87 protein-coding genes and 1 riboswitch (1 of these 88 running past the window's edge) are annotated in these 115,343 nt (G+C 44.2%); of the genes, 6 read left to right on the plus strand and 81 right to left on the minus strand.

Going from position 1 to position 115,343, the window contains the following annotated elements; translation table 11 throughout:
* Positions 1-38 precede the first annotated feature (38 nt).
* From GPK88_RS01465 to GPK88_RS01570, 22 genes are all read right to left on the minus strand, one after another.
* Positions 39-1,256, minus strand: a complete 1,218-nt coding sequence (locus tag GPK88_RS01465) for a sensor histidine kinase (protein ID WP_215707484.1) — start codon at positions 1,254-1,256, stop codon at positions 39-41.
* A 152-nt stretch (positions 1,257-1,408) separates the two neighbouring features.
* The gene (locus GPK88_RS01470; RefSeq protein ID WP_148445223.1) at positions 1,409-2,239 is read right to left on the minus strand and encodes a carbohydrate ABC transporter permease; all 831 of its coding nucleotides are present in this window, start codon (positions 2,237-2,239) and stop codon (positions 1,409-1,411) included.
* A gap of 1 nt (position 2,240) precedes the next feature.
* Entirely contained in the window at positions 2,241-3,101 is an 861-nt protein-coding gene (locus GPK88_RS01475; protein ID WP_119239679.1) for a carbohydrate ABC transporter permease, read from the minus strand.
* Positions 3,102-3,184: 83 nt separating this feature from the next.
* Entirely contained in the window at positions 3,185-4,504 is a 1,320-nt protein-coding gene (locus tag GPK88_RS01480; protein WP_148445225.1) for an ABC transporter substrate-binding protein, read from the minus strand.
* A 272-nt stretch (positions 4,505-4,776) separates the two neighbouring features.
* The gene (thiC, locus tag GPK88_RS01485) at positions 4,777-6,081 is read right to left on the minus strand and encodes a phosphomethylpyrimidine synthase ThiC (RefSeq protein WP_173762000.1); all 1,305 of its coding nucleotides are present in this window, start codon (positions 6,079-6,081) and stop codon (positions 4,777-4,779) included.
* A gap of 403 nt (positions 6,082-6,484) precedes the next feature.
* Positions 6,485-6,697, minus strand: a complete 213-nt coding sequence (locus tag GPK88_RS01490) for a hypothetical protein (RefSeq protein WP_173761999.1) — start codon at positions 6,695-6,697, stop codon at positions 6,485-6,487.
* Positions 6,698-6,802: 105 nt separating this feature from the next.
* On the minus strand, positions 6,803-7,855 hold the full coding sequence (locus tag GPK88_RS01495; RefSeq protein ID WP_173761998.1) for an AraC family transcriptional regulator: 1,053 nt from the start codon (positions 7,853-7,855) through the stop codon (positions 6,803-6,805).
* A 47-nt stretch (positions 7,856-7,902) separates the two neighbouring features.
* On the minus strand, positions 7,903-9,144 hold the full coding sequence (locus GPK88_RS01500; RefSeq protein WP_173761997.1) for a YARHG domain-containing protein: 1,242 nt from the start codon (positions 9,142-9,144) through the stop codon (positions 7,903-7,905).
* A gap of 22 nt (positions 9,145-9,166) precedes the next feature.
* On the minus strand, positions 9,167-11,182 hold the full coding sequence (locus GPK88_RS01505; protein WP_173761996.1) for a serine/threonine-protein kinase: 2,016 nt from the start codon (positions 11,180-11,182) through the stop codon (positions 9,167-9,169).
* A gap of 15 nt (positions 11,183-11,197) precedes the next feature.
* Complete coding sequence (locus GPK88_RS01510) at positions 11,198-13,000, minus strand: tetratricopeptide repeat protein (RefSeq protein ID WP_195566001.1); 1,803 nt, start codon at positions 12,998-13,000, stop codon at positions 11,198-11,200.
* Positions 13,001-13,167: 167 nt separating this feature from the next.
* On the minus strand, positions 13,168-14,163 hold the full coding sequence (locus tag GPK88_RS01515; RefSeq protein WP_148445239.1) for a bile acid:sodium symporter family protein: 996 nt from the start codon (positions 14,161-14,163) through the stop codon (positions 13,168-13,170).
* 3 nt (positions 14,164-14,166) lie between these two features.
* Entirely contained in the window at positions 14,167-15,006 is an 840-nt protein-coding gene (panC, locus tag GPK88_RS01520) for a pantoate--beta-alanine ligase (protein ID WP_021977422.1), read from the minus strand.
* Between the two features lie 124 nt (positions 15,007-15,130).
* Entirely contained in the window at positions 15,131-15,523 is a 393-nt protein-coding gene (panD, locus tag GPK88_RS01525) for an aspartate 1-decarboxylase (protein WP_021977421.1), read from the minus strand.
* Between the two features lie 253 nt (positions 15,524-15,776).
* Positions 15,777-16,679: a ribokinase gene (locus tag GPK88_RS01530; RefSeq protein WP_173761994.1), complete on the minus strand. Its 903-nt coding sequence runs from the start codon at positions 16,677-16,679 to the stop codon at positions 15,777-15,779.
* A 139-nt stretch (positions 16,680-16,818) separates the two neighbouring features.
* Positions 16,819-17,706, minus strand: coding sequence for a mechanosensitive ion channel family protein (locus GPK88_RS01535; RefSeq protein WP_148445243.1), 888 nt, complete (start codon positions 17,704-17,706; stop codon positions 16,819-16,821).
* A 150-nt stretch (positions 17,707-17,856) separates the two neighbouring features.
* Entirely contained in the window at positions 17,857-20,013 is a 2,157-nt protein-coding gene (locus tag GPK88_RS01540) for a Tex family protein (protein ID WP_148445246.1), read from the minus strand.
* A gap of 72 nt (positions 20,014-20,085) precedes the next feature.
* Positions 20,086-21,033, minus strand: a complete 948-nt coding sequence (locus tag GPK88_RS01545; RefSeq protein ID WP_173761993.1) for an L-lactate dehydrogenase — start codon at positions 21,031-21,033, stop codon at positions 20,086-20,088.
* A gap of 398 nt (positions 21,034-21,431) precedes the next feature.
* Complete coding sequence (locus tag GPK88_RS01550; RefSeq protein WP_173761992.1) at positions 21,432-22,997, minus strand: FMN-binding protein; 1,566 nt, start codon at positions 22,995-22,997, stop codon at positions 21,432-21,434.
* Positions 22,998-23,158: 161 nt separating this feature from the next.
* Positions 23,159-25,360 carry a penicillin-binding Tp47 domain C-containing protein gene (locus GPK88_RS01555; RefSeq protein ID WP_173761991.1) on the minus strand — a complete coding sequence of 734 codons (2,202 nt, stop codon included), beginning with the start codon at positions 25,358-25,360 and terminating at the stop codon, positions 23,159-23,161.
* 90 nt (positions 25,361-25,450) lie between these two features.
* Positions 25,451-26,515, minus strand: coding sequence for an FAD:protein FMN transferase (locus tag GPK88_RS01560; RefSeq protein ID WP_173761990.1), 1,065 nt, complete (start codon positions 26,513-26,515; stop codon positions 25,451-25,453).
* A complete protein-coding gene (locus GPK88_RS01565; RefSeq protein ID WP_148445254.1) occupies positions 26,515-27,291 on the minus strand; it encodes a 4Fe-4S binding protein in 777 nt (258 codons plus the stop codon). Before GPK88_RS01565 ends, GPK88_RS01560 begins: the two co-directional genes overlap by 1 nt.
* Entirely contained in the window at positions 27,288-27,890 is a 603-nt protein-coding gene (locus GPK88_RS01570) for an FMN-binding protein (protein WP_148445256.1), read from the minus strand. The genes GPK88_RS01565 and GPK88_RS01570 overlap by 4 nt, the downstream gene beginning before the upstream one ends.
* 350 nt (positions 27,891-28,240) lie before the next feature.
* Here GPK88_RS01570 and GPK88_RS01575 point away from each other — a divergent pair, with 350 nt between their 5' ends.
* Positions 28,241-28,615 (plus strand): NusG domain II-containing protein, encoded by a 375-nt coding sequence (locus tag GPK88_RS01575; RefSeq protein ID WP_148445258.1) that lies wholly within the window; start codon positions 28,241-28,243, stop codon positions 28,613-28,615.
* Positions 28,616-28,688: 73 nt separating this feature from the next.
* A complete protein-coding gene (locus tag GPK88_RS01580) occupies positions 28,689-29,177 on the plus strand; it encodes a Gx transporter family protein (protein WP_148445260.1) in 489 nt (162 codons plus the stop codon).
* Between the two features lie 706 nt (positions 29,178-29,883).
* Here the strand turns inward: GPK88_RS01580 and GPK88_RS01585 are convergent.
* The 14 genes from GPK88_RS01585 to GPK88_RS01650 form a co-directional block, all read right to left on the minus strand.
* Entirely contained in the window at positions 29,884-30,672 is a 789-nt protein-coding gene (locus GPK88_RS01585; protein WP_173761987.1) for a DUF975 family protein, read from the minus strand.
* A gap of 95 nt (positions 30,673-30,767) precedes the next feature.
* Positions 30,768-31,976 (minus strand): aspartate kinase, encoded by a 1,209-nt coding sequence (locus GPK88_RS01590; protein ID WP_148445264.1) that lies wholly within the window; start codon positions 31,974-31,976, stop codon positions 30,768-30,770.
* A 21-nt stretch (positions 31,977-31,997) separates the two neighbouring features.
* Positions 31,998-33,209 (minus strand): homoserine dehydrogenase, encoded by a 1,212-nt coding sequence (locus tag GPK88_RS01595; protein ID WP_173761986.1) that lies wholly within the window; start codon positions 33,207-33,209, stop codon positions 31,998-32,000.
* A 4-nt stretch (positions 33,210-33,213) separates the two neighbouring features.
* A complete protein-coding gene (locus GPK88_RS01600) occupies positions 33,214-33,666 on the minus strand; it encodes an ACT domain-containing protein (RefSeq protein ID WP_118061802.1) in 453 nt (150 codons plus the stop codon).
* 138 nt (positions 33,667-33,804) lie between these two features.
* Positions 33,805-34,924 (minus strand): peptide chain release factor 2 gene (gene prfB / locus GPK88_RS01605; protein ID WP_173761985.1). Its coding sequence is split into 2 segments (ribosomal slippage): positions 33,805-34,848 and positions 34,850-34,924, totalling 1,119 coding nucleotides; the frame shifts between segments, so codons are not numbered across the junction.
* 101 nt (positions 34,925-35,025) lie between these two features.
* The gene (locus GPK88_RS01610; protein WP_173761984.1) at positions 35,026-35,856 is read right to left on the minus strand and encodes a carbon-nitrogen hydrolase family protein; all 831 of its coding nucleotides are present in this window, start codon (positions 35,854-35,856) and stop codon (positions 35,026-35,028) included.
* A 78-nt stretch (positions 35,857-35,934) separates the two neighbouring features.
* Positions 35,935-38,514 (minus strand): preprotein translocase subunit SecA, encoded by a 2,580-nt coding sequence (gene secA, locus GPK88_RS01615; protein WP_148445272.1) that lies wholly within the window; start codon positions 38,512-38,514, stop codon positions 35,935-35,937.
* Positions 38,515-38,850: 336 nt separating this feature from the next.
* The gene (hpf, locus tag GPK88_RS01620) at positions 38,851-39,378 is read right to left on the minus strand and encodes a ribosome hibernation-promoting factor, HPF/YfiA family (RefSeq protein WP_015526242.1); all 528 of its coding nucleotides are present in this window, start codon (positions 39,376-39,378) and stop codon (positions 38,851-38,853) included.
* Positions 39,379-39,527: 149 nt separating this feature from the next.
* On the minus strand, positions 39,528-40,298 hold the full coding sequence (gene hisA, locus GPK88_RS01625) for a phosphoribosylformimino-5-aminoimidazole carboxamide ribotide isomerase (RefSeq protein ID WP_173771839.1): 771 nt from the start codon (positions 40,296-40,298) through the stop codon (positions 39,528-39,530).
* Positions 40,299-40,426: 128 nt separating this feature from the next.
* Positions 40,427-40,897: a hypothetical protein gene (locus GPK88_RS01630; protein WP_173761983.1), complete on the minus strand. Its 471-nt coding sequence runs from the start codon at positions 40,895-40,897 to the stop codon at positions 40,427-40,429.
* A gap of 205 nt (positions 40,898-41,102) precedes the next feature.
* A complete protein-coding gene (gene dapB, locus GPK88_RS01635; protein WP_173771838.1) occupies positions 41,103-41,858 on the minus strand; it encodes a 4-hydroxy-tetrahydrodipicolinate reductase in 756 nt (251 codons plus the stop codon).
* 35 nt (positions 41,859-41,893) lie between these two features.
* Entirely contained in the window at positions 41,894-42,790 is an 897-nt protein-coding gene (gene dapA, locus GPK88_RS01640) for a 4-hydroxy-tetrahydrodipicolinate synthase (RefSeq protein WP_173771837.1), read from the minus strand.
* 35 nt (positions 42,791-42,825) lie between these two features.
* The gene (locus GPK88_RS01645) at positions 42,826-43,332 is read right to left on the minus strand and encodes a cob(I)yrinic acid a,c-diamide adenosyltransferase (RefSeq protein WP_021975801.1); all 507 of its coding nucleotides are present in this window, start codon (positions 43,330-43,332) and stop codon (positions 42,826-42,828) included.
* Between the two features lie 132 nt (positions 43,333-43,464).
* Positions 43,465-44,091 carry a single-stranded DNA-binding protein gene (locus tag GPK88_RS01650; RefSeq protein WP_021975802.1) on the minus strand — a complete coding sequence of 209 codons (627 nt, stop codon included), beginning with the start codon at positions 44,089-44,091 and terminating at the stop codon, positions 43,465-43,467.
* Between the two features lie 200 nt (positions 44,092-44,291).
* Here GPK88_RS01650 and typA point away from each other — a divergent pair, with 200 nt between their 5' ends.
* Complete coding sequence (gene typA, locus GPK88_RS01655) at positions 44,292-46,124, plus strand: translational GTPase TypA (RefSeq protein ID WP_173771835.1); 1,833 nt, start codon at positions 44,292-44,294, stop codon at positions 46,122-46,124.
* 823 nt (positions 46,125-46,947) lie between these two features.
* Positions 46,948-49,584, plus strand: a complete 2,637-nt coding sequence (gene adhE / locus GPK88_RS01660; protein ID WP_173761980.1) for a bifunctional acetaldehyde-CoA/alcohol dehydrogenase — start codon at positions 46,948-46,950, stop codon at positions 49,582-49,584.
* Between the two features lie 169 nt (positions 49,585-49,753).
* Here adhE and GPK88_RS01665 read toward each other — a convergent pair whose 3' ends face one another.
* From GPK88_RS01665 to GPK88_RS01765, 21 genes are all read right to left on the minus strand, one after another.
* A complete protein-coding gene (locus GPK88_RS01665) occupies positions 49,754-50,944 on the minus strand; it encodes a pyridoxal phosphate-dependent aminotransferase (RefSeq protein WP_173761979.1) in 1,191 nt (396 codons plus the stop codon).
* Between the two features lie 174 nt (positions 50,945-51,118).
* Positions 51,119-51,673 carry a phosphatase PAP2 family protein gene (locus GPK88_RS01670; RefSeq protein WP_173761978.1) on the minus strand — a complete coding sequence of 185 codons (555 nt, stop codon included), beginning with the start codon at positions 51,671-51,673 and terminating at the stop codon, positions 51,119-51,121.
* Between the two features lie 259 nt (positions 51,674-51,932).
* Positions 51,933-52,607 carry a V-type ATP synthase subunit D gene (locus tag GPK88_RS01675; protein WP_021975777.1) on the minus strand — a complete coding sequence of 225 codons (675 nt, stop codon included), beginning with the start codon at positions 52,605-52,607 and terminating at the stop codon, positions 51,933-51,935.
* Positions 52,608-52,621: 14 nt separating this feature from the next.
* Entirely contained in the window at positions 52,622-53,995 is a 1,374-nt protein-coding gene (locus GPK88_RS01680) for a V-type ATP synthase subunit B (RefSeq protein ID WP_118061791.1), read from the minus strand.
* A gap of 1 nt (position 53,996) precedes the next feature.
* A complete protein-coding gene (locus GPK88_RS01685) occupies positions 53,997-55,766 on the minus strand; it encodes a V-type ATP synthase subunit A (protein ID WP_148445285.1) in 1,770 nt (589 codons plus the stop codon).
* Positions 55,767-55,790: 24 nt separating this feature from the next.
* Positions 55,791-56,111 (minus strand): V-type ATP synthase subunit F, encoded by a 321-nt coding sequence (locus tag GPK88_RS01690; RefSeq protein ID WP_147602678.1) that lies wholly within the window; start codon positions 56,109-56,111, stop codon positions 55,791-55,793.
* Positions 56,104-57,075 carry a V0D/AC39 family V-type ATPase subunit gene (locus tag GPK88_RS01695; RefSeq protein ID WP_174095771.1) on the minus strand — a complete coding sequence of 324 codons (972 nt, stop codon included), beginning with the start codon at positions 57,073-57,075 and terminating at the stop codon, positions 56,104-56,106. The genes GPK88_RS01690 and GPK88_RS01695 overlap by 8 nt, the downstream gene beginning before the upstream one ends.
* A 30-nt stretch (positions 57,076-57,105) precedes the next feature.
* Positions 57,106-57,699, minus strand: coding sequence for a V-type ATP synthase subunit E (locus tag GPK88_RS01700; RefSeq protein WP_021977448.1), 594 nt, complete (start codon positions 57,697-57,699; stop codon positions 57,106-57,108).
* Between the two features lie 20 nt (positions 57,700-57,719).
* Entirely contained in the window at positions 57,720-58,190 is a 471-nt protein-coding gene (locus GPK88_RS01705) for a V-type ATP synthase subunit K (RefSeq protein ID WP_015526259.1), read from the minus strand.
* Positions 58,191-58,194: 4 nt separating this feature from the next.
* Positions 58,195-60,201, minus strand: a complete 2,007-nt coding sequence (locus GPK88_RS01710) for a V-type ATP synthase subunit I (RefSeq protein WP_174095772.1) — start codon at positions 60,199-60,201, stop codon at positions 58,195-58,197.
* A 16-nt stretch (positions 60,202-60,217) separates the two neighbouring features.
* A complete protein-coding gene (locus GPK88_RS01715; RefSeq protein ID WP_173761974.1) occupies positions 60,218-60,526 on the minus strand; it encodes a hypothetical protein in 309 nt (102 codons plus the stop codon).
* Between the two features lie 287 nt (positions 60,527-60,813).
* Positions 60,814-61,911: a substrate-binding domain-containing protein gene (locus tag GPK88_RS01720; protein WP_173761973.1), complete on the minus strand. Its 1,098-nt coding sequence runs from the start codon at positions 61,909-61,911 to the stop codon at positions 60,814-60,816.
* 140 nt (positions 61,912-62,051) lie between these two features.
* Positions 62,052-62,951, minus strand: coding sequence for an RluA family pseudouridine synthase (locus tag GPK88_RS01725; RefSeq protein WP_330626523.1), 900 nt, complete (start codon positions 62,949-62,951; stop codon positions 62,052-62,054).
* Positions 62,952-64,148: 1,197 nt separating this feature from the next.
* Positions 64,149-65,222, minus strand: coding sequence for a hypothetical protein (locus GPK88_RS01730; RefSeq protein WP_174095773.1), 1,074 nt, complete (start codon positions 65,220-65,222; stop codon positions 64,149-64,151).
* A gap of 289 nt (positions 65,223-65,511) precedes the next feature.
* Positions 65,512-67,698 carry an ATP-binding protein gene (locus tag GPK88_RS01735; RefSeq protein ID WP_252197658.1) on the minus strand — a complete coding sequence of 729 codons (2,187 nt, stop codon included), beginning with the start codon at positions 67,696-67,698 and terminating at the stop codon, positions 65,512-65,514.
* A 110-nt stretch (positions 67,699-67,808) separates the two neighbouring features.
* Positions 67,809-69,653 carry an ABC transporter substrate-binding protein gene (locus GPK88_RS01740; RefSeq protein WP_174095775.1) on the minus strand — a complete coding sequence of 615 codons (1,845 nt, stop codon included), beginning with the start codon at positions 69,651-69,653 and terminating at the stop codon, positions 67,809-67,811.
* A 58-nt stretch (positions 69,654-69,711) separates the two neighbouring features.
* Positions 69,712-72,918 carry a response regulator gene (locus tag GPK88_RS01745; RefSeq protein WP_174095778.1) on the minus strand — a complete coding sequence of 1,069 codons (3,207 nt, stop codon included), beginning with the start codon at positions 72,916-72,918 and terminating at the stop codon, positions 69,712-69,714.
* 112 nt (positions 72,919-73,030) lie between these two features.
* Positions 73,031-73,136: riboswitch (cyclic di-GMP riboswitch) on the minus strand.
* A gap of 626 nt (positions 73,137-73,762) precedes the next feature.
* A complete protein-coding gene (locus GPK88_RS01750; protein WP_174095776.1) occupies positions 73,763-75,835 on the minus strand; it encodes a hybrid sensor histidine kinase/response regulator in 2,073 nt (690 codons plus the stop codon).
* A 376-nt stretch (positions 75,836-76,211) separates the two neighbouring features.
* Complete coding sequence (locus GPK88_RS01755; RefSeq protein ID WP_215707485.1) at positions 76,212-76,454, minus strand: hypothetical protein; 243 nt, start codon at positions 76,452-76,454, stop codon at positions 76,212-76,214.
* A 12-nt stretch (positions 76,455-76,466) separates the two neighbouring features.
* Entirely contained in the window at positions 76,467-77,213 is a 747-nt protein-coding gene (locus GPK88_RS01760; protein WP_177291244.1) for a hypothetical protein, read from the minus strand.
* A gap of 158 nt (positions 77,214-77,371) precedes the next feature.
* Complete coding sequence (locus GPK88_RS01765; RefSeq protein WP_148445323.1) at positions 77,372-79,630, minus strand: hydratase; 2,259 nt, start codon at positions 79,628-79,630, stop codon at positions 77,372-77,374.
* Positions 79,631-79,856: 226 nt separating this feature from the next.
* Here GPK88_RS01765 and GPK88_RS01770 point away from each other — a divergent pair, with 226 nt between their 5' ends.
* Both GPK88_RS01770 and GPK88_RS01775 read left to right on the plus strand, forming a co-directional pair.
* A complete protein-coding gene (locus tag GPK88_RS01770; protein ID WP_215707486.1) occupies positions 79,857-80,123 on the plus strand; it encodes a hypothetical protein in 267 nt (88 codons plus the stop codon).
* Positions 80,124-80,127: 4 nt separating this feature from the next.
* Entirely contained in the window at positions 80,128-81,114 is a 987-nt protein-coding gene (locus GPK88_RS01775) for an acyltransferase family protein (protein WP_215707487.1), read from the plus strand.
* Positions 81,115-81,174: 60 nt separating this feature from the next.
* Here the strand turns inward: GPK88_RS01775 and GPK88_RS18765 are convergent, their stop codons facing one another.
* From GPK88_RS18765 to GPK88_RS01895, 24 genes are all read right to left on the minus strand, one after another.
* Entirely contained in the window at positions 81,175-82,353 is a 1,179-nt protein-coding gene (locus GPK88_RS18765) for a radical SAM protein (protein ID WP_442860203.1), read from the minus strand.
* A complete protein-coding gene (locus GPK88_RS01785) occupies positions 82,335-83,396 on the minus strand; it encodes a hypothetical protein (protein WP_215707489.1) in 1,062 nt (353 codons plus the stop codon). Before GPK88_RS01785 ends, GPK88_RS18765 begins: the two co-directional genes overlap by 19 nt.
* Positions 83,397-83,581: 185 nt before the next feature.
* Positions 83,582-88,432: an RHS repeat-associated core domain-containing protein gene (locus GPK88_RS01790; protein ID WP_215707490.1), complete on the minus strand. Its 4,851-nt coding sequence runs from the start codon at positions 88,430-88,432 to the stop codon at positions 83,582-83,584.
* 25 nt (positions 88,433-88,457) lie between these two features.
* Positions 88,458-89,903: a flippase gene (locus GPK88_RS01795; RefSeq protein ID WP_330626524.1), complete on the minus strand. Its 1,446-nt coding sequence runs from the start codon at positions 89,901-89,903 to the stop codon at positions 88,458-88,460.
* A 39-nt stretch (positions 89,904-89,942) separates the two neighbouring features.
* Positions 89,943-91,073, minus strand: coding sequence for a glycosyltransferase family 4 protein (locus GPK88_RS01800; protein WP_148445342.1), 1,131 nt, complete (start codon positions 91,071-91,073; stop codon positions 89,943-89,945).
* 3 nt (positions 91,074-91,076) lie between these two features.
* On the minus strand, positions 91,077-92,279 hold the full coding sequence (locus tag GPK88_RS01805) for a hypothetical protein (protein WP_173762079.1): 1,203 nt from the start codon (positions 92,277-92,279) through the stop codon (positions 91,077-91,079).
* Positions 92,280-92,306: 27 nt separating this feature from the next.
* Complete coding sequence (locus tag GPK88_RS01810; RefSeq protein WP_148445348.1) at positions 92,307-95,765, minus strand: protein kinase domain-containing protein; 3,459 nt, start codon at positions 95,763-95,765, stop codon at positions 92,307-92,309.
* 29 nt (positions 95,766-95,794) lie between these two features.
* Positions 95,795-97,276: a sulfatase-like hydrolase/transferase gene (locus GPK88_RS01815; protein ID WP_215707491.1), complete on the minus strand. Its 1,482-nt coding sequence runs from the start codon at positions 97,274-97,276 to the stop codon at positions 95,795-95,797.
* Positions 97,277-97,302: 26 nt separating this feature from the next.
* Positions 97,303-98,502 carry a hypothetical protein gene (locus GPK88_RS01820; protein ID WP_215707492.1) on the minus strand — a complete coding sequence of 400 codons (1,200 nt, stop codon included), beginning with the start codon at positions 98,500-98,502 and terminating at the stop codon, positions 97,303-97,305.
* Complete coding sequence (locus GPK88_RS01825) at positions 98,492-99,532, minus strand: glycosyltransferase (RefSeq protein WP_148445356.1); 1,041 nt, start codon at positions 99,530-99,532, stop codon at positions 98,492-98,494. The genes GPK88_RS01820 and GPK88_RS01825 overlap by 11 nt, the downstream gene beginning before the upstream one ends.
* The gene (locus GPK88_RS01830; protein ID WP_148445358.1) at positions 99,510-100,619 is read right to left on the minus strand and encodes a glycosyltransferase family 1 protein; all 1,110 of its coding nucleotides are present in this window, start codon (positions 100,617-100,619) and stop codon (positions 99,510-99,512) included. The genes GPK88_RS01825 and GPK88_RS01830 overlap by 23 nt, the downstream gene beginning before the upstream one ends.
* A 13-nt stretch (positions 100,620-100,632) precedes the next feature.
* Entirely contained in the window at positions 100,633-101,667 is a 1,035-nt protein-coding gene (locus tag GPK88_RS01835; protein ID WP_148445361.1) for a glycosyltransferase family 2 protein, read from the minus strand.
* Positions 101,651-102,448, minus strand: coding sequence for a DUF4422 domain-containing protein (locus tag GPK88_RS01840; RefSeq protein WP_148445363.1), 798 nt, complete (start codon positions 102,446-102,448; stop codon positions 101,651-101,653). Before GPK88_RS01840 ends, GPK88_RS01835 begins: the two co-directional genes overlap by 17 nt.
* Positions 102,445-103,182 carry an FHA domain-containing protein gene (locus GPK88_RS01845; protein WP_148445366.1) on the minus strand — a complete coding sequence of 246 codons (738 nt, stop codon included), beginning with the start codon at positions 103,180-103,182 and terminating at the stop codon, positions 102,445-102,447. The genes GPK88_RS01840 and GPK88_RS01845 overlap by 4 nt, the downstream gene beginning before the upstream one ends.
* A gap of 18 nt (positions 103,183-103,200) precedes the next feature.
* The gene (locus GPK88_RS01850; protein ID WP_215707493.1) at positions 103,201-104,088 is read right to left on the minus strand and encodes a DUF4234 domain-containing protein; all 888 of its coding nucleotides are present in this window, start codon (positions 104,086-104,088) and stop codon (positions 103,201-103,203) included.
* 13 nt (positions 104,089-104,101) lie between these two features.
* Entirely contained in the window at positions 104,102-105,835 is a 1,734-nt protein-coding gene (locus GPK88_RS01855; protein ID WP_148445373.1) for an FHA domain-containing protein, read from the minus strand.
* On the minus strand, positions 105,826-106,449 hold the full coding sequence (locus tag GPK88_RS01860; protein WP_148445376.1) for an FHA domain-containing protein: 624 nt from the start codon (positions 106,447-106,449) through the stop codon (positions 105,826-105,828). Before GPK88_RS01860 ends, GPK88_RS01855 begins: the two co-directional genes overlap by 10 nt.
* A gap of 21 nt (positions 106,450-106,470) precedes the next feature.
* Positions 106,471-107,220 (minus strand): PP2C family protein-serine/threonine phosphatase, encoded by a 750-nt coding sequence (locus tag GPK88_RS01865; protein ID WP_215707494.1) that lies wholly within the window; start codon positions 107,218-107,220, stop codon positions 106,471-106,473.
* Positions 107,221-108,459: a hypothetical protein gene (locus GPK88_RS01870; protein ID WP_215707495.1), complete on the minus strand. Its 1,239-nt coding sequence runs from the start codon at positions 108,457-108,459 to the stop codon at positions 107,221-107,223.
* Positions 108,460-108,461: 2 nt separating this feature from the next.
* The gene (locus GPK88_RS01875; RefSeq protein WP_215707496.1) at positions 108,462-109,394 is read right to left on the minus strand and encodes a serine/threonine protein kinase; all 933 of its coding nucleotides are present in this window, start codon (positions 109,392-109,394) and stop codon (positions 108,462-108,464) included.
* Between the two features lie 43 nt (positions 109,395-109,437).
* Positions 109,438-110,229, minus strand: coding sequence for a PP2C family protein-serine/threonine phosphatase (locus GPK88_RS01880; RefSeq protein ID WP_148445388.1), 792 nt, complete (start codon positions 110,227-110,229; stop codon positions 109,438-109,440).
* Positions 110,230-110,266: 37 nt separating this feature from the next.
* Positions 110,267-111,427 (minus strand): serine/threonine protein kinase, encoded by a 1,161-nt coding sequence (locus GPK88_RS01885; RefSeq protein WP_215707497.1) that lies wholly within the window; start codon positions 111,425-111,427, stop codon positions 110,267-110,269.
* Between the two features lie 13 nt (positions 111,428-111,440).
* The gene (locus tag GPK88_RS01890) at positions 111,441-111,689 is read right to left on the minus strand and encodes a hypothetical protein (RefSeq protein WP_148445394.1); all 249 of its coding nucleotides are present in this window, start codon (positions 111,687-111,689) and stop codon (positions 111,441-111,443) included.
* Positions 111,686-115,343: the 3' portion of a type VII secretion EssC family protein gene (locus GPK88_RS01895; RefSeq protein ID WP_215707498.1), read on the minus strand. It continues 1,349 nt past the right edge of the window; only the last 3,658 of its 5,007 coding nucleotides appear in the window; the start codon falls outside the window, past its right edge — the gene reads right to left on this strand; the stop codon is at positions 111,686-111,688. The genes GPK88_RS01890 and GPK88_RS01895 overlap by 4 nt, the downstream gene beginning before the upstream one ends.

Genomic DNA, 115,343 nt, shown 5'->3' on the forward strand with positions numbered 1-115,343 from the left:
GTGAAAAGCCTAGTTTTTAAGCTACTCACCCTTTCTTATCATAGAAGAATCCTATTTACAGAGATTTTTTCATAGTCTCGAAAATGCGGATTGACCTGGGCCTGCAGGGTATCAAACTGGGCCTGCAGCTGCAGAAGGGACATGCGTTTTTCTTTTACAATAGATTCATTCAGACGCCGCATCAGATTCTGATATGCGATTCCTACTGCCTGCACTTCATCGTCCGTAGCCGGAACTTTCAGTTCTGCATCCAGATTTTCAATGCCTGTATTTTCCATCTGGTCTTTCAGTGCTGTCAGTGGCCTGGAAAGTTTGCTTGCAATAAAGATCACCACACCCATGGAGATCACAAAACATCCCACAGCCATTCCAAGAGCAATCATCAGTGCATCTTTCATACCTGCAACAATTTCTGTTTTTTCTTCCAGTGCCACAACACGGATTCCGTAATTCCCGGACACTTCCGATGCGGAAGTCCACATACTGGCATCGGAAGAAACTGTTATGGAATCCATTTTGGTTACTGCAGGATGTTTCTTGATATAGCGTACCAGTTCATCCGGCAGCCCCTCGGACCGATACAAAACATGACCACACGGAAGAAATGCCACTACTTTGATGTCACTGTCCGGAACCTCGAAAATATCTTTCAGCTCCTCTGTTGCATACTGAACTTCAATATATCCAAAATCGCCTCCCTGAACTTTTCTCGCCAGGGAAAAAACTTCTTCGCTTTCCCGGATCCCCCATCCGTCCATATGCGGTGCCACCAGAATCGGTTTTCCATGCCTCCTTGCCGCAGAATCCAGCCAGTCAATGGTGGTCGTATTTCGAGCTTTGTTGGTGATCTTGGAACCGGTATTGGTACTGGATGCCACATCCCCGAACTCGTTAAAAATAATAACTCTGTAAAAATTGCTGTTGATATAATACATGGAAATTCCGGAATTCAGGGTATCCAGAAGCTCATTACGTTCAATGGTCTTGCTGTAGGTACTGCTTCCATAATACTTCGGAAGTGTTTTCATGGCGTTTAGCATATCCGGATCTGACAGAATATAATCCGTCACATGTTTCATGGAATCTACAGTAAAATCAACATTCGCAGCTGTCTGCCTGGAATAAAATTTCAGGCTTTGAGCTGCCTTTTCTGACAGTCTCCGGGAATTAAAGTTATAGCTGACTACTCCCAGGATTGCCGATATAAAAAATATTACAATGGAAAAACCAAAGATCAGTTTTGTACGGAATTTCATAAAAACACCTCACATCTTTTATTGAAAAACTGTATATAGCAACAAACAGATACCCCGCCTGTACAGCAGAGTATCTGTTTTTCTCAGTTGCACAGCATTTTAAATCATACCATACAATTCTGATCTTGCATATTTGGTAACCTTTTTTTGCATCAGCCTTTGACAGCTCCGGCTACCATACCATCTACGATCTTCTTGTTGAAGAACAGGAAGAGGATCAGCATCGGGATAGTGATTATCAGTACATCTGCAAACAGCAGGTTATAAGAACTGGAGTATCTGCCCATAAAGTTATAAAGAGTAAGCTGAACTGTTACATTATCATTTCCCGGAAGGAAGTACAGCGGGTTAGTAAAATCGTTGAAAATTGTTACCGCATTCAGGATGATAATTGTGGATGTAACCGGTTTCAGAAGAGGGAAAATAATCTTTACAAACAGATTGCTTCTTGTACATCCGTCGATGTATCCTGCCTCCTCAAGCTCTACAGGAATTGTATTCATAAAACCTTTGTAAAGCATGATGGTAAACGGAATCTGAAGTGCTGTCTCAACCATGATCATACCAAACATGGTTTTGTAAATGTGAAGTCCCTGCATAATCCAGATTGTAGGAAGGATTGCAGGAGGAATCATAAGACCTGTCATAACAAGTGTATCCACGATCTTTACAGGTCTGTCAGATCTTCTCTGAAGAACATAGCCTGCCATGGATCCTACAATGATAAGCACGATCAGGGATCCTATCGTAAGGATAATACTGTTCTTAAATGCTGTGATGATCTGATAATTATTTGCGGAAAATACTTCTTTGAAGTTGCTCCACATCCACTCAGTCGGAAGGGAAAGTCTCAGAAGGTTTGCTTCTTTTCTGTCCTTCAGTGCATTGATCAGCATGAAGAGAAACGGTACTGCAAAAATGAGAATACCGAAAACACATCCAAGGATGTCTCCTAATAAGGTAAGTCTTTTCTGTTTTTTCATTTTAGTTGTACACCTCCCTGCTGTTAAGGAATTTCTGAAGCGGGAATGCGATGATCGCAATTACCGCAAACATGATAACGTTTCCTGCTGTAGACAGACCGAAGAATCCTGCTGCGTACTGTTTGTAAACAACGGATGCAAGTACGTCTGTTGCAAATCCAGGACCACCCTTTGTCATAGCCCAGATCAGGTCAAAGCAGCGAAGTCCGCCGATCAGGGAAAGTGTGATAATGGTATTTGTTGAAGAACGAACCAGTGGCATTACGATGTTTCGAATAGTCTGCCAACGGGTTGCACCGTCGATAGAAGCAGCTTCATAATAGCTGGAATCAATAGATGTGATACCGGCAATAAAGATTACTGTGGAAATACTGACACCTTTCCATACATCAACCGCAATTACGGAAAACAGGGCAAGATGTGTATCACCCAGCCAGTTAGGTCCGGAAATTCCAATAGCTGCAAGAACTGTGTTGAAAAGACCCTTGCTCGGATGCATCAGTGCCTTAAAAATAATACCGATTGCTACTGCACTGACAAGGTTTGGGAAAAACACAAGAGATCTTAAGAAATCTTTTGTCTTGATCTTACTTGTCAGGAACAATGCGATAAAGAATGCAATGATTACCTTCAGTCCACTTGTAAGGACTGCATAGATCAACGTATTTTTTACAGATATACTTAAGGAGTTTTCACTGAAGAATGTTTTATAGTTATCAAGGCCGCAGAATGTAAATGATTTCAGATCCCATACAGTTAAGCTGAAAAACAGTGATGTCACCATCGGGATGATGAAGAAGATCACAAAAATCAGTACTGCCGGAAGAAGAAACCATAAACTGTATATTTTCTTTTTGTTCATGCTTCATTTCCTTTCCGATTTCCAGATGTCTGGCTGACATTAAAGCCGGCCGCCTGAAACACAGGCGGCCGACATACATTTACTTATTTCCAGTCAAGTCCAAGCTGTGTTGCCTGTTTCTTGCAGTCCTCATCGTAAGCCTTTGCAGCTTCCTCTGCTGTAGACTGTCCTGTTGCAACCTCAGAGCAGATATACTCGCAGTTTGTTCCTTTTACAGATGTCTGGAACTCCATTGCAACATTTGTTTTTCCTGTGTCAAAGTATTTCTCCTGAGCCTCTTTAACTCCGTCATATGCGTCATCCGGAAGCTCATATCCTTTGATACAATATGGGCCGTCTGGTTTCTGTGCTTCTGTGAAAGCGTCAAGTGCCTCATCAGATGTATAGAACTCCATAAATCTTAAGATATCATCTTTTTTGTCGCTGTTAGCGTTTCCATAAATAGCTGTTGGCTCCCAAACTGTAAGGCCATGGTTGTCAGCGTCATCTCCCGGAACACCCATAACACCGATTTTGTTTACATCGTCTCCGTAGAGCTCATAGATGCTGGAAAGTGCCTGGGAAAGAATGAACCAGTGAGCACCCTCGCCGTTTACAAGCTTATCGCATGCATCTGCGTATGTAGTTGCTGTGTAATCCTCGTTAAAATATGGCTGAAGGTCAGCGAGTTTCTGGAAGCTCTTAAGGCCAGCCTCTGTTGTAGCATATTTAGCTTCACCAGCTTCGAATTTCTCTGAGAAATCCGGCTCTGCTGCAAGTACATTGTAGTGATCTCCAAGGTATGGAACCTGAATTGTCCAGGAATCTCCAAGAGATCCGATAACTGCTGTCTCACCAGCCTCTTTCAGAGTATCACAGTTCTTGAGGAAATCTTCCCATGTGTCCGGAACCTCAAGGTCATACTGCTCATAAAGATCTTTGTTGTAAAGGATACATCCAAGGTTTGTAGCGGTAAGCGGTACACCGTATACTGCGGAATCAGAACCTGCGCTTACTGCTGATGCGAATGTATCGTCAAGGCGGCTAGCCCACTCCTCACCGGAAATGTCGATGAAGTTGCTCTCCGGGTCAAGCTCGTTGAGCTTAGCACCTGAGTTGTATCCGCAAAGATCTGTCATCTCGCCGGATGCAAGTCTTGTTTTTACCTGGTTATCTCCGTCACCACCTGATGCACGAAGCTCTGTCTCGATGTGGATACCTGTCTCTTTCTCGCAGAGATCAAATACTGCCTGATATCCGGCAGATGCTGTATCCGGGTCGATCAGGAATGTAAGAGTAGCCTCTTTGTACTCCCATTTGCTGTCGGAATCTTTGTCATCAGCTGCAAGTACGCTTGTTGCGCCTGCAAGTGTTGTTCCCATCATTGCTGCACAGAGCAGAACACTGAGCATCTTTCTTTTCATGTTTCGTCCTCCTTTAATTTCGACGTTCCTCATTACTTGATGATGCTATTTTAACAATTTGGACACAAAAAATACATGGATTATCCAATCCTTCCACATGGATTATTGAGCACTTTGTATATGGAATATGTACTTTTTTCGTCATGTGGATGACATTTTGCATGGATATTTCTGTTTTGTACATGGAAAAAGAGCCGCCCTGTTGTGCTATTTTACCACAGACAGGTACGGCTCTGATAATCCAGTTTCTTCCATATTATAATGATATAAACTTAAAGAATATCGATATGCTCTCCGGCAAGTGCTTTATTCATGCTTCGTACCGCACAGAATTTACCACACATGGAGCAGGTATCCTCATGTTCCGGTTTACGGTCATTCCAGATACGTTTAGCTGTTTCCGGATCCATAGCGCATTCCCACTGCGCTTCCCAGTCAAGCTTTCTTCTGGCATCTGCCATCTTATCGTCGATCTCACGGGCTCCGCGGACACCTTTTGCAATGTCTGCCGCATGTGCAGCAATCTTGGAAGCCATGATTCCCTGTTTCACGTCTTCAAGGTTCGGAAGTGCAAGATGCTCTGCCGGTGTTACATAGCAGAGGAATGCAGCTCCGGACATAGCTGCTACTGCGCCGCCGATTGCAGATGTGATATGGTCATATCCCGGTGCAACGTCTGTTACGATAGGTCCTAATACATAGAACGGTGCACCCTGGCAGATGGACTGCTGCACTTTCATGTTTGCTTCTACCTGATCAAGCGGAACGTGTCCTGGTCCCTCGACCATAACCTGGACGTCTTTTTCCCATGCACGTTTGGTCAGCTCCCCAAGGCGTACCAGCTCCTCGATCTGACATACATCTGTTGCATCAGCCAGGCATCCCGGACGGCATGCATCTCCAAGGGAGATGGTTACATCATACTCACGGCAGATGTCAAGAATCTCATCATAATATTCATAGAACGGGTTCTCCTCGCCCGTCATGCACATCCATGCAAAAACAAGGGATCCTCCTCTGGAAACGATGTTCATTTTTCTCTTATGGTTGCGGATCTGGTCGATAGTTTTTCTGGTGATTCCGCAGTGAAGCGTTACGAAATCTACGCCATCCTGTGCGTGAAGTCTTACTACATCGATGAAATCCTTGGCTGTCAATGTGTCAAGGTCTCTCTGATAGTGGATAACGGAGTCATAAACCGGAACCGTTCCGATCATTGCCGGACACTCGCTTGTCAGTTTGCGGCGGAATGGAATGGTGTTTCCGTGGGAGGACAGATCCATAATGGCATGTGCGCCCATGTTTACAGCTTCCATAACTTTCTGCATTTCCACATCGTAATCCTTGCAGTCTCTGGATACACCGAGATTTACATTGATCTTGGTGCGGAGCATGGAACCTACACCTTCCGGATCAATACATTTATGATTTTTATTTGCACAGATAACGACTTTACCGGATGCTACCAGTGGAAGAAGTTCCTCTGTTGTCATTCTCTCTTTTTTGGCTACAACTTCAAGTTCAGGTGTGATGATGCCTTTACGGGCAGCTTCCATCTGTGTACTATAATTTCTCATGTAAAAAAATCTCCTTTCGTGTCAACATCTAATGTCTGATTTTGGAAAATACACAAAAAACCGGCTGTCGCAACGCGTATGCATTACAACAGCCGGCTCTTAATCTTTCGTACTTAAATGAAAATCCTGTGTACTTCAAAATGTCTTCTGTACTCTCTGATCTTCTGTATCTTTAAGAATCCTTCGTGCATATGTCCCTACGTTGGCATTATCCAAATCAGGTTATGGGTCAAGACATTTACAGTCTACTCTCAGCTCGCTTCAGCGGGCCCCCCTGTTTTCATATGTTGGGGACTTTTGTCGTCCATGAGATTATTATAGTATAACAGAAAAAATTTGTAAACCGCATTTCTGCATTTTATGACTTTTTCTTTCGACAAAACCTGAACTGTGTTGATTTTTCTTATGCTCTCTCCCCACAGTCCGCCATACATGTACAGATCGTTTCTTTATGATTTCTGCAATTGAATCTTTTACCCTGATGTGCCAGAAAGGCCAGCAGTTTTCGAAAATATTTCCGGCGCTTTTCTTTTTTCTTCCGTTCCTTTTCAAACTGAGTTTCAAATCCCTGATTGATTATTGCTCCGATCATGGAATATGTATCATCATATTTCATACTGCTCTCCTCCTTTTTATTCTGCATGGATGTTTTTTATTTGCCTACATCATAGCGGAATGTCGGAGTTTCTTCCATGGTCTGAAATAATCAATTTAATTGACTTTATTTATTCTTTCTTCTGTACTGACTCGGTGTGTCGTTGTGCAGCTGCCGAAAAGCACGGATGAAGCTTTCCGGATTTCTGTATCCTACTTTGTCACTGATATCTTCTACACTTAGCTGGCTGTAGAGAAGAAGCTGCTCTCCCTGCTGCAGTCGAATCTCTGTAAGAAGATTGGAAAATGTTTTTCCAGTAATGGATTTGATCAGCTTCGAACAGTATGGCACGGAGAAATGGAATTCCTCCGCAAGTTTATTTAAAGTCACTGTGCTGCAGTTTCCTATCATATAAGCAAGCATTTCAGATTCCTGCTGTGTCCGGTCTCTTCTGCTATCCGGAATACTCACATTGTTTCCGTGGCGTCTCGTCAGCTCCACAAAAAACAGTGTAAGAATGCTGCAGATAATCCTGTCCGAAAAACTGTCACCTGTTTTCTGCTCTCTGTACATATCCAGAATGTAATTGCGGATAACCGTATCATTCTTCGTATGAAAAAGAAGGTAGCGAATTTTTTCCCGGAAATACAGATTCCCCACAAAAAAACTGGAAATCTGGGTTTTATCACGGACTGTATTATAGAAGATGTCCATGAATGTACTGCGGCGGATCAGAATATTCAGAATGATGCTGTCATCCTCCACCGCCAGAATTCCGTGTCTGACATTCGGAGCAATCAGACACAGATCTCCGGCTGTCAGTTTCTCCGTGGAATCCTGAAAAAAATTATTGCAGTTTCCGGACAGTACATATATCATCTCAAAAAAATCATGTTCATGATAAAACAGTGGAAAATATCTGGGATGTTTTACCAGGCTTACATTATATCCCGTTGGAATAAACATATCTTCTCTGGAATATTCATTTATCTTTTCCGGATGGACTGCCCATTCCACATCTTTTTCAAATTCGCAATGACCGGAATGACGTTCCTCGAATTTTGCAATATTCTCCGGAGTTTTTTCCATAAAATAATATTCCCGGTGAATCTTCTCATCATATTTCCATGTGTTCAGTTTCCGGACCAGATCTTTATACTCTGTTTTTTCTCGTTCCATATCTAAGCTTCCATTTTCCTCGGAATACCACCTGATTACTGTGCCGGCTATTTTCCATGCGTACTGCTTAATTCATCTCTTCGGTTTTCCAGCAGTTTTTCATTTGCTTTTTCATACTCGTTGAATTCTGCGGTAATCTGATCATCTGTTTTGGACGCATCCGGGTGATACCAGCTTTTTGCCTGGAAATAAGACGCAATCTCTGCAGTCTGGAATGCTCTTCCGTGGCGGGCAAAGATTTCGTTGATTGCATTCTGGATATCATCCAGGCTTAACCCTGCAATTTCATCTGCGCTGAGATATCTGACATTAACATCCGGCAGTATGTATTCTGAGGAATCTGATGTGGAACTGCTCTGCTCTGTAGAAGTGCCTCCACCTGAAAATTCCTCAATATTCTCCGGTATTTCTCCTGTTTTATCTTCCACCGTACAGGTAAATCCATCCTGAATATCTTCGGAAGGATCTGCCATCCACTGATTGAGACCTGAAGGTGAGCAAGCCGTACCTTTCGTCATCCGTAAAATCGGATACAATTCAGAATTGGCGTCTACCGTCATATTTTCAAAGAAAACTCTCGGACTTGCAAAGCCAAGAGAACAGAATTTATCAATGGAATCTCCGGCTTCTCCCTCAAAATTTTCCCAGAACATATCAATGGGCGATCCGCTGAAATAAAGGCTGTCCGTCTCATCAATCGGATTTAAATTTCCATCTTCCAGCCGAACTCCTTTAAAAAACCATTCCTGTCCTGTTGCGATCACGCCTTCATCGTATGCTTCGTAATAAAATTCATAACTTCCCTTATACTTCCGGAAGAAAACAGAATCCTCTTCTTTTACACATCTTTCATCAAGACTGCTGTAATCGAACTCCTGATACTCCGAAGCGCTGACGATTTCCTGATCCGAAGTAATCTCCCAGGATTCTCCTGATTTTCTCAGCATCTGAAAATGCACTCTGCCATCATAGATAACGGCAAAAATTTCCGGGCTGCCATCCCCGTCAAAATCTTTCGGAAATGCCGCCAGGATTCCGCTGTCTGTATCCGGAACCAGACCGGAACTGTTATCTTCGTTTCTGTGAAGACTGCGAACATAACTCTGATTTCCCATATATCCCAGTCCGCTTATCTGAGATACCACATTGACTGCATCGGAAGCATTATTAACAACCGGCGAAATTCCGGAATCTGCTTGCTGCTTTTCTGCTGATACTGTACTTCCCGGAATGACAGATAAACACATTCCTGCAGACAGCGCTGCAATGATATATTTCTTTTTTCTCATACTTTCCCTCCCTGTTAGACATTCAGGATATCCATCCGCTTTGTACTGCCTGCTGGTACAGATCATCCATTCTGTCCATTTCCATATCGTTGGCATTTGAAGACAGCTGTTCCTGATAGAGTTCTTTTGCCTTCTTATAATATTCCTGAAATTTGCTGTAGTCTCTTGTATCTTCTGCTTTTTTCCCCTGGACTGCTACTTCCAGAAAAGCCAGGTTTTTGTAAGTGCGGTAGTCTTCTCCGTAAGTTTTCAGCATTTCCTGAAGTTTTTCCTGTGCATTGGCATAGTCATCCATATTCTGGTAAAGAACTGCAATATTACATGCCGTATCGTAGTCTCCCATTCCACGGGATTCAATCTGGTCAAAAATCTCCAGTGCGCTCTGATAATAACCGGAATCTCCGGTGTCTGCGCCAAGATCACTGTATACCTGTGCCAGTTCTTCCAGTATTCCGATGTTATTTTCTGACGGAAGTTCTTTCCTTGCCTTTTCCAGGAACTGTGCCTGCTGTTTTTTGCTGTCAATGCTGTCGTTCTGCTTATCCATGCATTTTACAGCCATGATATAAGAACGCATCTGAATATAGGAATCTCTGCTGTTCTCGGCACAGTCCCTGAAAATTTCTTCCGCGCTGCTGTAATCTCCGGTATTGTACTGGATTTCTCCTTTTACATAAGAAACATCCGCAGTGCTGAGGCCTTTGTCCGCTGCTTCATTCAGAAGTTCTTCTGCCTTGTTTGTGTTTCCACAGTAAGCTTCCGCAATGGCATAATCACGGTAATAACTTCCATTTTCGGAATTAATGCGGATGGCCGATTCATATGCATTGGATGCGTTTTCATACTCTTCAAGCTGAGAGTAGGAATCTCCCAGAAGATAATAGACACTGTCCAGAGAAATATCCCGTTTTATTTTTGAATCAGCCAGAATGGTATCATTGATATATTTAACACAGTCCCTGTATTTCTTTTCACGGTTAAGAGCCTCTGCTTTATCCAGATAAACGTCTGCTTTGTCCGGATAAATCCGGATTGCCTTCTGATACCAGGTATCCAGATCTTCATAATTGCCATCGCTGATGCTCTCTTCCATTTTTGAGACTGCTTCTTTATAATCTGCCTGTCTTTTTTTATCGATCTGATGATATCCGACCAGAAGAACCGCTGTACCCATAACTAAGCAGCCTGCTATAATTCCTGCAATCATGTGTGTTTTTTTCGGCCCGGTGTTATCTTCAGTCAGCTTATTCAGATCCGCATAGAGCTCTTCTGCACGCTGATATCTTTTTTCAGGGTCTGGTTCCAGGCATTTCATCACAATCGCAGCCAGTGTCTTGTCTGTTTCCGGCTTTAATTCCAGTAATGGCCGTACACGTCCGTTCTGGTCCATACCAGGCTTGCTTCCTGTAATAAGGTGATAGATTGTCGCTCCCAGGCTGTATATATCCGCTCTTCTGTCAATTTTTTTCCAGCGGAAACGATCCGTTTCACGTTCATTATACCGGATTGCCGCGATCTGCTCCGGCGGCGCATACCCCGGAGTATATCCGGTTACATACGCAGCTCCGCCTCCAAGACTGAAGGAAATATTAAAATCAATGAGACAGATATTTCCATTCGGCATCAGCATAATATTTCCGGGCTTCAGGTCGCTGTGAATCACCGCCGGATTCTGATTATGAAGATATGCCAGGGTTGCTGCAATCTGTTTCATCCAGATAATAATAGAACGTTCCGGAAATACGGTTCCTGCATCCAGGTACTGCTTGAAAGATTTTCCGGGAATAAATTCCATAACCGTATAAACACTGCCATTATCTTCCACAAAGTTGAATACCTGCGGGAGGCAGGTGTGTTTCAGATTTTTAAGCACGTCTACCTCTGTCCTGGTATTCATCAGATCCTGGATATCTGTATTGACTTTTTTCAGAACTACATATTTATTCAGGTTTCTGTGATACGCCTTATATACCGTACCACCGTTTCCGGCTCCGATTTTTTCTATGATCTCGTATGTATTGTCGATATATTTCTGCATTTTCTGGCAACCGTCCTATTTGCTTTTTGCTGTGAGAGTTCCGCTTCCTGCCGGCATTTTTACAGTCAGAACCGCCAGATCAGTACAACCCTCTGCACCGGACAATCCATCTCCAAGAGGATCCGGAATATCGCTGAGATCCTGATATGGATTTTCTGCATATCCACGTGCCTGCAATGCTTCTGCATTACTGCTATTCCAGCTTCCTGTAAGACCGGATGGCTGCAGGCTGGAAGCCAGACTATCCTGTCCCTGTCCGTTTGTAACGGAACCGGAAGCGCACAGCGTTACACTGTCATCTGCTTCTACCTGATAAACTTCAACAGCAGTTACTGCCTCCGGTGTTTCTTCGCCGGAATCATATCCGTAACACCAGGTTGCAAAACCGATTTCAATTTTTCCCTGATAATTCATAAGGAAACAGTCCTGTGTATTTCCATAGGACAGGCTTTCCATCGGGGTTTTCATTCCTGTTGATGTCATCTGGGAAGTCTTTAATTCCACGGTTCCGTTTTCTTCCTTATAAATTCGGAAACCCAGACTTCCGCTCTTTACCTCCACTACAAGAAGTTCTTCTGCTCCGTCTCCGTCCAGGTCTCCCCTTGTTTCTGCCAGACGTCCGGTCAGAGCGGAAGCAGATGTCTCCCCGTATGTAAATGGAATCTGTGTATCTGCCCAGCTGACAGGTGGAAGTTCTTTCGCAAGTGTATTTTTTACATAATCTTCCAGAAGATCTCCGGTGCCAGAAGGTGTTTCGGCTGTCTCTGATGTACCTTCTGTTCCGGATGTTTCATCGGTTACTGATGTTTCATCAGTTCCAGATGTTTCGGAATCTTCGCCGGTTTCTTCTGTTCCGGATGTGTTCGTATCTTCTCCATCTTCCCTTGCCACCGGAATTCCGTCGACTTCGGTGTCCCCGGCATTATCGCCTGTGTACGTATTTTCTCCCGGATCTGGTGTTTCCTCTGCGTCATCTCCTGTCTCCGGTGTTTCGGTTACGGTTGGTTCTTCTGACGGATCTTCTGTCGGATTCGGTTCACCGGTTATGATCGGTTCACCTGTCGGGTCGATGATCTGTACGATCGGTTCTTCTGTTATTGTTGGTTCTGCTGTAACGGTAGGGTCTCCCGTTACATCTGGTTCTCCTGTCACGTCCGGGTCACCTGTCACATCCGGATCACCTGTTATATCCGGATCGCCTGTCACGTCCGGATCACCCGTCACATCTGGAGCCGGGCTTATAGTTACTTTACCCATATGTACGTCTCCATCATCGCCACCCCGGTCACGTCCGGGATCACCTTTCTCTTCCGGCGTAGGTGTCACTGTAGGATCCTTCTTCACAACGATTACCGTATTATCCGTATGATTTATGACCGTATTAACCGTCTGGTCAATCTGGTTCAGTTCCAGATTATATGTAGTTTTGTTCTGTACGGCCAGCTGTGACCTTGTCTCTTTGGAGGCCAACTGAATTTCCCTTGCTTCTTCTCCGTCTGTCACATTTGCGCTGGCTTTTCTCAGGTATTTCACTGCCTTTTCCGGCTGTTTTTCCTTATTGTATACTTTGGCCATTCCAGTGGCTGCTTTTGACGATTTCGGGCTGATTTTCAACGCCTTGGCAAACTTTACTTCTGCTTTATCATAGTTGGCTTCTGCCAGATATTTGTTTCCAAGATCAATCTGTTTTCCGACTCGCGCCGCATTGACCTTATCCGGCACTCCCAGCACAACAATCATGACAATGACCAAAGCCCACAGAACACCTGCTGCTGCCATTATGATAATATAAGGCGCCTTGTTTTTTTTCTTTTTCATACCTCTCTCCTTCTTCCAGATCCCCTGCAAATCTAATGGTTATATCTAATTTTCATTATAAAACTTCCTCTGTATTATTGTCCAGCAAAAAACAGTGTACAGATTTCTCCATACACTGTCTTTTTATAAGTGATATAAAACTCCCCTTTGTTTTTCACCTGATTCTTTTATCTGACGCACTCTTCTGGCAGTTCACAGCTCCCTTTCTGTTCTGCCAGACGTTCTGCTCCGGCACGGCGGATTCCCGCAAAAATGGAACCTGCAATATTATGCCATACGCTGAAGATCGCTCCCGGAAGTGTTGCCAGCGGATTGGCCGCAAAATTGGCCGCTGCCAGCGAAACTGCCAGGCCGCTGTTCTGCATGCCCACTTCAATAGCTATGGCAGTTGTCCTTGCATACTCCACATGGAATATTTTTGCAGCAAGAAGTCCCAGCATCATGCCACAGAAATTGTGGATGGACACAACTCCCAGAACCAGAACTCCGCAGCTTACGATCTTTTCTGCATTTACTGCCACGATCCCTCCAATGATCATGACAATGGCCACAACTGATACCAGCGGCATAACATCCGATACCTTATCCACATGCTCTCCAGCAAGACTTCTAAGAAAGACTCCCAGAAGAACCGGTATCAGAATTACTTTTACCACAGAAAGTACCATCGCCCAGAAAGATACTTCCACCCAGGCGCCTGCCAGGACATATACAAGAAACGGCGTCATCAGTGGCGCAGCCAGTGTGGAAACAATGGTCATTCCCACAGAAAGGGCCACATCTCCTCCAGCAATGTAGGTAATTACGTTGCTGGCCGTTCCTCCCGGGCAGCAACCTACCAGGATCACTCCCAGGGCAAGATCTGCCGGAAGGTTCATCACCTTACACAGAAGCCAGGCGATCACCGGCATAATGGTATACTGAGCCACCGCACCGATCACCACTTCCTTTGGCCTGGAAAAAATAGCCCGGAAGTCTTCCATCCGTATGGTAAGTCCCATTCCAAACATGATCACGCCCAGAAATACCGACGTATAATTCGTCATCCAGGAAAATCCATCCCGCCAGAAAAAGGCCAGGCAGGAAAAGGCGATGATAATGATTCCTATATATCTGGATGCAAAGCTGCTGATGGTTCCGATTTTTTTTAAGATTTTTTCCATATATTATACCTCGTAGCTGAAGTTGTCGATCAGTCTTGTTTTTCCGATGTAAACAGCCATTGCTACGAGAACATCCCGGTCTGCTTTTTCAACCGGCTGCATGGTAAGTGCGTCTACCATGGAAACGTAATCAATTTTTGCAAGAGGCTCTGCTTCGATTACTGCTCTCATTTTTCCCAGAAGTTCTTCTGCGGCGATTCCTGTGTGAATGGTTTCCTGTCCCAGTTTTACTGCTTTTGACAGGCAGAGTGCTGCTTTTCTTTCCTCCTGGCTTAAGTATGTATTTCTGGAAGATTTCGCAAGTCCGTCCTCCTCGCGGATGATCGGGCAGCCTACGATCTCAATGTCGAAGTTTAAGTCACGCACCATCTTGCGGATAATCGCCAGCTGCTGCGCGTCTTTCTGTCCGAAATATGCTCTGTCCGGTGCCACAATGTGGAACAGTTTGGTCACAACGGTGCATACGCCTTTGAAATGGATCGGGCGTGTTTTTCCACAAAGTGTTTCAGACAGGGTGTCTATGCTTACAAATGCGTGGGGATCGTGATACATCTCGGAAGGTTCCGGGCAGAAGATCAGGTCTGCTCCCAGGCTTTCACAGAGTTTGCTGTCACGCTCAAAGTCTCTTGGATAGGCTTCCAGATCTTCGGTCGGTCCAAACTGTGTAGGATTGACAAAATCCGATACTACTACAATGTCGTTCTGTTCTCTGCACTTTCTGATCAGGCTTGCATGCCCTTCATGGAGAAATCCCATGGTTGGCACAAGGCCTACAGTTTTTCCTTCTTTTTTCCACGCTTTGATCTGTTTTCTTGTTTCTTCTACTGTTTTTGTTACCTGCATTGTTCTCTCCTCTTTTCCGGTTCTGGGACCGGTTTTCTTTATAGATTTCGAGATAGCCTCTTTTCTGAATTCACCTTCGTCTTATTTCTGTATGTGTCTTGATTTCTTCTGTTACAAAATTCTGTCAGGCCATATCTTTCAGCAGTCCGTGTTTTTCATAATTGGTCACTCTGCTGATTTTGTTCTCTTCATCTACAAATACAACTGCAGGCTTGTGAGTACGTGCTTCTTCCGGATCGTACCCTGCGTAAGCCATGATGATGATCTTGTCACCGGTGCTTACACATCTTGCTGCTGCTCCGTTCAGGCAGATCATACCGCTTCCGCGTTCTCCGCAGATGGTGTATGTCTCGAAACGGCTGCCATTGTTCACATCTACGATCTGAACTTTTTCATATTCCAGTATTCCGGCAGCTTCCAGCAATTCTTCATCCACAGTGATACTTCCCACATAATCCAGTTCCGCCTGGACAACGGTTGCTCTGTGGATCTTTCCTTTTAACATCTCTATTGTCATCTTATATAAGTCCTTTCCTGCAGGGAATGATTTTCTGTGACACAAAAAAAGGCGCTCCAGGGTACACTTCGACCCTGAAACGCTTCTGATTGATTCCCTGTATATTGAGTCCTGTTTATATCATTAATACAGGCTCTTATCTTTTATAATATAAGATTCCAGTGATTTCAGCCAGAGTATAGTTTTGAGTCCAAATACTATCTCTGTGGGGTATTATGGCATTGTGGCACTGATTTGTCAATAAAAACTGCTGCTATGATCTGCCACGAAGCCATTCTTCCATCGCACTGTGTACCGGAATAGAAGGTGCCGCGCCTTTGGCTGAAACCGCCATTGCGGAAGCTGCCGATGCTTCTCTCAGTGCCATTTCCACTGATTTTCCCGCACAGAGCGCTGCCAGGAAATATCCGCAGAAAGTATCTCCTGCTGCTGTTGTGTCTACAGCATTTACTTTAAATATCGGATGAGAATAAAATTCTTCTTTATATCCGTAGAGAACCCCGTCTTTTCCAAGTGTCATAACAATGGCTGCTTTTGGATACTTCTTTTGAAGTGCTTTCAAAATATCCCGGAAATCACCTTCTGCGGAAGTCCCTGCCAGAGCTGCTGCCTCCAGTTCATTTACCATAAAGATATCCACCAGTTCCAGCGGAAGTTCTTCCGGATTTTTTGGAATTGGCGATGCGTTAAAAACAACTCTGCAGCCTTTTTCATGACTGAGACGGATAATTTCCCCAACCATATTGATCTCATTCTGCAGAAGCACAAAATCTCCGGCTTCTGCTTTTTCCAGCACACTTTGGATATATTCTTCTGTATACATGCGGTTTGTTCCCGCACTGACAATAATACGGTTCTGTCCCTTACTGTTTACTTCTATAAAAGCACAGCCACTTTCTGTATCCATAGTCCGCAGACAGGAAACATCCGCACCGGCATCTGCAAGGATCTCTTTCAGAAAAAGACCGTCACTGCCAACAGCTCCTGCATGCAATACCTGCGCGCCTGCCCGGGCTGCTGCTACTGACTGGTTCAGCCCCTTTCCACCGGCATTGACACTGTATCCCGTTGCCATGATCGTTTCTCCTGGCTGAACAAATTCTTCCACACTGCAGACCTTGTCAATATTTAAAGAACCAAAATTAATAATCTTCATAATATTTGCCATCCCCCCTGTTTTTTCTTAGTATATATTTTCACACAAAAAAGTCCGCAATACAAGCCACAAAAAGCCCCTTCATATAGCAGTTTTCCTACCATATAAAAGAGCTTTTTCTTCAAAAATAATTTCGTTTTTATTTATGCAAATGCACATCCAGCTGATTATAAGGAATCTCAATTCCATAATAATCAAAATCTTCCTTGATCCGCTGATTCAGTCTCCATCTGGTTTCCCAGTAACGGTCCGTGTCTACCCACACACGGAAGCCCATGATCACGGAACTTTCTGCCAGTTCGTCTACAAATACCACCATCTCTTCGTCTTCTCTGGTATCCGGATCTTCGGTGAGAATATCTTCCAGGATATCCTTGGCTTTCTGGATATCTGCATTGTAGGAGATTCCTACCTTGATCTCCAGTCTTCGCTGATCTCTGGCTGTTACATTGGTGATGGCCGTATTGGAAAGAGTACCGTTGGGGATCACGATGTGCTTGTTATCAATAGATAACAGGGTTGTATAACAGATCTCGATCTTGGATACGGTTCCCTCACTTCCATCCTGTCCGTTGACAATGATATAGTCTCCTACCTGGAAAGGCTTGAACAGAAGGAGCATCATTCCTCCGGCCAGGTTGGAAAGTCCACCCTGCAATGCAAGACCCAAAGTAACACCGGCAGTTCCAAGAAGTGCTGCCAGGGATGATTCTTTCACACCAAAACTTGTAGATATGTTAAAGAGCAGAAGTATGTAAAGCACGATCTTGACCAGGGATGACATAAACTGCGCCACACCTGTATCCAGTCTGGATTTTGTCAGTGATTTTCTAACAAACTTAACGATCCATTTAATTACCGTGCTGCCCACCCAGAAAGCAACAATGGCCAGAACAACTTTGATTCCGAATTTTGTGATGTCCGGAAGATAATTCTCAAACATCTGCTTATACTGGCTTACCTGGTTTCCTACCTCCTGCACTGTCTGTACAGTACTGTCCAAATAAAATCCCTCCTGTCTGATCATATTTCTGATATAGCCGGACTCTATAATCCGCATCTGGTAATATAATAATACAGCAGCGTTTTTTTTCTGTAAAACCGATTTCTCCGATTCTGCGAGATAGAAATAATAAACCGCTGCTGTATCTGTATTATCATTCTGTTATATTTTTCTTTATTTATTAATTCCCTTCATGGAAAGGCTGATCCGCTTCTTCTTCATATCCACACCAAGGACACGAACATCCACGATATCTCCCACGCTGACTGCTTCCAGCGGATGTTTGATGAATTTCTCGCTCATCTCGGAAATATGAACCAGACCGTCCTGATGAACTCCGATATCTACAAAAGCACCAAAGTCAATAACATTGCGGACAGTTCCTTTCAGTACCATGCCCTCTTTCAGATCTTTCATATCCAGGACATCGGTACGGAGGATCGGTTTTGGCATCTCATCTCGTGGATCTCTGGCCGGTTTTTCCAGCTCTTTTACGATATCACGAAGAGTTGGCTCACCGATTTCCAGCTCTTTCGCCAGTTTTCCGTAATCGCGGATCTGTCTGGAAATGCCGGTAAGTTTACGCTCTGCCACATCTTCCGGTGTGTAACCGAGTTTTTCCAGGAGTTTTTTTGCTGCGTCGTAGCTCTCCGGATGAACACTGGTTGCATCCAGAGGATTTTTGCCCCCTGTGATCCGTGTGAAACCTGCACACTGCTCAAAGGCTTTCGGACCAAGCTTGGCAACTTTTAGAAGTTCTCTTCTTGTCTGGAAACGGCCGTTTTCCTCACGGTAAGCGACGATATTTTTTGCGATGGCCTTGCTGATTCCGGAAATGTATTCCAGAAGGGATGCGGATGCCGTATTCAAATCCACACCGACCTTGTTTACACAGTCTTCCACAACACCGTTCAGCGCTTCCCCCAGTTTCTTCTGGTTCATGTCATGCTGATACTGGCCCACACCGATGGATTTCGGGTCGATCTTTACAAGCTCTGCCAGCGGATCCTGAACTCGTCTTGCGATGGATGCGGCACTTCTCTGTCCCACATCGAAATTCGGGAACTCTTCTGTTGCAAGCTTGCTTGCAGAATATACGGAAGCACCTGCCTCGTTGGTGATCACGTACTGAACTTTTTCCGGGATCTCCTTGAGAAGTTCCACGATAATCTGCTCGGACTCTCTGGATGCAGTTCCGTTTCCTACGGAAATCAGGGTTACGTGATATTTACTGATGAGTTTTTTCAGGGTTTCCTTGGCTGCACGGATCTTGGTCTCGTTGGTTGGCGCTGTTGGATAAATCACGGTGGTATCCAGAATTTTTCCGGTCGGATCTACCACTGCCAGCTTACATCCTGTACGGAAGGCCGGATCCCATCCAAGAACGACCTGTCCTGCGATTGGAGGCTGCATGAGAAGCTGCTCCAGATTTTTGCCAAAGACATGGATGGCACCGTCTTCTGCTGCCTCTGTAAGAGCGCTTCGGATCTCACGCTCAATGGCCGGTCCGATGAGACGTTTGTAACTGTCCTCAATGGCTTCCTTCAATACCGGTGTGGTATTAGGATTGTCACGGACGATCACCTGTTTCTCCAAATAACGGATAATCTCTTCCTCCGGTGCAAGAATCTTCACAGTAAGGAATTTCTCTTTCTCGCCACGGTTCAGGGCAAGGACACGATGACCTGCAAGCTTCTTCACCGGCTCCTCGAAATCGTAATACATCTCGTATACGGACTGCTCTTTCTCATCTCTCGCAGTAGAGCAGATCGTTCCTTTATCCATAGTTCTCTTACGGATGTTGATACGATAGTCCGCCTCATCGGAAATATGCTCTGCAAGGATATCTCTGGCGCCGCTGATGGCTTCTTCCACAGTTTTGACTTCTTTTTCTTCGGAAAGAAATGCTTTTGCCTCTTCTTCAAGAGGTTTCTTCGTCATCTGAAGAAGAATGATATCAGCCAGCGGTCCCAGACCTTTTTCCCTGGCGATGATGGCACGTGTACGGCGTTTCGGGCGGTATGGGCGGTAAAGGTCTTCTACCACAACAAGTGTCTGAGCTGCCTCGATCTGTTTCTTCAGTTCCGGAGTCAGCTTGCCCTGCTCCTCAATGCTTCCGAGAACCTGGGCTTTTTTGTCCTCAAGATTTCTTAAATAGGTAAGTCTCTCGTTAAGGTTACGAAGCTGTTCGTCATTGAGAGTACCGGTTGCTTCTTTACGGTATCTGGAAATAAAAGGAATGGTGCAGCCTTCGTCGATCAGTTTGACTGCTGCCTCGACCTGCCATTTCTCAACGTTCAATTCTCTGGTAATTACCTGAATAATATCCATTTTTATCTTTCTCCCGTTGTTTCAAATTTGCCTGAGGCTGCATTCCCCTCTTTACACAGCTTCTGACATTTATCAAAGATCAATCTGTGCGATCACGTCCTTCAGAGCATTGGCGCTTGCATGAAGCTTCTCTGTCTCCTCTTCGGTCAGCGGAACACGAACGATACGTTTTACACCTTCCGGTCCGATAGAAGCCATGGTACTAAGACATACGTCTTCAACACCGTACTCTCCGTGAAGCATGGTTGATACACTGACTATTGTATCAGATGCTGCAAGAAGAAGCGAGCAAAGTCTGCAAACAGATACGGCTACCGCATAAAATGTAGCACCCTTCTTGGCGATCACAGTTGATCCTGAAGTATGAACATACTCCAGAACCTCTTCTCTGTCAAGTGGCTGCAGATCTTTCTGATCCTCATGAACGATCTTGTCAAACTCATCAAGGGTCGCACCTGCAACAAAGGCTCTGGACCACGGTACAAAGGAAGTATCTCCATGCTCTCCGAATACATAGGCGTGGATGTTTTTCTCAGATACACCGTAGTGCTGAGAAAGTCTGCAGCGGAGACGGGCCGTATCCAGGGCGGTTCCAGAACCAAGGATCTGATTTTCCGGCAGTCCGGAAAGCTTTGCAAATGCATAAGTCATAACATCACATGGATTACTTACGATAATATAAAGCGCTTTGGGAGCCACCTTTACGATCTCCGGAGTAATACTCTTCATAATGTTGACGTTGGTCTGTGTCAGCTCGATGCGAGTCTGTCCCGGTTTTCTGGCAATACCGGAAGTGATGATCACAATGTCAGAATCTGCAGCATCCGGGTAATCTCCTGCCACGATGGAGATCGGCTCACGGAAACTGGTTCCCTGCTCAATATCCATAACCTCACCTTCAGCCTTATCTTTGTTAATATCGATCAGAACGATCTCTGATGCAATACTCCTCTGTGATAAGGTATAAGCGATAGTTGCTCCTACACTTCCTGCTCCGATGATCGTAATTTTACTGCTCATGTTTGTTCTCCTTTCAGCGTTGTTTGTCACATAAATAACGATTTTAATTGTATCTACTCAAACATAACATAAAACATTGGTGTACGCAATAAAATTATGACTGGATTTTTTAATGGATTTTGCGTTAATTATTGATGTAATTCAAAATTCTTTTTGTATATTCTGTATTTTTATATATTATTCTGTGCATTTATATGTTATTTTTTTGTCGATACAAGAGTAAAAAAGTGGATTATGCGTTTATATATGGATGCAAAAACCCCGGGAACTTCCTGGATTTTGTGAAGTTCCCGGGGACTTTGACTTAGATCAAGAGTGTTGGTTATAGTCAAGCAGATATTCGCAATCCGCATTCGCTACTTGCTCATAACCGAATAACTGCTTTGCAGTTAATTCGGTTATTTTTTTGCCTGTGCAAGCGCTTTCTGTGCTGCTCCCAGAATACCCTCAGATGAAAGTGTTGCTCCACTGACGGTATCAATACCATCTGCAGTCTGATTTGCCATGATCTGAGGATAAATGGTATTCCATGCCTCATTAAAGAATTCCGGAGTATCATTATTCGTCTGTGTAATCTCAACAATCTGACCTCCTGAGATGGTTACGGTCAGTCTTGTTTTTCCGCCATATCCAAAAGCTGATCCCTGATAAGTTCCATCGATATACATTCCTGCGGGGGTCGGTTCCGGCTCTTCGGTAGGCTCCGGTGTTACATCAGGATTCTCCGGATCTGGAGTCGGTGTTACATTTGGATCTTCCGGATCGATTGTCGGTTCCGGTGTTGCCGTTGGAACCGGCGTTGCGGTCGGCTTCGGCGTTGCCGTTGGTTTTGGTGTTGCCGTTGGCTTTGGTGTCGGTTTCTTTGTCGGAGTTGGAGTTACTTTCTTACCATATTCCGGATTAAGTGCAGACTTCAGAGCCTTTTTCACAGCATTCAGAATTCCGTTGGAAGAGTAGGTTGCTCCGCTGACGGTATCAATATCGTCTACATAATCCGTTCCCACAATCTGCTCTTCCAGCACACTCCATGCTTTTTCGAAAAACATCGGAGTATCTGAGTTTTCCTGTTTTACCGCTGTGATAATTCCATCCTTGATGGTTACAGTCACTTTTACATCTCCGCTGTAACCTTTTGCGGATGCTTTGTATGTACCATCCAGATATTTTTTCGGACTGTCAGGATCTGGATTTGCAGTTGGCTTTGGTTTCTTTGAAGGGGCTTTTGTTGGCGTTGGTGTGGAGGTCGCCACAGGTGCAGGGGTGACCTGCTGGCTGCTTCCATCTGCCGCTGCCTGGGATAACGCATTCTGAACTGCCTGGATAATTCCGTTGGAAGAATAGGTTGCGCCGCTGACTGCATCCACATTTGGTGTATTTCCCGCAATCATTCTGCTGATTACGCCCTGTGCGGACGCAAAATAGGAAGCAGTTTCGCCGGAAGCGTCCAGGATATCAATGGCTGCAATCTTTCCACCGCTGATGGTTACACGGACGCGGATGGTTCCGCCGAATCCGGTTCCGGAGCCTTCGTAGGTTCCGTCTTTATATCCGTTTGCCGGAACATCTGCTACAGGAGTCTGGGTGGATCCCTGTCCGGCCGCACTGGCGTTATTTCTGGCAGATTCTGATACGGTTCTTTTTCCTGAGCTTTTTTTTGCTGCTGTTTTTTTCGTACTTTTCTTGGATGTGCTTTTCTTTGACGTACTGCTCTTTTCTGCTGCTGTACTGTTGTTGTCTGTTGGATCAGAAGTCTCCTCATAACCGAGATATTTTTCCAGTTCAGAAGCAGACATGACCGTTGTATCTGCTTTCTGGACAGATTCCGTATTTGCATCGGAGCCCTGCGCTTTTATACCTGAAAATACAAGTGCCGCAATTACAGCAGCTGCAGGGATCAGCTTCGGCCAGGGTACTTTGGGTGTGCCATTTTCAGCTGGCTTTTTGTCTTTTAAATCTTTTTCCATAATTTTTTCTCCCCTCTTTTTTATGCGGCTTCTGTCAGGTATATGCTCTTTCGGGCGTTTCCGGTCATTTTCCGAACCGCCACAAAAAATGAGCAGACCTCTGCCGCAGATATTTCCGTATACCTGCGGCAGAGGTTCTTACTCTTTTATGAACCGTTGTATTATTTAACAGTTACCACAAATTTCTTTGTAATTCCGTTGCATTTAACGGTGATGGTTGCCTTACCTTTTCTGATTCCTTTTACAACACCTTTGCTTGTTACGGTTGCAACTTTCCTGTTGCTGCTTATGTATGTAACTTTGGAAGCTGGTGCTGCTTTGGATTTGATGGTTGTTGTTTTTCCTTTTGCAATTGTTGCAGAGGATTTTGTAAGTGTAAAGGTCGGGTTCTTAACTGTCAGCTTGTAGGTTGCTTTCAGTTTTCCGCTTGTTGCTGTAATCGTTACAGTTCCGGCTTTGATTCCCTTTACGGTACCTGTCTTGCTGTTTACAGTTGCAATCTTGGTATTGCTGCTCTTGTATGTTACAGAAGATACTCCGGCCAGTGTTGCTTTTACAGTAGCTGTTTTTCCTTTGTAAACAACTGCGGATTTCTTTGCGAATTTTACATATGGAGCTTTTACAGTTACTTTGCAGGTTGCTGTTGCGTTTCCGCAGTTTGCAGTAATCACTGCAGTTCCGGCTTTCACACCTTTTACAACACCTGTGCTTGATACTGTTGCTACTGCTTTGTTGCTGGTTGTATATGTTACTGTCTTAGCTGTATCATTTGAAGTTGCCTTCAGAGTAACTGTTTTTCCTGTGTAAATGGTTGCAGATGTTTTGTCAAGAGTAACTGTCACTTTTACAAGAGCTGCTTCTGCTGCCTTAAGATGCTCAAGTGCCTCATCAACCTCTGCCTGTGTTGCATCTTCTCTTGCAAGAAGCTCTTCTGCCTCCTGAAGCTCTGTCTGCATTGCTGCCCAGGTCGCTTTTGTATAATCGTTCTCAGCAAGTGCTTTTGCTGTTTCAACCTCTTTTGTAAGAGCAGTTGTATCTGCCGGCTCTTCAGATGGTTTTACAATATTTGCGTCTGTAGCATGTACCACAAAACTGTAGTCTGCATAGCCAAGTGCGTATACTGTCAGTCTCCAGTATCCGGTTCCGTCTGTTCCTTCCGGAAGCTGGCATCTTAAAGAATCGGTAAGTCCAAGCTGGATTCCCATGGATTTATGCATCCAGTTATCTGCCGCAAACTTGGTTCCGAAAGATCTCAGCACGTTTGTTCCTGTAGCGTCATCTCCACAATAATCCCAGCGTACTGCCTGCATGTTCGCTCCAAGGTCTCCGTATCCTTCTCCTGTGATATCCACACGGAGGAATTCTCCGTAACTTCCGCTTGCTTCTTTTACTGTTGGTGTTACATTTGCTGCTGTTTTCTGAGCCTGATCCTTGATTCCGGAATCTGCTCCTGTTTTTCTTGCCTCAAATGTAAAGCTGTCACCGTTTTTCACTGCATATTTCAGACCGTTGGTGTCTGCTGTTACTGCTGCTGTTGCTGTATAGGAGCTCAGCTGTACTTCGCCATATCCGCCTTCCAGCACGCCATCATTGGTAACTACGTTGTATTTCTGGCAGAATGCATCATAATCTTCTGTTTTTACGGCAACCGGGATATATTTCAGGCCATAAACTTCATAGTGATGCATATCTACAGTTGTTCCGTCTGCTTTTGTGATAGTTCCTCTGTTAAATCCTACAGTTGTTCCATCTGTCAGCTTAATGGTATTCTGATCTACCCATGCCGCAATCGGATATCTGCTTCCGTCTTCTGCCACAATGGTTGTCTCTGTCTGGAAGCTTCCTCTGTGAAGTCCGTGGTTTGTAGTTGCTCTTGTTACCGTATCAAAAGCACCTTTGTCAAGTTCATTGTGACCATCCACTTCCTCAGAAGGAGTTGTATCTCCTGCTGCATATACGCCTTCGTTTACCCAGTACTCTGCCCAGGTCAGGCCTGCATATACATACTGATACTCTCCCTGAAGTTCATCAGAATCCGCAAATGCCTCTGTCTCGTCGTCTGCTGCTGTAAATTCGTCTACACCGGAAGCCTCTTCCTCCGTATTCTCTGCTGCACTTTCCTCTGTGATCTCATCAGCGTTCTGGTCCTCTGCCGCGATCTCTTCTGCATCAGCAGCCTCTCCCGCAGCTGCCTCGTAATCGGAAACCTCAGCAATCTCTTCCTCATCGCTCTGCTCGGTTTCGTCTGCTACAATGCTGCTGTCCAGGTCTGTTGCCATTACAGCTGTAGGAAAACTTGTTGCTGCCACTGCAAGACTTAAGATGCAGGGAGCTGTTTTTTTCAGTAGATTCCACTTATGCATTACTTATTCCTCCTAAAAATATGAAATATTTATAGAAACCTTTCCAGGGGTCACTATCGTAAATACCACAAACTGCTCCACCGTCTGTGTTTATTCAAGGATATCCTCCACGCTGTAGGAATCCGCAAGCAGGCTGAACCGCTCTTTCATCCCTTCCGTGAGATACACATGATGATCTTCATCCACAAAAAGTCCGTCTGCGCCGTAAGTTTTCAACAGCTGGGCACCTTTTTCCACACCCAAAACGAAACATGCTGTGGAAAGTGCGTCTGCCTCAAGACCTGTGTCACAGACTACCGTAACTCCGGTCACTCCGCTTTTTGCCGGATAACCGGTGGACGGGTCCATAATGTGGTGATATCTTACACCATCTTCGATAAAATATTTCTCGTAATCTCCGGATGTGGAAAGAAATTCTGTGCCATTTAAGGCAACCACACCAAGATAATCGTCATCATTTTCAGCACGGGGATCTGTCACTGCCACATTCCAGGAAGAACCATCCGGTTTGCTCCCATAAGTCATGACACTGCTTCCCCCAAGGTTCATAAGCGCCGCTGTTACATCTTTCTGGTTTTTCAGATTTTCAAGAATCAGGTCACAGCCGATTCCTTTTCCGGCTGCACCAAGATCCAGAGAACATCCTTCATCCATGTGGATCGTGTTTCCATCAAGAGAAATTTTCTGATATCCGGAGTCCTTCAGAACTTCCTGAATCTCATCTTCTCCCGGAATTCTCTGATTTTCTCCCCCGATATCCCACAGACGGATCAACTTCCCGATCGTCGGATCAAAAGCTCCGTCCGAGTCTTTCGCAATCTTCAGAAGGCGCTCCAGATACCCGGAAAGTTCCTCGGAAATCTCCGTATCTTTTCCGCTGTCCGCGTTCACCTTGTAGATCTGGGACTTCTCATTGGTCCAGGAAAGAAGGTTTGTCTCCACATCTGTCAGTACAGATGTCAGTTTACTGTTTATATCGTCGCCTGTGGTATAAAGTGTTTCTGATACCACAGTATCCATGGCAAAATCTGTATCCGTATATGTCTGTATATCCTTTTCCGAAGCAGCCATGCACAGCGCTGGAAATAGCATTGTGATTCCTGTAACTGCAGCCGTTGTAAGAAAAGCTTTCTTTTTCAGAGCATGATATCCCATCAATTATTTTCCTCAGTTGTTCCAATGTGAATATTTTTTCTCGGGCAGGTTGCCGCACATGCATGGCAGCAAAGACATTCGCCGGATCTGGCTGTGTCCCCGTCAATGTCCAGATGAGCCGGACATCTTTTTTTACAGAGGCCGCATTTTGGCGGACATTTCTCACGGTTTCTCTGAAACAGTGCTCCCGGAAGGATCGGCATCAATGCAAAAACCGCTCCCATAGGGCAGAGAAACTGGCAGAAAAAACGTTCCTGTGTACACATTCCCGCCATGATCAGAACCAGAATCACAATTCCCACCAGATATTTGCTGTTCGGGAGACGTCCTGCAGTGATCATGGAAAAAACATCCCACGGGCTGGTTCCTGTAAGCTTTCCGTATACTCCTGTGAGGCAGGAAAGTAAAATCAGGGCCAGTACGATATATTTGACTTTCTGAAGTCTGTGAACCATTTTTTCAGAAAGAGCTAGTTTCTTTTTTTTGTGAAAACATTTCGTCCAGATCCAGGAAAAACCTTCATATACGGCATCTCCGAAAGATCCGAAAGCACATGCATATCCGCAGAAATGTCTTCCGAAAAAGCAGGTAAAGATCAGAAGCACTGCTGTTACAGTCAGAAAGGAATTCCACTCTACCGGTTGACCGGCTGCAATGGCGAGAAAAATGGATTTGATTCCCGCAAAAGCTGTGGAAAACAGAGACGGAGCAGCAATAAAAAATGCCAGCTGTATCCCTGCGCGTATCAGCCTTACTTCCCGCTGTCTTTTTTTCATGAGTTTTCCGCCTTTCCAAGTGCTTCATCCACTGCATTCAGGATTCCGGTAGAACTGAATGTTGCTCCTGATACAGTATCCACATCTGTACTCTGGGCGCTTAAAATGGAATCGATTACACTCTCTGCCTGTGAAAGATATGCGCTGTCCTCACCTGGTGCGCTGACTACATTAATGGATGTAATTTCATCACTGGCAAGTGTCACTTCCACCTGAATGGTTCCACCGTATCCATCGGCCTCTCCTGTGTAAGTTCCATCTTTATATACGTTATCGGAATCTGGCGCTGCTGTGTCCTCCGCGTTTGCATCGGATGTCTTGCCGTCCGAAGTGTCTGCTGCCTTGTCACCGTCTGTTGAATCTGCATTACTGCTGTCAGTTCCTGTGGATGCTGCCTGATTCTGCATACGGTTTGCATAGCTTGTCTCCAGTGCACTGAGAAGTTCATTCTGCTGCTCCTGAAGCGTGTCTACCTTATCTGTCAGAGCCGAAATTTCTTTTTCGTTTGCCTGGGCTTTCATACTGCTGTTATAAAAAAGCACAGCCAGAACTACCAGCAGTAAAGAAATCACTCTCATATAAAAATTCTGGTTTTTCATCTCTTTTCTCCCCTGTATTTAGTCAGTCAGATATTCACAGTCCGTTCCTATCATCTGCACATAACCGTTTTTTGAATAAGTTATATATCTTTTACTCATATTTATAGATTAGTTCTAATTAATCATTTTTCTTTAATTAGATATTGCTAACTTACAGCTAGGTATTATATCACCTGATTTTTTTCTTGTCTATACTTTTTGTTAGTACGCGGTAACTTTTTTCTCCGTATCTTTAATTTTTGCTGTAACTTTTCCAGATATTGGTTAGATATCCTTAACTTATATTTGCCTTTTGAATGGGAGTATGATATGATTTTTTCTGAATCTGTGACAGAAACGGAGTTTTTATTTTGAAGAAAAAAGAAGTGATTTTTATTGCCGGGATTCTGGTTCTGGCCGGTATTCTCTGGCTTGGTTTTCAAATCGCAGGGAAACGTTCCCACAATACGATCCGGATTACTGTTGACGGAAAAGAATTCGGAACTTATTCTCTTTCCCAGGATCAGGTTATCCATATCGGGGACACCAATGTCTGCGAAATCAAAGACGGAAAAGTTACCATGACCGAAGCAACCTGCCCGGATCATTACTGTATGAAACAGAAGGCTGTGGATGAACATGGCGGTTCTATCATCTGTCTTCCTAATAAAGTTGTGATCGAAGGAGAAAATACTGCGGAGGATTCAGACTCGGAGAGTTCACCGAAAATCGATGCGGTGACGTAAATGCGAGAACTGCTTATCATCTGAAGACACTGGCGTTTACCAGTGACACAGTGGCATATGGAAGGATTTATTTATGAAACGAAAAACAGCTTATCTTGGATTATTTTCCGCAGTGGCGATTATTTTTGGATATGTAGAGTCTCTGATTCCTGTGTTTGCAGGGATTCCTGGAATCAAGCTTGGGCTTGCAAACCTGGCAGTACTTTTTATACTGGACCGGTATTCACTCCGCGAGGCGGCTCTTGTGTCCGTTGTAAGAATACTTGTGATTGGGTTTATGTTCGGGAATCTCTTCAGTATTTTGTATAGTCTGGCTGGCGCTGCGCTCAGCCTGACTGTGATGGATGTGCTTAAAAAACATTCTGATTTTAGTTTGATCGGAATCAGTGTGGCCGGGGGTGTTACTCACAATATTGGGCAATTGATGGTGGCCATGATTGTGGTGAGTAATACGAGTTTGATGGTTTATGCGCCAGCGCTGCTGGTTGCGGGAGTCCTGGCGGGGGTTCTCATAGGAATTTTGACAAAGGATGTTGTGGGACGACTTCCTTTGAACCTGTAGTGTGTGTATGTTTTTCTTTTTTGGATTATAGTTTTTACTTTATGAAGTAAATTTTAGAAGTGTGTGTTTTTCTTTTTTGGATTATAATTTTCACTTTACGAAAGTGGATAATTTGCGAGAAGGGGAAGCACTCATAGTTGCGAAGGCCGTCTCCCCTTCTCGCGCTCTTCCCCTCCTGGCCACGCCGCTGTTGTGCGTTGTGGAATGTGTAAATGTATCGGCTCAGTCCTGTATTCTGCTGTACTGACAGCGTCAGGCTGAGCCGATTGTTCGTTCAGGGCGGACGGGAAAGCGGCCTGCATAGCAGGCCTGTTCCCTGAATTACGGCGTATAACTTGTATAGCTGTTATTTCACTGTTATTCAGAAACAGGTCTGCTTCGCAGACCGCTTTTCGTACGGAGCGAATAAAAAGGTTTCGCCAATAAATTTACGTAGCATAAATCGGCTCAACTTTCCGCAGCCGACACCGTAGAATCCATCGCCCCGCTAATACCTTTACACATTCCCACAACCTGCAACAATTGCGTGCCCGGAAAGGGGGAGCTCGAGGGGGAAAAGCGGGCTTCGCAACTTTGAGTGCTTTCCCCCTCGTAAATTGCCCCATGCCAAAATGGTCCACCCCGGAAGGGAAAAACGCCTACGCCTCAAGTCCCCCCTCCGGGAAAGAAAATGCCTGCCGCATTCAGGCGCCCCCGCCGGGAGGCCTCAGGCCTCAGTCTCATCATGAAACTGAGGAATCGGTGTCACCGGTGGATATGGCTCCATCGGAGGCTCATCAAACTCCCCTGAAATATTCCGATAGAAAACTGCCATACAGGTTTCTATATAAGGCACCAGCCAGATCAGTGCCAGATAAAGTGTAAACATGGAAAAAATAATCCACGGTATAAAACTTAAAAGCATCTTCAGATACTCCCAGTAATGCCCCTTCATAAGCTTCGCACTGGCTTTCAGTGCCTGCATTCCTTTCATGTCCGGATTATCGGACAGAATATAATAACTCATGGTAAATGGCATAGCTACCAGCAGGTTCAGCACGAACCCGAGAAGTGTGAGCAGCATGTAAGTCACTGCCCAATTCATCTGTTCTTCCACGGTATTTCCCATATCACTTGTAAAGGAAAACCACGCCAGTGGAAGGGACGTCACCAGATTGATCAGTGCCAGCACAAAGGATGCCACGATTACATGGTCCGGCTGGTGGCTGAAAAAGTACAGAAGATCTCCGAAAGAATAAGCTTCTCTTCTGGAAATATTCAGGTAAATCCGGTAGAGTCCTGCGGAAAAGACGCAGATCACCAGAGAAAGGATAAAACTGAATACTTCTCCTCCGATGATTGCATACAGGGAATCTCCCGGAAAAAGCGCTGTGGAAATGTAGCTTGAGATCACGCTCATCGCCGCAACCGCAATGCTTCCGATCACAGGGACCGTAAAATTACCGGCCAGTGTTTCCCGTGCAAGCTTCTTACAGCCCTTCAGATTTTTTCTCATAAAAATTCTCTCCTTATGAACGATTAACATCGCTCCGTTATAGAAGGCGGAGACTTATACCAAGCCTCCGCCCTGTCATTCATTTCTTATTTTGTTTAATCTGCAAGATTAAACGCATCATGTACCGCATTCATGGCACGTACGCCATCTTTCTCATTAATGAGAACTGTCACACGGATCTCAGATGTTGCGATCATGTTGATGTTTACGCCCTCGTTATAAAGGCTCTCGAACATTTTTGCGGCAACACCCGGGTTACTCATCATACCGGCTCCCACGATGGAAAGCTTGGCAATATTTTTCTCCGCATGAAGCTCATCATAGCCGATGCGTGCCTGGTTGGATTCCAGAACACCCATTGCATCGTCCAGATCATTTTTATCAACGGTAAAGGAAATGTCCTTGGTTCCGGCACGGCCGATAGACTGAAGGATCATGTCCACATTGATGTTTTTCTTGGCCAGGGTATCAAAAAGCTTGAACGCTACTCCTGGTGAATCTTTAAGTCCGATCACAGCAATACGTACTGCATCTGTATCCAGAGCAACACCGCTGATCAGCATTCTCTCCACTGTTACTTCCTCCTTTACCACAGTTCCTTCGCTGTTGTTGAGACTGGAACGTACCACCAGCGGTACGCCGTATTTTTTTGCCATCTCCACAGAACGGTTATGAAGCACTCCCGCACCCAGAGTTGCCAGATCCAGCATCTCGTCGTAAGTGATCTCCTTAAGCTTGCGGGCTTTCGGAACCTTACGCGGATCAGCAGTGTAAACACCATCCACATCGGTGTAGATCTCGCAGGCATCTGCATGAAGTGCTGCTGCAAGAGCTACGGCTGTGGTATCCGAACCGCCACGGCCAAGTGTGGTATAGTCATTATACTTATCAATTCCCTGGAATCCTGTAACCACAACGATCCTGCGGTTATCCAGTTCTCTGCGGATACGTGCGGCATCGATCTTTTTCAGACGTGCGCTTCCATGTGCACTTGTTGTGTGCATAGCTACCTGAAACGCATTCAGGGAAACAGCCGGTACTCCCAGGCTGTCCATAGCCATGGACATCAGTGCCACTGACATCTGTTCTCCGATGGTAAAAAGCATATCCATCTCTCGTTTCGGAGGTTTGTCGTTGATATCTTTCGCCATGGTGATCAGCTCATCGGTATATTTACCCATTGCGGAAAGCACGACCACCACGTCGTTTCCTTTTTTGTAATCTTCGATACATCTTCTGGCAACATTAAAGATACGCTCTTTGTTTGCCACAGAAGTACCGCCGAATTTTTTTACGATTAACATGTTCTTATTTCTCCTCAGGCATCAATCCTTTACACGGATCATTGCCAGTACTTTTCCGGTAAGCTTACTGATCTTCTCTTTATATTCAGCCTGCTTCATCACCGGTGTGATAAATCCGAATTCGTCCGGAAGGTCATCCGGCTCGATAGTCTGTACATCACCGAAAGCTTTTTCTACTTCGTCCATAGTCGTATCAGACACACGTACAAAGAAGCGTCCCTCTACTTCATCCATATCCATGAGTTCAAGAGCATAGCTGCTCCAGTTTGTCATGATATTTCTGTGGAGATGTTTTGCCTCATCTACAACGTCAGCCACTACTGCACTGGCAGTCGGAAGTTTACCTGCTCCGCTTCCATAGAACATGGCGTCTCCAAGAACATTTCCGTGTACAAATACTGCGTTAAATACATCATTTACGCTGTAAAGCGGGCTCTCCTGTCCTACCAGGAACGGCGCTACCATTGCATAAAAAGAATCTCCGATTCTGCGGCTTGTGGCAAGAAGCTTGATAGTCATGCCAAGCTCTTTTGCATATTCCATATCTGCCGGTGTAATCTTTGTGATTCCTTCTGTATAAATATCCTCGTAATTCAGGAATTTTCCGTATGCAAGTGAAGAAAGGATGGCGATCTTACGGCATGCGTCAGCACCCTCTACATCTGCAGTGGGATCTGCCTCTGCGTAACCCTTCGCCTGAGCCTCTTTCAGAACAGTGTCAAAATCACAGTTCTCTGTGCTCATCTTGTAAAGCATGTAGTTGGTTGTTCCGTTGAGGATTCCTGTGATCTCATCGATCTCATCTGCTGTCAGTGAAGAATTCAGCGCACGGATAATCGGGATACCGCCGCCACAGCTTGCCTCAAAAAGGAAATTGATATTTTTTTCCTGGGCAATCTCCATAAGCTCGGAACCATGTTTGGCTACCAGGGCCTTGTTGGATGTGCTTACGCTCTTTCCTGCCAGAAGTGCTCTTTTTACAAAGGTATAAGCAGGCTCAATTCCGCCCATAACCTCAACGACAATATCTACTTCCGGATCGTTTACGATCACTTCATAATCATGAACCAGAACTTTCTCAACCGGATCTCCCGGGAAATCTCTTAGATCGAGAACGTATTTAATGTTGATCTCATCTCCGGCTCTTTTGTTAATGCTCTCATGGTTTGTGTTGATTACTTCAACAACTCCGCTTCCTACTGTACCGTAGCCTAATACTGCTATGTTTATCATATGCTTACTCCCTGCCTAAAATTTTCAAATAGTGTATACCGTCTCTCTGTTCAATATCCTCCACCATGGCCTCTGCGTCGCCTTCTCCAGGAAGGATGTCAACGCTCAGCGTCAGTGTTGCGACTCCGTTAATGGGAATACTCTGATGTATGGTCAGGATATTACCGTGAAAACGGGCAATCGTCTGCAGCACCATTGATAAAAGTCCCGGCTCGTCGTCCATCTGAATGATAAAGGTGATGGTCTTTCCCCTGGTCTCCTCGTGGAAAGGAAAAATATCGTCCTTATATTTGTAAAAAGAGCTGCGGCTGATCCCGGTCTTTTCAGCAGCTTCCTGAACAGTAGCCACACGGTTAGATTCCAGCAGCCTCTTGGCCTCAACAACCTTAAGAAGTACTTCCGGCACTGCCCTTTCTCTTACTACATAGTATTTTTTCTTCTCAACCTGTTTCTGCATAGCAACCTCTCTGTCCGTTTCATAAAGACAACTGTTTTTGTACAAAAGATATATTATCATAATAAAAGAAACTCCACAAGCGCTTTTTTGCCTGCGGAGTCCTTTTCTCTGTCTTTATGGGGTTCCGTGACAGTAATGTTATTCTTTCTTTTTCGCCAGCGCGATCCATTTCAGGTATGCATTGATAAAGAGGTCAATGCCACCGTCCAGAACTGCGTCAACATTACCGGTTTCTTCATTGGTTCTATGGTCTTTTACCATGGTGTATGGCTGCAGGACATAGGAACGGATCTGGTTTCCCCAGCCGATATCTGTCACTTCGCCTCGAATGCCGGAAAGTTTCTCCTCAGCCTCCTGCTGTTTCAGAAGATACAGTTTGGCCTTCAGCATCTGCATGGCCTTATCCTTGTTCATGTGCTGAGAACGTTCATTCTGGCACTGTACCACGATTCCTGTAGGGAAATGGGTGATACGGATCGCAGAGGATGTCTTGTTGATATGCTGTCCACCGGCACCACTGCTTCGGTAGGTATCAATACGGATATCATCGTCGTTGATCTCTACATCCAGGTCTTTCTTGATATCCGGCATGACATCGCAGGATACAAAAGATGTCTGTCTCTTTCCTGCCGCATTAAACGGAGAAATACGTACAAGACGGTGAACACCTTTTTCAGATTTCAGATAACCGTAGGCGTTCTCTCCGTTCACCTGGAAGGTTACGGATTTCACACCGGCCTCATCACCATCAAGGTAGTCCAGTACTTCCAGTGCAAAGCCTTTTTTCTCTGCCCATCTGCTGTACATACGGTAAAGCATTCCGCACCAGTCGCAGGCTTCTGTTCCGCCGGCTCCTGCGTTCAGCTTGATGATGGCATTCTCGCTGTCGTACTCTCCGGAAAGAAGTGTCTTCACACGGATGCTGTCAAAGCTTGCCTGGAACTCGTCCAGCATTTCCTGGATCTCAGGGATGATCTCAGGATCATTCTCCTCATATCCCATCTCGATCATGGTTTCCATATCTTCCATCTGTGTTTCCAGATTATGGTATGTCTCAATATCATCCTTGAGACTCTTTAACTGTTTCATTTTCATCTGAGATACTTCTGCATTATCCCAGAAATCAGGCGCTTCCATCTCGCGCTCTAATTCTTCGACCTTCTGCTCTTTGTTAGCGAGGTCAAAGTGAATCCCTCACTTCCACTAATGGCTCTGTGTATGTTGCAAGAATACTCTTGAACTGATCTAACTCAACCACAGCTTCACCTTCTTTCTATATATTGATGCAGGAATTCCTGCCTGTCTTATACAATACCATATGACCATGGAAATTACAACGAAAACGTGGTCCGGGCGTTTCTATTTTATCTGCGACAGTTCATAGATATCCCCTCTCCGGTGCTTCAGAAGTGGCAGCTGTTCCCGGACTTTTTTTACCTCATCCAGATCCAGTTTCACAACCTTCACGTCCGGCTTTTCTTCCATTTCCATGAGGACTTTTCCCCAGGGATCTACGGCAATGGAATGGCCCCAGGAATGGTATCCGGCGTTCAGATCTCTGGCAGGTGCAGCTCCAATGGTGTATACCTGGTTGTCCACAGCTCTCTGACGGAACATCAGCTCCCAGTGGAGAGGCCCTGTTGTCATGTTAAAAGCAGCCGGCACAATGATCACCTCTGCGCCCTGGTCCACCATCAGCCTGGCAAGTTCCGGGAACCGGAAATCGTAGCAGATGCAAAGGCCAATCTTTCCAAATTCTGTGTCAAAAACTGTCACCTGGTCTCCCGGTGTCAGGGTATCCGATTCTTTAAAATACTGGCCACCTTTTACATCAATGTCAAAAAGATGCATTTTCCGGTGTTTCCCGATCTGATGCCCGTTTCTGTCAAAAACATAGGATGTGTTGTAAATATGACCGGCTGCATCTCTCTCCGGCATGCTTCCGGCTACAAGATAAATTCCACGTTCTGCTGCCAGCCTGGAACATTTTTCCCAGGTGTCCCCACCTTCGGCTTCCGCATACTCCGGAAAGTATTTATTCTCGTAGGGACAGCAGAACATTTCGGGCAGGACTGCCAGGTCGATTCCCTGAAGTTCCGGGCGGGCAAGAATTTCTGCTGCCTGGGTGATGTTACGGGATTTTTCCTCATATACGTGTGTCTGAAGAATTGCTGTTTTTATAATGGCCATATTCTCATATCCTTTCTCTGCTCTTATACAAAAATAGCCCCACCATATCATCAGGTGAGACTATTTTTATCTTCATTCTCAGATCTTAGCCGCCTTACGTCCGCAGCACTGTTTGTATTTCTTGCCGCTTCCGCATGGGCACGGATCGTTTGGATATACTTTATCTTCTTTTCGCTGAACCGGTTTCTTCGGACCGGCGCTGTCATCCTTGTTTGTGCCGGTTACTTTTGCAACCTGCTCACGCTCGATCTTCTGCTCTACATGAACATGATACAGCATACGTACGGTATCTTCCTGAATGGAAGTGATCATGTTGTTGAACATCTCAAATGCGTTCATCTTGTACTCAACAACCGGATCTCTCTGGCCGTATGCCATCAGGCCGATACCCTGACGGAGCATCTCCATGTCGTCGATGTGATCCATCCACTTGCTGTCGATACATTTCAGAAGAACTACTCGCTCAAGCTCACGAAGCTGCTCCGGTTCCGGGAACTCAGCCTCTTTCGCTTCATAAAGCTTCACAGCCTCTTCCTTCACGATATGCTTGATCTCATCTTTCTTATGACCTTTTACCTTCTCTGCAGTCAGAGGGTGGATTGGGATAATCGGAGTGATCGCGGTATTGAACTCATCAAGATCCCACTCCGAAGAATCCATATCATCAGAGAAGCACATATCTGTCATGCTGTCTACGATATCTGTGATCATCTTGTAGATGGCATCACGCATGTTCTCACCGTCAAGTACCTGACGACGCTCCTCGTAGATGATCTCTCTCTGCTCATTGTTAACCTGGTCATAGTCGAGAAGATTTTTACGGATTCCGAAGTTGTTGAACTCGATCTTCTCCTGCGCTTTCTCGATGGCATTGGAAAGCATCTTATGCTCAATCTGCTCATTCTCCTCAACACCAAGAGATGTGAACACTTTCATCAGTCTCTCGGAACCGAACAGACGCATCAGGTCATCCTCAAGGGAAATGTAGAAACGGGATTCACCCGGATCTCCCTGTCGTCCGGAACGTCCACGGAGCTGGTTATCAATACGTCTTGACTCATGACGCTCAGTACCGATAATCTTCAGACCGCCGGCCTCTCTTGCCACATCGTCAAGTTTGATATCGGTACCACGGCCTGCCATGTTGGTTGCGATGGTAACGGCATCTGCCTGTCCTGCCTGTGCTACGATCTCAGCCTCAAGCTCATGGAACTTGGCATTCAGTACATTATGCGGGATTCCCTCTCTCTTCAGCATTCTGCTGAGAAGTTCGGAAGTTTCGATGGTAATCGTACCAACCAGTACTGGCTGATGTTTTGCGTGAGCTTCCTTAACTGCCTCTACAACGGCATTGAATTTCTCTTTCTTTGTCATGTAAACGGCATCATCAAGATCTTTACGCTGTACCACACGGTTGGTCGGAATCTCTACAACGTCCATGCCGTAGATATCACGAAACTCTTTTTCCTCGGTAAGGGCCGTACCGGTCATACCGCCTTTTTTGTCATATTTGTTGAAGAAGTTCTGGAAGGTGATGGTTGCAAGAGTCTTACTCTCTCTTTTAACCTTAACATGCTCTTTCGCCTCGATCGCCTGATGAAGACCATCGGAATAACGACGGCCCGGCATGATACGTCCGGTAAATTCATCGACGATCAGGATCTCGTCATCTTTTACAACGTAATCCTGATCTTTATGCATCAGGTTATGTGCACGAAGCGCAAGGATAATGTTGTGCTGGATCTCCAGATTCTCCGGATCTGCCAGGTTCTCGATATTAAAGAATTTCTCAACCTTCTTGATACCCTGCTCGGTAAGGTTGACGATCTTATCTTTCTCATTTACAACGAAGTCACCGGTCTCGATAACTTCCTCGCCCATGATGGCTGCCATCTTGGTCATCTCATGGCTGGCCTCACCACGCTCCAGCTGCTGTGCAAGGATATCGCACACCTCATAAAGCTTGGTGGACTTGCCGCTCTGTCCGGAAATGATCAGAGGTGTACGTGCCTCATCGATCAGGACGGAGTCGATCTCATCGATGATACAGTAATGAAGATCTCTCTGAACAAGCTGTTCTTTATAGATAACCATGTTGTCACGAAGGTAATCAAATCCAAGTTCGTTGTTGGTAACGTATGTGATATCACATCCGTATGCCGCACGGCGTTCTTCCGGTTTCATGTCGTTGAGTACCACACCTACAGTCAGGCCAAGGAACTCATGGACTTTACCCATCCACTCGGCATCTCGTTTAGCCAGGTAATCGTTGACCGTTACGATGTGGACACCTTTTCCCTCAAGGGCATTCAGGTATGCAGGAAGTGTGGAAACAAGAGTTTTACCTTCACCTGTTTTCATCTCGGCGATACGGCCCTGGTGAAGGATGATACCACCGATGATCTGCACACGGTAATGCTCCATTCCAAGTACACGCTTGGCTGCCTCACGTACAGTGGCAAATGCCTCCGGAAGAAGATCATCCAGTGTTGCACCTTCTGCAAGACGTTTCTTATATTCTCTGGTCTTGTCCCGTAACTGCTCGTCGGTGAGTTGCTGCATCTGGGACTGATAGCTCTCGGTTTTCTCAACCAGCGGCATAATACGTTTTACCTCACGCTGGCTGCGGGTTCCAAATACTTTTGAAAAAACATTCATGTTTCTGCTCCAATCATTTTATTCGAAATAGGACGTTTAAGTCTCTCATCTATCCGATTCAGGATCATTCCAGGACACTGTTCGTTCCAATCACAATAACCATTCCAGTTCTCTGTTGATATCCAGATCACATATGGTATATATTCTACCACTTTCCAGTTATAAAAACAATGAACAATTAATTAACAAATCGTGTCCGGAGCTGTTCTTCTGCCCTGAAAAAAGCTCCGGGAATCTGCAGATTTTCCACGCAGATTCCCGGAGCCATTCTCAGTCGTTCAATATTCAGTTTTTATAAAAGATCATTCACCCATGATCTCCTACAGAGACTTCTGCCTAAAACTCTGGCTCAATCAGTCCGTAAGTATTACCTTTACGTTTGTAAACTACGTTCACCTGCTCTGTCTCAGCATTGAAGAATACAAAGAAATTATGTCCAAGAAGCTCCATCTGTACACATGCATCTTCCGGATACATTGGTTTGATTCCGAATTTCTTGGTACGGATGATCTTAACTTCCTCATCCTCTTCATAATCCTTATCAAGGTATGCTTTCTGGAAGTTTGTGGATTCCTGCTGCTTGTCAACGATCTTGTTCTTGTATTTACGAAGCTGACGCTCAATTACCTCTTCAACCAGATCGATGGATACATACATGTCATTGCTTACCTGCTCGGAACGGATAATGTTACCTTTCACAGGGATTGTTACCTCGATCTTCTGGCGATCCTTCTCAACACTTAAGGTTACTGAAATCTCAGTTTCAGGAGTGAAATACCTTTCAAGTTTACCAAGCTTGTCCTCAACAGCTGTTTTAAGTCCTTCTGTTACTGCTATATTCTTTCCACTAATAATAAATTTCATGACTTCCATCCCCTTTGCTGTTTTATGTTGCTATTATAACACATTAAGTTGAATTTTAACATCACTTTTCAAAAATTTCACAAATTTTTTCTGAATTTATTCAATATATTCCTGCAAAAGGATTTTTTTGTCATGAATATGCAACTATTCTACTTCATCTCTGCCAGAACTTCAAATGGTATGCTTCCGCCAAAAATATCCAGGGCACTGCCAACAGTCACGTCCAGTCTTCCCTGTCCTGCCTTTCGAAGTTCCTCAATATCTGCCATAGAACCGACACCGCCTGCATAGGTTACCGGATGAGCTTTGTACTGTCCCAGAAGTTCCGCAAGTTCGTTCTCAACACCATGAGCCTTTCCTTCCACATCCACTGCATGGACCAGAAACTCATCGCAGTAACTTCCAAGCTTCTCCATCAGTTCCAGTGTCACAATCTCTTCTGTAAATTTCTGCCAGCGGTCTGTGACTATGTGATAATTACCATCTTTTTTGCGGCAGCTTAAATCAAGTACAAGATGTTCTTTTCCTGCTGCGTTCCGGATTTTATCCAGATTTTCCCAGGAGATCACTCCGTTTTTGAATACATAGGAAGTTACGATCACGTGGCTGGCACCAGCCTCCAGATACTCCGCCGCATTCTCCGGGCAGATCCCGCCTCCGATCTGAAGTCCTCCGGGGTATTTTTTCAGGGCAAGAAGTGCCTGGGCTTTCGTCGCTTCATAGTTTGGAGAATCTTTTCCATTCAGAAGGATCACATGGCCACCTTTTAAACCGGCCTTCTTATAAAGCTCTGCATAAAATGCCGCATCCTGCTCTGACACAAAATTTTCCGCGGCCTGGTCACCCTGATCTTTCAGGCTTCCACCTACGATCTGTTTTACTTTTCCGTTATGTATATCAATGCATGGTCTGAATTTCATAATCCTGTCCTCCGTTTTCTTTCCATGCACTGATCATAGCATCTGAAACAGTTTTATGCAATGCTGTGGTAAAATATCTGTAACACGAGATTACCTTACAGTTGCTGACCACAAAATAAACAGTAACTCTATCTGCCCTCTACTGCATTTCCTACTGCATTGCCGATATCATCCACTGCATTACCTACGCCATCACCCAGATCCTTCACGCTGTCACCCAGCTCACCGGATACCGTTCCATCATTTTCGGTTCCGTTTTCTGTTCCATTGACACCCGCTGTTCCCGGCGCTGTCGTTGCATTATTTCCGTCCCCTGTGGGAGTCACGGTGACATTCCCACCGGCCATCTCATTGTTATCTGTACCAGAATCTTCGATGACCCCGCCGTTATCCATCACACCATCATTGTCCGTTTCGCCTTCCATAATTTCATTTTCTGTGGCAGTATTTTCGTTTGTATCTTTTTTCTTATCTTTCTCATCTTTATTTTTTTCGTCCACGGTTTCATCCGCATTGTTTACCTCTGTACCACAGGCTGTAAATGTACACAGAGACAGAGTGAGCATAGTGCCAAAAAGAATCGCCTTCCATTTTTTCATATGATCTTCTCCTTTTTCTGAAAAATTCTGTATTCCTAATATGACACTTTTTCCGTTATCCTATTCTGGGAAAATTTTCAATAAAATGTTCTTTACTGTAAAGTGGGCATAAAAAGACGGGTTCCGCTTTTACACGAAACCCGTCTGTATTATCTGCATTTTATTCTGTTACGGTTTATCTGTTACACCGCTCAGTCTGTCAGCATCAGCCGATCACGTCACTCATATCGTAACGTCCTGCCGGTTTACCTGCAAGGAATTTGGCTGCTTCTACAGCACCTTTTCCAAAAATAGCCTTGGAATATGCAGTATGCTTGAACTCGATCACTTCGTCCTGACCTGCAAAAATGATCTCATGCTCACCTACGATGGTTCCGCCACGAACTGCGGAGATTCCGATCTCCTTATCGTCACGTTTCTCACGTTTCTGGCTGCGGTCATATACATAATGATACTTGTTATCCATAACTTCATTAATGCTGTCTGCCAGTGCAAGTGCAGTACCACTTGGTGCGTCTACTTTCAGGCGGTGATGTTTCTCAACGATCTCCATGTCAAATCCTGCAGTTGCAAGAACCTTGGCAGCGTCCTGAACCAGTTTCAGAAGTGTGTTGATACCAAGAGACATGTTCGCAGATTTCAGCACTGCAACCTTTTTGGATGTTTCTTCTACTTTCGCAAGCTGCTCCTCGTTTAAGCCTGTGCTGCAGAGAACAACCGGGATCTGGCGTGCGGCACTGTACTCAAGAAGCTTGTCTGTTGCTTTTGCAGAGGAGAAATCAATGATCGCGTCTGCCTCTACCTGACATGTATCAATATCGGTAAATACCGGATAGCTGTTTTTTCCCTGATCTGCAATGTCGATGCCTGCCACGATCTCTGCATCCGGATCTTTCTCCACAATGCCACTGATCACCTGACCCATATGTCCGTTGCAGCCATGCATGATGATTTTTACCATAGTATATTCTCCTTTACCTTCCGCTTACAGTCTGATTATTTTGCAAGCTTAAGGCCGAATTTCTCGATCTCTTTTGCAAGAGCTGCCTTTGTGTCTTCTTCCATCTCGCAAAGTGGCATACGAAGCGGTCCTACGTTCATTCCCATAAGGTTCATAGCTGTCTTAACAGGAATCGGGTTTACTTCGCTGAACAGTGCGTTGATCAGCGGAAGAGCTTTCAGCTGATCCTCTGTTGCTCCCTTGGTATCACCGTCGAAATATTTCATGACCATGTCATGTGTAAACTTCGGTGCAACATTGGAAAGTACGGAAATAACACCAAGTCCGCCAAGAGAAAGAATCGGAAGTACCTGATCATCGTTTCCGGAGTAAAGCTCAAGCTGTCCGTCTGCCAAAGACATCATTTTGGCGATCTGGGAAAGATCTCCGGTTGCTTCCTTGATTCCGACAATGTTCTTTACATTCTTTGCAAGGTAAGCTGCTGTAGCCGGCTGGATGTTGCAGCCTGTACGGCTCGGTACATTGTACATGATGAGCGGAGTTTCCGGAACTGCATTGGCAATTGCTGTGTAATGAGCGATAAGTCCCTTCTGTGTAGCCTTGTTATAATAAGGTGTTACAATAAGAAGAGCGTCTGCACCATAGGAAGCTGCTTCCTTGGACATCATGATTGCTGTCTCTGTACAATTGGAACCTGTTCCTGCGATTACAGGCACACGTTTGTTAACTTTGTCAATTGTGAACTTGATTGTCTGAAGGTGCTCTCCGTGTGTCAGAGTAGAAGATTCTCCTGTTGTTCCGCAGATAACGATGGCGTCTGTGCTGTTCGCGATCTGATCCTCAAGGATCTCCTCAAGTTTCTCATAATTTACCTTACCGTCTTCGTACATAGGTGTTACGATTGCAACGCCTGTTCCTTTAAAAATTGCCATTTGTCTTCCTCCTTCTTTCTTCTGTGAACTGTTGCTTATTTCCGTTCCTGTCCGGTCAGCTCTGTTGTCATTGTGGTAACACTGTCCACATATGGCTTCAGTGCTTCCGGAAGCCAGCGTCCGGTCATAACTATGTGCATACTTTCATCCTTCTGCTTAAGCATATCGATGATCGTCTCAACTGGAGCGATTCCTTTATCCATAAGCCCGAGGATTTCATCCAGCAGCAGAAAATCACACTCTCCGGTAGCAATTACCTTCCGTGCAAAATTAAGGCCGTTGAGAATATTGGTTCTCTCTTCTGTCTTTTCCTGCTCACTCAGGTCATTATAGCAGGTGTCCATTTTTTCGAAACGGAAAATCTTGAAATCAAGATTATCCAGATCCTCAAGAAAATCCAGTTCTCTGCGTTCCCTGCCCTTGAGAAACTGTATGATGATCACACTTTTTCCCTGCGCGGCAAAGCGCAAAGCCTGGCCGATAGCCAGTGTCGTCTTTCCTTTCCCGTTCCCGCAATAAACCTCTGTTATTTCTTTTTCCATGATTCTTCCTCTTACTGTTTAGTGAAACCGGTAATTCCCCATTTTTTTAATTTTTCTTATATTACCGCAGATTGGCTGGAAATGCAAGTGTTACCTTAATGTTCCCACCAATATTCCATAACCTGTCCAATGTTACTCAACATATTCCAATTTGCTCACCGAAACTTCATAGGCTATCCTTTTTTCTGTCTCATTTTCACTGATTCGTTTCATATATTCCCTGCTCTGAATTCTGCCCCAGATCAGCACATGTCCGCCTACTTCAAAAGCCGAAGCATATCTGGCATTTCTTCCCCAGCATATACATGGTATGTAATCGGATTTTCCGTAAGGACGGTTGACTGCCATCAGAAGATCCGCAATCTCTCTTCCAAGCGGAGTTTTTCTGTATACAGGCGGTTTGCAGATATACCCGTCCAGAAAAATCTGATTGACCGGTATGGATTCCTCTCCCTCTTCCACAAATTTCACTTCCCTGGCAAATACCGAAAGCACAAGTCTATTTCTCTTTTCCTCATGACGGTTATAGGACCGGAACTGTCCGTGGATTTCAATATACTCCCCAACATAGTCCTGGGTGATATCAATCAGACGCTCGGACACCATCACCGGAATCCTGTCCTCAGAATCGCTGAGACGTTTTACCAGAATATCCATCATATAAAACCCTTCTCCAAAAACCTGATGGCTGAAGGTAAATCCGGTGGCAATACGCCCCATAACCGATACCTGATTGTTTTCAATAATTTTATCTGCCATAATAAGTAGCTCTCCTTCCTCTTCGTGTATTTCGTCTATACCAATGTATGTGCATTTGGGGTATAATATGTCTGGAAAATGAAAAACTAAAAATATTTTTTTATATCTTGTAATCTCACGAAAATGTGATAAACTGTAAATTTGGACATCATTTTTAACAAAAAGATTACTTATATATGGAAAGAAAGGATTTGGATTATATGAAGACCAAGCGTGAAGATGTTCGTAACGTGGCCATTATCGCCCATGTCGATCACGGTAAAACAACACTTGTTGACGAGCTTTTGAAACAGAGCGGTGTTTTCCGTGAGAACCAGGAAGTCCAGGAACGTGTCATGGACTCCAACGATATTGAGCGTGAGCGCGGCATTACGATTCTCTCCAAAAACACCGCAGTTCATTATAAGGATGTAAAAATCAATATCATCGATACTCCAGGTCATGCGGACTTCGGCGGCGAGGTAGAGCGTGTGCTGAAGATGGTAGACGGCGTTATTCTTCTTGTGGACGCCTTCGAGGGTGCCATGCCTCAGACTAAGTTTGTACTTCGTAAAGCTCTCGAACTGAACCTGCATGTTATTGTCTGCATCAACAAGATCGACCGTCCGGAAGCACGTCCGGAAGAAGTTGTGGACGAAGTTCTGGAACTTCTCATGGATCTGGATGCATCCGACGAGCAGCTGGACTGCCCGTTTCTGTATGCCTCCGCAAAAGCCGGCTATGCAGTTCGTAACCTTGAGGACAAACCTGAGAATATGGCTCCGCTTTTTGAAACCATCCTTGATGCAATTCCTGCTCCGGAGGGAGATCCGGACGGAGATACACAGGTTCTTATCAGCACCATCGACTACAATGAGTATGTAGGCCGTATCGGTGTCGGTAAGGTTGAGCGCGGAACCATTTCCGTAAACCAGGAGCTGATGCTTCTGAACCATCATGACCCAGACAAACACGAGCGCGTAAAGATCAGCAAACTCTACGAGTTTGACGGTCTGAACAAGGTTGAAGTTAAGAGCGCTACCATCGGAGCCATCGTTGCAATCTCCGGTATCGCAGATATCCACATCGGTGATACACTCTGTGCAGGAGACAACCCGGAGTCCATTCCGTTCCAGAAGATTTCCGAGCCTACAATCTCCATGAACTTCCTTGTAAACGACAGCCCTCTTGCAGGACAGGAAGGTAAATACATCACTTCCCGTCACCTTCGTGACCGTCTCTACCGTGAGCTGAACACAGACGTCAGCCTTCGTGTGGAAGACACAGATACAACTGAGTGCTTCAAGGTTTCCGGCCGTGGTGAGCTTCACCTTTCCGTTCTTATTGAGAACATGCGCCGTGAGGGATACGAGTTTGCAGTCAGCAAACCGGAGGTTCTCTATCACACAGACGAGCGCGGACGTAAACTGGAGCCGATTGAGATCGCATATGTTGACGTTCCGGAAGAATTTTCCGGTACTATCATCCAGAAACTCAGCGAGCGTAAAGGTGAGCTTCAGGGTATGAGTACAGCAAGCGACGGAACTGTACGTCTTGAGTTCTCCATCCCTTCCCGTGGACTGATCGGATTCCGTAACGAATTCCTTACCTCCACCAAGGGTACCGGTATCCTGAACACCATGTTTGACGGATACGCACCATACAAGGGAGACTTCCCGTACCGTAAACAGGGTTCCCTCATCGCTTTCGAGGCAGGCGAGACTGTAACTTACGGTCTTTTCTCCGCTCAGGAGCGTGGTACTCTCTTCGTCGGACCTGGTGAGAAGGTTTACAGCGGTATGGTTATCGGACAGAACGGAAAAGCTGAGGATATCGAGCTGAATGTCTGCAAGACCAAACACCTCACCAATACCCGTTCCTCTTCTGCAGATGACGCACTGAAGCTTGTTCCGCCAAGAATCTTAAGTCTTGAGCAGGCCATCGAGTTCATAGACCAGGATGAGCTTCTTGAGGTAACACCGACAAGCCTTCGTATCCGTAAACGTATTCTGGATTCCAGAGACAGAAAACGTGCTGCATTCCGCAAGAGCTGATCATTTTTGACCAGTTATTGATTTTTTACTGGAATCTGACAATGTTTCACAGTTGAAAAGAATCCAGATATATCTTTAACACGTTTTATTTCGCTGCCATATGGGACTTTCGTTCCCGTATGGCATTTTTTTATGTAAAAAATCTCCTGGTTGTCCCGGATTGCAGTTTTCTGACAGCTATCTGCCCTTTTCTCCACGGTCTGAGCGAAAAAATTGTTCTAAATTATTCTGAAAACTCAAATAATTCCAAGTTTTTTTATTTCTTATGGTTTGGCACTTTACCGCGATATGATATTTTTGTGAATTATTTATCAAAATTCTTCGTTATTTTCGTTAATTATTTATCATATTCGCTATTGACGTCTGGAATCTGTTAAATTATAATGTGTTCATGATCGATTGACAAAAGTTTAACGTTAATGTTTTAACTGCATGATACGTTTTATCTTTTGCCCGCCCCTCATATGTGTGCATGTTTTTTGTCAGTGTTGACAAATATTTAACATGTTTTTTTGTGCACAGTGCTGAATTTAAAGATTTTTTTGAAAGGATTTTTCAATAATTCAGCGTTCTGCGGAGTGAAATTTACAGTATTTTCCCCTGATTTTCTGTTCGTCATTTTGCACATAGCGGCAAAATTCAGAATTTGCGTTTTTTTCTGAATTTTGATACTATATAATCATTGAAACAGAAAATTCAATCAGATTGAATCAACAAAGAAACGCAGCGCGGGGACTTACAAAAACTCTGCAGCATCTGCCGGCGAAAAAAACAGGCCCGCAGAACCACAGATCATTATCATATGAAAACAGGAGGATTCCACATGGCAAAGAAAGAAACTATCCCTACCATCATCGACACTCCAGAAGCCCTGACCGCGAAAATGGCTGCAATGAAAGAAGCACAGAAGATCTTCGCTACCTACACACAGGAGCAGGTTGACAAGATCTTTAAGGCAGCTGCTACTGCCGCTGACAAAATGCGTATCCCACTTGCCAAAATGGCTGTTGAGGAAACAGGCATGGGTATCATGGAAGACAAGGTTATCAAGAACCATTACGCAGCAGAGTATGTTTACAACGCATACAAGAACACACAGACATGTGGTGTTGTAGAAGAAGACAAGGCATACGGAATCAAGAAGATCCTGGAGCCTGTAGGACTGATTGCCGCAGTTATTCCGACGACCAACCCGACTTCCACAGCAATCTATAAATCTCTTATTTCCCTGAAAACACGTAACGCGATCATCATCAGCCCGCATCCGCGAGCTAAGAAATCTACGATCGAAGCAGCGAAAGTTGTTCTGGAAGCTGCTGTTGCTGCAGGTGCACCGGAAGGAATCATCGGATGGATCGATATCCCGAGCCTTGATCTTACCAACATGGTAATGCAGAACGCTGATATCATCCTTGCAACTGGTGGTCCTGGAATGGTTAAGGCAGCTTACTCCTCTGGTAAACCGGCTGTTGGTGTTGGACCTGGAAATACACCTGCCATCATTGATGACAGTGCAGATATCCGTCTTGCAGTTAACTCCATTATCCACTCCAAGACATTTGACAATGGTATGATCTGCGCTTCCGAGCAGTCCGTAACTGTTCTGGAGAGCATTTATAAAGAAGTAAAAGAAGAGTTCCTTTACAGAGGATGCTACTTCCTTAAGAAAGACGAGATCGAGAAAGTCAGAAAGACAATCCTCATCAACGGTGCGCTGAATGCCAAGATCGTAGGACAGAAAGCTGCTACCATCGCTGAGATGGCAGGCGTTACTGTACCGGCTGAGACCAAGATCCTCATCGGTGAGGTTGAGTCCGTTGATATCAGCGAGGAATTCGCACATGAGAAACTTTCCCCTGTACTTGCTATGTATAAGGCTAAGAATTTTGACGATGCTATCGCAAAAGCTGAGCGTCTTGTTGCAGACGGCGGCTATGGCCATACATCTTCCCTCTACATCAACGTAAATGAGACAGAGAAGATGGATAAATTCGAGGCAGCTATGAAGACCTGCCGTATCCTTATCAATACTCCTTCTTCCCAGGGTGGTATCGGTGACCTTTACAACTTCAAACTTGCTCCATCCCTCACTCTTGGCTGCGGTTCCTGGGGCGGTAACTCCGTATCCGAGAACGTTGGTGTTAAACACCTTCTCAATACCAAGACTGTTGCTGAAAGGAGAGAGAATATGCTCTGGATGAGAACACCGGAAAAGGTTTACTTTAAGAAAGGCTGTATGCCGGTTGCTCTTGATGAGCTCGGTACTGTTATGGGCAAGAAACGCTGCTTCATCGTAACAGACTCCTTCCTCTACAAGAACGGTTACACCAAACCAATCGAAGATAAACTGGATCAGATGGGCATCGTTCATACATGCTTCTCTGATGTAGCACCAGATCCATCTCTCGCTTCCGCAAAAGCAGGTGCCAAAGCTATGACAGCATTTGAGCCTGACTGCATCATCGCTCTTGGTGGTGGTTCCGCAATGGATGCCGGCAAGGTTATGTGGATGCTTTATGAGAATCCGGACGCTGACTTCTCCGATATGTCCATGGACTTCCTGGATATCCGTAAGAGAGTTTACACCTTCCCGAAGATGGGTAAAAAAGCTTACTTCGTAGCAATCCCGACATCTTCCGGTACAGGTTCCGAGGTTACACCTTTCGCCATCATCACAGATCAGGATACCGGCGTTAAATGGCCGCTGGCTGACTACGAGCTCCTTCCGGATATGGCGATCGTAGATACCAACAACATGATGAGCGCACCGAAGGGACTGACCCGTGCTTCCGGTATCGACGTTATGACACATGCCATCGAGGCTTACGTTTCCATGATGGCTTCCGATTACACAGATGGTCTTGCACTGAAAGCAATCAAACTGGTATTTGAGTATCTGCCACGTGCATACAAAGATGGCAACGATGTAGAAGCAAGAGATCATATGGCTAACGCTTCCTGCATGGCAGGTCTTGCATTCGCCAATGCATTCCTCGGCGTGAACCACTCTCTCGCTCACAAACTTGGTGCTTTCCATCACCTGCCACACGGTATCGCAAACGCAGTTGTTCTTCTGGATGTTATGCGTTACAACAGCGCTGAGGTTCCGACCAAGATGGGTACCTTCCCACAGTATCAGTATCCGAAGACACTTGCCCGCTATGCTGAGATCGGCCGTTCTGTAGGTCTTACAGGCAAGAACGATGCAGAAGTATTCGAAAAACTTCTTGCTAAACTGGATGACCTGATGAAGACAATCGAGATCATGCCTACAATCCGTGACTACGGCGTAGATGAGAAATACTTCCTGGAGACTCTGGATGAGATGTCCGAGCAGGCCTTCAATGACCAGTGCACCGGCGCTAACCCGAGATATCCACTTGTATCCGAGCTGAAAGATATCTATCTGAAAGCATACTACGGAGAAATGCCAAAGAAAGAAGAGAAAAAAGCCAAATAAATGTGGAACACCCTTCTAAGGGAACACAGCCGGGAGTTTATTCACTCCCAGCTGCGTTCCTCTGCTTATTTCCCTCTTACCAAAGATCCCCGATACAGTTCTGTATGAACAGGCTGTACCGGGGATCTCTTATGTAACCGCTTTGTGATTATCGTTTATTTTCGTTCATTTATTTCAGACCATACTCTGCCGCAAGTTTCTTAAACTCCGGAAGAGAATTTACAATGGTATCATAAGATACGCAGTATGCCAGTCTCACGTAACCAGGGCATGCGAAGGAGCTTCCCGGTACCATGAGGATGTTATATTTCTTGCCGGCCTCGCAGAAGGCTTTTTCGTCTTCAACCGGAGATTTTACGAAGAGATAAAATGCACCCTGTGGTTTGATGCACTCAAATCCGCACTCTTTCAGGCCATTGTAAAGTGCCTGGCGGTTCTTATCATAAGCTGCAAGATCTGTCTTTGCATCTACACATTTCGCAACTACTTTCTGGATCAGGGACGGTGCATTTACACATCCAAGTGTACGGTTTGCGATGGTTGCCGCTGAAATCAGCTCTTCACTTCCGTCTGCCTCATCCGGAATTACCAGATATCCGATACGTTCTCCAGGAAGGGAAAGAGATTTGCTGTAAGAATATCCCACAACTGTATTGTCATAATATTTCGTCAGGTACGGAACTTCCACGCCATCGTAAGCCAGCTCACGGTATGGCTCATCGGAGATCAGGTAGATCACGGTTCCGAACTCTTTCTGTTTTGCTTCCAGAATTGCGGAAAGTTTCCTGATTGTTTCTTCTGAATATACAACTCCGGTCGGATTGTGCGGAGTGTTTACGATAACTGCTTTTGTCTTCGGCGTGATCTTCTGCTCAAACTCGGCAAGGTTTGGCTGGAAAGTTGTGGTATCCGGAGAGATTTCCACAAGGACACCGTCATAATTGCGGACATATGCACCGTATTCCAGGAAATATGGTGCAAAAACGATTACTTCTTCTCCCGGGTTCAGGACTGTCTTCAGAATTACGTTCAGGCCGCTTGCAGCACCCACCGTCATGATCAGGTTTTTTGCAGAAAATTTTGTATCGAAACGTCTGTTTAAGGACTCTGCAATCGTCTGGCGTACATCCTCAAAACCTGCATTGCTCATATATCCGTGAAGAACAGTCGGATCGGTATTGTTTACAAGCTCAATAATTGCTTCACGAACACTGTCCGGTGCCGGTACACTCGGATTTCCAAGGCTGAAGTCAAAGACCTTATCTGCACCGTATTTTGCACGGAGACGGTTTCCTTCCTCAAACATCATACGGATGGCAGAATTGTTTTTTACGTAGGGTTTCATTTTTTCTGATATCATTTCGTGTTCTCTCCTTATTTCTGCGTCATCATTTTCACTGTTTTCTGACAATCTTGTTTATAATTGTACCCCGTTTCTGTCTGACGTGTCAATACTTTATCAAATTAAAGTGTCCATACCAAAAAAATCCCCGGAAAGGTACTGCCATTACCAGGGATTATCTTTGTTCACATTTTATCTTTTTATATTTCCCAGCTTCGTCCTCACACCCCACACAGCCAGCGAACTTCCCACCAGCGCGACCACGAACCCGGCCAGGACATCTGTTGGATAATGGACACCAAGATATAATCTTGAAAATGCTACCAGTGCTGCCAGGACTACTGCCGGGATTCCGATTTTCTTGGGGAGCATCCGAAGCATTACCAGGGCAACGGCAAAGGATGCTGTGGTGTGGCCTGAGGGGAAGGAAAAATCCGTCGGTTTGGCGATCAGCGGGATCAGGGCTTCGATTTCCGCAAAGGGTCTTGGCCTTGCTACTATGTTTTTGAGAAGCAAATTGGTAACAATTACTCCGAAAATCAGGGACAAAACTGCAGCATAACCTGTTTTTCTTGTCTTTGGAATGGCAAGAAGCACAACTGCACAGAGGATCCAGAACCATCCTCCGTTTCCCAGAAATGTAACGAACTTCATTAATGGTGTCAGCATATCCGTTCTTAAATGCTGCTGGATCTGGAGAAGAATTTCTCCGTCCAGATTCTGTACTGACTGTAAAAAAGTATTCATATGTATTCCCTTCTCTTTCTGCTGCGACAGACTGATAAAATACCCGGGCTCGTCTTCCGCCGCGCATTCTTTACTGTTGATTATTATACCGTATATCTCTTGATTTTCTGAGAACGAAAGCTAAATATTTTATAAATAAAACGCCCCTGCACTGTCCAAAACATCGCACAGCACAGAGGCGTCTCCTTCCCGTTACGTAAAACTTTCTATATCAACTTTTCTTTTTCTTACAGGATGCCTGCGCTTTGTATTTTATGCTTTACGCACCGCGCTCAGCTTCCCGCTCCTTGTAATGATGTGCTTCCTCCAGCATCATATCTTTCACCTTCATCAGTCGGATCTGAGTGCTTCTCTCGTTCTCATCCAGCTTCATGGTGATGTATTTGATGTTTGCCTGTGCTTCCGGTATGATGACATGTTCCAGAGCGTTTACACGACGCCTTGTTTTTTCGATCTCAGACGCCATCAGCTGACAGGCTTTTTCCACTTCTGCCAGGCGGAGCATATCCGGCAGGATATCCGCCAGGGATTTTACCGCTCCGTCCAGATCACTGGAGGTAAAAGCAAAACCATAGGAATAGATATCGTTGGCATCCGGTGTTCTTGTTTTATATTCAAAAACAGGAATATCCACACTCATGACATTCTTTTTGCCGGTTTCCAGATAGACTTCCTGCTTGGGAGCCATCAGGGCGGTGTTCAGAGTCTCCTCCGACATTCCGGCTTTTGCAATGACAAAATTGGTGTTGGCACTTCGGATACCAGCCTCTACTTTTTTACGCAGCTCCATGTTCTCGCGCACCAGATCCAGGAACTGTCGCATCAGCTCGTCCCGCTTATCCTTCAGAAGCTTATGGCCACGGACTGCAGTCACCAGCTTCTTTTTCTGCTTCGTAAGCTCCATACGGGTAGGATTCACCTGTGTTGATGCCACAAATCATCCCCCCTTTATACTTTTCCGTAATACTGGTCAAGGAATTTGTCATCGATACGTTTCAGCTCGCTTCTCGGAAGAATGGAAAGCAGCTTCCAGCCGATGGCCAGGGTTTCCTCGATATCACGGTTTGCCTGATAGCCCTGGGAAACATATTCCTTCTCAAAAGCATCCGCAAATTTCGCATAGATCAGGTCAATGTCAGAGAGGGCAGCCTCACCAAGAATGGTCATCAGCTCTTTGGCCTCTTTACCACGGGCATATGCGGCAAACAGCTGGTTCATGGTGTTGGCATGGTCTGCTCTTGTCTTACCCTCACCGATACCTTTATCTTTCAGTCGTGACAGAGACGGAAGAACATCAATGGGCGGTGTGATTCCTTTACGGTAAAGCTCACGGCTCAGAATGATCTGTCCCTCTGTGATGTAACCGGTAAGGTCAGGGATCGGATGGGTCTTGTCATCCTCAGGCATGGTCAGGATCGGAACCATGGTGATACTTCCTGCTTTTCCTTTCTGACGGCCTGCACGCTCGTAGAGAGAAGCAAGGTCTGTATACATGTATCCGGGATATCCACGACGGCCCGGAACCTCTTTACGTGCTGCAGAAACCTCACGGAGAGCATCCGCATAGTTTGTGATATCTGTAAGGATTACAAGAACGTGCATGTCTTTTTCGAAGGCAAGATACTCTGCTGCTGTCAGTGCCATTCGCGGAGTAGCGATACGCTCAACAGCCGGGTCATTTGCCAGGTTTACAAAAAGAACAGTACGGTCTATAGCCCCAGTTTCCTTAAAGCTCTCTACGAAGAAGTTTGACTCCTCAAAAGTGATACCCATGGCAGCAAATACAACGGCGAACTGCTCGTCTTTTCCGCGAACCTTCGCCTGTCTCGCGATCTGTGCCGCAAGCTGTGCATGAGGAAGACCGGATGCGGAGAAGATCGGAAGTTTCTGCCCACGTACCAGGGTGTTCAGTCCGTCAATAGCGGATACACCGGTCTGGATAAACTCCTCCGGATAACTTCTGGCTGCCGGATTCATCGGCAGGCCATTGATATCTCTTCTCTCTTCCGGAAGGATCTCCGGACCGTCATCAATGGGACGGCCCAGTCCGTCAAAGACACGGCCCAGCATATCGCCGGATACACCAAGCTCCATGCTTCGTCCCAGAAAACGTACTTTACTGTTGGAAAGGTTGATACCTGTGGAACTCTCAAACAACTGTACCAGCGCATTGCTTCCGTCAATCTCCAGAACACGGCATCTTCTTGTTTCGCCATCGGCAAGCTCAATCTCACCCAGCTCGTCAAATGCCACATCTTCAACGCCTCGTACCAGCATCAAAGGGCCGGCAACTTCCTGTATGGTCCTATATTCTTTTGGCATTTTACAGGCCCTCCTTTCCCAGAAGTTCCGCAGTCTCTGCTGCAAGCTGGCGGGTTACCTTCTCATATTCCGCTGCCAGCTGATCTTCTTTTGTATATTTGTAACGGCCGATCTGCTCACGTACCGGCAGTTTTACGATATCATTGATATCCGCGCCCTGTTTCAATGCATCCAGGCCTGCATCATAGAATGCAAGTACCAGACGCATCATGTTGTGCTGTTTTTCCAGAGATGTGTAGGTATCGATCTCGTGGAAAGAGTTCTGGTGAAGGAAGTCCTCACGGATGGAACGGGCTGCTTCCATTTTTAGGCGGTCGCCCGGGGAAAGTGCATCCATACCAACCATCTTTACGATCTCTTCCAGCTCTGCCTCTTCCTGAAGAAGGGTCATCATTCTCTGGCGGAGCTCCATCCAGTCATTGGCCACATTCTCGTCAAACCATCCGCCTACACTGTCCAGATACAGGGAATAACTGGTCAGCCAGTTGATTGCCGGGAAGTGACGTTTGTATGCAAGGTTTGCATCCAGTCCCCAGAATACCTTCACGATTCGAAGTGTTGCCTGGGAAACCGGCTCGGAAATATCACCACCAGGAGGAGATACGGCACCGATAGCTGTCAGGGCTCCTTCTCTTCCGTCTTTTCCATTACAGATCACGTGTCCGGCACGCTCATAGAACTGTGCAAGACGGGAACCCAGATACGCCGGGTAACCTTCCTCACCTGGCATCTCCTCCAGTCGTCCGGACATCTCACGGAGAGCCTCGGCCCATCTGGAAGTGGAATCCGCCATCAGCGCTACGGAATAACCCATGTCACGGAAATACTCCGCAATGGTGATACCTGTGTAAATAGAAGCCTCACGTGCCGCAACCGGCATGTCTGAGGTGTTTGCGATCAGAACAGTACGCTCCATCAGAGACTGGCCTGTTTTCGGGTCTTTCAGCTCCGGGAACTCGTTCAGAACGTCTGTCATCTCATTTCCACGCTCACCGCAACCGATATAAACTACGATATCTGCCTCTGCCCATTTTGCAAGCTGATGCTGGATAACGGTCTTGCCGCTTCCGAACGGGCCAGGAACTGCTGCCACACCACCCTTGGCGATTGGGAACATGGTATCAATAACACGCTGGCCTGTTACCAGAGGTTTTGCCGGCGGAAGTTTTTTCTTGTATGGACGGCCACGTCGTACCGGCCAGTGCTGCATCAGTGTCAGTTCTTTATCTCCGTCTGCCGTGGAAAGAACTGCAACGGTCTCATCTACGGTAAACTCACCGGATCTGATCTCTTTCAGAGTACCTTTCATATTGGGTGGTACCATGATCTTCTGTGTAACAACGATGGTCTCCTGAACAGTTCCGAGAACATCGCCACCTTCCAGCTCATCTCCCACTTTCGCAACCGGGACGAAATTCCATTTTTTGTCCCGCTTCAGTGCAGGTACCTCAACACCTCGTTTCAGGTTGTTGCTGCCTGCTACTTTCATAATGTCATCCAGCGGACGCTGGATTCCATCGTAAATACTTGTGATAAGGCCAGGTCCCAGTTCCACGGAAAGGGGAACTTCCATAGACTCTACCGGTTCTCCCGGGCGAAGTCCTGAAGTCTCCTCATATACCTGTATGGAAGCCTCATCTTCATGCATCTCAATAATCTCACCGATCAGACGCTGGCTGCTTACACGAACCACGTCATACATATTCGCATCTCGCATACCTTTGGCAATTACCAGCGGTCCTGCTACCTTCTTAATGGTCCCTCTGCTCATCTGAACCAATCACCTGCTTTCTTGTCACTCATTGCTGAAAAGAATATCGGAGCCAACTGCCGTCTCCACAGATTTCTTTACATTTTCAATTCCTGCGCCTGTATTTCCGGCAATTCCTGGTATCTGAATGATTGCCGGCATCAGCGCTTCACTGTATTTACTGATCTCAGCGGAAAGCTGGGCTGCCAGCTGTTCCGTAATATAAATAACCGCATATTCACCGGCTGCCAGACGGTTTAGCTTCTCTTTTCCCTCTGTGGGATCCTCCACCGGAAAGGTATCAAGTCCAAGCGCCGCAAACCCGTAAATGCTGTTATAATCACCCAAAACCGCGATCTTATACATACATTTCCCTTGCCCTTTCCCGGATAAACTCTTCCGGAAGGCCGCTGCGCTTTCCGGTGAGAATGATCCGCACCGTCTTGATCTCATTCTCACGGGCGAGCACATAGGCTACCAGCGGTCCCAGTGAAAATGAATTGTACAGCTGAGGGCGGATGGTCTCCATGATCTGGTTGTCACACCATCTCTCAAAAGCGGAAGCCGATTCCGCCAGCGCCAGAGCTCCGTCCCCGTATTTCGTTTCTGCCAGATAACTCATGATCTGATCCATTCCGCTGACTGTAGCGTGGATCAGTCTTTCCTTATCCAGTGTGTCACATTCTGCCATGGCTTTTTTCATGAAGTCCGAGCTTTTTCCTGTTTTGCAGGCACGGACTGCAATCCGGATATCTGCTACTGCAACCGTGGATTCCGCATACTGCCGGACGATCTCTTCTTTTGACCGTTCTCCGGCTTTTTTTATGGCATCCAGTGCTGCCCGGTCTACGATAATATCCGCAAGCTGTCCGTCTCTTGTGTGCAAAAAGGTCTCATAGGCTTCTCTTGCTACTTCCCGCATATCTTCCGGAAAACGGTCGTATTCTTTATCCTTCAGGAATTTCACCATATCCTCGCCGTCAATGGCACAGTCGCTGAAAAAAATATTCGGCGTTGTCCCATCCAGGATGCTGGCCTTCACAGCCGCTTTCAGGTTATGGAAAAGATCCTGATAAGAGAGAACGGAAAAAACAGATCGGTCCGCTACCAGCGAATCCATGATCTCCCAGATCTTTTCTCGCTCCCTGGAAAGAATGGCGTCCGCACCGGCTGCAGGATCACCGTTTCCCCAGCCCTTCTCTGTAAGGATCTGAAGGCACTGCTGCTCATCCTGACATGCCAGAAGCTGTTCGATCGCCGCCTGATTCAGAAGTCCGGTCTCCAGAACACGTATCCGCGCCACCGCATAGGCATAATCTTCACCAAACATATTTCACGCCCTCCTTTTTGCGATGGTGTTTTACGCAAACAAAATCTTTCTTACCTGATCCAGAAGTTCATCCCGTTTCTCTGCAAACATGGCATCAATGGAACAGTTTTCCTCAATGCCGCCGTATACCAGGATAAAACCTCCGTCTATATTTCTGGCTTCACCGGAAATCTCCAGTGTGCCGCCTTTTTTCTGTGCCAGGCCTTTAATCTCCTCACGGAAATTCGCCGGCATACGTTCCAGATCCTTCTTTGAAAAACAGATCTCTCCTTCTCTTGGAAGCAGATATTTCTCTGCCATACTCTTAAGGATCTCAAAATATTTTCCTTCATCCAGATTCTTCACACGGTCACAGGCATCCGCAATCACCTTCCCGATCAGCTCCTGCTTGGCTGCAAGAACTGCGGTACGTTTCTTCATATCTGCGGCGGAAGCTGTCCGCTCTTCATAGCTTTTCACCTTTGCCCTGGACTGTTCTTCCCTCTGCTGCCGGATCTTATCTGCTTTTTCTCCGGCTTCCCCGAGGATCTCCGCGGCTTTTTTCTCCGCGTCACTGATCATAACGGCTGCAGAAGCATCGGCTTCTTCAAGAATCTGGCTTACCATCTTCTCTAATCCTGTCATGATCTGCCCCTCCTGATGAATCAAACCTGAATTCCGCTGACTGCAAGAATAGAGATCAGAAGAGCCAGAATCGCATATGTCTCAACCATTGCCGGGAAAAGCATAGCTTTACCGAACTGCTCCGGCTTCTTGGCTACGATGCCGATGGAAGCTACGGAAGTTTTTCCCTGATGGATTGCGGAAAGAAGACCTGCAATGGCGATTGGAAGACATGCCACAAAGATCATAAGTCCGGTTTCCAGAGAAATATCGGCAACACCGCCGCCCAGGATTCCGACCTTGGAAAGTGCAAGGAATGCTACCAGCAGTCCGTAAATACCCTGGGTACCAGGAAGAAGCTGAAGAAGCAGAACCTTGGCAAATTTGTCCGGATCTTCTGTTACAACGCCTGCTGCTGCACGGCCGGCTGTACCAACGCCGATAGCGGAACCTATACCTGCAAGAGCTACGGAAATTGCTGCTCCCAATAATGCCCAAACGATACCACTCATAATATTAATCCTCCTTAATATCTACATATTTTGTATTTTCGCGGAAGGGGTGGAACTCTTTTCCTCCGCCCTCAAAGAATTTGCCGAAGAACTCTACGTACTGTAATCGGCAGGTGTGCACGTATGCACCCAGAAGATTGATCAGAAGGTTAAACGTATGACCAATCACAAATACAAGAATAAATACGATCCATCCAAAAATACTGTCTCCCAGCATACTGCCCATCTGGTTCATTACCGACGCAATAACACCGGTGGCAAGTCCCAGGGCCAGAAGTCTGGAATAGGAAAGGATATCACTGACCCATCCTGTGATGTTATAAAGGTCGTAAGCTCCAAGCGCCAGCCGGAGGAACGGATTCTTCTTATCTCTTCCTGACATGAAGAGAATTCCCACTGCTCCGATGATGGCCATCCATTTGCCCACCTGTATCACTGCGGACGGAAGGTTCAAGTCCATCTGAGAAATAGAACGGAACATGCTGCTCGGGATAAAGATGAGGATCAGTCCCATAAGGAGCATGAACCAGAGTACTACATCGCAGAAAAAGTCGAGATATTTTTTGTCACGGATCAGCATGTAGCCCTTAAGTCCCATTCCAAGGAACATATGGATCAGGCCAAACAGCATGGAGAACACCAGGAGTCTCATAGGCTCATTCAACGGTGCAAACCATACCGGCTTCACAGTGACCGGTTTATGCAGATATACTCTTGAGAATACATCGATGAAATCTCCGAAATATCCGCCAAACATTACGCCCCAGAACAAAGTGGACAGTCCACAGTACATGAACAGCCGGATGGATTTCTGCATTCCGCTTTCCATTCTGGGGAATTTCAGAAGCACTCCCAGACAGACCGCAAACACGATCAGCCCGTAGGCCGCATCTGATAACATCAGTCCGAAAAGGAATACATAACAGGCTGTCATAATGGTGGACGGATCGATCTCTCCCTTTCCGGGAAGACCAAACGCTGCCAGAACTCCTTCTCCTGCCGCTCCGAATCTGCTGTTCTGAAGGGCAACCGGAACATTTTCTCCATCAGCATCTTCTGCTTCAAAAACAATATCGTACTTCTCCGTAAGCCGTTTCTCCATTGCGGGAACCTGTTTCTTCGGAAGATATCCTGTCACAAAAAAAGTGCTCTCTGACTGGCGGAGCTGACCTAAAACTTCATATTTCTGTGCACGGATCCGGAAGTAATCGGATACAAGCTGAAGGGAGTTCTTCCTGTCATGAAGATTACGGATCTGCTCCCGGATCTGTTCGGATTCTTCCTGGATGCGCACCACTTCATTCTTAAGGTTCTCCAGTTCCTGTGCCGGAACCTCTGATACCAGCTGTGCCGGCCTTGCAAATCCCTGCATACGGAGTGCTTCCTCCATCTCCTGTGCCTGTGTCTTCAGACAGACAACCACCAGGCTCAGCTTCCCGGCATCATTTGAGATTTCCTGGATGTCAAAAGCTTCAAGCTGTGGCGCATCCACTGCCAGCTGGCTGTATACCTGGTCCAGAGTTACATTCCCGTCGATACTTCCCACAAGTACTGCGGCTTTGGCTGTTCCCTGTGAATTCATGGGGATGTCCAGATTCAGCCATGGAGCAAGCGCTGCTTCCTGCTGTTCGATCTTAACTACCGCTGCGCTGTTCTCTGTGAGTTTCTTCCGATATCCCAGGATTTCTCTGGCTGATTTCAGGATCTCTTCCTGATCCCGGATGGCTTCTTCCTCCTGCTTCCTTCCGATCAGAGGCTTTCCTGCCAGGGATGCCAGCATGGATTCCTTCTCCTTCGAAAATTCATCCAGAATCTCGATTGCCTGATCACACAGGGATGCGTTCTTTTCGAAAATCATTCTGGCATTCATGGTATCCATGGTCTTAAGCTCCGGATCCAGTTCCGCCGCATCGATCTCCAATACTCCAAGCGACTGCAGTTCTTCCAATATGGCCTTACGGTTCTTCTTCATAGCGCAGATACTGATTCGCTGCATCTGCAATACTGCCATTTTCGCATTCCCCCTCTCAGAACAAACTGTCCATTACTGCCTGGATGGCCTGCTCATGCTTCGACTCCGCTTTCTTTTTCAAAGCTGCAAGCTCCTCCTCTACCTGTCCAATGACAGTGTTCTCTGTACTGTGTGCACGTTCCTCGGCTGCTTTCATATCAGATGCCGCCTGTTCGCCTGCGGTTGTTTCCGCTTTTCTGATAATCTCCTCCGCCTCTTTTTCAGCTTCGCTGATGATACTCTGTGCACGGACGGATGCGTCTTTTATTTTCTGCTGTGCTTTTGCCTCCGCCTCTTTCACTGCCTTGATCGTTTCCTGGATCATCTGATCACCGCCTCTCTGCATATCCAAATTGTATCACAATTATGTTTTTAAAACAACGATTATTATGCAATTTAACGAAAAATATATTTGTTTTGTGTCAAAAAATCATCAAATTCGTTATATTTTTACCATTTTTTCGCAAACTTTTTATTTGTTTATTCTGTTCATATTTTTTGTTTTTATTCGCAAAAAATGTTCTGTAAAACAAAAAAACCATCCACCAGATGAAATCTTTTTTATGTCTTCATCTGGTAAATGGCTTTTAATTTTTTTGCAGTTGCTGTCTGTCAGTTATACATATAATTTGCGTAGTCTTCGCTTTCAAGATTCTCTGCATCGATCCACGCCGGGTCAAGCAGAACCTGTTTTTCTATTTTTGTTTCTTTCTTCGGTGCCGTGGACTGAATGGCTGCCCACATGGTCTGATATCCCATTGCATATGGATTCTGGGAAAGAACTCCAAGTTCTTCTCCGTTTTTGATCGCTTCCTGCTGTTTGCTGGTGGCGTCCACACCTACCATGGCAACTTTATTTTCACCGTTATCCTTGTTTACTTCCAGGAACATCTCGGAAACATTGGCATTGATGCAGAAAACTCCATCCAGTGCAGGATATTTGTCGAGAACTTCTTTCATGGCTTCCTTCATATCGTCAACCTGATCGGAATAGATGGTTTCTACCACCTTAATATCCGTATAGTTGGCAATATTATCAAGAAATCCCTGCACTCGTTCCTGAGCGCTCTGTGTCTTCTCCTGTGCGGAAAAAACTGCTACATTGCCCATTTTTCCAATTGCACTTCCCAGTTTATAGGCTGCATATTTACCAATCTGTGTATTGTCTGTTCCACGGAAAGCTCTGATCAGTTTCGTGTCACTGACATTGGAATCAAAAGCAATGACCGGGATTCCATTCTCCTTGGCTGCCTCCAGCTGTGCCTGGCAGGATTCCATATCTCCGGCTGAAAGGCAGACAACTGACGGGTTCTCGGCGATTACTGCATCGAGAGTATTGATCTGGCTTTCCACATCTTCCTCGTTATCCGGTCCCTCAAAAGTCATTGTGATCTGGTCCTCTTTTTTGAATCCATAAGCTGTGTTTACGTCCTTTACCGCAGCTTCCATTCCTTCTTTTACTTTATCCCAGAATTCACCTTTTTTACTCTTACTGACAACTGCGATCCTGGCTCCTGACTCTATGGAAAGAGTTGTATCAATTTCCGGAATTGCCGGATTCTTCTCTTCTTCCATTTCCTGTGCTTCAGGGGTTTCCTGGACATCTGCTACAAGCGGTGCAACAAGCTTCTCTACTTCTTCCTTCTGGCAGCCTGTCAGCAGAGTCGCCGCAGCCAACAAGGCCACTGACATTACTGCAACTCTTTTCATTGTAATCTCCTCTTCCTCGCTGGTTACTGTTCTTCATGGCCTCTCTTATCCGTCCACAGTAACGTATACTTTACAAAAATCTTACATTTGGTTACTCGCTTTTTACATTATACACTTTTTCGTATTTCCGTCCAGAGTTTTTACAGTTTTTTCACAAAATCCAGAAATGCGCTGCCCTGAGGCTCTGTCTGGAATTTCATTGGCTTTCCTGTTTTTGGATGTCTGAATTCCAGGCTACAGGAACAAAGTCCAAGAGACGTTCCTTTTTCACCGGCGGGATTGTATTTCCGATCCCCAAGAAGGGGAATTCCTGCCTGAGAAAGCTGTACCCGGATCTGGTGATGACGTCCTGTTTCCAGCTTGATTCTCAGAAGCGTGCGTTTCTTTCCGTTTATTTCTTTTTGGTCAAGGACTTTATAATGAAGGATTGCCTTTTTTGCACCAGGTGTATTTTCCGGTACTGCCTGAGACATGTTTGCTCTTCCGTTCTTTTTCAGATAGCTGATAAGAGTTCCCTCCTGCTCTTTTGGTACTCCTTCGGTTACTGCCAGATAATACTTTCCGGCGCCGCCTGCCATCATCTGTTTGCTTAAGTTTCCGGCTGCTCCCGGAGTTTTTGCAAATACAAGTACACCTTCTACCGGCTGGTCAAGGCGGTGAACCACTGCCAGGTATGGCATTTTTCCGGGTGCTTTCTGCGCCAGGTAATTTTTGAGGGCGCTTTCCAGGTCCATAGTTCCGATTCCTGCTGCCTGTACCGGCATTCCGGATGGTTTTCTGCATACAAGAATTTCTTTATCTTCATATAAAATGTTTTCTTCGATCTGACTGTTCCACATAGATTCTTTTCGTTGCTGTCCTGTGTAATATTCCGCGGGATATTTTTGTGATGTGGTGGAATATGGAATTTCGCAACTTTCTTCCTTTCTCAGAGAAGTATAACCGATGATATTTGGGATAGCAACTGGTAAATCAACGCACAATGAGACGGTCATCACTTTTTTTACTTTAACAGCTTCCAAAAATGATGACCGTCTCAACACTCTTCGTTATTCAATTTTTCTTCCTCTTAGTTTTTGAATAATGTTTTCTGGTTATATGATTTTTTTGTTAATCGAAATCTCTGATTTTATATGGTTATAAAATAATTTCGATTCTCTTTATTCTATTTTTTACACTTTTCTTTTTCTACGTTCTCTCTTCTTTTTTATTTCCTGCTCATAAACGATTGATATATGTAAATATATCTTTTCGATTATTTAGAAAGTTCTATAGGATTGAAATCGATTTGTCCGAGGTTCGATTTCTTTTTTTGAAGAATTTCGGTGGTTACACTTTTTTCTGTTTCCTAAACAATTCTGGACTTAACTTCTTAAATTCAAAACCGTTTGTCATCTCTGTACTTTATGATCTGCTGATTCAAATCGACCTATTGGGATTTTCTCCTCTGCAGCCCTTCTAAAGTATCCTGAAAAAAGTTCCTGCCCGTTTCTTCTATTATTAATATCCTATCAGATATTCTTCTGATGCAAAGCTTCAATCCATATCCTTATGAATCTGATATGCATTTCAAAGTATCGTTCTCATCTTCACTTCTGTTCCTGGAATCTCTTCTTTCCAACGAACCGGTGAGCTGAGGGTTTTACTCTTTCGGGAAATATTTCTTTACATATTTCCTGAAATCTTTGTATCAGGTGTGCGACAGTTGTTCAATATGAGTTACCGATTCTATAATACCTGAAATACTGAATTCCTTATGTTTCTGATTTCTCTCATTTTAACTGATGTTAAAATATAAGTAAGATTTAAGAGGTTCTTATTTATATCTTATGAGAGAAACTGATGTATTTCTTAAGGGATATCATTATGTGATATGTATCAGGTCTTTCTTGCAGGAAATTCGGTTCCTGTCACTCTCATATTGATGGATGTGGTTGTTTATGTTCCCACTGGAATCACCTTTTCCTTTCTTTTTTTTCATCCTTTCATGTGCATCTATGCTATGAATTGAATGAATTTCTGATTTTTTTGTTTTTGTTTTTTCTCTTGTTCTTTTTGATGGTCTTATAATAACACTGTTGTTTTGTTTTGTCAATACATTTTTGTATTTTTATATTAATATTTTTGTTTATTATTTGTTTTATGTTTTTATATTTTACTATTTGTTTGTATTTTCGATTATTTTCTGTTAATTTATTTGTTTTATCCGTTAAGATGATAGCTTCACAGAGGATATCCTATACGTCAACTGAATTCAGCCTGTTCTTTTCGCCAAAAAATCCCCGACCGGAAGATTTTGTCTGATTGACCTTTCTTCTGACCGGGGATTTGAGTATAGATGTCTGAAAAAGCTGTTTGTCATATGTACCATCAGCCTTTCCGCTGTTTTCATGAATTTTGGAAATTTCTTGTACTTCATCATAATTTGTATTAAGTGGTTGTCCCGTCAGTGAACTGAAAAAATACTTTTCCGGATGTTTAGTCATATCTGTTACAATAGTATTCCTAAGTTTTCCTGTGGAGTCTTTATCATCAAATTCCACATCGCTTTCATTTAAGAATTCATCACCATTATTCAAAAGTATTGTAGATAGATTCAGTGGCCATACCCAGTAGATTGAATAGTTGTATTTTGTATCTTTTTTTGCATTCTGTATCTTGATTTGAAACTTTCCGTCTTTGATCCAAGTGTATTTTATTGTATTTTCATCAGACTGTTTTTCTCCCAGGAAATACAGGATATGCCCGCTCAGCAGACCTGCTTCCGCAGTGTTATTTCCTACAGTTACCGGCTTATCTGTCTCAATATGAAACGGAGAAATATCCAGAGAGAAGTCCAATGATAAATATCCTGCTTCATATGGTTTAATAAAAAAATCCAGCTTTCCTTTCGTGCCCGGCTCCATGGCGTACTCTTTTCTATACTCCGCTCCGGTGGTCTCATTGAAGCTGTCTCCATCCTTATAGTTTTTCATATTACTGTTTTCACTCAGCATCCAGTTTATGCTTCCACCCTGAGATGTGTTAATTCCATTTTTTATTCTCTGCAGAAGATCATCATGAACACCGGCTTTTCCCTCTGAGCCGATCTCTATCCCCGAATATTTTGCACTGACTGTTCCAGAAGTTCCGCTTACCCGGTTATTACTGACAAACCAGGCAATACAGATCGCGATAAAAGCAATAGCTGCGGCTGCTATAAATATAATGCTTCGTGCAACTTTTCTTTTATTATTTTCAATTTCTTTCTCAAGCTCTTCCGGCGATAACTGCTCTATCTCATTCTGCAGTTTTACTTTTCTGTCTGTCATCTGATCACCTTATCTGTTTCTTTACAGTAAATGGGCATTCGAATTCTGCTCCATGCTTTGCATTCAAAAAGGAATTTCTGATATTGAACTGTATCACTGATTCCTTTCCAATTTTCATTGTTTTTCATTTTAGCATATAGAATGAAGGTTGTAAATTTCAACTATTTTACACATTGATTTTTTCAACTTTCCGGACAAAAAATAAAACCTGCCTGGGAATCATCTTTTCAGATAAAACCCGGCAGGCTGCTTCTGTTAAATATGTTTTTCTGCTTTTTATATCCATTTGTCACTGTTCAATGGCCTGCGTTTCGGTGCCCCTCCCGCCGATTTTTATTCTTCTTATCGTCTTTTCCAACGTCTTCATATCAACCGGCTTTGAAATATGGGCATTCATACCGGCTGCCAGAGAATACTGAATGTCCTCAGAAAATGCATTGGCGGTCATAGCAATGATCGGAATCGTCTTTGCCAGTTCATGAGTACTCCTGCGGATTGCTCTCGTTGCATCATAGCCATTCATAACAGGCATCTGCACATCCATCAGGATCATGTCATAATCCCCTGGGGCAGACTGTTCAAATGCCTCCAGAACTCTTTCACCATTTTCACAGATGATACACTCTGCGCCCTCAATCTTTAACAGTTCCATCAGGATTTCTGCATTTAGCTCATTATCCTCTGCACACAGGAACCTCATTCCTTTCAAGGTATTACTATCCGGTTCATCTATTTCTTCCTGTGCTGTCAAAACAACCTTTCTGCCCTCTGCAATTCTCAGATCTATGAGAACCTCAAAACAGCTTCCCTGTCCCAGTTCACTCTCCACATCAATGGTGCCTCCCATTGCTTCAACCAGATTTTTGGTAATAGCCATTCCAAGACCGGTTCCCTGTATCTTATTAGTCACAGAACTTTCAGCCCGGGTAAAAGCATCAAAGATCGTCTCTTTAAAATCTGCCGACATTCCTATTCCATTATCGCTGACTAAGAAACGGTACTTTGCGTAGACAGATGACTTTGTCTCACATTCTTCTACCAGAAACTGAATTTTTCCACCTTTCTGCGTATATTTCACTGCATTAGAAACCAAGTTGCTGAAAATCTGCATTAAATGAACCTTGTCACCATTCACCCACTCGTGCCGGATGTTTTCTTTTATGATCGTAAGAGTCTGGTTTTTTTCGTCTATCTGTGAATGGAATATGGTATTGAGTTCTGTAATAAAATCCAAGATGGAAAAATCGGTATACTTAAAAACTGTTTTTCCTGCCTCAATTTTGCTCATATCCAGAACATCATTGATGATTCCTAACAGATGCTGTGATGAAATGTCTATTTTATCTGCATACTCTATTACTTTCGCTTTATTGCCTGCATCATGTCTGATCAATGACGTCATACCGATAATTGCATTCATTGGTGTACGAATATCATGTGACATATTGGACAAGAAATCTGTTTTCGCCTTATTTGCATTTTCAGCTGTCTGCAAGGCTTCCGTTGCAATGTCCTTTGCCTTTTTCAGTTTTTTATTGGCGACTTGCATTTCCCTCAATGCCTGTATCTGAATCGCATTATTTCTTTTTTCATATTCAGCTTTTTGATCAGCAAGACGGCGTCTGGAAATACTGTAGAATAATCCGGCAAAAAGCAAAAGTATAAAACCTGCCATGAGTAATGTTGTAAATCCTATTGTTTTCTGATAACCTTTCAGTACATTATCTACAACACTCTTTTCTACAATACAGATCAGCATGGTGTTATTATTTTCTATCGGACAGTATCCCAGATAGTAAGGTTTGTCACTTCCCAGAAGTTCTACCCCCTGTTCTCTGCCATCCAGCTTTTTTTGAAGAGAATCAGCCTCTTCCTCAGTGATAGCCTGATCTCCTTTTAAATGCTTTAACAAAAAATAGTTCCTAAAAAATTTATCTTCTTTCTGATTTGTATAAGTAATATTTCCGTCGTTATCCAGCATAAACAGATACGCATTCCCGTTATAGCTTTTCAAACTTAACATGGAATCTAATTTTGAATGATCATACAAGGTTCCAATTGCCGTATAAGTTTCCCCATTAATCGTATATTCCTGACATGGAATTGCAACCAGATAACCATCTTTTTTCTTCTGGTTGTAATCAAGAGAAACCAATTTTCCAATATTATATCCGTTCCTCAAATCCAACAAAAGTTTACTTGGCATGTCAACCCGAAGTTTTGTTCCATCAGTGGTTATTGCCTTTCCATTTTCCTGGAGAAATATAAGTGTACTTTCAGATTCTTTCTGCCATGCCTCAAAGAACTTCTTGTTTCTATCCAGTTCAATAGATCTCACTTCCTTTTGAATAAGAGAATCCTCAAGCAAATGCAGCTGGCTGTAGTATCCATTCACCTGCAGATCATAGGTCTGCTGTATCTGTTCAACAACAGCTCCCATACTGCTTTTCCCGTTTTCCGCGATATAGCTGTTCATCCTGTTCAAAAGGAGCTTTACAAAAATTAAGCTTAAAAGTATAAGAATTAAAAAAAACAATGGTACTATGATCTTTTTTCTTTTTGTTATCACTTGTTCTTTTCCCACTTTTATTTTTCAACCTCTATATAATCTTCCGGTGCTGACGGTTGCTGTCCGTTTGCCATTGCTGCAGTCCATGCACTTGATAATGTTGTGTCCTTAAGCTGCCTGATCTCACATTCCGGATTTATTTTTTTCAAAACAGACATTGTGGTGTCTGTAAGAAGAATAGAGTACTCCTTGTCTTTGTCTGTTTTTTTCTTATTTACTTCTATGTCCTGTAATGAGAATCCGTTTTCCTCCTGACTGACGATTATTTTCATACCGGATGCAATTGGTAATTCATATTTATTGGTTACATGAAATTTCTCATCAGAATCAGCAAGATATTTCTCCGCAAGTTCATAAACCTCTTTGCCATTGATTTTTGCCAGATATAATGGTGTATCTGAACTCTTTGCTGTCATCAAAGCAACCCGGCTGCCGGTGCACTCCCCTTTGTAAATGGAAGAAGTAAAATAATAATATGGTACCAAAGCCAGCTGAGCATCATTTTCTTCTCTGATCGTAGTTAAAATAGAAGATGCCGCATCGCGACCGTTTTTATCATTTAGCGAAATGGCATATTCGTTTTCAAAATTAACTGTGGTTTCTTCTTTTGAATCCTTGCTGTTCATTGTGCTGCGAAAAGCATCATAAGCCTGTGTTTCATCCATTTCCCCTGACAATAATCCGTGAACAGCCTTAAGGCTGGCATCAAATGATTTTTGAGCAGAATATCGGATATAAACAGAATTATTATTAATTTCATCTTCAAGGCCAGGTACATCTTCCATCATGTTTGGAACATCTACATTTAATGAAATTACACCCTTTCCTTCTGCAATCAGCGTTTGTCCTTCTTTTGAAATCATACGATCCAGGACATCGAATGCCAGGTCCAGTTTTTCCTGATCTTTTTCCAGGTCTTTGTTGAATGCAATATTCAGAGAAGGGGTCATATTTATAAAAGCTTCATCCGAAATCTGTGAAAAAAACGGTATACGGGTTAATTCTGCATCCATCTGTTCCTGATATTCCTGCATAAGTGCCGGATAACCATGAAACATTGCTGCTTTTCCCTCAAGGAACATCTGCGCTGCAGTATTAATATCGACGCTAATATCATCACTTGTAAAATGTGAGTCCTTCAAAAATGTATTGGTTTCTGAAAAAATACGTTCCCATAATGTGTCATCAAACGCGATATCCCCTGATGAACTTTCAGCTGAACTTCTCCATTTGATTCCATCCAGACTCATGAATTCACCAATTGCACCGGTCTGGATCACCTCATGAGCAGACCAGTCTTCTGCAAGATCCAGAGAATAAGGTTTTATACCATTATCATAAAACTGCTGGCACGCCTGTGCATATTCCTTATAATTTTCCGGTATCTTGATCCCGAACTGCTCAAACAATGTCTTGTTGGCAATGATCGTCTGCGGCATACCGCAGATAGGAAGCCACTGAATCTCATCTTTTGAGTTTTTATAATATTGCAATGCATAAGAGTAATATCTGGAAACCACATCATAAGAAGCAAAATCCATAAGATACGGCTCCAGATCCTGTGCATCTGTTCCTGAGAATCGACGTACAGTTATGATATCCGGCAGTTCACCATGTTCTTCAAAATAACTGTATAAATCGGTATCATTGTTGCCGGTAATAAACTCAATATCCTGATCCGGAAACTGCTCATAGATATAGGGTACAATATTTTTCATTAAACGATTTTCCCACAGATACACAGTAAGGTGATCATCATTTTTAGATACTGCTTTTTCAGATTGTCCACAGCCAGACAAAACAGTAGTTGCTACAAGCACCCCTGACAATAAAGCTATCAGACAATGTTTTGCCTTTTTCATACTCGTATTTTCCTCATTCTTTCCTGCTAAAAACATTAATTCAATAATCGGGAATCAATTACAGCCAGCTTTCCAGGACATCATTCAGCTTATTCATATCCAGCGGTTTTGCGATATGTCCATTCATGCCTGTGTTTTTTGCCAGCTGTACATCTTCTGCAAAAGCATTGGCAGTCATGGCAACGATCGGCAATTTTCCCTGTTCACCCGGAAGGCTCCTGATCGCTGCGGTTGCCTCATAACCATTCATGACAGGCATTTGGATATCCATAAAAACAAGATCATACAAGCCTTTCGGAGAAACTTCCACTTTTTCAACTGCAGCTTTTCCATTTTCTGCTGTTTCCACTTCTGCCCCTGTCATCTGTAAAATTTCAACAGCAATTTCTCTGTTTAACTCATTATCATCAACCACCAGAATTCTTTTTCCTGTATAATCTGCTTCTGACAGCTTCTGCAGATAATTTCTTGCTGCTTTTTCTTTTCTGTCCGAAGTAAACTGCCGCAATGTTGCCGTCAGCCTGGAACGGAACAGCGGTTTTGCAATAAAAGCATCTACACCTGCAGCCTTTGCTTCTTCTTCAATCTCGCTGAATTCATAAGATGTTAATACAATGATGGTGATCTCTTTTCCTATCCGTTTCCGGATCTGTCTGGCAGTCTCTATACCATCCATCTCCGGCATCTTCCAGTCTAAAATAACAGCAAAGTAATCATCTTTCAACTCATGCCGTGCATAACAGCGCTCAACCGCTTCCCTGCCAGAGAGAACCCATTCACCCATAATACCAATTTCCTTCAGTGTGGCAACTGTACTTTCACAGCATGTCTTATCATCATCCACAACCAGAACAGGAAGATTCATCAGATTTTTGTCCTGTGCTTTTTCTTTTTCCTGAAGCTCCAGGTAAATCGTTACCGTAATTCTGGTTCCCTTATGTAAGGTGCTTTCCACTTTAATATTACCATTCATCAGATTAACAATATTTCTGCTGATCGCCATTCCCAGACCAGTTCCCTGAACTCTGGTTGTCCGGTGGTCATCTGCGCGACTGAAAGGATCAAACATGATTTTCTGGAATTCCGGTGACATACCGATTCCATTATCCTCAATCGTAAATTCATAGCATCCAAGCTCTGAAAATCCATTTGGCTTTTCCTCTATGGAAAAAATAATATTCCCACCATCCGGTGTATACTTGATCGCATTACTCATCAGATTCACAAATACCTGCTGAATCCTCAGACTGTCACCGCAGACATCCTCATGTTCAATGTGATTAATATGTATATCAAAATTATGTTTATGTTCATCAAGCACCGGTTTCGTAAGCGTAATAAGATTATCCACCAGTTCTGACAGATTGAAATCTTCCTGTGCCAGCGTCATTTTTCCGCTTTCGATACGTGCCATATCCAGCACTTCATTGATCAGCCCCAGCAGATGGCGGCTTGATTCTGTAATCTTGCTGAGGCATTCAATAACTCTCTCCTGACTCTCAATATTTGCTCCTGCGATCGCTGTCAGACCGACAATGGCGTTCATTGGTGTCCTGATATCATGGGACATATTGGAAAGGAATTCTGTTTTCGCACGATTCGCATTTTCTGCAGAACGGTAAGCCTCTTTCAGTGCCTGACGGGATTCAATCTCTGCTTTTTTCTCCTGTGTCACATCCATGGATGCCAGCAATACTTTTACCAGTTTTCCATCCTCCCATTCCAGGGGTATGTAAGAAGCGATCTTATAAGTCTTTTCATCCTGGCTGCAATACTCAAACTTATAAATATCATTTTCACTTTTCAGTTTTTTCCGAATATTATCCGGGGCTATCAGGATATCTATAGCTTCCAATGGTTCCAGTGTCTTATATTTTTCAAGAACCTGCATCTGAAAATCATGATAAAATCCCAGAGGTTTATATATCATCTGTCCATTCAGATTGTAGAATTCATATCTGTCATTTTCCAGATCACAGACAACAAAACGGTCAACCAGACGCACAATACTCTGGATCAGCTGCTCCATGGAAGCATTATCCGCTGCCATCTGCAGATGCCGTGCACTCTCCACCTTTGTCTCTGTGATATCCCGCAGAAAGATCATGGCATATTCTGAATCCTCTATCTCGCCGCGTATGATCACATTACGGACCCATCGTTCTTCTCCATTCAGAGTGATACGGCACTCCAAAGCCAATTCGGTTTCCAGACCCTTCAGCCTTTCTGCAATATAACCACGGTCGTAAAAAGAGGATACCGCCTTCTTATCTTTCTCCACAACATAGGAATCCACAAAATGCCGGATCAGTTCATCCCATGTATGACTCTGTTCAAAGACTGTCATCAGGGACGGTTCAACCTTAAAGGTATCAAAAGTATTCGCTTCCAGATTCACATAATACTCGCACAGATCTGCTTTCGTAAAAGCCCGGTGGAAAGCAGCAGATTTTTGTGCCTGCATGATTTCTTTTTTCTCCCCATCAATGTTAATAAAAATCCCAGCAATCCTACTGGCAGAACCATCCAGACGGCGTATTACTTCTGCCGATGCCCGAAACCACTGGTATTGATTATCCTTCATTCTCATACGATACTCTACCTGGTATTTTATCTGGTTCGTCTTATCCTTAATTGCCGCCTGAAGCTGCACCATTACTCTTTCTTTATCCTGTGGATGCAGAAGATCTGACCAGGATTCCAGTTTATTCGGAAAGTCCAGAGTGTCATGATAGCCAAGCATTTTTCGGAATTCATGACTCCAGTTTGCATTCACAATCTCACTGTTTTCGTCACAGTCAAAATACCAGAAGCCGGAACAGATAGCCTCATTGAGCAGTGCCAGATTTACATGATCCCAGTTGACCTGTACGGACATAACCCATATCTGTCTGCCCGCCTCATCTGTCGCATCCTCTTTACAAAGCCGTACATTATTCACTGTACCGTCTGCTGTAAGGATCTGTGCTTCCCCTGTTCCGTGAAGCTGCAAAAAACGGTCTCGCTCCAGTCTATCTTCCTCGTCATAAAAGAAGTTTTTCAACGAGCCGTTTGTCTGCTTCATAAAAGAGTCGAATGTATATCCTGTACTATGTAACAGCAGATTGCTCACAGATAAAACAGACAGGTTTTGGTCATAATATCCTGTCATTATGCCTACTCCGCCATTATTTTCCAGTGTTTTCTGTACTGCCTGTGACATGGTCTGTGTCTGTCCCGGTACAGTCTCACTTAAAGAATATATTTTGTCTTCATAATTTCCCATTTTATAAAAATCCTCACTCTGTTTCATGCTTCGTTATCCTGCTTTTATCTGTATACAGAGAACCTATCCCTGCCAGTTTTCTTATCCATTTTTGCATACAAAAAAGGACACCTTCCAAAACCTGCCAGCGTCCCTACTATATTTCTTTAACATCACACTGATTTTAGCCACTTCTGGCTTTGCGTCCCTGCCTTTCAGCAGGTTTGCCCTGAAATAATTTCCATTTTTATCAAAAATAAAATACCACGAAGTTTTTCATACGTCAATAATGTTGGATAGAAAATCTGTGTATTTTGCGTATGTCAGGTTGCATTGTCAGGGATTAGGATGAATTTGGGCTATTTTGCACATTGATATTATTATCTGTTATACATATAATAATATTAACAGGACTCCCCGCACCTCTCAAAGATGTGCCCCAGGGGAGACATTTTTTTATACGAAGATATTATTGAAGAAATAATATAAAGTGGAGTTCTGGTTTAGGGAATTCCATTTTTATTGCTTGTATTTGCTTTGTTATTAGCGTACTTTGCTCCCACATGATGTCCTGCTTTTTTCTCATATTGCATTTCTCCCTTCTGAAGTTCTCTTTTCAGTTACATGACTATACCAGAAGTCGTGGAAATAGCAATTCATCAGATGTACCGAAAATGCGTGGAGGAGATTGGGGATAGTAGATAATAGGGAAAATTAGGATAAAAGAAAAGTCATGGCTCTGCCATGACCTTTTAATTCATATTTGCTGTCTTATTCAGCAGAAATACCTGCCAGTTTTACATTTACGTTATAATATCCTACACAACGTGAAAAATAGGTATACGGATTTGAGAAGTTGCAACCACTACACACAATATTCACACAAAATTCTCTTTATGTTTTCAATTTTTATAGGCTTTGCCAAGTGAGCATTCATTCCTGCTGCCAGACACTTTTCTTTATCTTCTCTGAATGCATTTGCTGTCATGGCAATAATCGGGATCGTCTCAGCATCTGGATGTTTCAGTGACCGGATTGTTTTTGTCGCAGTAATCCCATCCATTACAGGCATCATGATATCCATCAGAATTGCGTCAAAATAACCTTCCGGTTTCTCCTGGAACATTCTGACTGCCTGCAGTCCATCTTCTGCAACTGTCAGATTTGCACCTTCATCAGACAACAGCGTTTCCGCAATTTCTGCATTCAGTTCATTATCCTCCACCAGCAATAAGTTTAATCCGCTGATATCCATCTGTGCCGCTGTTTTCTTTACTGTATCTAGTGCGGGAGCAAGTTTAAACGGAATCCTGATGATAAAGGTTGAGCCAACTCCCTCTTTGCTTTTAACTTCAATAGTTCCACCCATCTTTTCAATCAGACCTTTTACAATCGCCATTCCCAGTCCAATTCCCTGCTGTGTACTTCTTGCATCCTCTCTTTCCTGCGAAAACGGCTCAAATATATGCTCCTGGTATTCCCTGCTCATACCAATGCCAGTATCAGTTATGGTCCACTCATATGTCGTAATTCCGTCAACAGCTTCTGTATAATCTGATACAGTTCTTATCTTGCCGCCAATTCGGTTATACTTAATACAATTTCCATAAATATTAAGAAATATCTGTCTTAAATGCACCGGACTTCCATAAATAAAAGGATATCGAAGCCCTTCTTTTTTTGAACAGAACTGCATCTGGATTCCTCTGTCTTTTGCCCGCTGTTCTATGATAGCCAGAACATCCTGGCTTAATTCCTTAAAGTTGATGATTTCCTGCGTCAGAGGTACATTTCCATCTTCAATCTTGCTCATCTGAAGGATATCGTTAATAAGAGACAATAGGTAGTCTGCAGCTACTTGCATTTTTCTGAAATTTTCCAGGACCAATTCCCTGTCATCAAAATGTTTCTCAGCAATCTTCAGCAATCCGATAATTCCATTCAGCGGGGTTCTCATATCGTGAGACATCCTGGAGAGAAAATCAGACTTGCTTTTATTTGCTTTCTTTTCACTTTCCAAGGCAATTGATTTGTGCATGAAGTCATTTTTATCCAGCATGAGATTCCAATGTTCAATGGTTCCGTCTTCCTTTATCACTTTCTGTCCACGATCTTCGATGTATTTGTATGTACCGTCCTTACAGCGTATCCGGTAAATAGTAGCATAATGATCGGAATGAGTATATTGATTTAATGCATCTGCAAGTCCGACCTTCACATCGTCCGGATGAGCAAGGCCGATAATGTTACCGCCAGAAGCGTCCAACAGTTCCTTTGGTGTTGCGTAACCGAGCATATTTGCAAATTGTTCTGAAACATATTTGAAAGAGTATTCCGGGTCATCATTACTGATTTTGACGCCGCCGGGGATGGATACGGTAAACAACTCCAGCTGACTTTGCAGTTTCTTTGTCAATTCCTCGATCATAGCTGTATGCTTTTTCTCTTCTTCCAGAAGCTTCGCATACTCTCTGTTTGATTTTTCCAGTGCCCGCTCTTTTTCCTCTAAGCGATAATGTTCTGTACGGTCAAGAACATAATTAACTGCAATGACATCTCCGGTTTCCTCTTCCCGATACAGAGCCATGTGATCTTCTGCAAGCATAGGCTCAAAAGTAGCAGTCCTGGTCCAGTATCGGAACGATATATGCCGTTCACCATTTTCAAACCGATTTAATAATCGTTCTCTGTTAAACTCGTGCAGAAAATCTTTAAGACCTTCCTCAGGTATGGTCAATGCCCATGCATCTACCAGACTCTGTAAGCTTGAATTTTCCGGCAAACCTAATTGTTCATTCAGATTATATTTTTTTCCATTAACTACCTGATACATGGAACCACGTACGATACTCTTTGTGAGATTGATCACGCAGTATCCATCGGCAATAGCAAATACCGATTCTTCCAAAAAACGATTATTAATAATGTCCTGACTCATACAACTTCTCCTCGTCAATCTTCTAGTAAGAATTATATCCTTATTTTTGTGTGTCCGTCAATAAAAAAGAGTGTGGTAACTATTCAAATACTTAGTCACCCATTTCTCCACCGATTCCCAAAGTGTACTTTGCTCCCACATGATGTCCTGCTTTTTTCGCATATTGCATTTCTCCCTTCTGAAGTTCTCTTTTCAGTTACATGACTATACCAGAAGTCGGGAAAATAGCAATTCATCAGATGTATCGAAAATGCGTGGAGGAGATTGGGGATGGTAGACGATAGGGAAAATCAGGATAAAAGAAAAGCCATGGTTCGTGCCATGACCTTTCAAAAGAATATATTTATTTTTGATCTGTGGAAAGTGGTTTCAGGGATTACGGATTTCCGGTTAAAACCAGTTCACAGGTTTTGTCAAAAGGTCCGGATTCGCTGGTGGAAATCAGTAGTGTACTGCCGCCCTTGCTTACGGTTCCTGCCATTGGTGTGACGTTGGTGTGCCGCATTCCGGTAAGGTTGAACCAGGCAAAGGTTGTTCCTGTGGCAACAATCAGAAGAAGGAACAGCCACAGAAATGCTCTTCCCAGTGATCTTTTTAACTGATTAACTTCTGTATCCAAAACTTCGCCCCCTTACTTTACAACTCCGGCAAATGATACGGAGAGATTCTTCAGGGTCTGGCTTCCCAGATTGTTTGTGCAGTCCAGCACATCGCCTTCTTTTCCTTTGGCAGTGTTGTACTCTGCCTTTGGGTTCTTTTTGTCACTGATGGCAAAAATGTATTCGGCGTCTGCGGGCTGGGATCTGCCGATTCTGTGAACTACAAAGCCGGCGCGGATGGCTGAGGATATGGGGTTCTTGGAATCACTGTCCTCAAATCCGATGTCTGCGATGTAGATATCTGTAGGATTTCCGTTTGTTCTTAAGAACAGGCTGGTCTTATAATAATCTGTGTAATCACCTCGTCCAAAGAGACTGGCTACCAGATTGGACTGGTTTTCTGTTCCGTTGGTGAAACCAATGACTTTCTGGAAGCCGCCGCTGATGCGGTTGGTGGATACAGGATTCAGTCTTCCGGTGAAACTGTCCAGCACTGCGGCTGACCCGTAGGTTCCGCTGTAGGAGTTGCTGATCTGCAGATTAACTCCTGCTCCTGCTGCCATACGGACTTTTGTGGTATGACGGCCTGTGTTATATACATACCACGCATACGTTGCGGATACGACTGCAAGAAGGGCAATCAAAAGGGCAACTGTACCTGTGGTGAGTCTGTTTTTCAGATTTTTTTTACTGGAAATCTCTGACTTGTTTTTCTCATCAGAAATAATAATAGGTACCTCCGTTTCTTTTACCTGATATGTATGTGTGTAAATTGACATGATTTTACACTTTTATGTATTATCATACCATATTCAAGGGGTTTCATCAATTTTTCACAGGCACAGTTTTTTTAATTTTTATTATTTTTTTTTGTTGCTTTTTCCGAAAAAGACCGACGATTTCTGCATCGCCGGCCTTTCGGAAAATATTCTGTATTTTATTTACGGTTGTAGTTAATCAGACAGCCTTTGAGAATGATTTCTCTCTCATCGTCTGTGAGCTCGCCGAGTGTTACCTCGAACTCTTTCAGGGAGTCGCCCTCAACGGTGTAGCCCTTGATTACGTCTGCTTTTTCCTCAACTGCTTTACGGATTCCCGGGAAGAACAGGAAGTCTCCGTTCTTAAACGGAAGGTCTCCGGCAGGAATCAGGAATGGAAGCATACCCCAGTTGATCAGGTTGGAGCGATATCTCTTGGTTGCGTACTCGTTGGCAATGTTTGCCCAGCCGCCAAGTACTTTCTGGCAGGATGCTGCCTGCTCTCTGGCAGAACCATCACCTGGTTTTACGGCAAAGATGGTGCTTCCTACGCCAAGGTTTGTCTTATCTACATCCGGATAAGTCTTGTTGATGGTCTGGATCACCGGTTTCAGTTCCGGAACAGCCTCTGCCGGACAGTTGCCTGCCTGGATTGCCTTCTGTGCTGCCTGGATCTCTTTTGCACGGCCTACGTAAGCCGGGTCTTTTCTGGAGAGTGTGAACTCTGCAAGTCCAAGCGGGTTGGAACGGTAAGAGGATGTCTCACCGGACGGGATCAGCTCGTCAGTTGTGGTAACCGGATCATGAATCTCGGAAACAACTTTCAGGATCAGGTTGTCTGCAAGTGCAGCCATCTCCGGCCAGTCTTTGATGTTCGGGCCAAACTGGATCTCTACGCTTGGATCTGCTACGCCCTTGCTGTCAAATACACGGTTCTCGTAGATGGATTTGTCGAAATAGTATTTATGCTCAGAATAGCTTCCGTCAAACTCCTCAGCAGAAGTAAGGAATCCTTTGTTTGCTGCTGTAGCTGCAATGGAACGTGCATCCATAAGTGCAACAGAAGAAATCTGGCCGTTCTGGATCTTGGAGCCTTCACGGTTCGGGAAGTTTCTGGTTGTATGACGGATACTGAACGCATTGTTTGCAGGTGTATCTCCGGCACCGAAGCACGGTCCGCAGAATGCAGTCTTCACAACTGCGCCTGTTCCGATAAGTTCTGCAAGAACGCCGTTCTTAGCCAGTTCCATGTAGATTGGAGTACTTGCCGGATATACGCTTAATGTAAAGGCATCGTGGCCGATGTTTTTGCCCTTGAGGATGTCTGCTGCTGCACAGATATTCTCGAATCCGCCACCAGCACAGCCGGCGATGATTCCCTGCTCCACATAAAGCTGGCCATCGATTACCTTGTCTCTTAATGTGAACGGAATTTTTCCATCCAGGCTGACCTGTGCTCTCTTCTCTACGTCTGCGAGAATGTCATCCAGGTTTGCTTTCAGCTCGTCGATAGTGTAAGTGTTGCTTGGGTGGAACGGCATTGCGATCATTGGTTTGATCTCGCCAAGGTCGATCTCCACACAACCGTCATAGTATGCAACATTGCCTGGTTTCAGTTCTTTGTAATCTTCCGGTCTTCCGTGGATTGCATAGAACTCCTCGATCTTGGCATCTGTCTGCCAGATGGAGGAAAGACAGGTGGTCTCTGTTGTCATAACATCGATTCCGATACGGAAGTCTGCGCTTAAGTTGGCAACGCCAGGTCCTACGAACTCCATAACTTTATTCTTCACATAGCCGTTGGCAAAAACTTCTCCAATGATGGCCAGTGCAACGTCCTGCGGTCCTACGCCCGGGCGTGGTGTGCCTTTCAGGTAGATGGCTACAACGCCTGGCATGTTGATATCATAAGTCTGACAGAGAAGCTGTTTAACAAGCTCCGGTCCGCCCTCGCCCATGGCCATGGTTCCAAGTGCTCCGTATCTTGTATGGCTGTCGGAACCGAGGATCATCTTTCCGCCGCCTGCAAGCATCTCTCTTGCAAACTGATGGATAACTGCCTGATGAGGCGGTACATAAACTCCGCCGTACTTCTTGGCACAGGTGAGTCCAAACATATGGTCATCTTCATTGATGGTTCCGCCTACTGCACAGAGAGAGTTATGGCAGTTTGTCAGCACATATGGTACCGGGAATTTCTCAAGTCCTGATGCTCTTGCAGTCTGGATAATTCCTACAAAAGTGATATCATGGGAAGTCAGTTTGTCAAATTTGATCTGAAGTTTCTCCATGTTATCAGATTTATTGTGAGCCTTGAGAATAGAATATGCGATGGTATTCTTGGCAGCCTCTTCCTTCGCTACAGGCAGGTTCGCCTGGTTCTCAGGAATGATTTCCTGGCCGTTCTGAAGATAAACACCGGTATCGTAAAGTTTCATTTCGGTTCCTCCAATCTGTAATGATTCTTTTTTTCACAATTTCGTTTATTATAGAGGATTTTTACACATTAGTCAATAAAAGCGGAGCGGCCCGGTGCATTGTTTTGTGTACAAAACGGGAATCCGCCCCGAACTTTACTTTCCCTTTGAAATCCGCTATACTGGAGGTCACTTAAAGTAGAATCTTCTGCCGGATGCGGCAGTTTCAATACGGAGGTATTTATTTATGTTTCGTTTATGGGGAAAAATCTGGAAAGACAACCACATGCTCCAGGACACGGTAGTCTGTGACGACAGCGACGATACCAGAACACATAAGATTTTCCGTGGTCTTGAAGAGATCTGCTATCAGATGGACCTTGGCAATCCCATCTGGCTGGACGCCACTGTCAAAGACTTTAAGAAACATGACAAAGCACGTTTTTATCAGGATAATTTTATTGAACAGATTGAATTTGATTATCTGGAGATTCAGGTGATCGAGGAGGACTAGGAGAATGCATCTTACACAAAAGCAAAAACATTTCCACTCTCTTGACGGTCTTCGGGCAATCGCAGCTCTGTCCATCGTTGCAATGCATGTTTTATCCAACTCCAATTACAAGATGTCCGGGTTCATAGCCCAGCGCGTGATTCCATCTTTTTCAGATTTTGTATTTCTTTTTATGACAATATCCGCTTTTGGAATGTGTTGTGGATATTATGAACGGATTATGCACAATCAGCTTTCTCTGTCACATTTTTATGAAAGACGTTTCCGGAAAATTCTTCCGTTTTTTGGAATTCTGGTGTTGCTGGATCTTATTCTTGAACCTTCTCTGTCTCATCTGTATGAAGCTTTTGCAGATCTGACCCTTCTGTTCGGTTTCCTTCCTGAAGCAGGAAACATTACAGTTATTGGCGTAGGCTGGTTCCTGGGTGTAATTTTTGTATTTTATCTTATTTTTCCTTTTTTCTGTGTTCTTCTTGAAAATAAAAGGAGGGCATGGGGAGCATTTTTTATCAGTCTGGTCTATAATTTTATCTGCGCGGAATACTTTCATGTGGGGAAAACAAACATTCTCTACTGCAGCTGTTTTTTTCTTGCAGGCGGTTTGATCTATCTGTATAAAGACTTTCTGATCAAAATAAACAAATGGTTTGTTCTCGGTGTGGTTTTCATTTTTATTCTGCTATATTATGTTTCTCACCGGAATATTTATTTCTGTCTTGGTCTTTTTGCTTCCATGGTCATTTATGGAATCATCAGCCATGGGATACTTCTTGAAAACAGAATAACCCGATTTTTCAGTACTATCAGCATGGAAATCTATCTGTCGCATATGGTTATATTCCGCATTGTGGAAAAAACCGGGCTTAATTATCTTGGCGGCAATGGATGGCCACAGTATCTGTTTACTACTCTGACTGTAATTATTCTTACTTCTGTTTTTTCTTTTGTTGCCAGACAGATACTTTCCCGCCTGACAGAACGTCAGGCCTAAATCTGTAAACAGTTTTGCCGTGGCTCTGTATTTAAGAGCCACGGCATTTATTGTAATGGTTTATTCTGTTTTTTTCAGCTGTTCTCTGATATCCGCATCAACAATTTCCTCGCCTGTCCGCTCATTTAACTGTGCACGGGATTCTTTTGAAAGCCCGTCATTGATCGTACAGTTCATGTCACAGGTGGAACATTTGTCCAGTTCTTCTTTGGATACCTTTCCATCCCGGTACTCTCTTACAATTTTGTTTTCGTACATGGAATATTTCTTCTTTGTCCAGAATTTCAGCTTGTGGCGGATTACCCACCAGGCCGGAACCCAGATATATTTATGCATGGCCGGTGACACAGATCCGATCATCCAGCAGTCTCTGTCACAGCAGCGGACTTTTTTGCGGACTTCTTCTGCCTGAGAGGAATTCCATAATTCTTCCCAGGTCTGTTCATTGAGATTTCCCATGACTTCTTTATCTTTTGTTCCGTTACATGGCATTACATCTCCATAAGGGTCAATGAAAAACGTATCAAAAGACATGTCACAGGGAAGAAGACGCTTCTGCCCGTAAATGTAGTTAATCAGTCCATGATTAAAGTACGCACGGAACCACTTTTTCGGAGAATTGGAATTCAGTAATTCATTGACAAGTTTTTCGAAATTCTTTGCAACCATAGGTCTGTCGTGGATAATATTTTTTGCTTCCACAAAATAAAAACTGTTGTGAAGGGATGCAGTTGCAAATTCCATTCCCATCTTGTCTGATAAACGGTAAAGCGGTACCAGGTCTTTTGCATTCTTATCCTGTACGGTCATTCCGAATCCGACATCTTTCATTCCCATTTTCCGAAGTTCTTTCAGTGTTTTGTAGCCTCTGTTAAAGCCATCCTTAAGGCCACGGATCTCATTGTTGGTTTCTTCCAGTCCTTCAATGGAAATACGGATTCCGACATCCGGAAATTCCTTACAGAGTTTGATAATACGGTCTGTAAAAAATCCATTGGTGGAGATTACAATACGGTCGGATTTTTTGTAGAGTTCCCGGACAATTTCCGGAAGATCTTCTCTGATGAAAGGCTCCCCTCCGGTAATATTGGTAAAATACATTTCCGGAAGTTTCTTTAAGGTTTCAATACTGATTTCTTCCTCCGGTTTGGATGGACATTTATACCGGTTGCACATGGTACATCGAGCATTACATCTGTATGTTACAATAACAGTTCCATTTAATTTTTTTGCCATAATCTTCTACTCCTGCTGTTTTCTACCTGTTTTCTTCTGTCATAATACTCCCAGATAAAGCCAAACAGATAAAATAAGGTGAAATTCATTCCTGTACGGATTACCAGTGTTTCAAGAAATCCGTAAATAAAAAATATTCCATATACAATTACATAATCCAGACGTCTTCTCTCAAACATCCACCACAAAGTTCCTGCATGTAAAAAGATAAAATACAGAAACAATACGATTCCAAAGCCCAGAAGCAGATACATATAACCGTTATCCAGCGTATACAGCCCCGCTTTTTCGGCTTCTTTTGGATCAGACTTATAGTACATTAAGGGCTGGCCCCATAAAGAAAATCCATAGTACTGATAGTACTTGACAGCTTCCGCAATACGTGCGCCAAAAGTGCCAAACAGTTTTTTAAAAATCTCCCCGTCTTTACAGAGGCAGACAAAAACCGTCGTTATGCCCAGAACCCCCAGATACCCGGCCAGGAAAAGATTTCTCACCACTGTTATTTTCCGGTACAGGAACTGTGTTACTCCACGCTTATTATACAGCACAGTGCAGATCAACAGCAGTCCCAGAAGCAGTACTACAGTACTGCAATCTGTAACTGTTTTCACAAAAACCATTGTAATTATGATTCCCAGATAATGGACCAGCCTCAGTCTTCCTTTTCTCAACAGCCAGAACAGTAACACAAGCTGAAGAATTTTTGATGCGGCTGTATTCGGGTGTGAAAATCCCAGACTGTACGAAGCCACCAGATGTCCACTTTTTATCGTTTTACCAAGCGGTACAATGCCGGCTGCACATAAGCTCTCCAATATTATAAAACTGACAAGATGGCTTCCAAACAAACATTCCGTGATTTTTCTTGCCCTTACGTTTTTTCCTGCACATAAAAACCACAATGCCATGGAAAGAAACACATCTGTCGGATTATGTGTATATACCATAAAACCAATAGTTTCTGTTATTGCGATCAAAAATATCATCCGGGGCTCTTCTGCTATATCAAAGATCATTTTTAATACAAGCAATGCTTTGATCATATTAATAAAGGCAATATAATGTTCCCATTTTACCAGTGGAATATATGTTAATATACTTCCCTCTCCGACAAGTGTTGAAATTATAATATATGTGCACAAACATGCAAGATACAGTATTTCTTTCCAGTTAACATCCCGCTGCATTTTACTTTTCATTCTGTTCCTCATTTCCGTGTTTCTGTGGCTTAGCTGCCTTCTGCCGGGCAGGCAGCACTGCCTCTGTTTCCGCTCATGTAGTCTTTGGATTTGACGGTTTCCGCATGAACCGGTACCGGTGCGAAAATACCTGCCAGTATTTCCCGTCCTTTTTCTTTAATGTGATCGGTGATTTTTTTCTTTCCTTTTCCAATAATCTCATCAAAGAATTTCACACCGCCAAAAGCAATGATTCCTTTTCCAATAGTTTTCCATGCCACATTTGCAATCTGGGATCTGGCTGCCTTTGTCATTACCTGTTTCCATACAGCTGCCATACTTCCTCTTCCTGCTGTGATCTTCGGAATCTTGATGTATTTGGACGCAGAACCAAAGATTGCTCCTGCGGTAGCTCCTCCTGCGGCACTTTTGGCTGTATTGTATGCCAGATTGGCAAAGGAGTAACCGTCTTCCTTACGGTAGCCTTTGGCTCCTGTAGCCATGCTCAGACCATCTCCCACAAAAGTTTCCACGGCTGCTCCTGCTGCTCCTGCTGCCATGGTGTTTCCACCGCTTGCAACAAAAACGGTTCCTGTTGTAAAACCACCGGCTGCTGTTCCCACATAGCTCTGCCAGGAACTTACCGTTGGCTTTCCGTTTGCAATGGAAGTTACCACATCTCCGGCTGCTTTTACTGCCACATTGGCAACTGCGCCTACAATTCCTCCGGCCAGCCATGCCACTACCTGGCCGGTGGGGTCATACATATTCACCGGATCATTGAGGCAGTATGTATACGCATTGAGAGTCAGAGGCACGGTGATGGCTCCGGCCCATGGATCTTTGCTCAAAAATCTTCCAAGCGTCGGGGCGTATTCTCTTGCGTTGGCATAGAGAAGTCCGTCAGATGGTTCCTGACGGTATCCGGTGAAGCCCCAGCCTGTGTATCCGTTTCCGGAAGTTTCCTGGTTTCCAAAACTGTCACATCCTGCATACACAGATTTCTGTCCTTTTTCAATCCTGTATACAGGAGTCATTCTCTCATCATTTACGAAGAATGAGGTTTTTCCTGCTTCCGTTTCACCTAAGATTCCTTTATCTCTCAAGATATTCCGGTAAGAAGCTCCGCTTCGGATACTGAAAAGATGATTGTGTTCTTCGGATATATCGTAGATATATTTTTCGCAGACCGGTTTCTGTCCCTGGATTTCTGTGGCTGCGCTGATCCGGTTTCCAAATCCATCGTTGGCATAACGTGCTGTCATCTCCGGTGTTTTCAGTGCGGTAAGCCGGTTTCTCACATCAAAAGTAAACTGTCTTACAGGATTTCCATTGACAGCTTCCTCTGTCATGTTTCCTCTCTTGTCGTAGAAAAACTGCGAAGTTACCCCGCCGGTGCAGGAACTGATCAGCTGGTTCAGAGAATTATACTGATACTCTGTATATTTCCCGCCAACTGTGGATGCAGTACGGTTTCCAAATCTGTCATAAGTATATTTTTCTGCTGTCTGGCCATTTTTCAGTACCTGGATCAGCTGACCTGCCGGATCATAATGATAGGAAAACTGTTCTTTTTCTTTTCCTTCTTTTATGAGTTCTGTTCTGCGGCCGGCCCTGTCATATCCACAGGAAATCTTTTCGTCCAGCTGACCGTTTCGTCTGCTGCAGATCTCTGCAAGATTTCCCTGAAGGTCGTACCGGTAGGAAGCAGAAAATCCACCTGGATATTCCAGGTTTTTGATTCTTCCATCCGGATAGTATGAATACTCTACTCCCTCCTGAGAATTTTTGCAACCGGTAATTCGCAGACCCTCGTCGTAAGTATAAGTAGTTTCCATGCCATCCGGGTAAATAATTTTCTTCTTTTCTCCACGAAGTCCCCACTCAAATTTCAGGATTTCCTTCTCCGGATTCATGATTTCCTGAATCCGTCCCATAACGTCTATGTGGATTTCGGTAGTTCCGTTCCAGTCTTTTATGCGGATCGGATTTTTGAATGTATCATACTCATAGGCAATATCTGTTCCATCGGAAAATCTGTATCCACGAACGGTTCCGTCCGGATTATAAGTACAGCTGACACTGGTTCCGTCCGCATCCGTCCTCTTCAGCGCCCTTCCGCATTTGTCATAGACAAAGGTTGTTCTGTTTCCTGCCGGGTCTGTAACACCTGTAATGTTTCCTGCCAGATCTCTCTGGTATACGGTTGTTCTCAGAGCTTTCTGTTCCTGATTCAGGCTGTTGAGAACACCAGCGTCAATTCTTCCATCTTCCGGCTGGAGGATGGCAGTCAGACGGCGGCATCGGTCATAGTGGTACCCGGTCTGATTCCCAAGGGCATCGGTAATGCATTCCAGAAGTCCTCCCAGGGAATACTGGTATGCGGTCTTTTCTCCTTCTCCGTTGACAACGGAGATTACATTTCCGAGGCCATCGTATTCGTAAGTTTCACAGATTCCGTTTTCCTGTTCTGCACGGATGACGCGGCCCAGCACATCGTAGTTAAAGAACCACTTTGTTGTTTCATTTTCTGTGATCTGTGTGATGTTTTCGTTTATATCATAAAAGAATTCCCGGGATTTTCCATCCATATGAGATTCTTTTTTCAGAAGGCCGCCTGGATAGTATTCTCTCTTTTCCATAATTCCCTGGGCATCTTCGATCTGTTCCAGATTTCCAAGGCAGTCATAGCGGAATTTTTTTTCATATCCGTCTCTGTCCCGGAAGGAAGTCATATTTCCGGAAAGGTCATAGGTATATTCTTCTGCTGTTCCATCGGAATACCGGACTTCTGTCACATTTCCAAGGGCATCGTAGGAAGCCTTTACTTCCATATCCGATGGATCTTTGATATAGTCCGGGCGGTTCAGGGCATCGTAGCCCAATGTGTGAACGCCGCCTTCCGGGTCAATTCTCTTTATGAGGTTTCCACAGCTGTCATAGCTTAACTGGTTGACTGCGCCTTCCGGATCTGTAACACGTACCAGGCGGTGAAGAGCATCGTACTCATAGCGGGTAATGCCGCCCTCACCGTCTGTTTTTTCTGTCAGGTTCCACATAACGTCGTACTTCATGCGGGTGCAGCATCCATCCGGATCTGTGACGCAGACCGGTTTGTTCATCTCATTATATTCAATTTCTGTGACACCACCATTGAAATCCGTGATCTGAATCAGGTTTCCGCAGGCATCGTAACGGAGATGTCTTTCCTCACCCTTAGCATTTCGGATCATGATCAGATTATCGGCGTCATCGTACTGATATCTGGTCACATTTCCGAGAGCATCCCGTTCGGAAATTACCTGGTTTCTGTCATTATATCCGTAGACATTTTTTCCACCCATGGTGTTTGTGATGGATTCCAGCTTTCCGCCATTGTCATAGCTCATATAGATTCTGCTGTTGTCCGGACGTGTCCATACTACAGGCTGGTCATTTTCATCGTACTCATAGGTTTCCCGGTTTCCAAAGGCATCTTCTGTCCAGATCTGGCGTCCTTTTTCGTCATACTCTGCCTGATGCACCAGCTGACCGTTCATAAAGACGCTTTTCAGCTGGTTTCTGCCTGTATATTCGATATCCATCTGGTCATCCAGAGGAGAAGTGAAACGGCTCATGTTGCCGTTTTCATCGTAATCGTAATAACTGGTATTTCCTCTTTTGTCGGTAAAAGATGTTCTCTGGTTGTTATCGTTGTAGGTAAAAGATTCCTCACCATCTGCATAAATGTTCTTCGTATTGCGGAAAAGATCATCGTGTTCATAAGTGATCCGGTTTCCGTTCTGTTCGGTCATGATGACCTGGTTCTGCTCATCCAGATATTCGTATTTTACAATTCCACCGTCCGGGAATCTCTGAAGAACGGTTCTTCCTTTTTCGTCGTATTCATTCTTAAGAGCGGTAATTCCTTTGGAATTCACGATTTCTGTAAGATTTCCGTTGCCGTCATAGAGATAGCTGCTTTCTCTTCCCTGGGAATCACACACAGAAGAAAGACGTCCGTTATCACAGTAGATATTCAGACTTCGGCCGGACTGATCTTTTATTTCTTTCAGGCTTCCGGATTCGTCGTAATCAAAGGCTATGTAATCTCCGTTCTTATCTACAACTTTCCGGAGAAGTCCTTCCGCATAGTTCAGGGAAACCCGGGAACCTTCCGCTGTTTCTTCTTTCTGCAGAATTCCGTTTGTATCAAAATGCCAGGACATGCCTTCATGATCGGTTACACAGTAACCGTCTTCCGTTTCCTGAAGTTCTGCCAGGGTTCCTTTTTCCGGTGTGTAATTTTCTCCTTCCCGGAAAAACTTAAGCTGGGAAGCGTCATCCCGGATCATGGTAATCTGGTCCGCTGCAGTCTTTAAAACAACTTCCCAGTTATGCATCCATCCTCTTCCCAAAATTCCGCCTGCAGGGTTCTGCATATTGTAGAAAATCCGAAAGGAAAGATCCATGTCTGCTTCCACATGCAGAAGTGTTTTTTCGTATACATAATTTCCGTTACAGAGATTGACTGGGTCTTTGCTGTAGGCACTGGAATTATCGAGGCCGTATTTTTCACTTACCGCATCAATCTTATTGCGGATATCTGACAGACTTTTTTCTCCACGATTGCCGGAACCGCTGCCATTTTTGCCCAGAATCCGGTTCTCCGCATTCTGATACAGAGCCGTGATTTCTTCCAGTGCACTGGAAAGGACCTGAAGTCTCTGTTTTGCAGTTGATACATTCTGAAGATTTCCGTTGAGTTTTCTTTTTATCTCTGCCATTGCAGATGAACAGATCTGCAGATTGTTCATGACATTCCTGACTTCACTTTCAATTTCCGTAACCTCTGACGCCAGCCGTTTTTCCTGATCTGCCGCCTGTTTCATTCCTGAAAATCTTGTTTCAAATTCAGACACGCCTGCACACCTCCCATTAGTAGCTTTATTTCTTTTTCATAAACTTACGGATAAACATTTTTCCTGTGTTCCAGTATTCACATACGATGGACTCCTTCAGAACCAGAAGCATAATTCCATATACCAGGAAGAATACAATTCCCCCTGCAAGGAGCATCGGAAATGTTGAAAGACTGCTCTGGCGAATGGCCATGGATGCCACGGATGCCAGACAGACCGCAGTAACGGATTTCCAGATCTCCGCTCCTCCGAAGAGTTTTCCAAGATCTTTTTTCAAAATACACATCTGATAAGCCAGAACAACCAGTTCCGCAGAGACTGTTCCGATGGCAGCTCCGGAAGCTCCCAGTCTCGGAATCAGAATTGCATTGATAATCAGGTTGATGGTGGCTCCTGCAATTTCTGAATACAGGACATATTTTTCTTTTCCCATAGGAATCAGTATCTGTATTCCTGTGATATTGCTGAGTCCGATGAGAAGCAGGGTTGGCATAATGATCTCCATAGGGAGAATCGCCCTTTCAAAAAGTTTTCCGGATACCAGATAGATGGTAGGTTTTGCAAAAATAATAAAGAACATTGCCAGGGAACCACCGGCTATAATCTCGAAAGCAGCTGCCTTTTTTGCCAGTTTCCAGAATTCTTTCCGGTTTCCTTTTTCCCAGTGATAGGATACTCGGGGAAGCAGTACGGTTCCCAGAGAAGTTACCACGCTGACAAGAATATTTTTGATCTTTACAGCAGCATCGTAACAGCCGTTCTCATCTGCGCCTTTGATAAACCCAAGCATTACGCTGTCCATGTTTGTATAAATGGTTGTAGCCACGGACATTCCGAAAAAAACAAAAATCGGTTTCAGATGCTGCCGGAAATGATAGCCTCCTACAGGACGAACCGAGATCATTTTGTGAAGATTGATAAAGTTCATAGCATTGGAACCTACCAGCGCAAGGACGGTAAAAAATCCATAAGCCACATAATCATCGCTGTTATGTATAAATACAAAAATGCATACAAACGCAACAAATTTGAAAATAATGGAGCGGACCGTAATATAAGTATACTGTTCCAGTCCTTTATACAGCCACTCCACACCAAGGGTGTTGAAAAAGATCAGAATACCCATGACGAGAAACAACGTCTTTTCCTGCCTGAGCCGTGGGGTAAAAAATATGGCGGCAAAAAAGGCGGCGTATGACAGGAAGCAGGTAATCATATTGATAATCAGAACTTCCTGTACTGTACGGCTTAATTTTTCCCGGTCATCTCTCACTTTCGCACATACGCGGATTCCATATGTGGGAATGCCAAGCTGGGCAAACATGGTAAAATAGGTGATTATCGCATTTGCAAAACTTACCATTCCCATTCCATATGGCTTCAGAATTCTGGACGCATATGGATAGGTGAGAAGTGGAAACAGGATATTACTTCCTGTAAGGATTACATTCATTATAAAATTGTATGTCACAGATCGATTGTCGGCCTTTTTCACTATTAGTTCCTCTTTTTATCCCTGATATAACTTAATCGTTTCCTGAACGATTTTATCCCAGTTGTATTTGCCACAGATAAAATCTGCGGATTTTGCCTTATAGCCTTCCACCACTTCCGGATGATCACAGAGATCCTGAAGTTTTTCCCGCAGATCCTTTACGCTGCCTTTTCTAAAAGTTACACCACAGTCTTCTATAACTCCGGTACAACCGGAAATATCGGAAGTGAGACAGCAGTTTCCGTAACTCATCGCCTCCATCAGACTTAAAGGCATGCCCTCCAGATCACTGGGCAGAGTATAAAGATATGCATTGCTGTAAAGTTCTTCCAGTGTTTTTCCCTGGACAAAACCTGTGAAAATGATTCTTTTATCACCGGACGCAAATTCTTTCAGTTCTTCCATGAATTTTCCGGTGTCGCTGACACCGCCTGCAATTACAAGCTTTTTGTCCGTATGTACCTTTTTGAAACTTTCAATCAGATAACGCAGTCCTTTTTCCGGTACAATACGGCCCAGAAAAAGAATATAACCATCTTTTTCAAGTCCCCATTTCCTGGAAATAGCATCTGCCTTTCTCTGAACCGGACGATTAACTCCATTTGGAATCAGCCATGTTTTCCGTCCGTACTGTTTCTGAAAATATTTCTGTTCTCCTTTATTCAGAACAATGATTTCATCCGCAAAACGGACTGCACACCGCTCTCCCATATAGATAAATTTCGATGCCAGGCCATTTTTCCATTTTTCACGGGCCCAGTCGATCCCATGAATGGTACAGACTACTCTCTTTCCAAAAAGTTTGGGCAGCCAGCTGAAAAACGCTGGTCCCTCCGCATGGATATGTACCACATCATAATTTCCGAATGCTGTTCGAAGCGCTGCGAAAAAAGATGCTGTCAGCGCCGCAAAGCCCTTTTTCTCTATGGTAAAAACGTAACGGATATCGATTCCTTTATACTCATGTACTGCTTTTTTATCGAACTGTGCACCACTGACATGATGTCCTCTTCTGTTAAAACAGGTTACATGATAGCCCTTCTGAACCAGGCGTGTACCCAGTTCCTCCACAACGATCTCAACGCCGCCTTCCCTGGAAGGAATTCTCTTATGTCCAAATATGGCAATATTATGCACTTCTCTCATTGCTCAGTTTTTCCTCCATAAATGCGTTTGATTTTTATCAGATATCATCATTCCCGTCAGTGCCATCAGCCAGAAGGGATGATATGCGATTTCCATCAGATGCTGCTCCATCACACAGCACAGAAAAACTACCATCAGGATAAACATCCTTCCCGGCATCTGTGCTTTCATCAGCCGGAACATAATCCATACGGATAAAACTGTAAGCATAGCCAGAACCAGTATTCCGTACTGCAAAAGTATATTAATGTACGAGGAATCCAGGAAAAAATATTCCACACCGTCTTTCAGGTGAAGGGCTCCTCCATTTCCATTCATGACCACTTCCTGACCAAGAAGGGGGATGGAATAACGTTCAAATCCCTCATGTCCCTGTGACAGCCGCGTATTCAGGATTCTGTTCAGAAGTCTCATCCAGCCGTAATCCTGATTGTAAAGCAGTGCCAGAAGTATAGAGCCCACCGCACAAACCGGCATACAGAAAACACCTGCTCTCTGTATTTTCCTGTTTTCCTTCAGAATTTCTTTTTTCTTCAACAGGAAGAAAAGCGCCAAAATCCAGAGCCCCAGAGCGCTTGTCCTTGCTCCGCAGAAATACAGACAGAACACACCAAGACAGGCCGTAAAGATAATATCTCTGTACCGGATATTTCGAACCTTCAGCCACAGATAACAGGCTGCTGAAAAAAACACATGTGCTGAAAAATCTGTTGGATAAATACTTCCAAAAGATATTCTTGTGATACCGCCACGTTCTTTCTGGACATAAATAAGATTTTCGATTTTTCCGGTCAGTGCCGCAGCCATTGTGACCAGCAGGCATCCTGTGGATACCCACAGGAATACCCGGATCACTTTGTCTGAATCCACATCCCTGGCTCCAATAATCAGAACAGCCAGTTCCAGTACATATCTTCTCATATAGTGATGCCAGCAGAGAATCAGTACTCCGGCCGCAATTCCCGCAATCAGGATTTCATATAATTTCCAGGGCCGGCCGCAGGAAATCTTTGCAAATACGACCAGAACCCCAAAAATAAATACCAGATGCAGCTGTGTATCTGTCCATCCATAAGAAAACATGGTCGTATCCTTAAATGCCATTACTGTAATCATCACAAAGAAAAGCAGATACAGATTTTCGAAAATATTCTGTTTTTTTTCATCCGCTTTGCGGTATATACTCATTACTGTGTTCTGAATCATGATACTCCCAATATTATAATTTCACCATTAATTATTCTGTGGTACCAGATCAATGGAATTGTATTTCAGGCTGTCATAGCAGTCTATCCAGGTATAGTTCACCGGCTGATGTGTGGTTTTATCATATACCAGAATATGTAAGCCACGCTGCTCATTGGTCATTTCCTGACCATCCATGACAATCTGTGCAAGAGAATCTTCCAGTCCATTTCCTTCACTGATCACATTAAAGGAATGTCCGTCATAGCTGAAGTCATTCAGTGAAATCTTCATATCGGAAAATTCATCATTGCTTCCGTTTGTGAAGCTTAATTCTCCCAGATCATTTGCAAACAGGCCAACATAACTCTTCTGGAAGGAATCGTCTCCGTCAAATGCAGCAGTTACGCCAATCTGGCTCATTGCGTTCTGAATATCTGTATCCATGTTGCTGGTTCCCTCATCACCTACAGCCATGATAACCATATAGTTATCTTTATTTACCGCAAGGTTGTTAAAATATTCGATAATGTGCTGTTTTCTTTCTTCCTTCTTGTCCGTATATTTAAGGGAAATCCATTCTTTTCCATGGTTCTTGGAAAGTGGCGGATTATCATTTCCCTGATTGTTCCATGCATCGTACCAGATACGGTCTACAATACAGTCGTTTTCCTCATCATAAACAACAATATTCAGGCCCGCTTCGTTTGATGCATAATTTACAGTTCCACTGGAAATTTCCGCTACCGGTGAAGCGTCATCTGCATCGTCTTTTCTTCCGTTGCTCTTCAGGTGGAAAGTTCTTCCATTTAATGCTGTATAATCAGCTTCCAGTGCCACACCGTCCTCAGAGGATTTGCTCTGCTCCAGGACCAATTCGGAAGTACCGTCTGTGTGCGTTTTTACCACTGCAATGTATCCGTTTCTAAATGCCTCCGGCGCACCGAGAATATCGCTGTGAATTCCCAGTTTGTTCAGCTCACCAGCGATATTATCAATCTCTTTGCCGTCATCTTTAACGGAAAACATTACTGTATAACCGGAATTTGACAGCACATTCAGATAATCACGGATAGAACTTCCATCCGCAGCATCACGGAAATATTTTGCAGTTTCCAGTGTGGCTTCTTTCTGTGCCAGCTCTTCTGGAGTTACAAAAGTAGTCATAAATCCTGTAATACCCTGCAGTTCTTCGGAATTATCCGTGTAGTCTGTCGGATTGAGCATAAAGTCTCTCTCCTCATCATTGGTCGGATTTTCACAGAAGAAGGCAATATTCTGTTCTTTTACTCTGTCTTCATTTCTAAGATATACATTACTCCAATAACTATTGGTGCCAAAGCATACCGCCTTGATATTATATTCTTTCCAGTAATCCAGAGACTGCTGCATGGTCATGCCATCATTATCTGCTCTGAACATGATTTTCAGATAATCCTCAGCCTTATTAATATTATTCCATTCTTCAAAAGCTGCCGGAGTGTCCACAACAGCGATCGTCTTCTGTATAAGGCCTGCCTCATTAAGCATATCGTATAACGTCTGTTTGTCCATATCTTCTGAAACTTCTACCAAAAGCTGTAAATCTTCTTTGCTTTTGATATATTCCGCAATATTCTGGAAATCTATGCCATAGCTCTCACTGTATTCCACAAAACGTACACCCTGATTATAAAGTTCATCCAGCCTGGAATTTACCGCATCTTTATTATTATCGATACCACCAATTTTCATAATCTGTCTGACATCTGTCTGAGCGTCATTTCTCCAACAATTATCAATCCAGGAATTATCAATTAATCTTCCATATACATTCTTTTCTATATCATTACTCTTAGCTGAAGTCTCATATCCTTCTTTTGTTTTCGGACAAATTTGTACTGTTATCTTTGTTTCTTTATTAATCTTTTCAATAAGATCTTCGTCAACCTGTACATTCAAAACACCGTCTTCAACTTTTCCATCTTTCAGAGCGGTTCCATTTACATAAACAATTACATTCTCTGGAAGATCCTCACCTTTGATTCCAAGTGTAAACGCTTCTTTCAGACGAATGGCGTCACTGGTAATGCTTCTGCCATTCTTCACAAGCTCTGTAACCTGCGGAACCTTGATTTCGGAATCATATACCTCTATATCCGCTTTTTCGGAAGAGGAAGAGAAAAGTCCCATGAAATGTGATTTTGCATAGAAGGAAAGATCTCCTGTTCCTTCAACGGAGAACGCAACTTTCAGCTCTTTATCCGATTTCTCAATGATTTTCAGGTCTTCGACTTTCTGATTATCCAAATACAGGCTGTCCACTGCGGAAAGATTACTTCCTTTGATTACCAGCGGGTCTTCTTCCGTAAATACGGTGTTTCCGTCCAGCTGTTCCGGGATGCTTCTTACATCCAGAGATGGCTGTTTGCTTTTTGCTCCGGCAAAACCGATTCCTGCAACTGCACCTACTACCACAACTGCTGCCGCCACACCAATGACTACTTTTTTATTTCCGGAACCGGTTTTCGGTCCTTTTTCTTTACCTCCACCGGTACTAAGAAGCTCTCTTCTGAACTCTTCCATGGAGCGGTATCTGTCCTGGCCTTTTACGGCAAGTCCTTTCAGAAGAACCGCTTCCTGTTTCTTTGGCATGGATACCCCAAGCTCTGAAGGTTTTTTGAGGGTATCTTTCTCCACACGCTGGATGGATTCTTCCGGAACCTGGCCTGTAATACAGAAATAGATGGTTGCCGCCATTGCATAGACATCGGTCCATACGCCCTGATTTCCGTCTGTATGATACTGCTCAATAGGTGTATATCCCTTCTTTGCAATAACCATGTTACTGAGGCCTGTGTTTGCCTGAATTTTTGCACCACCAAAATCCAGAAGCTTCAGGGAACCGTCTCCGAGAACCATGATGTTATCCGGACTGATATCTCTGTGGAGAATTCCATGCTCATGGAGATTCTGAAGAGATGACATAACCGAATTCAGTTTGGAAGTCACTTCATTGACGTTCAGTTTTCCGCCCTGTGCTTTTACATATTCCTTAAGGTTGATTCCATCCAGATATTCCAGTACCATGTAAACGGTATCATTCTCATAGAAGAAATCATACACTTTTACAATTCCGGTAAGATCATCCAGATGTGCGATAATCTTTGCTTCTCTTTCGAACTTTTCACGATTCAGACGGTAGTACTGCTCCTGAGAGTCTCCCGCACTGGTGCTGACAGAGATGGAAGTAGAGGTACTGTTATCTCTGTACATATATCCCTGTACAAAAAATTCCTTGATTGCCACAACACGTTCCAGCATCATATCCATCGCGATATATGTGATTCCAAAACCGCCTTTTCCCAGAACTTTTCCTACAAGATATCTTCCATTCAGCACTGTATACGGTGTCAGAACATATGGAGGCATCACATAGGTACTCTGATCAAAATGGCAGTGAGGGCATATATTCTGCTCCGGTTCTTTCTCTTTCATACAGTTAATACATAATCTTGAAAAATCCATGATATATTTCTCCTTCCCTTTCACCGGTATTATTCATCCTCTTTTTCCAGATCTTCCATAAACCGGGATTTTTTCCTCAGTTCTTCCCCGACTGTATCCAGGCCGAAACGTTCCACCAGAGTCTGCTCATAGGAAAACACATTGGTTCCCAGTCCCAGACGGTTTCCGTCAATCTCAGCTCCCAGTGCAGCCAGTGTTGTTGGAAAATAATCCAGTAATGTATATTCCCTTTTTTCTTTCTGCTGCGGTTCCACAGCAGAATTGATAAATGATGTATATACTCTCCGTTCATAATCATCGGAAACCGGGTCGCAGAAGTCCGAATCCATGGTTGTATGATCTCCGGTGAGAACGATGGTAGTATCTTTATAAAAATCCTGCTTTTTAATCCAGTCCACAAATTCACTGATCTGTCTGCTGGAACAGGAAATTACATTCGCATATTGGTTGTCTCCCCACTGGTCTTCACACTGTTCACAGACATAGCCGTCCTCAAAATGTGTGTCAACCGTAAGAATGGTTATATTAAACGGCTGGTCGCTTTTTGACAGCTCCAGCATTTTCTCTTTTGCAAAGGCAAAGGAACGTCTGTCCTCAAATCCCCACCAGACCTTATAGTCTTCCGGGATCAGTTTTCGTTCTTTTGCACTATTATAATCGATAATGTCAAAATTTCCATGCTGTTCAAAAAAATGGTCTTTTCCCGCAAAAGCAGCTTCTGATCCAAGGATAAATACCTGCTGGTATCCCTGCTCCTCCAGAATATCTCCCAGAGCTACCGTATTGGAAAAGAATCCTTCCCTTGTGTCCATTTCATTGGCATCAATACTTGTCTTTAACGGAATTCCGCAGCTCTGTCCAAAAATGGCACCCATGGTAAAACCGGTTCCCGGAACGACATAGCCGCCGTTGAGTTTTTTGTCAGTGCCTGAAAAATCTTCATTTTCCTGTGCAAGTGTAGTAAGTTCCGGAATATAATCATCCTCGAAACCACCGCCGTTCTTTTTGTCCGTATAAGTGGTTTCCATAGATTCCATGTAGATATATACGAGATTTCTTTTTTTCTCCGGAAATTTAATGTCTACCTTGGAAGGATCCACATAAAATCCATCGATCAGCTCGGAGTACTGCCCCTGTTCATCCAGGTAAGATCCAAAATCTATGCTGTTCCAGAAATTTACCGCAGAAAAAGCGGTCGTTCCTGTGGACGCAGCCAGGACAATTCCGCTGATACTCCAGAAGAGGCGTTTTTTCTTCAGAATACCGGTAATTACCAGTAACACTGCCGCTACAATCGCAATTACAACTGCCGGAACCGCACAGTTTTTTATGAATTCGTCAATCATTGCCTGATTTGTGCCCTCAAGAGGCGCCCGAAGGTGAAAAACCAGCTCATCGGCAGTAAGATGGTTCCATGTCTTCAGCGCCCACTTTGCGGAACAGGTGGCCAGCACTGCCACAAACGCCAGAACCGTAAGCAGTAAAACCACAAAACATTTCAAAATCTTCAAAAATACTCTGTTTTTTTTATCTTCTTTCATCTTTTTCCGTTTCTCTTTTCCAAAAATGTCCCTCTGATAAACGGTGCTGCCGCAAACAGAAACGGGTTTACATAAATATCTGTCAATCGTGGTTCTACAAAACAGTACATCAGTACGCAGAGAACCAGTATGATTCTTCCATCCTGATACTGAATTCTGACTGCCCTGCTCATAACAATCAGAATGACAAGTACCAGAATAAATATCAGAATGCCATAATTCATAAGAATTCTGGCGTAGGAATTGTCTACAAAATTATAGCTCTCCAGCAGGCTGTCCGTATTATCTGATCCACCAAATCCGACCCACTGGATATTTTTTCCAAATAAATGAACTCCGTAATTGCGGAAACCGGCTGTCATGTACTGAATCCTCTTGGTGAGAAGACGATCCAGCAGCTGTCCCAGACCGGTCCGGGATATGGCGCACATTCCCGCCATGATAAGCGTCATCAGAATGCCAAATCCATCCACAAGAAATCCCCAGACCCTGCCTGCAAAAATTTCTTTTTTTCGGACCAGACCGAAAATATAGACACCGGCTGTCATTACCGCAATCATCAGAAATCCAAATCTGGAATCTGTCAGCTTAAACAGAATCAGATTGAGGACTTCAATCAACAGCATATCCAGCAGCGAGAGTTCCATCTTCATAACCCAGCAGTAAAGTACCACAATAAAAAACAGATCGGACATCATGGTACTTGGATAGTTGAATCCAAGGGCATGGCGGATGGGAATATCCTGTCTCTTAAACATAAGATCTTCGATGACTCCATAAGCACACAGGCCTCCGGTCAGCATCACTGTCACGGAAAGCATGGTCAGAACTGCTTTTACGATATCATCCAGATCTATGCTTCCTGATGCCATTATAAATATGACACAAGCCAGAAACGACCGGTCTCCGCAAACAAGGGCACTGATGCCGGCCACTGCCAGTATCAGGAAACACCAGAGACTTCTTCTGATATCTGTAAGATACGGATGGAACCATTTTCCATCTTTAAACGCAATATGTTCATCTGCAATCAAAACAATTCCGAAATAAAAAGCGATATAACGCAGATAAACAAACAGCTCATTCCAGTATGAAGTTTCCACCAGCAGGGTTGTCTGCAGGATCGTCGGAACGCAGTACAGGAAAAGTCCTGTATAAAATAATTGGGATTTTAATTTCGTTCTGTTATTGTTCATTGCTTTCTATCTCATCTGTTATCTTTTTCAGGGAACTTCCTTCTCTTAGATGCTCTCCTGTTTTCTTTACATTCTGAAGCATCTCCTTGTATTCCTCTTCTGTCATCCGGTTTATCAGTTCCGGAATCTCTTCCAGGCTTTTTACTGTAAGGCCCAGTTTCTGTTCCCGTATCCATGGTGCGATGGCAGCCTGTTCCCATACGATTACAGGCATTCCGCTGGCCAGATACAGGGATGCTTTGTGGGGATTGTTGAATTTCAGGTATCCTCCAAATGCGCCCTGGCATTCGTGGACACTTCCTCCGTCCCAGACAAGTCCCCAGCCTTCCTTCATCACAGACGGAAGCTGCTCCGGTGTATACTGTCCTTCATAAATCACCTGAGGATTCTTTTCGGTTTCCTGATAGTTTGGACCATACAGATGATATTCCAGATTTCCCTGCACCTGTTTCAGGTCCTTCAGAAATCCACATTTTTCTGCTTTCAGGTTTCCGGCAATGGCGATTTCGTAACGGTTTCTTTCTGATGCAGGCTGAAATCCCGGAATCCGGTAATCAAACAGCCCCAGGATATGAATTCTCTGGAAGCTGTAACCTTTTTCCAGAAGATACTGCTTCATCTTCTCGTTATGGACAATCACTTCGTCGGCAAGCTCCAGGAACTCTTTTTCGGAAGCAAAAGTAAGACCTCTGAGACTTTCCAGATCGTGTATCAGAAGAATAATCCTGGTATTCTTCTTTTTCATTTTCCGTACAAAGGGTACTGCCAGCTGACTGACTTTCGGATACATGGCCAGGGGATACTGTATGATAATCCGGTTGTTGCTGTCGGCTACTTTGCTGACATGGTTCCAGTCAGACAAAGTCAGAACTGACATTTTTAACTTGTCCAGCGTTCCCTTTTCTTCACTGTGATGCACACAGACCGGCGTATAACCACAGTTTTCCAGAATCTCTGCCACATCGTTGCGGGCTTTGGAACCGGCATGGTTTTCACGGCTGTTTTTCTCAATTACACAGAAGTTTTTCAAGTTTTTTTACCTCCGTATGAATATCGTATCCACCCTTTATAAAATTCTGCCGGATCACCGTTTTTTCTTCTCTTTTTGATGTTTCTGCCATCTGAAACAGTGTATCCGTCCATTCTTCCACAGACGCATCCAGGGAAAGCCTTTTACAGTTTTCATTTAATATGCAGCTCTCCGGTACTGCCTGTTTGGAAGTTAGCATGGGCAAACCGTTGGCCTGTGCCTCCAGAGCCGCAATGGGTGCGCCTTCAAACCTGGATGGAAATACAAAAAGGTCAAAGGCACTGAGCCACTGACAGATATCCTGCTGCACGCCTGCCCAGTATATCTTTTTTTCGATTCCAAGTTCTGACGCAAGTTTTTTCAGTTTTTCCTCATCCTCTCCCTGTCCTACGAGAACAAGGCGGGCATCCGTTTTTTTCTTTCCCACACTGGCAAAAATCTTCAGAAGAAATTCCTGATTTTTCTGGAAATGGAGTCTTCCCACATTTCCCATGATATAGCTGTCCGCAAATCCCAGCTGCTCTCTTAACTGCTGCCGTTTTTTCGGATCAAACTGCATTCTTTCTGTAGAGATGGCATTGTGAATAATCTGCACCTGATCTTTCAGGGAATCCCTGTAAAACCAGCGGGACGCAGCTTCTGAGCATGCCCAGTAATCGGTCGCATATTTCTGGATTACCAGGCGGTTCAGATGGTGAAGAACTCCACGAAGCCGGGAATCCATGTTTTTTGAATTGTGGCTGTGGATAATTCTCTTCGGGATTCCGTATTTTCTGGCATATTTCAGATAGTCAATATTCGCAAGGCTACTTACATTGACCCATATGCATTCATATTCTTTTCCATGATTGCCGAAAAACGTCTGAATTTCCTGTCTGTATTTCCCGTAATTTTTGCTTCTGGCAGTAAAGTGGATCATCTTGCAGCCTCGCTGGATCAGTTTGTCTTCATAGGCCACTTTTTCGTAGGAATTACATAAAAAATCAAATTGAAATTCCGCCAGATTCATTTCCGATATGTAGTTATACAGAAAACTTTCCACCCCTCCGGGGTTTTCTGTCATTCCAAATACCAGTATTTTATGCATAATTTCTGTCCCCTTATTTCCTGCGCTGTCTGTGTCTTACCCCGGCGATCAGCTGCACCATCCTGTATAAATGAAGCTGAATACAGATCAGGGTTACTTTTCTTGTCATTGAAAAATTCTCAGGATGTACATTTTTCAGCGAATTTCGAAACATTTCTTTTTTCAGCAGTATGCGGAAATTCTCTATCCGCTTCTTTCCGGTTACCGGATTCTCCGGATGAAAAGAATAATTTACGGCAATCAGAAGAAGATGATACAGAACACAGCTGTCATATTCATCCTGAAGTCTTGCCATAACTTTTTCTTTTTCCAGGTCCATGCGGATTTTTTTCATTCCGTCTATGTAGCGTCCGGCATAATCCTCACGGAAACTGTGCACTGCAGAGTCGGAATTATAGCAGTAATAATAGCTGTTATATGGCACATTCCAGATTCTCGGATTCTTCAGTGCCACTCTTAACATAAATTCCGCATCTTCCGCTGCTGACAGTTCTGTGTCAAAACGGACTCCTGTTTCCTGAAGCCATTCTCTCCGGTACAGCTTGGCCCATACAAAGCCTGCTCCTGACTGAGGTTTCAGAATATCCTTCTGGAAACAGACCGGATTCATGGCTTCCATTTCTTTTTTGTAATAATGGCGGCTGCATTCCTCTCCCTGTATCATGGAGTAATCCATAACTGCCAGATCTATTTCTTCTTTTTTCAGCAGGGGACAGACTTTCCTAAAAGCATCTGCACAGATGTAATCATCTGCATCCATGAAAAAAATCCACGTTCCGCCGGCATGGTCAATTCCGTAATTTCTTGCGGCGGAAACTCCCTCGTGCTGTTTTTCATAAAAAGAGATTTTAAATTCCGCTTCCCCGGCAAACGCCTGGATTGCCGGGTTTGAACAGACTTCCTGATCTGGTCCGTCTGCTACCAGAATTACTTCTTTCCGAAGATCCTGAATCTCCTGCACGCTTTTCAGGCAGCGAAGCAGAAGTTCTTCCGAAACCTGATATACCGGAATGATAATACTGAGATCTGTGTCAGAAACTTGAGTCATACTTTTCTCCCAAAAACTTAGCCTTCAGAAATGCTTTTCCCTTGTGGAACCAGTTTACTTTTTCCATGTACAGAACCGGTACTTCACAGTAATGAATGTGATTTTTTTCGATCCATACATCCAGAAGAAGTTCGCCCACACGGCCGATCAGTCTTGCCTGATATGGATTATAGGTGGCAGGATCAATCTGTTCCTCTAGTTCCAGAAGCAGTGGAAACAGCCACTGACAGTATTCATCACAGATTTCTCTTTTTGCGATGAACATGTTATACATGTGCGCGCTTCTTCTTTTCATTACTTTATCAAAGACTGGCACATAGGATTTTTCTTTTTCCAGTAAAATATTTCTCATACACTCCAGATGCTCCGCATAATGGGTATGAGAATAATGGGTATATAACGTTTCAATTACATAATATCTTTTACGTGGAAGTATAATATCATGCTTTTGCAGGAGCCGAATCACTTCCGGCTCCTGCAAAATATAATTCATACGGTTTCTGCCATGGCACTTCTTAAGTGACCGAAAGTACCTGCGGTAGTGTACCATTCCTACGTATTCTGAATCCGTATTTTTCCAGAGCCAGTACAATCCTGTCAGTTCACAGAAAAACGGATTTTTGTCTGAAATATTATCTCCTGTATCATCGCCCACATACTCCGAGAGCTTCTGCGTGTGTCGGCTTTTTCCTACATGTAAAGGAAAATATCCTGCCTGTGTCGGCATCTGGAATTTTTTGTGAGTTGCCACAGCAATTTTCAGTTTATTCTTTTCTTTCATTTCTCCCATCCATATTTAGAGTCACAGAATGGCACAAATACTAATTTTGTTTTTCCAACGGATATCTCATCCCTGTCTTTTAATTCTGCACTCGTTAAAACTACGTTGTCGTTTACATAAAACAGTTCATGTGATTCACCTGGCTGAGCAAAGAACTTTCTTTCTTTTGGTTCATATGTAATGATAGCATGTTTGGTACGGGACACACTGTCATCTCCCTTAAGGCAGATATCCATATCGGAAGCACGGCCCACAAAGTTCTTACCTGCATACAGGCAGAAACTGTGTCCGTAGTTGGTTCCCTCCACACATACAAGCCAGCCTACTACCGGTTTCGGATTTCTTACGTTTCCTGAGAATGACGGATTGGTTGTAACGTTGTCTCCTGCCGGAATATCTGTCTCCGGAAATCCTCCGAAATACGGCACTGTCTTGCCTTCATCGTAGGCTTCCTGAGCAGCGGTACGCTGATTCAGCGGTGCGGTTGGTGTCGCTGTAGGTGATGTGTATCTCATTGGCTGACGCTCGGAAATATGATCAATGGGCATTGTCCTGTCATCATTTCCATTTCCGCCGTAGCCATATCCTGATCCCTGTGCAGGAATAAAGGAATCGGTCACTCTGTCTGTATCATTGAAAGAATTGCTGGTTACACTCTGGCAGTACGGACAGCTTGTGTACTGTTCTGCATCATAATAATGTCCATTCGGGCACTGTGTTAATTTTGCTCCCATTTTTTAGTCCCTCCTTTTTCAGCCTAAAATCATTTCGTTGCTTCCCTGACCAAGAGTAAGTTTTGTTCCTTTCGGAAGTCTCTGGGTCACGCCTTTTTCCAGTTTCTGTGAATCGTTTACGATTACTCCGAATGTTGAATAATCGGTTACATAATAAGCACTTGTACTTCCTTGATACTCATATTTAATGGAGCAGTGTTTCCGGCTGATATCCTGTTCTGTGAGAATGATCTGGCAGTACTGGCTGCTTCTTCCGATCATGATCTCCTGCTGTGAACGGATATCCACTTCATTGCCGCTGAAATTTCCTTTTGTGAAACGAAGCGTTCCCACCGGGCTGAGGCCGGTTGTCGGGATCTCGTCATTTACTTTTACTCCGATTTTTACTGTATCTTTATTTTTATCATCAAGTTCTTTTTTCCAGGAATCATCTTTCATATAACCAGGAGCAATGGAGTCAATATTAATATTTACATTTACATTCACTCCGCCTGCACTGTTGTTATATGCCTTACAGATTCTGTTTGTATTGCTGATCAGCAGATAAAGTGCAACGTAAGGTCCGATACCGAACAGAAGGACACCAACCAGTATCCATAAAAGATAAGTACTTCCCTTTTCATCAATCTGCAGACCATATTTCTCACCGACATGTTTAATGCGGTTACCCTGCTTATAATACCAGAAAAATGTATAAATACCAAGTGTAATAATGCTCAACAAAATAACAATAATATAATTTGGAGATGTAAATTCGTCCTCATCCTGCACCGGATTGCAGGCTGTATTGATATCATTGTTCATTTTATACAAAAATACAAGCTGATAAATTCCAAGTGTCAGTATACCGAACAGCAGAAATTTCCACATCCGGCGCTGATCATTTAATCTGTTTTCGTAGTTCATACTCTTTTCCTCCTCAGTCCCACTCAATCCTGAATTTCAGGTTTCCTGCTTTTATCTCATCACCGGAATGCAGCGGATACTTCTTCTCCACCGGCATTCCGTTAACTTTTGTTCCGTTTCTGCTCTGCAGATCGTGGATAAAAATTTTTCCGTTGTCGTATTCCAGTACAAAGTGCTGTTTCGACATCATGGGGTCGTCACAGTAAATATCACATCCGGATGCCCTGCCGATAATGGCGCTTCCACGGAGCTGGTATTCCATTCTCTTCGGTGTATCTTTTCCGTTGCTGATCCAGATGATTATATTTTTTCCTGGTATCTGATCCATGTGAATGTGTTTTCGTTCTTCTACCTCATCTGCCTGCACTACCTGATCCTCAATGATCAGTACATTTTTCTTCTTTTTGATATTTTTCAGAACAACCAGTACTACCACAATAAGTATCACAAAGATTAGTGTCAGCACCAGCGGCCACCATTTCAGGATCAGATCCATAACGGATGTTTTTGGCTTTGGCCAGTCTGTTGACAGTGTTACTTTTGTCTGTGCAAGAGGATTTTTTTCATTGGACTGGTCTGTGATATTTTTAAGCTGGATTTCGTAATCCGCTTCATAAAGATCCTCATCAAACAGAAGGGTCACTTCTGTTTTGGCGTTTTCTCCGGCTACTACCTGTTTTACAGGAACGGCTTCCCCGTCTCTTGTCACCGTGTAGTTACCTGCATCTTTTGCATTTTCCACCGGTTTGGTAAAGGTGATGGAAATGCTGTCCGCCTTTTCGCTTGTTACGGATTTGATTTCCGGTGCGGTTTCATCTTTCTGGCCTCTGCTTACCAGAACAGAACAGGTATCTGACATATTCCCTGCACTTAAAAACTTAAGCACAAAATCTTCTTTTTTGTTGCTTACCCGGTTGCTGGAAGCCTGGAATCTGGCACGGTAACTGTTCATTACCGCATCCCGTACTGTATGGAGGCCATCCAGAGCTGTTCCGCCATCTGCGACGGTCCATGGCACACCTCCGGTATTTCTGGCCATAGCTGCAAATTTGCTTCTGTAATTCTGGGTCTCTGCTTCTGTATCCCCTTCGTTATTTTCCACTGCCATGGTATAAACAGGAATTCCCCGGGATTTCAGCGTGTTTTCTGTGCTTTCTGCATTTCTTGTATCATCGGCACAGTCTTTTCCATCGGAAATCACGGTGATGATTCTTCTCTTTTCGGAACTGTCTCCCACTTTCCAGATCATATCTGCCGCAGTGTTAATCGCATCAAATAATACCGTATTGGCATTGTCATTCTGTAATCCGTTAATAACTGCCGCAGCACTCTGCTGGTCCTCGGTTCCGCCCAGAACCTGTGTAACCTCATTTCCGAAGGTAAGAAGAATCAGGCTGTCATTTTCCCTTAACTCTGAACGGAACTGTGTAAGGGCTGTTTTGATGTCTGTAAAACGTTCTCCTGTTATGGAACCGGAAATATCCAGCAGAACATAATATTCAACCGCTTCTCCTGTTTTCGAAAAATTTTCCACATCTTTCAGCGTCAGCTTTTCGCCGCCAAGATATGCCTCCAGTTTGTTGTCTCCCTGGGAACTTCTGTAGTATGCCGTCACATCCGGCATGTTGATGTAGAGCTGCTCGATTCTGTAATCGTCTCCTGCACCAAACACAGGAATTACACTCAGCAAAATACACCAGATCACTGCCAGAACGGCTGTCATTCTTCTTTTCTTTTTCACTCCCACTGATGCCCCTCTCTGCAAAATGGTATAAACTCAAATTTGCTTTTTCCTATTGTAATCACATCTCCCAGTTTCAGAACTTCGTTCTGTTTTACGAGATGATCATTCAGATATGTAAGACCGACGCCTCCGTCCACAAGAAAGAATTTGTTGGACTTGTTATCGTATACAACAGCGCAGTGCTTTTTCCGCGAGATCATCATATCCTGCGGCAGATAAATATCCATATCCACATCTCTGCCTGCCCAGTTCATTCCATGGGTGATCCGGTAATCTCTGCCCCTCTCCGGGCCTTCCACACATACCAGCCAGCCGGTAACACAGGATACCCCTTTTGGTCCGGTATAAAACGCCATGGTCACCTGATCATCGGTTGCAGAAACTCCTGCGGAGATTCCACTTCCTGCGTGCCCCAGAAAAACATCCTGGTCGCCTCCCACAGGCATTGCCATAGTTACCGCTTCATTGATATTGTCATTCTGAACCCGGAATACAGGAGTTGCCTGGATTTTCTGCTGCAGCTGGGAAGTTTCCTGGCTCTTTTTTTTGCAGTATGGACAGCTGTCGTATTTTGACAGATCATAAAAATGTCCATTCTCACATTTTATCAGTTCCATATTTTCCCTTCCTCTGCTCTTTTACTCAATATATACACAGATTGCGGAACAGTTGTCCATGTCCGCATCTCCTGCATGGGTCTTTACTGCTTCTGTCATATTTTCCAGCCATGTTTCCACATCCGGGCTCTGTGCAAGAATCTCTTCCATCTCCGCATCTTCTATGTTTTCCCAGAATCCGTCGCTACAGAGAAGAAATGCGTCTCCGCTTCGGATACGGATCTGCTCCGATGCCTCGCAGGGATTTCCGTCCCATGGATAACCAATGGTATGAAGCAGGCTGCTCCGGTCCGGGTGATGACGGATTTCTGATTCTTTAATCTGTCCGATATTTACCAGCATCTGTGGTACACTGTGGTCTTTTGTATGTGCCTCAAAACGGTTTTTCCGGAAAAAATACAGCCTGGAATCCCCTACATGGGCCCACTGTGCGGTTTTTCCTTCAATGTCCAGCACAACCATGGTGGTGGCCATTCCTTTTTCCGGGTTCTCTTTTTTTTCTGTGACAGATTCCTGGGCTGTTTCAAAAAGTTCTTTCAGAAATGTTTCTCCGGAACCTGTACTTTCCCGCCCTGTATCTTCTGCACTGTCCACAGCTGTCTGGGATGCAAGTTTCCCGTCTCCGCAGCCGCCCAGACCATCTGCCAGTATAAAAAGTTTTCTTCGGTCTGTATCCAGTATTTTCAGGCTGTCCTCATTATAAGGCCTTGTACCGTCAAAACTGACGCTGGCATATGTTATTTTGTGAGTTTTTTTTAAGAAATCAAACATTTATGCCTCTTTTCCACTGTCCTCCATCAGTGTTTCATATGTGATGGAAGAAATTTCTGATTCATCTGCATCTTTTTTATTGTAAAGAACGCTTAAAAGGTAGCCTTTTTCTGTTTTTGCGTTGTATATACCAACTGTGGTGATTTCCTGATCTTCTCCCACTGATCCGGATAGCCAGATCCGGGTTATGTTATCGTTTTTCTCTGTTTTTTCCTGAATGGCGGAAAGGATATTCGCATCGTCCTGCTTTACGTCAAGCCGCTCAAATAACTTTTCATTTCCTTCTGTCAGCTGTTTTTTAAGATATGCCTCACAGTCCGCAAGAGTGAGGGTATTGGCAAGAGTCAGGGTATCAGCAGGCTCTTCTTTTATTATTTTTTCCTCCGCCTGCAGCTGCTCTGCTATGTACTTGCTAACCTCGTCCACACCATTTTTTATATCTGTGTCATAGTCATCTTTATTGTCTTTATCACGGATGACATATCCATAGTCGTCCTCTGCTTCTTCTCTCTGATCTTTTTTGTCTTCGCTCTCTCCGATACGAAGAAGCAGTTCCCTGCTGGATTTGTTGTCATTGTCATTATAGTTATCCGATTCACTATTTCTGTCAAGGGCTCCCTGAACGATCTTTGCAAGATCCGTTTCTTTCTCGTCGTTTTCCCGGATATATACTTTATCGGATATCCGTTTATATACGTCTCCTACAATAAAGAGTTTTGCATATTCCGGAAGATTGTCCACACCTTCTATTTTACCGGATTCACTGGAGCTGTAACTGCTGCCGTCATAGCCACCAATACCTGTGATCTGCACAACGGTATTTTCCGGAATTTTATTTTTCAGATTGTTTTCAAGTTTCTGAAATTCCTCTGCCTGATCCGAAGTATCTGTCACTTTCGGTGTCGGAGTCGCAATTGCTTCCGTTACTGTTGGTGTCACGGTTTTCGGTGCCGGTGTTTCTTCTGATTTCTGTTCATTTTTCTCTTTCTTATCTGCTGATGCAGTTTGGTTTTCTTCTTTTTCATTATCTGCATCTGCAGTTACTGCATTTTCTTCCGTTTTTGTATCCTGGTTTCTCAGATTCAGATACTGAAATCCCAGCACACCTGTAGATCCGGCAAAAATAACGGCTGCCGCAAGACTGATATGAAAAGCTGTCTGGTATTTTTTCAGCTTTCGGTCTCTCCCTCTGGAGTTCTGGATATTTCGAAAAGAGTTCTGTTTCTCATTTCTGTCCACGTTTAATCCCTCCCCTGTTTCCTGCCGCCGGCTGTTTTCAGATATTCCGCAAGGCTGACTGGCCGGCTTTTTGAATCTGTATCGGCAAGAATATTAATTTCTCTTTCCATCTCCGCATTTCCGGTTTTCAGAGGTTTTTTTCTCCGCTGTGGCCGGTTGCTGTATGGAATTGCTTTTCCTGTATACAATTCATATTCCAGGATTCCCAGTGAATACAGATCTGCATTCATCCGGACTTCCTTTCCTGAAAGCACCTCCGGTGCTATATAATCTTCTTCATAACGGATCACTCTCCCACCGGTTGCCTGATACATTTTGTATTTGGCTTCTCCAAAATCCAGAAGACGAATTCCTGTCTCATCAATATAAATATTATCCGGCGAAAGATTATAATGCCCGATTCCTCTTGCATGTATTGCTGTTATTGTATTGAAAATTTCATTCAGTACATTTTTTTCGGAAATTCCCATCTGTTCAAAACCCATATCCATCAGGTCACGAAGAGAAATTCCTGTAAGATATTCCATCACTGTATAAATGGTATTGTTTTCTTTTATTACTCTGTAGACATTTACAATCTGTTTAATGTCCTGATTATAATGAAGCTTCATTGCTTCACTTTCAAAATCCAGTTTTCCTGCTTCAAAAAGATTTTTTTCCCTGCCGGACCGGCAGACTACTTCATTTCCTGCTCTTCTGGCAAGCCGTCCAGGGAAATATTCCCGGATGGCCACGCATCTGCGAAGCACTCCATCCCATGCCAGATATACAAAAGAATAGTCGGAACAGCTTAATGGACGGCCAATCACAAATCTTCCCTGCAAAACAGTTTCCGGTTTCAGGATATCTTCCGGCAGCTTCTGTGCTCCGTTCATTTCTTCTTCTGAAAATCCGCACCTGGGACATCTGCTGTTCTGTTCATTGTATTCACTCATACAATTCATGCATCTTTTCACTCTGTTTCCTCCAATCAGCTGTTCAGTTATTTCCAGATCCCAGGCTGTATCTGACTGCAATTACTGTTGTGTTGTCCTGTTTACACTCTCCAAGACGCTGTGCCTCTTTGCACAGACGTTCGGCAGCAATCGACATGTTTCCACCGCTTTCCTCAACAATCGCCTGGATCTGAACTGCTGTGAGGCTTTTGTAGAGACCGTCGCTGGCAAGAATTACGATGTCTCCCTGATTCATAAGTATTGTCTGGCTTCCGGAATCCACAAGGGGAAGTCCTCCAATGCCAAGAAAACTGATCAGCGCTTCTCCACGTCCGTTCATGCTTTCTTTTTTTGCTTCCTCCACCGTGATTTTCCCGGAATTCAGAAGCTGTTCCAGCCTGAGATTGTAGTTGTGCATCCTGGTTACCGTGTGGATTCCCTGTGTATCCAGATAATAGATTACGCTGTCCCCTGCACTTGCCCAGTACATGCGGTTATTTTTTATAAGAACGCCTACAACTGTGGAACCACTGTGAAGAATGTTTCCCGCCTCATCGGTAAGGCCTGCCACCGCTTCATCCGCTTCCACAAAAGAACGCTTCAACCATTCCGAATACTGTGTTTCATCTGTCACAAAACTGTCCGCAAAATTTTTGAAAATTACATCTACCGCTTTCCGGCTAGCCCGTTCTCCACCGGACATGCCACCCATACCGTCACATACTACAGCCAGAACTGTATCATCCCCTTTCCATGCATACTGCATGGTATCCTGCTGGGATTTTCTGTCTCCTATGATTGTATAACACCCTACCTGAATCTGCTCTTTTTTCATATTGTCTACCTGCTTTATCCATAACTTTCTGAAGCATTCAGAGGAAGAATCCTATCAGCATCAGTATTACAAATATTATCGTACAAACCATTGCAATCTTCTGCACGGTCTTATTTTTCTGCCGGATTTTATTCTCCTCAGATTCTTCTTCCTGATCTCTGGGAATCAGATGTTTGGAAGATTCCACAGTTGTCTTGTCTATAGTATCCGGATTTGCCGCTTTTATCGCCTCATAAAAAGATCTCATATCCATATACCGATCTTCTGTCCGCAGTGCCAGTCCTTTCAGAATGACTTTTTCTGTGGCACTGTTCAGATCCGGGCAAAAATGTCCTGGTTTTTCCAGATGATCCTCCTCCAGTCTGGACAGAGATTCCTGTGGAACTTTTCCGGTAACACATCTGTAAAATGTGGCTGCCATCGCATAGACATCCATCCAGGGGCCTATCTTATAGCTCTGCTGGTACTGTTCCGGCGGAGCATATCCTTTTTTTACGGCAATCATCCTGCTGGGTCCGTTTACCTGCTCCTGGAAGGAATATTTGGCTCCTCCCAGATCCATGATCTTCATCCAGCCGCTTTTCAGATAGCGAATATTGTCAGGGGCAATATCTCTATGATATACCCCTGACTCATTCATATCAATCAGTGATTTCATCACCGGCCGCAGAAACTGAAAGGTCTCATGAAAAGAAATCCTGTTGTTATGTTCTTTTAAATACTGGGAAAGATCCTGTCCCTCCAGATATTCCATCACAATGTAGGCGGTATTGTTTTCTTCAAAATAGTTCAGAAAGTTTACAACGCCTCTTTTCTCCTTAAGATTATGAAGCAGCTGCGCTTCATGAAGAAATTTATCCTTACAGATATGGTAATATCTCATGGATTCCTGGCTGCTTTCGATCAGAACGGTTTTTCCCTTCTGTCTGTTCAGCAGTCCCTGTACAAAAAGTTCTTTGATTGCAACACGCTGGCCGGAGATAAGATCCAGGGCAAGATATGTAATACCAAAACCACCTTCTCCAAGGCATTTTCCAATCAGATATCTTCCCTGCAGGATCGTAAAAGCCGGAAGCTGATGGGGATTATTTACATATGTGCCTCTTTCATATCCGCAGGAAGGGCAATACCTTGTTGTCTCATCCATTGTATGCATGCAGTTTACACAGATGTTGTTCACATCTATAACGTTGCCCATCGTTTCTCCCCTCCTATACCAGAAGCAGCTGTCCGCCGTTGGTAATTCCATAATCTCTCAGACATCTTTCCGGGGAAAGAATCTGTTTGCTTCTCACGTCGCAGAGACATAATTCACTGACATTTCCTCCCATTTTGCTGGATTCTTTCTGGCAGATTATGGTTGCCATTTCTTCTATTACCATTGCAATTCCCAGACCTTCATCGATTTCCATATCGTAGGTCTTTTCATATACCGGTACATATACATCTACAATTATCATTTTTCTGCATCTGCTTTCCCAGCAAGTGGAATAATCAACCGTGTAGAAGTAAGTTCCCCATCTACAGACGGCAGCATTGCCACTCCTGTTTTCTGAACCTTATTCTGTTCCTTATATGAAATATAATCAAAATTGAGAATGTTCTGTGCACCTACATTTCCGCCGAGATGCAGACCTTCTTTCTTTTTGACCAGGTTATTGTATATTGCGTTTCCTTTGACTTTCGTAATCTCATCCGGCGTATACGCGGAGATAAAGTAAATTCCCAGGCCTGCACCTTTTTCTGTGATGTTTTCCAGGAATCCTGCCATAAGCGGCACATCTTTTTCCGGATACATAATATGGTTGATAAATTCCGGAAGATTACTGATCATCATGCAGGAAAGACCCATGGATGCCATCTCCTGATAGATCTCAAGATCGCTCTTTCCGGCTGCTTCCATCTCTTTTTTGCGTCCGTTTTTCTCAATGATCTCCGTCTGCCATTCCATGAACGCATCGTACATTTTTCTGTCTGTATCAATGAATACGGCATTGTTTTCTGCTGCGGCCTCTTTGAGTTTTCCTGAAAAATCTGCCACATACATCTTCATTCCTGTCTGTGCTCCCATCTTCATGAGAATCTTAAGGAGATTTTTCTTTCCTGTCTTCGCACGGCCGGAAATAAGATAGCTGAAGATCCTGTGAAGATCCAGCGCATACGGATTGGCATTATCCGCATCGTATCCGATGGGAAGAAGGTGTCCGCTCTGAAGCTGCTCTTTTACTGCATCCAGTTCGATAAATTCATCAAGGACCGGCTCATCCGGGATTACAGGAACCTGTTTTGCTTTTTTGCCATGCCATGCTGCATTCAGGCGCAGACATTCTTTTTCGATTTTTTCGATACGTGAATAATCGTCTTCGGCTTTCACTGCAAGTGCTGTCTGATATTCCAGAACAACATCGCCCTGTTTTACAAGTCCACGTCCCTTTACGCCTGTTTCCGGAAGAACCTCAATCTGCATGGTGTGAAGAAGATCCATATACTGGAATTTGTCTCCCATTTCAAGGCAGATGACATTTTTGATGTTTCTTCCTACATTGTTTGAGATCTCGGTAAGCCCGAATCCTGCTGCGGAAATAACAAGGTAGATTCCGCAGGCTGCTCCGTCTCTGGAAAGGTGTACCATCTGTTCCTCATAAATATTTCCGGTCTTTTCCCTGAAACTGGAATACTGGTCAATAAATACAAAGACTGCCGGTACTTTCACGCCCATAGCCTGAACATACTGCTCGTAGTTACCACCTTTGAAGAGTTTTTTCCTCTCTTCCATAAGTTCTGTGAGCATATTAAAAAATCTGGAGATTTTTTCGGTATCATGCTCGTACATCACACCGCCCACATGTGCGGATTTTTCGAATCCACGCATGGCATTGCTGGAAAAGTCGATGCAGTAAAGGTTCACATATTCCGGAGAATATCTGTGAATCAGGGAGTATGCCAGTGACTGCAGGAAAACACTCTTTCCGGTTCCTACGGAACCGATTACAATCAGATGGCCCATAGCTGCAAAATCAATTTCCAGGGTACGCTGTGCCTGATTAACCGGGTCATCGCAGAGACCGATCGGCGCTTTTAAGTTCCACTTCTTCCATGTCGGCCAGGAACCTGCGTTAAATGTAGTCTCGCAGTATCCGGAAAGCTCTTCCAGATAGAGATTTTCCGGAAGGACAGGCAGCCACAGAAGGAATTCATGGTCATATCCACGCTCTTTTGCAACTTTTCCAAGATATTCCACAACAGCATCCAGCTGGGTTTTCTGTTTTGTTTCCGGTATCTTGACGGAATGTGCACTTTCTTCCTGAATGATATAATCTACTTTTGCACCAGTGCTTCTGTCGTTTGCCATGCAGCAAAGTCTTACGATATTTTCCATTCGCTGGAGGCCGTTTTCACCGGAGGATACATTGACGTTGTTCTTTATGAGATTATCGGTTACTTTCTCCGCACACTGTCTTAAGAGTACCGGGTTGTTCAGAAGGTGTTCCGGAGTATTGCCATCTGCAATTACCTGTTCCGCTGCCTCTACGAGTTTTTTCAGCCACATTGCCTTGGCTTTTTCCTGTCTGTGCATCTTCATACGGTTTCCGACGATGGCAGTTCTTCCGTGAATGGTCATCATACGGACGGTTTCATTTCCGTTGTCTCCTCCGTCCTCATCGTATGGAGCACCACTGTAACCGGACTGGAACAGCTCATAAAGCTCATCATTTCCTACCTGCAGGTATCCACGGCCTGCCTGGGTGATGTAAGCTGCATCCGGTTTGTGAAGCATGTCGTTACTGTCCTGCTTGTCCTGTACGCGCAGACACAGACGGAATTTGGAGTTACTCCAGATATTGTCATCTACTGTACCGCTTGGTTTCTGTGTGGCAAGAATCAGATGTACACCAAGGCTTCGTCCTACCTGAGCAACACTGATCAGCTCTCTCATGAAGTCAGGCTCTTCTCTCTTAAGTTCCGCAAACTCATCGATGATGATAAACAGATGCGGTACCGGAGTCTGTGCTTCATTGGATTTGATCAGTTTGGTGTAGGCGTTGATATTGTTTACACCATAATCGTTAAAAATCTGCTGTCTTCTGCGGTTTTCACTCTTTATGGATACCATTGCACGGTGGATCTGGTTTCCGGAAAGGTTGGAGATCTGTCCCATCATATGTGGCAGGCCTGAGAACAGATTGGCCATTCCACCACCTTTGTAGTCAATGATAAAGAATCCGATATCATCCGGGCTGTAATTGATTGCCAGGGACAGCATGTAACTCTGCAGGGTTTCACTTTTACCGGAACCTGTTGTTCCGGCGATCAGGCCATGAGGTCCGTGATATTTTTCATGAACATCCAGATAGCAGAGGTTTCCGCCTGCTTTTTTTCCGAGAAGACCGCGGATGGAATCGTAGGTACGGTTTTTTGCCCATCTGGTGGCAACGTCCAGCTCTTCCAGTTTACTGATTCCCATCATATCAAAGAATGTTACAGAGGACGGAATTTCTCCACCGTTCTGCATCTCTTCCACTTCAATGTCAGACAGTTTCCGGGCAAAGCTTTCAACCGATGCGTTGGTGATATTGTCAAAGCAGACACTGATCCGCTCCTGCTCTTCTCCACGTACGGAATATACTCCTGTAAATTTGCCGCCGTCATGTTCATTGGCAATAATGTATTCACAGCTGTTTGGAAGATCTTCAAATTTTTCTGCCAGAATAATGGTGATCAGGCCCAGCTGCGGGTCTTTGTCGAAGACATATTTACTGATCAGCTCATTGTTCAGCATGGAAATATCACTGACAACCAGAACGTATAATGGCAGGGGAGCTTTTTCTTCCCCGTAGGCTTTTTCTTCTTTTCTTTCACGGAGAAGCTGAGTCAGTTCATAGTAAACGTCTGCAACTTCTTCCGGCTCATCTGCCACAAAACGGAATTTCCGGTCTGTGGACCAGGTATGCGGGAACCACCGGAATGAACGGAAACACTCCTGCTCCGCTCCCAGGTTTTTGTTGTATGTAAGTACCATTTTTACATCTGTATAGCTGTTGGCAGCCGCAATCTGTGTCAGAAGAACACGGATTACTTCATAGGCTCCCTGCTTTTTGGAGCCGCCAAGAACA

Source organism: Blautia sp. MCC269, from assembly GCF_018785655.1.
Classification (GTDB): domain Bacteria; phylum Bacillota; class Clostridia; order Lachnospirales; family Lachnospiraceae; genus Blautia_A.

Bases quoted from the DNA above. Each gene is read 5' to 3' on its own strand.
- GPK88_RS01465 (WP_215707484.1), bottom strand. From the start codon at position 1,256: ATGAAATTCCGTACAAAACTGATCTTTGGTTTTTCCATTGTAATATTT.
- GPK88_RS01470 (WP_148445223.1), bottom strand. From the start codon at position 2,239: ATGAAAAAACAGAAAAGACTTACCTTATTAGGAGACATCCTTGGATGT.
- GPK88_RS01475 (WP_119239679.1), bottom strand. From the start codon at position 3,101: ATGAACAAAAAGAAAATATACAGTTTATGGTTTCTTCTTCCGGCAGTA.
- GPK88_RS01480 (WP_148445225.1), bottom strand. From the start codon at position 4,504: ATGAAAAGAAAGATGCTCAGTGTTCTGCTCTGTGCAGCAATGATGGGA.
- thiC (WP_173762000.1), bottom strand. From the start codon at position 6,081: ATGAGAAATTATAGTACACAGATGGAAGCTGCCCGTAAAGGCATCATC.
- GPK88_RS01490 (WP_173761999.1), bottom strand. From the start codon at position 6,697: ATGAAATATGATGATACATATTCCATGATCGGAGCAATAATCAATCAG.
- GPK88_RS01495 (WP_173761998.1), bottom strand. From the start codon at position 7,855: ATGGAACGAGAAAAAACAGAGTATAAAGATCTGGTCCGGAAACTGAAC.
- GPK88_RS01500 (WP_173761997.1), bottom strand. From the start codon at position 9,144: ATGAGAAAAAAGAAATATATCATTGCAGCGCTGTCTGCAGGAATGTGT.
- GPK88_RS01505 (WP_173761996.1), bottom strand. From the start codon at position 11,182: ATGCAGAAATATATCGACAATACATACGAGATCATAGAAAAAATCGGA.
- GPK88_RS01510 (WP_195566001.1), bottom strand. From the start codon at position 13,000: ATGAAAAAGAAAAAAAACAAGGCGCCTTATATTATCATAATGGCAGCA.
- GPK88_RS01515 (WP_148445239.1), bottom strand. From the start codon at position 14,163: ATGGAAAAAATCTTAAAAAAAATCGGAACCATCAGCAGCTTTGCATCC.
- panC (WP_021977422.1), bottom strand. From the start codon at position 15,006: ATGCAGGTAACAAAAACAGTAGAAGAAACAAGAAAACAGATCAAAGCG.
- panD (WP_021977421.1), bottom strand. From the start codon at position 15,523: ATGACAATAGAGATGTTAAAAGGAAAGATCCACAGAGCAACCGTTGTC.
- GPK88_RS01530 (WP_173761994.1), bottom strand. From the start codon at position 16,679: ATGAAGATTATTAATTTTGGTTCTTTAAATATTGACAAGGTCTGCAGT.
- GPK88_RS01535 (WP_148445243.1), bottom strand. From the start codon at position 17,706: ATGATCAGACAGGAGGGATTTTATTTGGACAGTACTGTACAGACAGTG.
- GPK88_RS01540 (WP_148445246.1), bottom strand. From the start codon at position 20,013: ATGGATATTATTCAGGTAATTACCAGAGAATTGAACGTTGAGAAATGG.
- GPK88_RS01545 (WP_173761993.1), bottom strand. From the start codon at position 21,033: ATGAGCAGTAAAATTACGATCATCGGAGCAGGAAGTGTAGGAGCAACT.
- GPK88_RS01550 (WP_173761992.1), bottom strand. From the start codon at position 22,997: ATGGAAAAAGATTTAAAAGACAAAAAGCCAGCTGAAAATGGCACACCC.
- GPK88_RS01555 (WP_173761991.1), bottom strand. From the start codon at position 25,360: ATGCATAAGTGGAATCTACTGAAAAAAACAGCTCCCTGCATCTTAAGT.
- GPK88_RS01560 (WP_173761990.1), bottom strand. From the start codon at position 26,515: ATGGGATATCATGCTCTGAAAAAGAAAGCTTTTCTTACAACGGCTGCA.
- GPK88_RS01565 (WP_148445254.1), bottom strand. From the start codon at position 27,291: ATGAAAAAAAGACAGCGGGAAGTAAGGCTGATACGCGCAGGGATACAG.
- GPK88_RS01570 (WP_148445256.1), bottom strand. From the start codon at position 27,890: ATGAAAAACCAGAATTTTTATATGAGAGTGATTTCTTTACTGCTGGTA.
- GPK88_RS01580 (WP_148445260.1), top strand. From the start codon at position 28,689: ATGAAACGAAAAACAGCTTATCTTGGATTATTTTCCGCAGTGGCGATT.
- GPK88_RS01585 (WP_173761987.1), bottom strand. From the start codon at position 30,672: ATGAGAAAAAATCTGAAGGGCTGTAAGAAGCTTGCACGGGAAACACTG.
- GPK88_RS01590 (WP_148445264.1), bottom strand. From the start codon at position 31,976: ATGTTAATCGTAAAAAAATTCGGCGGTACTTCTGTGGCAAACAAAGAG.
- GPK88_RS01595 (WP_173761986.1), bottom strand. From the start codon at position 33,209: ATGATAAACATAGCAGTATTAGGCTACGGTACAGTAGGAAGCGGAGTT.
- GPK88_RS01600 (WP_118061802.1), bottom strand. From the start codon at position 33,666: ATGCAGAAACAGGTTGAGAAGAAAAAATACTATGTAGTAAGAGAAAGG.
- GPK88_RS01610 (WP_173761984.1), bottom strand. From the start codon at position 35,856: ATGGCCATTATAAAAACAGCAATTCTTCAGACACACGTATATGAGGAA.
- secA (WP_148445272.1), bottom strand. From the start codon at position 38,514: ATGAATGTTTTTTCAAAAGTATTTGGAACCCGCAGCCAGCGTGAGGTA.
- hpf (WP_015526242.1), bottom strand. From the start codon at position 39,378: ATGAAATTTATTATTAGTGGAAAGAATATAGCAGTAACAGAAGGACTT.
- hisA (WP_173771839.1), bottom strand. From the start codon at position 40,298: ATGAAATTCAGACCATGCATTGATATACATAACGGAAAAGTAAAACAG.
- GPK88_RS01630 (WP_173761983.1), bottom strand. From the start codon at position 40,897: ATGAAAAAATGGAAGGCGATTCTTTTTGGCACTATGCTCACTCTGTCT.
- dapB (WP_173771838.1), bottom strand. From the start codon at position 41,858: ATGGTAAAAATCATCATGCATGGCTGCAACGGACATATGGGTCAGGTG.
- dapA (WP_173771837.1), bottom strand. From the start codon at position 42,790: ATGGCAATTTTTAAAGGAACAGGCGTTGCAATCGTAACACCTATGTAC.
- GPK88_RS01645 (WP_021975801.1), bottom strand. From the start codon at position 43,332: ATGGAAAAAGAAATAACAGAGGTTTATTGCGGGAACGGGAAAGGAAAG.
- GPK88_RS01650 (WP_021975802.1), bottom strand. From the start codon at position 44,091: ATGGCAGATAAAATTATTGAAAACAATCAGGTATCGGTTATGGGGCGT.
- typA (WP_173771835.1), top strand. From the start codon at position 44,292: ATGAAGACCAAGCGTGAAGATGTTCGTAACGTGGCCATTATCGCCCAT.
- adhE (WP_173761980.1), top strand. From the start codon at position 46,948: ATGGCAAAGAAAGAAACTATCCCTACCATCATCGACACTCCAGAAGCC.
- GPK88_RS01665 (WP_173761979.1), bottom strand. From the start codon at position 50,944: ATGATATCAGAAAAAATGAAACCCTACGTAAAAAACAATTCTGCCATC.
- GPK88_RS01670 (WP_173761978.1), bottom strand. From the start codon at position 51,673: ATGAATACTTTTTTACAGTCAGTACAGAATCTGGACGGAGAAATTCTT.
- GPK88_RS01680 (WP_118061791.1), bottom strand. From the start codon at position 53,995: ATGCCAAAAGAATATAGGACCATACAGGAAGTTGCCGGCCCTTTGATG.
- GPK88_RS01685 (WP_148445285.1), bottom strand. From the start codon at position 55,766: ATGAGCAGAGGGACCATTAAGAAGGTAGCAGGACCGCTGGTAATTGCC.
- GPK88_RS01690 (WP_147602678.1), bottom strand. From the start codon at position 56,111: ATGTATAAGATCGCGGTTTTGGGTGATTATAACAGCATTTACGGGTTT.
- GPK88_RS01695 (WP_174095771.1), bottom strand. From the start codon at position 57,075: ATGTTTGGTGAAGATTATGCCTATGCGGTGGCGCGGATACGTGTTCTG.
- GPK88_RS01700 (WP_021977448.1), bottom strand. From the start codon at position 57,699: ATGACAGGATTAGAGAAGATGGTAAGCCAGATTCTTGAAGAAGCCGAT.
- GPK88_RS01705 (WP_015526259.1), bottom strand. From the start codon at position 58,190: ATGAGTGGTATCGTTTGGGCATTATTGGGAGCAGCAATTTCCGTAGCT.
- GPK88_RS01710 (WP_174095772.1), bottom strand. From the start codon at position 60,201: ATGGCAGTATTGCAGATGCAGCGAATCAGTATCTGCGCTATGAAGAAG.
- GPK88_RS01715 (WP_173761974.1), bottom strand. From the start codon at position 60,526: ATGATCCAGGAAACGATCAAGGCAGTGAAAGAGGCGGAGGCAAAAGCA.
- GPK88_RS01720 (WP_173761973.1), bottom strand. From the start codon at position 61,911: ATGAAAAGAGTTGCAGTAATGTCAGTGGCCTTGTTGGCTGCGGCGACT.
- GPK88_RS01730 (WP_174095773.1), bottom strand. From the start codon at position 65,222: ATGACAGACAGAAAAGTAAAACTGCAGAATGAGATAGAGCAGTTATCG.
- GPK88_RS01735 (WP_252197658.1), bottom strand. From the start codon at position 67,698: ATGAACAGCTATATCGCGGAAAACGGGAAAAGCAGTATGGGAGCTGTT.
- GPK88_RS01740 (WP_174095775.1), bottom strand. From the start codon at position 69,653: ATGAAAAAGGCAAAACATTGTCTGATAGCTTTATTGTCAGGGGTGCTT.
- GPK88_RS01745 (WP_174095778.1), bottom strand. From the start codon at position 72,918: ATGGGAAATTATGAAGACAAAATATATTCTTTAAGTGAGACTGTACCG.
- GPK88_RS01750 (WP_174095776.1), bottom strand. From the start codon at position 75,835: ATGAGTCAGGACATTATTAATAATCGTTTTTTGGAAGAATCGGTATTT.
- GPK88_RS01760 (WP_177291244.1), bottom strand. From the start codon at position 77,213: ATGTCAATTTACACACATACATATCAGGTAAAAGAAACGGAGGTACCT.
- GPK88_RS01765 (WP_148445323.1), bottom strand. From the start codon at position 79,630: ATGAAACTTTACGATACCGGTGTTTATCTTCAGAACGGCCAGGAAATC.
- GPK88_RS01770 (WP_215707486.1), top strand. From the start codon at position 79,857: ATGTTTCGTTTATGGGGAAAAATCTGGAAAGACAACCACATGCTCCAG.
- GPK88_RS01775 (WP_215707487.1), top strand. From the start codon at position 80,128: ATGCATCTTACACAAAAGCAAAAACATTTCCACTCTCTTGACGGTCTT.
- GPK88_RS01785 (WP_215707489.1), bottom strand. From the start codon at position 83,396: ATGATCAAAGCATTGCTTGTATTAAAAATGATCTTTGATATAGCAGAA.
- GPK88_RS01800 (WP_148445342.1), bottom strand. From the start codon at position 91,073: ATGAGAGAAGTGCATAATATTGCCATATTTGGACATAAGAGAATTCCT.
- GPK88_RS01805 (WP_173762079.1), bottom strand. From the start codon at position 92,279: ATGATTCAGAACACAGTAATGAGTATATACCGCAAAGCGGATGAAAAA.
- GPK88_RS01810 (WP_148445348.1), bottom strand. From the start codon at position 95,765: ATGGATTTTTCAAGATTATGTATTAACTGTATGAAAGAGAAAGAACCG.
- GPK88_RS01820 (WP_215707492.1), bottom strand. From the start codon at position 98,502: ATGAACAATAACAGAACGAAATTAAAATCCCAATTATTTTATACAGGA.
- GPK88_RS01830 (WP_148445358.1), bottom strand. From the start codon at position 100,619: ATGCATAAAATACTGGTATTTGGAATGACAGAAAACCCCGGAGGGGTG.
- GPK88_RS01835 (WP_148445361.1), bottom strand. From the start codon at position 101,667: ATGACTCAAGTTTCTGACACAGATCTCAGTATTATCATTCCGGTATAT.
- GPK88_RS01840 (WP_148445363.1), bottom strand. From the start codon at position 102,448: ATGAAAGAAAAGAATAAACTGAAAATTGCTGTGGCAACTCACAAAAAA.
- GPK88_RS01845 (WP_148445366.1), bottom strand. From the start codon at position 103,182: ATGGGAGCAAAATTAACACAGTGCCCGAATGGACATTATTATGATGCA.
- GPK88_RS01850 (WP_215707493.1), bottom strand. From the start codon at position 104,088: ATGAACTACGAAAACAGATTAAATGATCAGCGCCGGATGTGGAAATTT.
- GPK88_RS01860 (WP_148445376.1), bottom strand. From the start codon at position 106,449: ATGGAACTGATAAAATGTGAGAATGGACATTTTTATGATCTGTCAAAA.
- GPK88_RS01865 (WP_215707494.1), bottom strand. From the start codon at position 107,220: ATGTTTGATTTCTTAAAAAAAACTCACAAAATAACATATGCCAGCGTC.
- GPK88_RS01875 (WP_215707496.1), bottom strand. From the start codon at position 109,394: ATGAGTGAATACAATGAACAGAACAGCAGATGTCCCAGGTGCGGATTT.
- GPK88_RS01880 (WP_148445388.1), bottom strand. From the start codon at position 110,229: ATGAAAAAAGAGCAGATTCAGGTAGGGTGTTATACAATCATAGGAGAC.
- GPK88_RS01885 (WP_215707497.1), bottom strand. From the start codon at position 111,427: ATGGGCAACGTTATAGATGTGAACAACATCTGTGTAAACTGCATGCAT.
- GPK88_RS01890 (WP_148445394.1), bottom strand. From the start codon at position 111,689: ATGATAATTGTAGATGTATATGTACCGGTATATGAAAAGACCTACGAT.